The sequence below is a fragment of the Salinicoccus hispanicus genome, assembly GCF_009831115.1.
Lineage (GTDB): Bacteria > Bacillota > Bacilli > Staphylococcales > Salinicoccaceae > Salinicoccus > Salinicoccus hispanicus.
Window position 1 is genome coordinate 403,701 of the sequence record NZ_WUUK01000001.1, and the last position, 114,343, is coordinate 518,043.

The 114,343-nt window shown below is 43.9% G+C and carries 132 protein-coding genes and 1 riboswitch (2 of these 133 only partly in view); of the genes, 106 read left to right on the top strand and 26 right to left on the bottom strand.

The window, feature by feature from the left end; translation table 11 throughout:
- The 16 genes from mltG to GQ671_RS02010 form a co-directional block, all read left to right on the top strand.
- Positions 1–382, top strand: the end of a protein-coding gene (gene mltG / locus GQ671_RS01935) for an endolytic transglycosylase MltG (RefSeq protein WP_160651887.1). It extends 752 nt beyond the left edge of the window; 382 of the gene's 1,134 nt are visible here — the last part of the coding sequence; its start codon lies off the left edge, out of view; it ends in the stop codon at positions 380–382.
- Between the two features lie 112 nt (positions 383–494).
- Complete coding sequence (locus GQ671_RS01940) at positions 495–1,136, top strand: O-methyltransferase (RefSeq protein WP_160651890.1); 642 nt, start codon at positions 495–497, stop codon at positions 1,134–1,136.
- Complete coding sequence (gene udk / locus GQ671_RS01945; RefSeq protein WP_160651893.1) at positions 1,133–1,753, top strand: uridine kinase; 621 nt, start codon at positions 1,133–1,135, stop codon at positions 1,751–1,753. Before GQ671_RS01940 ends, udk begins: the two co-directional genes overlap by 4 nt.
- A 40-nt stretch (positions 1,754–1,793) precedes the next feature.
- Positions 1,794–2,270, top strand: a complete 477-nt coding sequence (gene greA / locus GQ671_RS01950) for a transcription elongation factor GreA (RefSeq protein WP_160651896.1) — start codon at positions 1,794–1,796, stop codon at positions 2,268–2,270.
- Between the two features lie 4 nt (positions 2,271–2,274).
- Entirely contained in the window at positions 2,275–2,964 is a 690-nt protein-coding gene (locus GQ671_RS01955) for a 5'-methylthioadenosine/adenosylhomocysteine nucleosidase (protein ID WP_160653474.1), read from the top strand.
- A 199-nt stretch (positions 2,965–3,163) separates the two neighbouring features.
- A complete protein-coding gene (locus GQ671_RS01960) occupies positions 3,164–3,682 on the top strand; it encodes a YqeG family HAD IIIA-type phosphatase (RefSeq protein ID WP_322789458.1) in 519 nt (172 codons plus the stop codon).
- Positions 3,683–3,685: 3 nt separating this feature from the next.
- Positions 3,686–4,792, top strand: a complete 1,107-nt coding sequence (yqeH, locus tag GQ671_RS01965) for a ribosome biogenesis GTPase YqeH (protein ID WP_160651903.1) — start codon at positions 3,686–3,688, stop codon at positions 4,790–4,792.
- Entirely contained in the window at positions 4,792–5,601 is an 810-nt protein-coding gene (aroE, locus tag GQ671_RS01970) for a shikimate dehydrogenase (RefSeq protein WP_160651905.1), read from the top strand. The genes yqeH and aroE overlap by 1 nt, the downstream gene beginning before the upstream one ends.
- Entirely contained in the window at positions 5,598–5,894 is a 297-nt protein-coding gene (yhbY, locus tag GQ671_RS01975; RefSeq protein WP_160651908.1) for a ribosome assembly RNA-binding protein YhbY, read from the top strand. Before aroE ends, yhbY begins: the two co-directional genes overlap by 4 nt.
- On the top strand, positions 5,891–6,454 hold the full coding sequence (gene nadD, locus GQ671_RS01980) for a nicotinate (nicotinamide) nucleotide adenylyltransferase (RefSeq protein ID WP_160651911.1): 564 nt from the start codon (positions 5,891–5,893) through the stop codon (positions 6,452–6,454). The genes yhbY and nadD overlap by 4 nt, the downstream gene beginning before the upstream one ends.
- The gene (gene yqeK, locus GQ671_RS01985; protein ID WP_160651914.1) at positions 6,444–7,013 is read left to right on the top strand and encodes a bis(5'-nucleosyl)-tetraphosphatase (symmetrical) YqeK; all 570 of its coding nucleotides are present in this window, start codon (positions 6,444–6,446) and stop codon (positions 7,011–7,013) included. Before nadD ends, yqeK begins: the two co-directional genes overlap by 11 nt.
- A 4-nt stretch (positions 7,014–7,017) precedes the next feature.
- Positions 7,018–7,353 (top strand): ribosome silencing factor, encoded by a 336-nt coding sequence (gene rsfS, locus GQ671_RS01990; protein ID WP_160651917.1) that lies wholly within the window; start codon positions 7,018–7,020, stop codon positions 7,351–7,353.
- Positions 7,343–8,077 carry a class I SAM-dependent methyltransferase gene (locus GQ671_RS01995; protein WP_160651919.1) on the top strand — a complete coding sequence of 245 codons (735 nt, stop codon included), beginning with the start codon at positions 7,343–7,345 and terminating at the stop codon, positions 8,075–8,077. Before rsfS ends, GQ671_RS01995 begins: the two co-directional genes overlap by 11 nt.
- Positions 8,078–8,206: 129 nt before the next feature.
- The gene (locus GQ671_RS02000) at positions 8,207–8,833 is read left to right on the top strand and encodes a helix-hairpin-helix domain-containing protein (protein WP_170288604.1); all 627 of its coding nucleotides are present in this window, start codon (positions 8,207–8,209) and stop codon (positions 8,831–8,833) included.
- Between the two features lie 20 nt (positions 8,834–8,853).
- Positions 8,854–9,315, top strand: a complete 462-nt coding sequence (locus tag GQ671_RS02005; RefSeq protein ID WP_160651922.1) for a ComE operon protein 2 — start codon at positions 8,854–8,856, stop codon at positions 9,313–9,315.
- A gap of 140 nt (positions 9,316–9,455) precedes the next feature.
- Entirely contained in the window at positions 9,456–11,546 is a 2,091-nt protein-coding gene (locus GQ671_RS02010) for a DNA internalization-related competence protein ComEC/Rec2 (protein WP_322789450.1), read from the top strand.
- Positions 11,547–11,558: 12 nt separating this feature from the next.
- Here GQ671_RS02010 and GQ671_RS02015 read toward each other — a convergent pair whose 3' ends face one another.
- The gene (locus tag GQ671_RS02015) at positions 11,559–11,696 is read right to left on the bottom strand and encodes a YqzM family protein (protein ID WP_160651928.1); all 138 of its coding nucleotides are present in this window, start codon (positions 11,694–11,696) and stop codon (positions 11,559–11,561) included.
- Positions 11,697–11,790: 94 nt separating this feature from the next.
- On the opposite strand from GQ671_RS02015, the gene holA reads away from it, so the two are divergent.
- Positions 11,791–12,753 carry a DNA polymerase III subunit delta gene (gene holA / locus GQ671_RS02020; protein WP_160651931.1) on the top strand — a complete coding sequence of 321 codons (963 nt, stop codon included), beginning with the start codon at positions 11,791–11,793 and terminating at the stop codon, positions 12,751–12,753.
- Positions 12,754–12,823: 70 nt separating this feature from the next.
- Here the strand turns inward: holA and rpsT are convergent, their stop codons facing one another.
- Complete coding sequence (gene rpsT / locus GQ671_RS02025) at positions 12,824–13,069, bottom strand: 30S ribosomal protein S20 (RefSeq protein WP_160651934.1); 246 nt, start codon at positions 13,067–13,069, stop codon at positions 12,824–12,826.
- Between the two features lie 161 nt (positions 13,070–13,230).
- Here rpsT and lepA point away from each other — a divergent pair, with 161 nt between their 5' ends.
- The 17 genes from lepA to GQ671_RS02110 all read left to right on the top strand — a co-directional run bounded on the left by lepA (position 13,231) and on the right by GQ671_RS02110 (position 31,303).
- Positions 13,231–15,054 (top strand): translation elongation factor 4, encoded by a 1,824-nt coding sequence (gene lepA, locus GQ671_RS02030; RefSeq protein ID WP_160651937.1) that lies wholly within the window; start codon positions 13,231–13,233, stop codon positions 15,052–15,054.
- A gap of 42 nt (positions 15,055–15,096) precedes the next feature.
- Complete coding sequence (gene hemW, locus GQ671_RS02035) at positions 15,097–16,212, top strand: radical SAM family heme chaperone HemW (RefSeq protein WP_160651940.1); 1,116 nt, start codon at positions 15,097–15,099, stop codon at positions 16,210–16,212.
- A gap of 99 nt (positions 16,213–16,311) precedes the next feature.
- Positions 16,312–17,322, top strand: coding sequence for a heat-inducible transcription repressor HrcA (locus GQ671_RS02040; protein WP_160651945.1), 1,011 nt, complete (start codon positions 16,312–16,314; stop codon positions 17,320–17,322).
- On the top strand, positions 17,309–17,923 hold the full coding sequence (gene grpE, locus GQ671_RS02045; protein ID WP_160651948.1) for a nucleotide exchange factor GrpE: 615 nt from the start codon (positions 17,309–17,311) through the stop codon (positions 17,921–17,923). The genes GQ671_RS02040 and grpE overlap by 14 nt, the downstream gene beginning before the upstream one ends.
- A 47-nt stretch (positions 17,924–17,970) precedes the next feature.
- On the top strand, positions 17,971–19,803 hold the full coding sequence (dnaK, locus tag GQ671_RS02050) for a molecular chaperone DnaK (RefSeq protein ID WP_160651953.1): 1,833 nt from the start codon (positions 17,971–17,973) through the stop codon (positions 19,801–19,803).
- 94 nt (positions 19,804–19,897) lie between these two features.
- Positions 19,898–21,025 (top strand): molecular chaperone DnaJ, encoded by a 1,128-nt coding sequence (dnaJ, locus tag GQ671_RS02055; protein ID WP_160651956.1) that lies wholly within the window; start codon positions 19,898–19,900, stop codon positions 21,023–21,025.
- 2 nt (positions 21,026–21,027) lie between these two features.
- Positions 21,028–21,960: a 50S ribosomal protein L11 methyltransferase gene (gene prmA / locus GQ671_RS02060; protein ID WP_160651959.1), complete on the top strand. Its 933-nt coding sequence runs from the start codon at positions 21,028–21,030 to the stop codon at positions 21,958–21,960.
- A 4-nt stretch (positions 21,961–21,964) separates the two neighbouring features.
- Positions 21,965–22,705 (top strand): RsmE family RNA methyltransferase, encoded by a 741-nt coding sequence (locus tag GQ671_RS02065; protein WP_160651962.1) that lies wholly within the window; start codon positions 21,965–21,967, stop codon positions 22,703–22,705.
- Positions 22,706–22,775: 70 nt separating this feature from the next.
- Positions 22,776–24,131 carry a tRNA (N(6)-L-threonylcarbamoyladenosine(37)-C(2))-methylthiotransferase MtaB gene (gene mtaB, locus GQ671_RS02070; protein WP_160651965.1) on the top strand — a complete coding sequence of 452 codons (1,356 nt, stop codon included), beginning with the start codon at positions 22,776–22,778 and terminating at the stop codon, positions 24,129–24,131.
- 62 nt (positions 24,132–24,193) lie between these two features.
- Entirely contained in the window at positions 24,194–24,865 is a 672-nt protein-coding gene (gene deoC / locus GQ671_RS02075) for a deoxyribose-phosphate aldolase (protein ID WP_160653480.1), read from the top strand.
- Between the two features lie 101 nt (positions 24,866–24,966).
- Positions 24,967–25,143 carry a 30S ribosomal protein S21 gene (gene rpsU / locus GQ671_RS02080; RefSeq protein ID WP_017548804.1) on the top strand — a complete coding sequence of 59 codons (177 nt, stop codon included), beginning with the start codon at positions 24,967–24,969 and terminating at the stop codon, positions 25,141–25,143.
- A gap of 117 nt (positions 25,144–25,260) precedes the next feature.
- Positions 25,261–25,944, top strand: coding sequence for an NfeD family protein (locus tag GQ671_RS02085; RefSeq protein WP_160651968.1), 684 nt, complete (start codon positions 25,261–25,263; stop codon positions 25,942–25,944).
- Positions 25,945–25,977: 33 nt separating this feature from the next.
- Entirely contained in the window at positions 25,978–26,970 is a 993-nt protein-coding gene (gene floA, locus GQ671_RS02090; protein WP_160653483.1) for a flotillin-like protein FloA, read from the top strand.
- 11 nt (positions 26,971–26,981) lie between these two features.
- On the top strand, positions 26,982–27,644 hold the full coding sequence (locus GQ671_RS02095; protein ID WP_160651972.1) for a hypothetical protein: 663 nt from the start codon (positions 26,982–26,984) through the stop codon (positions 27,642–27,644).
- A 109-nt stretch (positions 27,645–27,753) separates the two neighbouring features.
- Positions 27,754–28,506 carry a DeoR/GlpR family DNA-binding transcription regulator gene (locus tag GQ671_RS02100; protein ID WP_160651975.1) on the top strand — a complete coding sequence of 251 codons (753 nt, stop codon included), beginning with the start codon at positions 27,754–27,756 and terminating at the stop codon, positions 28,504–28,506.
- Positions 28,503–29,417 carry a 1-phosphofructokinase gene (pfkB, locus tag GQ671_RS02105; protein WP_160651978.1) on the top strand — a complete coding sequence of 305 codons (915 nt, stop codon included), beginning with the start codon at positions 28,503–28,505 and terminating at the stop codon, positions 29,415–29,417. The genes GQ671_RS02100 and pfkB overlap by 4 nt, the downstream gene beginning before the upstream one ends.
- The gene (locus GQ671_RS02110; protein WP_160651979.1) at positions 29,417–31,303 is read left to right on the top strand and encodes a PTS fructose transporter subunit IIABC; all 1,887 of its coding nucleotides are present in this window, start codon (positions 29,417–29,419) and stop codon (positions 31,301–31,303) included. Before pfkB ends, GQ671_RS02110 begins: the two co-directional genes overlap by 1 nt.
- A 59-nt stretch (positions 31,304–31,362) precedes the next feature.
- Here GQ671_RS02110 and GQ671_RS02115 read toward each other — a convergent pair whose 3' ends face one another.
- Positions 31,363–31,554: a hypothetical protein gene (locus GQ671_RS02115; RefSeq protein WP_160651983.1), complete on the bottom strand. Its 192-nt coding sequence runs from the start codon at positions 31,552–31,554 to the stop codon at positions 31,363–31,365.
- 202 nt (positions 31,555–31,756) lie between these two features.
- Positions 31,757–31,856: riboswitch (TPP riboswitch) on the top strand.
- Positions 31,857–31,928: 72 nt separating this feature from the next.
- Between GQ671_RS02115 and tenA the strand changes: the two genes are divergently transcribed.
- The 9 genes from tenA to GQ671_RS02160 all read left to right on the top strand — a co-directional run bounded on the left by tenA (position 31,929) and on the right by GQ671_RS02160 (position 42,497).
- Positions 31,929–32,612 (top strand): thiaminase II, encoded by a 684-nt coding sequence (gene tenA, locus GQ671_RS02120; RefSeq protein WP_160651985.1) that lies wholly within the window; start codon positions 31,929–31,931, stop codon positions 32,610–32,612.
- Positions 32,605–33,399, top strand: coding sequence for a bifunctional hydroxymethylpyrimidine kinase/phosphomethylpyrimidine kinase (gene thiD / locus GQ671_RS02125; RefSeq protein WP_160651987.1), 795 nt, complete (start codon positions 32,605–32,607; stop codon positions 33,397–33,399). Before tenA ends, thiD begins: the two co-directional genes overlap by 8 nt.
- Positions 33,400–33,402: 3 nt before the next feature.
- Entirely contained in the window at positions 33,403–34,188 is a 786-nt protein-coding gene (gene thiM / locus GQ671_RS02130) for a hydroxyethylthiazole kinase (RefSeq protein ID WP_160651990.1), read from the top strand.
- Positions 34,185–34,808, top strand: coding sequence for a thiamine phosphate synthase (gene thiE, locus GQ671_RS02135; RefSeq protein WP_160651993.1), 624 nt, complete (start codon positions 34,185–34,187; stop codon positions 34,806–34,808). The genes thiM and thiE overlap by 4 nt, the downstream gene beginning before the upstream one ends.
- A 608-nt stretch (positions 34,809–35,416) precedes the next feature.
- The gene (locus GQ671_RS02140; protein ID WP_211364875.1) at positions 35,417–36,094 is read left to right on the top strand and encodes a DUF2268 domain-containing putative Zn-dependent protease; all 678 of its coding nucleotides are present in this window, start codon (positions 35,417–35,419) and stop codon (positions 36,092–36,094) included.
- Between the two features lie 584 nt (positions 36,095–36,678).
- The gene (locus GQ671_RS02145) at positions 36,679–37,599 is read left to right on the top strand and encodes a sulfite exporter TauE/SafE family protein (protein ID WP_246153092.1); all 921 of its coding nucleotides are present in this window, start codon (positions 36,679–36,681) and stop codon (positions 37,597–37,599) included.
- A 252-nt stretch (positions 37,600–37,851) separates the two neighbouring features.
- Positions 37,852–39,222 carry an MFS transporter gene (locus GQ671_RS02150; protein WP_160652001.1) on the top strand — a complete coding sequence of 457 codons (1,371 nt, stop codon included), beginning with the start codon at positions 37,852–37,854 and terminating at the stop codon, positions 39,220–39,222.
- An 88-nt stretch (positions 39,223–39,310) separates the two neighbouring features.
- Entirely contained in the window at positions 39,311–40,792 is a 1,482-nt protein-coding gene (locus GQ671_RS02155; RefSeq protein WP_160652003.1) for a sulfatase, read from the top strand.
- A gap of 592 nt (positions 40,793–41,384) precedes the next feature.
- Positions 41,385–42,497: an AraC family transcriptional regulator gene (locus GQ671_RS02160; RefSeq protein ID WP_160652005.1), complete on the top strand. Its 1,113-nt coding sequence runs from the start codon at positions 41,385–41,387 to the stop codon at positions 42,495–42,497.
- Between the two features lie 205 nt (positions 42,498–42,702).
- Here GQ671_RS02160 and GQ671_RS13105 read toward each other — a convergent pair whose 3' ends face one another.
- Both GQ671_RS13105 and GQ671_RS02170 read right to left on the bottom strand, forming a co-directional pair.
- Entirely contained in the window at positions 42,703–43,140 is a 438-nt protein-coding gene (locus GQ671_RS13105) for a PH domain-containing protein (protein WP_160652009.1), read from the bottom strand.
- A 133-nt stretch (positions 43,141–43,273) separates the two neighbouring features.
- Entirely contained in the window at positions 43,274–43,912 is a 639-nt protein-coding gene (locus GQ671_RS02170) for a class I SAM-dependent methyltransferase (protein ID WP_160652013.1), read from the bottom strand.
- 356 nt (positions 43,913–44,268) lie between these two features.
- Between GQ671_RS02170 and GQ671_RS02175 the strand changes: the two genes are divergently transcribed.
- The 9 genes from GQ671_RS02175 (at position 44,269) to GQ671_RS02215 (ending at position 53,302) form a co-directional block, all read left to right on the top strand.
- A complete protein-coding gene (locus GQ671_RS02175) occupies positions 44,269–44,799 on the top strand; it encodes an isochorismatase family protein (RefSeq protein ID WP_160653486.1) in 531 nt (176 codons plus the stop codon).
- Between the two features lie 195 nt (positions 44,800–44,994).
- Entirely contained in the window at positions 44,995–45,240 is a 246-nt protein-coding gene (locus GQ671_RS02180) for a hypothetical protein (protein WP_160652016.1), read from the top strand.
- A gap of 390 nt (positions 45,241–45,630) precedes the next feature.
- Positions 45,631–46,854: an MFS transporter gene (locus GQ671_RS02185; RefSeq protein ID WP_160652019.1), complete on the top strand. Its 1,224-nt coding sequence runs from the start codon at positions 45,631–45,633 to the stop codon at positions 46,852–46,854.
- A gap of 101 nt (positions 46,855–46,955) precedes the next feature.
- Positions 46,956–47,288, top strand: a complete 333-nt coding sequence (locus GQ671_RS02190; RefSeq protein WP_160652022.1) for an ArsR/SmtB family transcription factor — start codon at positions 46,956–46,958, stop codon at positions 47,286–47,288.
- Between the two features lie 80 nt (positions 47,289–47,368).
- Positions 47,369–49,936: a heavy metal translocating P-type ATPase gene (locus GQ671_RS02195; RefSeq protein WP_160653488.1), complete on the top strand. Its 2,568-nt coding sequence runs from the start codon at positions 47,369–47,371 to the stop codon at positions 49,934–49,936.
- Between the two features lie 195 nt (positions 49,937–50,131).
- Positions 50,132–51,091 carry a magnesium transporter CorA family protein gene (locus tag GQ671_RS02200; protein ID WP_160652025.1) on the top strand — a complete coding sequence of 320 codons (960 nt, stop codon included), beginning with the start codon at positions 50,132–50,134 and terminating at the stop codon, positions 51,089–51,091.
- A gap of 209 nt (positions 51,092–51,300) precedes the next feature.
- Entirely contained in the window at positions 51,301–52,314 is a 1,014-nt protein-coding gene (locus tag GQ671_RS02205; protein WP_160652028.1) for a S66 family peptidase, read from the top strand.
- Positions 52,315–52,336: 22 nt separating this feature from the next.
- Complete coding sequence (locus tag GQ671_RS02210) at positions 52,337–52,813, top strand: GNAT family N-acetyltransferase (protein ID WP_160652031.1); 477 nt, start codon at positions 52,337–52,339, stop codon at positions 52,811–52,813.
- Between the two features lie 39 nt (positions 52,814–52,852).
- The gene (locus tag GQ671_RS02215; protein ID WP_160652034.1) at positions 52,853–53,302 is read left to right on the top strand and encodes an ASCH domain-containing protein; all 450 of its coding nucleotides are present in this window, start codon (positions 52,853–52,855) and stop codon (positions 53,300–53,302) included.
- Between the two features lie 105 nt (positions 53,303–53,407).
- Here GQ671_RS02215 and GQ671_RS02220 read toward each other — a convergent pair whose 3' ends face one another.
- From GQ671_RS02220 to GQ671_RS02235, 4 genes are all read right to left on the bottom strand, one after another.
- The gene (locus tag GQ671_RS02220; RefSeq protein WP_160652038.1) at positions 53,408–53,842 is read right to left on the bottom strand and encodes a GNAT family N-acetyltransferase; all 435 of its coding nucleotides are present in this window, start codon (positions 53,840–53,842) and stop codon (positions 53,408–53,410) included.
- A gap of 13 nt (positions 53,843–53,855) precedes the next feature.
- Positions 53,856–54,692: an alpha/beta fold hydrolase gene (locus GQ671_RS02225; protein WP_160652041.1), complete on the bottom strand. Its 837-nt coding sequence runs from the start codon at positions 54,690–54,692 to the stop codon at positions 53,856–53,858.
- A 27-nt stretch (positions 54,693–54,719) separates the two neighbouring features.
- The gene (locus GQ671_RS02230) at positions 54,720–55,502 is read right to left on the bottom strand and encodes an alpha/beta hydrolase family protein (protein WP_160652044.1); all 783 of its coding nucleotides are present in this window, start codon (positions 55,500–55,502) and stop codon (positions 54,720–54,722) included.
- Positions 55,503–55,615: 113 nt separating this feature from the next.
- On the bottom strand, positions 55,616–56,803 hold the full coding sequence (locus GQ671_RS02235) for a cation:proton antiporter (protein ID WP_160652047.1): 1,188 nt from the start codon (positions 56,801–56,803) through the stop codon (positions 55,616–55,618).
- Between the two features lie 346 nt (positions 56,804–57,149).
- On the opposite strand from GQ671_RS02235, the gene GQ671_RS02240 reads away from it, so the two are divergent.
- The 6 genes from GQ671_RS02240 (at position 57,150) to GQ671_RS02265 (ending at position 60,115) form a co-directional block, all read left to right on the top strand.
- Positions 57,150–57,371 carry a helix-turn-helix transcriptional regulator gene (locus GQ671_RS02240; RefSeq protein ID WP_160652050.1) on the top strand — a complete coding sequence of 74 codons (222 nt, stop codon included), beginning with the start codon at positions 57,150–57,152 and terminating at the stop codon, positions 57,369–57,371.
- A complete protein-coding gene (locus GQ671_RS02245; protein WP_160652053.1) occupies positions 57,349–57,753 on the top strand; it encodes a hypothetical protein in 405 nt (134 codons plus the stop codon). The genes GQ671_RS02240 and GQ671_RS02245 overlap by 23 nt, the downstream gene beginning before the upstream one ends.
- A 201-nt stretch (positions 57,754–57,954) precedes the next feature.
- On the top strand, positions 57,955–58,404 hold the full coding sequence (locus tag GQ671_RS02250; RefSeq protein WP_160652056.1) for a GNAT family N-acetyltransferase: 450 nt from the start codon (positions 57,955–57,957) through the stop codon (positions 58,402–58,404).
- 38 nt (positions 58,405–58,442) lie between these two features.
- Positions 58,443–59,090, top strand: coding sequence for an HAD hydrolase-like protein (locus GQ671_RS02255; RefSeq protein WP_160652059.1), 648 nt, complete (start codon positions 58,443–58,445; stop codon positions 59,088–59,090).
- Positions 59,091–59,446: 356 nt separating this feature from the next.
- Positions 59,447–59,626: a PspC domain-containing protein gene (locus tag GQ671_RS02260; protein WP_160652061.1), complete on the top strand. Its 180-nt coding sequence runs from the start codon at positions 59,447–59,449 to the stop codon at positions 59,624–59,626.
- A gap of 51 nt (positions 59,627–59,677) precedes the next feature.
- Positions 59,678–60,115 (top strand): hypothetical protein, encoded by a 438-nt coding sequence (locus GQ671_RS02265; protein ID WP_160652064.1) that lies wholly within the window; start codon positions 59,678–59,680, stop codon positions 60,113–60,115.
- Positions 60,116–60,158: 43 nt separating this feature from the next.
- On the opposite strand, the gene GQ671_RS02270 is transcribed toward GQ671_RS02265, so the two are convergent.
- Together GQ671_RS02270 and GQ671_RS02275 are read right to left on the bottom strand one after the other, a co-directional pair.
- Positions 60,159–60,587 (bottom strand): hypothetical protein, encoded by a 429-nt coding sequence (locus GQ671_RS02270; protein WP_160652086.1) that lies wholly within the window; start codon positions 60,585–60,587, stop codon positions 60,159–60,161.
- A gap of 151 nt (positions 60,588–60,738) precedes the next feature.
- The gene (locus tag GQ671_RS02275; RefSeq protein ID WP_160652088.1) at positions 60,739–60,978 is read right to left on the bottom strand and encodes a hypothetical protein; all 240 of its coding nucleotides are present in this window, start codon (positions 60,976–60,978) and stop codon (positions 60,739–60,741) included.
- A gap of 234 nt (positions 60,979–61,212) precedes the next feature.
- On the opposite strand from GQ671_RS02275, the gene GQ671_RS02280 reads away from it, so the two are divergent.
- Positions 61,213–61,821: a DedA family protein gene (locus GQ671_RS02280; protein WP_160652090.1), complete on the top strand. Its 609-nt coding sequence runs from the start codon at positions 61,213–61,215 to the stop codon at positions 61,819–61,821.
- Positions 61,822–61,855: 34 nt separating this feature from the next.
- On the opposite strand, the gene GQ671_RS02285 is transcribed toward GQ671_RS02280, so the two are convergent.
- Entirely contained in the window at positions 61,856–62,257 is a 402-nt protein-coding gene (locus GQ671_RS02285) for a hypothetical protein (protein ID WP_160652093.1), read from the bottom strand.
- A gap of 159 nt (positions 62,258–62,416) precedes the next feature.
- Between GQ671_RS02285 and GQ671_RS02290 the strand changes: the two genes are divergently transcribed.
- On the top strand, positions 62,417–63,334 hold the full coding sequence (locus GQ671_RS02290; RefSeq protein ID WP_160652096.1) for an ABC transporter ATP-binding protein: 918 nt from the start codon (positions 62,417–62,419) through the stop codon (positions 63,332–63,334).
- Positions 63,327–64,289, top strand: coding sequence for an ABC transporter permease (locus tag GQ671_RS02295; protein WP_160652100.1), 963 nt, complete (start codon positions 63,327–63,329; stop codon positions 64,287–64,289). Before GQ671_RS02290 ends, GQ671_RS02295 begins: the two co-directional genes overlap by 8 nt.
- Before the next feature lie 451 nt (positions 64,290–64,740).
- Here the strand turns inward: GQ671_RS02295 and GQ671_RS02305 are convergent, their stop codons facing one another.
- Positions 64,741–64,947 carry a helix-turn-helix transcriptional regulator gene (locus GQ671_RS02305; RefSeq protein ID WP_160652104.1) on the bottom strand — a complete coding sequence of 69 codons (207 nt, stop codon included), beginning with the start codon at positions 64,945–64,947 and terminating at the stop codon, positions 64,741–64,743.
- Positions 64,948–65,304: 357 nt separating this feature from the next.
- Between GQ671_RS02305 and GQ671_RS02310 the strand changes: the two genes are divergently transcribed.
- Entirely contained in the window at positions 65,305–65,706 is a 402-nt protein-coding gene (locus tag GQ671_RS02310) for a cytidine deaminase (RefSeq protein ID WP_160652105.1), read from the top strand.
- A gap of 58 nt (positions 65,707–65,764) precedes the next feature.
- On the opposite strand, the gene GQ671_RS02315 is transcribed toward GQ671_RS02310, so the two are convergent.
- The 3 genes from GQ671_RS02315 to GQ671_RS02325 are packed head-to-tail and all read right to left on the bottom strand — an operon-like array spanning position 65,765 to position 67,403.
- Positions 65,765–66,328, bottom strand: a complete 564-nt coding sequence (locus tag GQ671_RS02315; protein ID WP_246153094.1) for a group-specific protein — start codon at positions 66,326–66,328, stop codon at positions 65,765–65,767.
- Between the two features lie 35 nt (positions 66,329–66,363).
- Positions 66,364–66,744, bottom strand: a complete 381-nt coding sequence (locus GQ671_RS02320; protein ID WP_160652107.1) for a hypothetical protein — start codon at positions 66,742–66,744, stop codon at positions 66,364–66,366.
- Between the two features lie 29 nt (positions 66,745–66,773).
- Positions 66,774–67,403 (bottom strand): class I SAM-dependent methyltransferase, encoded by a 630-nt coding sequence (locus tag GQ671_RS02325; RefSeq protein ID WP_160652108.1) that lies wholly within the window; start codon positions 67,401–67,403, stop codon positions 66,774–66,776.
- Positions 67,404–67,546: 143 nt separating this feature from the next.
- Here GQ671_RS02325 and GQ671_RS02330 point away from each other — a divergent pair, with 143 nt between their 5' ends.
- Both GQ671_RS02330 and GQ671_RS02335 read left to right on the top strand, forming a co-directional pair.
- Positions 67,547–68,311: a DUF5694 domain-containing protein gene (locus GQ671_RS02330; RefSeq protein ID WP_160652109.1), complete on the top strand. Its 765-nt coding sequence runs from the start codon at positions 67,547–67,549 to the stop codon at positions 68,309–68,311.
- Positions 68,312–68,487: 176 nt separating this feature from the next.
- Positions 68,488–69,555 (top strand): type I restriction endonuclease, encoded by a 1,068-nt coding sequence (locus tag GQ671_RS02335; protein WP_160652110.1) that lies wholly within the window; start codon positions 68,488–68,490, stop codon positions 69,553–69,555.
- 92 nt (positions 69,556–69,647) lie between these two features.
- On the opposite strand, the gene GQ671_RS13135 is transcribed toward GQ671_RS02335, so the two are convergent.
- The gene (locus GQ671_RS13135) at positions 69,648–69,830 is read right to left on the bottom strand and encodes a TRAP transporter large permease subunit (RefSeq protein WP_160652111.1); all 183 of its coding nucleotides are present in this window, start codon (positions 69,828–69,830) and stop codon (positions 69,648–69,650) included.
- A 222-nt stretch (positions 69,831–70,052) separates the two neighbouring features.
- Between GQ671_RS13135 and GQ671_RS02345 the strand changes: the two genes are divergently transcribed.
- Entirely contained in the window at positions 70,053–70,502 is a 450-nt protein-coding gene (locus GQ671_RS02345) for a hypothetical protein (protein WP_160652112.1), read from the top strand.
- Positions 70,503–70,710: 208 nt separating this feature from the next.
- Positions 70,711–71,568 (top strand): PhzF family phenazine biosynthesis protein, encoded by an 858-nt coding sequence (locus tag GQ671_RS02350; RefSeq protein ID WP_160652114.1) that lies wholly within the window; start codon positions 70,711–70,713, stop codon positions 71,566–71,568.
- A gap of 187 nt (positions 71,569–71,755) precedes the next feature.
- Here GQ671_RS02350 and GQ671_RS02355 read toward each other — a convergent pair whose 3' ends face one another.
- Genes GQ671_RS02355 through GQ671_RS02365 form a run of 3 tightly spaced genes read right to left on the bottom strand, consistent with a single transcriptional unit; the run spans position 71,756 to position 74,567 of the window.
- Positions 71,756–73,042 (bottom strand): TRAP transporter large permease, encoded by a 1,287-nt coding sequence (locus GQ671_RS02355; RefSeq protein ID WP_160652116.1) that lies wholly within the window; start codon positions 73,040–73,042, stop codon positions 71,756–71,758.
- Positions 73,039–73,527 (bottom strand): TRAP transporter small permease, encoded by a 489-nt coding sequence (locus tag GQ671_RS02360; RefSeq protein ID WP_160652118.1) that lies wholly within the window; start codon positions 73,525–73,527, stop codon positions 73,039–73,041. The genes GQ671_RS02355 and GQ671_RS02360 overlap by 4 nt, the downstream gene beginning before the upstream one ends.
- A gap of 35 nt (positions 73,528–73,562) precedes the next feature.
- A complete protein-coding gene (locus GQ671_RS02365) occupies positions 73,563–74,567 on the bottom strand; it encodes a TRAP transporter substrate-binding protein (protein ID WP_160652120.1) in 1,005 nt (334 codons plus the stop codon).
- Positions 74,568–74,742: 175 nt separating this feature from the next.
- Here GQ671_RS02365 and GQ671_RS02370 point away from each other — a divergent pair, with 175 nt between their 5' ends.
- The 3 genes from GQ671_RS02370 (at position 74,743) to GQ671_RS02380 (ending at position 77,360) form a co-directional block, all read left to right on the top strand.
- Entirely contained in the window at positions 74,743–75,474 is a 732-nt protein-coding gene (locus GQ671_RS02370; protein WP_160652121.1) for a DUF429 domain-containing protein, read from the top strand.
- A 222-nt stretch (positions 75,475–75,696) separates the two neighbouring features.
- A complete protein-coding gene (fdhA, locus tag GQ671_RS02375) occupies positions 75,697–76,911 on the top strand; it encodes a formaldehyde dehydrogenase, glutathione-independent (RefSeq protein ID WP_160652123.1) in 1,215 nt (404 codons plus the stop codon).
- Positions 76,912–76,991: 80 nt separating this feature from the next.
- Positions 76,992–77,360: a hypothetical protein gene (locus GQ671_RS02380; protein ID WP_160652125.1), complete on the top strand. Its 369-nt coding sequence runs from the start codon at positions 76,992–76,994 to the stop codon at positions 77,358–77,360.
- Between the two features lie 41 nt (positions 77,361–77,401).
- On the opposite strand, the gene GQ671_RS02385 is transcribed toward GQ671_RS02380, so the two are convergent.
- A complete protein-coding gene (locus tag GQ671_RS02385; protein WP_160652127.1) occupies positions 77,402–77,893 on the bottom strand; it encodes a small multi-drug export protein in 492 nt (163 codons plus the stop codon).
- Between the two features lie 131 nt (positions 77,894–78,024).
- Between GQ671_RS02385 and GQ671_RS02390 the strand changes: the two genes are divergently transcribed.
- The 7 genes from GQ671_RS02390 (at position 78,025) to aac(6') (ending at position 82,621) form a co-directional block, all read left to right on the top strand.
- Positions 78,025–78,297, top strand: a complete 273-nt coding sequence (locus GQ671_RS02390) for a GNAT family N-acetyltransferase (RefSeq protein ID WP_160652129.1) — start codon at positions 78,025–78,027, stop codon at positions 78,295–78,297.
- A gap of 87 nt (positions 78,298–78,384) precedes the next feature.
- Positions 78,385–80,568 (top strand): DNA topoisomerase III, encoded by a 2,184-nt coding sequence (locus GQ671_RS02395; protein ID WP_160652131.1) that lies wholly within the window; start codon positions 78,385–78,387, stop codon positions 80,566–80,568.
- A 17-nt stretch (positions 80,569–80,585) separates the two neighbouring features.
- Positions 80,586–80,834: a hypothetical protein gene (locus tag GQ671_RS02400; protein WP_160652134.1), complete on the top strand. Its 249-nt coding sequence runs from the start codon at positions 80,586–80,588 to the stop codon at positions 80,832–80,834.
- A 102-nt stretch (positions 80,835–80,936) separates the two neighbouring features.
- On the top strand, positions 80,937–81,251 hold the full coding sequence (locus GQ671_RS02405; RefSeq protein WP_160652137.1) for a TIGR04104 family putative zinc finger protein: 315 nt from the start codon (positions 80,937–80,939) through the stop codon (positions 81,249–81,251).
- Between the two features lie 148 nt (positions 81,252–81,399).
- Entirely contained in the window at positions 81,400–81,786 is a 387-nt protein-coding gene (locus tag GQ671_RS02410; RefSeq protein WP_160652140.1) for a cytidine deaminase family protein, read from the top strand.
- A 59-nt stretch (positions 81,787–81,845) separates the two neighbouring features.
- Complete coding sequence (locus tag GQ671_RS02415; RefSeq protein ID WP_160652143.1) at positions 81,846–82,190, top strand: carboxymuconolactone decarboxylase family protein; 345 nt, start codon at positions 81,846–81,848, stop codon at positions 82,188–82,190.
- Positions 82,187–82,621, top strand: a complete 435-nt coding sequence (aac(6'), locus tag GQ671_RS02420; protein WP_160652146.1) for an aminoglycoside 6'-N-acetyltransferase — start codon at positions 82,187–82,189, stop codon at positions 82,619–82,621. The genes GQ671_RS02415 and aac(6') overlap by 4 nt, the downstream gene beginning before the upstream one ends.
- Positions 82,622–82,681: 60 nt before the next feature.
- On the opposite strand, the gene GQ671_RS02425 is transcribed toward aac(6'), so the two are convergent.
- A complete protein-coding gene (locus tag GQ671_RS02425; protein WP_160652149.1) occupies positions 82,682–83,590 on the bottom strand; it encodes a VOC family protein in 909 nt (302 codons plus the stop codon).
- Between the two features lie 298 nt (positions 83,591–83,888).
- On the opposite strand from GQ671_RS02425, the gene GQ671_RS02430 reads away from it, so the two are divergent.
- From GQ671_RS02430 to recO, 6 genes are read left to right on the top strand one after another with little or no spacing between them, the layout of a single operon-like run.
- A complete protein-coding gene (locus GQ671_RS02430; RefSeq protein ID WP_160652152.1) occupies positions 83,889–84,833 on the top strand; it encodes a PhoH family protein in 945 nt (314 codons plus the stop codon).
- 5 nt (positions 84,834–84,838) lie between these two features.
- A complete protein-coding gene (gene ybeY, locus GQ671_RS02435; protein WP_160652155.1) occupies positions 84,839–85,303 on the top strand; it encodes an rRNA maturation RNase YbeY in 465 nt (154 codons plus the stop codon).
- Positions 85,263–85,649 carry a diacylglycerol kinase family protein gene (locus GQ671_RS02440; RefSeq protein ID WP_246153098.1) on the top strand — a complete coding sequence of 129 codons (387 nt, stop codon included), beginning with the start codon at positions 85,263–85,265 and terminating at the stop codon, positions 85,647–85,649. Before ybeY ends, GQ671_RS02440 begins: the two co-directional genes overlap by 41 nt.
- A gap of 15 nt (positions 85,650–85,664) precedes the next feature.
- Complete coding sequence (gene cdd / locus GQ671_RS02445) at positions 85,665–86,072, top strand: cytidine deaminase (RefSeq protein WP_160652158.1); 408 nt, start codon at positions 85,665–85,667, stop codon at positions 86,070–86,072.
- Complete coding sequence (era, locus tag GQ671_RS02450; protein WP_160652161.1) at positions 86,072–86,977, top strand: GTPase Era; 906 nt, start codon at positions 86,072–86,074, stop codon at positions 86,975–86,977. Before cdd ends, era begins: the two co-directional genes overlap by 1 nt.
- Positions 86,978–86,985: 8 nt before the next feature.
- Positions 86,986–87,741, top strand: coding sequence for a DNA repair protein RecO (recO, locus tag GQ671_RS02455; protein ID WP_160652164.1), 756 nt, complete (start codon positions 86,986–86,988; stop codon positions 87,739–87,741).
- 67 nt (positions 87,742–87,808) lie between these two features.
- On the opposite strand, the gene GQ671_RS02460 is transcribed toward recO, so the two are convergent.
- Complete coding sequence (locus GQ671_RS02460) at positions 87,809–89,185, bottom strand: glycine--tRNA ligase (RefSeq protein ID WP_160652167.1); 1,377 nt, start codon at positions 89,183–89,185, stop codon at positions 87,809–87,811.
- A gap of 298 nt (positions 89,186–89,483) precedes the next feature.
- On the opposite strand from GQ671_RS02460, the gene GQ671_RS02465 reads away from it, so the two are divergent.
- The 7 genes from GQ671_RS02465 (at position 89,484) to GQ671_RS02495 (ending at position 96,146) form a co-directional block, all read left to right on the top strand.
- Positions 89,484–90,101, top strand: a complete 618-nt coding sequence (locus GQ671_RS02465) for a helix-turn-helix transcriptional regulator (RefSeq protein ID WP_160652170.1) — start codon at positions 89,484–89,486, stop codon at positions 90,099–90,101.
- Between the two features lie 12 nt (positions 90,102–90,113).
- Positions 90,114–90,938: a pyruvate, water dikinase regulatory protein gene (locus tag GQ671_RS02470; protein ID WP_160652173.1), complete on the top strand. Its 825-nt coding sequence runs from the start codon at positions 90,114–90,116 to the stop codon at positions 90,936–90,938.
- A 5-nt stretch (positions 90,939–90,943) separates the two neighbouring features.
- Positions 90,944–92,695, top strand: coding sequence for a DNA primase (dnaG, locus tag GQ671_RS02475; RefSeq protein ID WP_160652176.1), 1,752 nt, complete (start codon positions 90,944–90,946; stop codon positions 92,693–92,695).
- A 28-nt stretch (positions 92,696–92,723) separates the two neighbouring features.
- Positions 92,724–93,833 (top strand): RNA polymerase sigma factor RpoD, encoded by a 1,110-nt coding sequence (gene rpoD / locus GQ671_RS02480; protein WP_160652178.1) that lies wholly within the window; start codon positions 92,724–92,726, stop codon positions 93,831–93,833.
- A gap of 114 nt (positions 93,834–93,947) precedes the next feature.
- On the top strand, positions 93,948–94,337 hold the full coding sequence (locus tag GQ671_RS02485; RefSeq protein WP_160652181.1) for a c-type cytochrome: 390 nt from the start codon (positions 93,948–93,950) through the stop codon (positions 94,335–94,337).
- Positions 94,338–94,401: 64 nt separating this feature from the next.
- Positions 94,402–95,076, top strand: coding sequence for a tRNA (adenine(22)-N(1))-methyltransferase (locus GQ671_RS02490; protein WP_160652184.1), 675 nt, complete (start codon positions 94,402–94,404; stop codon positions 95,074–95,076).
- 14 nt (positions 95,077–95,090) lie between these two features.
- Entirely contained in the window at positions 95,091–96,146 is a 1,056-nt protein-coding gene (locus GQ671_RS02495; RefSeq protein WP_170288631.1) for a Nif3-like dinuclear metal center hexameric protein, read from the top strand.
- Positions 96,147–96,189: 43 nt separating this feature from the next.
- On the opposite strand, the gene GQ671_RS02500 is transcribed toward GQ671_RS02495, so the two are convergent.
- Positions 96,190–97,152, bottom strand: a complete 963-nt coding sequence (locus GQ671_RS02500; RefSeq protein ID WP_160652207.1) for a 4-hydroxy-3-methylbut-2-enyl diphosphate reductase — start codon at positions 97,150–97,152, stop codon at positions 96,190–96,192.
- A 141-nt stretch (positions 97,153–97,293) separates the two neighbouring features.
- Here GQ671_RS02500 and GQ671_RS02505 point away from each other — a divergent pair, with 141 nt between their 5' ends.
- From GQ671_RS02505 to GQ671_RS02540, 8 genes are all read left to right on the top strand, one after another.
- Entirely contained in the window at positions 97,294–98,607 is a 1,314-nt protein-coding gene (locus tag GQ671_RS02505; protein ID WP_160652210.1) for a DEAD/DEAH box helicase, read from the top strand.
- A 21-nt stretch (positions 98,608–98,628) separates the two neighbouring features.
- Positions 98,629–99,540: a deoxyribonuclease IV gene (locus tag GQ671_RS02510; protein ID WP_160652213.1), complete on the top strand. Its 912-nt coding sequence runs from the start codon at positions 98,629–98,631 to the stop codon at positions 99,538–99,540.
- A 117-nt stretch (positions 99,541–99,657) separates the two neighbouring features.
- Positions 99,658–100,455: a metal ABC transporter ATP-binding protein gene (locus GQ671_RS02515; RefSeq protein WP_160652215.1), complete on the top strand. Its 798-nt coding sequence runs from the start codon at positions 99,658–99,660 to the stop codon at positions 100,453–100,455.
- Positions 100,436–101,287, top strand: a complete 852-nt coding sequence (locus GQ671_RS02520) for a metal ABC transporter permease (RefSeq protein WP_160652218.1) — start codon at positions 100,436–100,438, stop codon at positions 101,285–101,287. The genes GQ671_RS02515 and GQ671_RS02520 overlap by 20 nt, the downstream gene beginning before the upstream one ends.
- Entirely contained in the window at positions 101,274–101,687 is a 414-nt protein-coding gene (locus GQ671_RS02525) for a Fur family transcriptional regulator (RefSeq protein WP_281354831.1), read from the top strand. Before GQ671_RS02520 ends, GQ671_RS02525 begins: the two co-directional genes overlap by 14 nt.
- Before the next feature lie 81 nt (positions 101,688–101,768).
- A complete protein-coding gene (locus tag GQ671_RS02530; protein ID WP_160652224.1) occupies positions 101,769–102,146 on the top strand; it encodes a GntR family transcriptional regulator in 378 nt (125 codons plus the stop codon).
- Positions 102,143–103,015 carry an ABC transporter ATP-binding protein gene (locus tag GQ671_RS02535; protein WP_160652227.1) on the top strand — a complete coding sequence of 291 codons (873 nt, stop codon included), beginning with the start codon at positions 102,143–102,145 and terminating at the stop codon, positions 103,013–103,015. The genes GQ671_RS02530 and GQ671_RS02535 overlap by 4 nt, the downstream gene beginning before the upstream one ends.
- On the top strand, positions 103,008–103,661 hold the full coding sequence (locus GQ671_RS02540) for a hypothetical protein (RefSeq protein ID WP_160652230.1): 654 nt from the start codon (positions 103,008–103,010) through the stop codon (positions 103,659–103,661). The genes GQ671_RS02535 and GQ671_RS02540 overlap by 8 nt, the downstream gene beginning before the upstream one ends.
- 47 nt (positions 103,662–103,708) lie before the next feature.
- Here GQ671_RS02540 and ispG read toward each other — a convergent pair whose 3' ends face one another.
- A complete protein-coding gene (ispG, locus tag GQ671_RS02545; RefSeq protein WP_160652233.1) occupies positions 103,709–104,827 on the bottom strand; it encodes a flavodoxin-dependent (E)-4-hydroxy-3-methylbut-2-enyl-diphosphate synthase in 1,119 nt (372 codons plus the stop codon).
- A 92-nt stretch (positions 104,828–104,919) separates the two neighbouring features.
- Entirely contained in the window at positions 104,920–105,654 is a 735-nt protein-coding gene (locus GQ671_RS02550) for a DUF1189 family protein (protein ID WP_246153100.1), read from the bottom strand.
- A 155-nt stretch (positions 105,655–105,809) separates the two neighbouring features.
- On the opposite strand from GQ671_RS02550, the gene GQ671_RS02555 reads away from it, so the two are divergent.
- The 9 genes from GQ671_RS02555 to GQ671_RS02595 form a co-directional block, all read left to right on the top strand.
- Positions 105,810–106,412, top strand: a complete 603-nt coding sequence (locus GQ671_RS02555; RefSeq protein WP_160652237.1) for a superoxide dismutase — start codon at positions 105,810–105,812, stop codon at positions 106,410–106,412.
- A 108-nt stretch (positions 106,413–106,520) separates the two neighbouring features.
- Positions 106,521–108,716 carry a peptidoglycan D,D-transpeptidase FtsI family protein gene (locus GQ671_RS02560; RefSeq protein ID WP_407690711.1) on the top strand — a complete coding sequence of 732 codons (2,196 nt, stop codon included), beginning with the start codon at positions 106,521–106,523 and terminating at the stop codon, positions 108,714–108,716.
- A 155-nt stretch (positions 108,717–108,871) separates the two neighbouring features.
- Positions 108,872–109,852, top strand: a complete 981-nt coding sequence (locus GQ671_RS02565; protein WP_160652240.1) for a phosphate ABC transporter substrate-binding protein PstS family protein — start codon at positions 108,872–108,874, stop codon at positions 109,850–109,852.
- Positions 109,853–109,914: 62 nt separating this feature from the next.
- Positions 109,915–110,841: a phosphate ABC transporter permease subunit PstC gene (gene pstC / locus GQ671_RS02570; RefSeq protein ID WP_160652243.1), complete on the top strand. Its 927-nt coding sequence runs from the start codon at positions 109,915–109,917 to the stop codon at positions 110,839–110,841.
- Positions 110,842–111,720: a phosphate ABC transporter permease PstA gene (gene pstA / locus GQ671_RS02575; RefSeq protein ID WP_160652245.1), complete on the top strand. Its 879-nt coding sequence runs from the start codon at positions 110,842–110,844 to the stop codon at positions 111,718–111,720. It abuts the gene before it with no gap.
- 93 nt (positions 111,721–111,813) lie between these two features.
- On the top strand, positions 111,814–112,590 hold the full coding sequence (gene pstB, locus GQ671_RS02580; protein WP_246153166.1) for a phosphate ABC transporter ATP-binding protein PstB: 777 nt from the start codon (positions 111,814–111,816) through the stop codon (positions 112,588–112,590).
- A 1-nt stretch (position 112,591) separates the two neighbouring features.
- Positions 112,592–113,245 (top strand): phosphate signaling complex protein PhoU, encoded by a 654-nt coding sequence (gene phoU, locus GQ671_RS02585; protein WP_160652251.1) that lies wholly within the window; start codon positions 112,592–112,594, stop codon positions 113,243–113,245.
- 133 nt (positions 113,246–113,378) lie between these two features.
- Entirely contained in the window at positions 113,379–113,951 is a 573-nt protein-coding gene (locus GQ671_RS02590) for a 5-formyltetrahydrofolate cyclo-ligase (RefSeq protein WP_160652254.1), read from the top strand.
- A protein-coding gene (locus GQ671_RS02595) for a rhomboid family intramembrane serine protease (protein WP_160652257.1) crosses the window boundary here: on the top strand, positions 113,944–114,343 show its start. 1,016 nt of this gene lie beyond the right edge of the window; only the first 400 of its 1,416 coding nucleotides appear in the window; its start codon is at positions 113,944–113,946; the stop codon falls past the right edge of the window. The genes GQ671_RS02590 and GQ671_RS02595 overlap by 8 nt, the downstream gene beginning before the upstream one ends.

Consider the following 114,343-nt stretch of genomic DNA (forward strand, 5'->3'; position numbering starts at 1 on the left):
GACGCTGTCTTCACTGATTGAAAAAGAGGCGACTTCTCTGGCCGACCGTTCGAAGATTGCAAGTGTCTTCTTGAACAGGATGTCTGAAAATCCGAGCATGCCGCTCCAGACCGATCCGACAATCGCATACGCCATCGGCGAGCATCAGGAACGGATACTTTTTGAGGATCTTGAAGTGGAGGATCCGTATAACACCTACACCAATACCGGCCTGCCTCCAGGACCAATAGCGTCTCCAGGAATGGAATCCGTACAAAGTACGATGAACCCGTCCAACACTGACTTCTACTACTTCCTTGCCGATAGTGAAGGAAACAACCATTTCGCCAGAACGTTCGAAGAGCATGTTGAGAACAGGGAGCAGTATATTAATAACCAGTAATGTATAAAAGCACCTTTTCTTTCAAAATGATTTGTGCTACTATAAACTGTGATAAATAAGGCAACTGATAACGCTTGTTATCAGTTGTACTTTTTTGTATATGGTGGGTAATATGGACATTTATGAATACATTAGAAATTTGAATGCACGTCCAGAGGCATTCCCGGAAATGCTCGCGTATGCCAAGGCGCACGATGTGCCGATCATGGATGAAGATGCACTGAACGTAATGAAGCACTACATGAAGCTGGCCCGGGTCAGAAACGTACTTGAAATTGGAACTGCAATCGGCTATAGTGCCATGCATATGCTGTCTGTAGATGACAGTGTATCTGTAGTGACAGTCGAAAAGGATGAAGATGCCCATCGGACAGCAAATGAATTCTTTCGGGATCACGAAGTTTCCCATCGGGTGATGAGCGTACTTGGAGATGCCAAGGAGATTCCGCTCGAAACGCTCGGTGAGGCACCTTTCGATCTGCTTTTCATAGATGCATCCAAAGGAAACAATCAGCGTTTCTATGAACGGTACCTGCCTCTTGTGAAAACAGGAGGTCTCATTATAGTGGACAACATCCTGGTCCGTGGACTTGTCGTTGAAAACGATATCACTTCACGGGGGACCCGCAGAATGAAGGAGAAGGTCGATGATTTCAATAGAGCCATCGCCGGTTCGGCAACACCTTCAGCTTTTCTGCCGGTAGGAGATGGTCTGCTTGTGATTATCAAAGATGAAAAGGAAGAGCTCAGATGAAGAGACCAACAGTCATAGGTATAGCTGGGGGGTCCGGTTCCGGCAAAACTTCGGTGACGCGCAAGATCATGCAGGCCCTGGACGGTCACAGCGTTGTTCTGATTGAACAGGACTACTACTATAAGGACCAGAGTGATAAGACATTCGAGGAAAGGCTGCGTACGAACTATGACCATCCTTTCGCGTTCGACAATGACCTGCTGATTGCGCATATCAGACAGCTGATCAGCCGTCAGGCAGTTGAAATTCCTACATACAACTATGAAATACACACAAGAAGTGATGAAACGATAGAAGTGGAGCCGAAGGATGTCATCATTCTGGAAGGCATCTTCGCTTTGGAGAATGAAAAACTCAGAAATCTGATGGATGTCAAATTGTATGTGGACACGGATTCCGATATCCGCATTCTGAGGCGTCTGCAGCGGGATATTGAAAAGCGCGGGCGGACCATGGATTCGGTCATCAGCCAGTATCTTAACGTCGTCAGGCCCATGCATCTTCAGTTTATTGAACCGACCAAACGGTTCAGTGATGTCATCATCCCTGAAGGCGGGGAGAATAATGTGGCAATCGACCTCATTACAACCAAGATCCGCACGCTGCTCGACGAATAGGCAATTTCAAGTATACTTTAATAAATAATGAAGGAGTACGATGGATATGCAAAAAGAATTCCCAATGACACAGAGTGGATATGAACAGCTACAGGAAGAACTTGAACAACTCAGAACCGTCAAACGTCCTGAAGTTGTAGAAAAAATAAAAGTGGCGAGAAGTTTCGGCGACCTTTCCGAAAATTCCGAGTATGATGCTGCCAAGGACGAGCAGGGCTTCGTCGAGCAGGAAATCACCAAGATCGAGGATATGCTCCGTCATGCCAAGATCATCGAAGACAGCAATGATAACAACAGCGTGCAGATCGGTAAAACCGTCACTTTCAAAGAACTGCCTGATGGCGACCAGGAAACATATCAGATCGTCGGCAGTGCAGAAGCAGACCCGTTCGAAGGCAAGATTTCGAATGAATCCCCGATCGCCAGATCACTTCTCGGTGCAAGACTCAATGATTCCGTCAATGTTCCGCTCCCGAATGGCAATGACATGAAAGTGGAAATCGTTTCTATTGACTAAGGGCATCATTGGTATCATCGGTGCCATGAAACCTGAGATTGATATCCTTTTGGAGTGGATGGATGTCGAATCGACCGACTCGATTGCGCATGCGAAAGTCTACCAGGGAAAACTGCAGGGCCAGGATGTCGTACTGGTGCAGAGTGGCATCGGCAAAGTCAATGCAAGCATGATCACGGCGCTCCTTCTGGAACGCTACTATGTCCGTATCATCATCAACACCGGGGTGGCCGGCGGCCTGTCGGATGCACTGCAGGTGACCGACATGGTCGTCAGCACTTCGGTGCTGCATCATGATGTGGACGCAGTGGAATTCGGATATGCACTGGGACAGGTCCCCGGCATGCCGAAGTTCTACATTGCAGACAAGGGACTTGTAAAACTGTCAATGGAAGCAATATCCGGTAATCCGGAGATCAATGGACATGGCGGGCTCATTGTCAGCGGTGATTCCTTCATCAGCAGCAGTGAACAGAAGGATGGAATCACCCGCAATTTCAGGAAGGCTTTGGCTGTAGATATGGAATCTGCCGCAATCGCCCAGACCTGCTACCAGTATTCGACGCCTTTTGTCATCATCCGTTCGATTTCCGACAAGGCGGATGACACAGCTGATATGACTTATGAAGAATTTCTATCGAAAGCTTGTGTTCATTCATCCGAAGTTGTAAAATCATTAGTGAAGGATTTGTAACCTGGAGGGGAAACGCAATGATTTATCTTATGAGCTTTGCAATCGTCATTACAGTCGTTATCGGTTACCTCATCTATAGGGATACTGATATTGAGGATAATGAAATCAATGAATAACCCAAAAAGCGCCTTAATCTTTAAGGGGCTTTTCTTTTTGTGGTAAAATATAAAAAAACTCATTAGGAGTGCATATATTGAAGGTGCTGGAAAAATACTTTCTACCGAGTGACTATTTCAGGGAATTCCATAGCATTACGCCACAATATCTCAAGGACCGTGGCATCAGGGCTGTAATTACGGATCTTGATAATACGCTTGTCGGGTATGACGAACCCGATGCGAACGAGAGCGTGCTGGAATGGTTCAAATCAATGAATGAGAATGATATCAAAGTGACAATCGTATCCAATGGCAGTAGAAACAGGGTCGGCAGGTTCTGCGATCCCCATGATATCGAATACATCTTCAGAGCAAGGAAGCCGCTTGGCAGTGCCTATAACAAAGCTGTCAAGATGATGGATGAAGACAGGGGAGAGACGGTCATGATCGGTGACCAGCTGATGACCGATGTATTCGGTGCAAACCGTGTCGGTCTGAAGAGCATACTTGTTCTGCCAGTAAAGAAGAAGGACGGCTGGGCGACAGTCGTCAATAGAAGAATCGAACGGATTCTTATGAAATACTTTGACCAGAAAGGTCTAATCCAATGGGGGGACTAATATTTGGAAGCAATAAAATGTATCGGTTGCGGTGCGGAACTGCAATCTGAAGATAAGAACAAGCCGGGATTCATCCCGGCAAGCGGCATGGACAAGGAGGATCCGATATGCAAGCGGTGCTATCGCCTGAAGCACTATAACGAAGTGATGGACATCGATATCGACTCCGGAGAATTTCTGACCATGCTCAATGCGCTTTACGAGACTGATGGGCTGATTGTCAAAGTCATCGATGTCTTTGATTTTCATGGCAGTCTGATTCCTGCGTTCAATAGAATTGTCGGGGACAAGGATGTCATTGCAGTGATCAACAAGATCGACCTGCTGCCGAAGTCCGTCAATCGCAACCGTGTTGTGCATAGGGCGAAGCAGATGCTCAGTGAAGCGGGTATCAGAGCGGTTGACACCGTTGTCGTCAGTGCCATGAAGAATGAAGGCATGGATACGCTTGTCAAAAAGCTGTCGAGCTACTCCAATGGACAGGATATCTATGTCGTGGGTACGACAAACGTCGGCAAATCGACATTGATCAACAGGCTGATAGAAAATACCTCGGGCGATAAGGAAGTCATCACGACCAGCAGATTCCCAGGCACTACACTCGATCTGATCGATATACCGCTCGATGAGAATGCATCCATCTACGATACGCCCGGTGTAGTCGTGGATTCCCAGATGGCACACTATGTGCAGTCTGAGAACTTGAAGTTCATCTCGCCGACCAAGGAGATAAAGTCGAAGACCTTCCAGCTTGAAGCATCACAGACACTCTTCATCTCCAATCTTGCCAGAATGGATTTTGTGGCAGGGGATAGAAACAGTTTTGTCGTCTATGCAAACCATGCACTCAACATCCATCGCACCAAGACGGTAAAGGCAGATGACTTCTATCAGAATCACTTCAATACATTGCTGGCACCACCTGAAATATCCAAGCCATACTTGAGCGAGGACTACGAGGTGTTCGAGTTTGATATTGAAGAGGATAGTGATATTTCCATCAGCGGCCTGGCATTCATCCGTGCAGGTGCCGGCGCCAGTGTTGCAGTCAGGGTACCAACAGGTATTGATGTTACACTGCGTCCGACAATCTTTAAAGGTGGTCAATAATGGGTAGATATGCAGTAATAGGGTATCCGATTTCGCATACGCTTTCTCCGCTGATTCATAACGCCAACTTCGAGGCAAAGGGAACAGCGGATCATTACTCGGCGATTGCTGTCCACCCTGATCAGCTCACGCATATAAGGGAAATCATCAGATCCAACGGTCTGGATGGTTTCAACGTGACGATTCCGCACAAGGAAAAGATCATGGCCCACCTGGATCATGTGGACAGGGACGCTATGAAAATCGGTGCAGTCAATACCGTAGCCGTCGATGGAGATGTATTGACCGGCTATAATACGGATGTCACCGGGTACCTTGATGCATTCAACCAGACATTCGGCAAGCAGCATAGGCGTATACTGATCATTGGTGCGGGTGGTGCTGCGAAAGCCGTCCACAGAGCACATGCCAATAATGGTGATTCGGTGACGATTGCCGCCCGCCGCATGGAGCGTTTCCAGTTTTTCAAAACTGCTGATTTCAAGGCAGTGCTGATCTCGGATATTCCTGGACTCGATCCGCATGACGTCATCATCAATACGACACCGGTCGGCATGAAGCATGAGGATCTGCTTAAAGAAATGGAAATACCGGAGTCGCTCATCACTGAAAATACACTCGGCGTGGATCTGATATATCAGCCGGAAAAAACGAAGTTTCTCGAATACTTTGCAGAAAACAACTATATGAACGGCATGCCGATGCTCATCCACCAGGCCATGGACGCCTATACGCTATGGACAGGTGAGCAGGGGGACATTGCTGCAGTCAATAGAAAATATAAAGCACATATCGGAGGTAAATCATGAATAAATTAACTTCACGGCAGGTGAAGCAGCTCAAATCAGAAGCACACCATCTCAATCCAATCTTCCAGGTGGGAAAGAATGGCGTCAATGACAACTTCATTGAACAGATTGATGACGTACTGGAGAAAAGGGAACTGATCAAGATCTCCATTCTGCAGAACTGTCTCGAAGACAAGGATACGATCGCCCAGCAGATCAGTGAAGGTACAAAGGGCCATGTCGTTACAGTCATCGGCAATACGATCATCCTCTATAGGGAATCCAAAGAAAATAAAAAGATCGACCTGTCATGAAGATAGGTCTTTTTGGCGGGACTTTCGACCCGGTGCATCCAGGTCATATCCATGCAGTCGCAGAAGCATATATTGCACTCGACCTGGATAAGGTGATCTGCATTCCGGCCAGACAGGCACCACTGAAGACAGAAGCGCCGACAAGTGATCACCATCGGTTGAAGATGCTTGAATATGCAGTGCGCCATTATGACTTCATCGAAATCGATACGTGGGAAATGTCACAGGAAGGTGTCAGCTACACTTATGACACGGCTGTCCATCTGAAGGCACAATACCCGGATGACACTCTCTACTTTCTGATCGGGACGGATCAGTACAGAAGCTTTGAAAAATGGCATCGCTATCAGGAGCTGCTCGAGATGCTGAATTTTGTGGTCATGGACCGCTATTCTGATGCACCGGTGAGTGATGACCGTTTCATGAGCATCAGTCAGCCAGTACTCGAGATTTCATCGACCGTCATCAGGGACCGCCTCAGAAAAGGGATAGATGTACGGCATCAGCTTGATCCTGACGTATATCAGTATATAAAGGAGAATCACCTGTATGAAGCATAAATCAGCCATCAATCTTGCCAAGGACAAATTGCCGGAAAAACGCTATAGGCATTCAAAGCGTGTTGCAGAAACAGCAATAGAAATGGCGGAAATCTATGGTGGAGATAAGAACAAGTGCTTTCTGGCCGGAATCCTCCATGATTTTTCAAAGTACGATGAACTCAGTGAGATGTATCAGTATGTGACCCGCTACAAGCTTGATCCTGAACTGCTTGAATTCAAAAGCGAGGTGCTTCATGGGCCGGTGGCTGCAGTCAAGATGCGGGAGGAACACGGTGTCACGGATGAAGAGATATTCTACGCAATCATGAACCATACAACCGGCAGAAGACAGATGTCTCTCAATGAAAAGATCATCTATGTCGCCGACTACATTGAACCTGACCGTACACAGCCGGGCGTCGAAGGAATCAGGGATATCGTCTTCCAGCTGAAGAATCTGGACAAGGCAGTATATGAAATTACGAAAGCGAATATACTTCATCTGGTATCTAAAGACCGCGCGGTATATCGCAGAACACTAGAGTGCTTGAACTACTACAATATGGTTAAGGAGTGACTGTATGAATACAGAACAGCTGGTCGATCTTCTGGTCGAAGCGTGTGACAATAAACGCGCAGAGGAAATTATGAAATTTGATGTCAGAGAGACGAGCAGTGTCACAGACTGCTATCTGATCTGCCACGGCAACTCAGACAGACAGGTCCAGGCGATTGCGGATGAAGTCATGGATTTCTGCAAGGAGCGGGAAATGGACTATCTGATTGAAGGCTACAGAGAAGCGAAATGGGTGCTTATAGATGTAAATAACGTCGTTGTTCATGTCTTCCATAAGCCTGAGCGCGAATATTATAATCTTGAAAGACTGTTCAAGTACGGTGAACGCGTTGAAGTCTAGACCGACCTATCAGCTCTTCAGCCACTACTACGATGAGCTGACGTATGATATGCCTTATGCTCTTTGGCTCGATATCATCGATCATTATAGATCGGACAGGCGGACGATACTCGATATCGGCTGTGGAACCGGTCGACTGACGCGAAAGCTTCAGTTCGACAGCATCACCGCCATGGATCAGTCGGATATGATGCTCGATGTTGCGCGTCAGCATGACTCTCCGAATATTACGTATGTCCAGGGAGATATGCGTAACTTTGAACTGGACCGGACGTTCGATATGGTCACTGCAACAGTCGATGTACTCAACTACTGCAGTAACCAGGATGAAGTGCTGCAGGTGCTCGGCAGGGTACATGATCATCTGGATGCAGGTGGTGTCTTCATCTTCGATATTCATAGCGCATTCAAGATGAACAGTGACTTCGACGATGTAACATACAGTGATGAAACGGAACATATCACCTATATATGGCATGCCCTGCAAGGAGAAGCACCGCTGTCGGTCGTCCATGACATGATTTTCTTCATCAAGGACGAGGATGATGAGGGTCTCTATCGCAGAGTGGAAGAGACTCACAGCCAGCGGACATATACCCATATGGAGATGCTTCAGATGATCAGCGAGTCGGGTTTCACCATCGATGCCGCATTCAGTGACTTCGACATGGAAAATGCAGTGACTGAAGTGTGTGACAGAGTATTTTATGTTCTGAAGAAGTAGAAATGACCTGACTACAAAAGTCAGGTCATTTTTACTTCTCGAGTTTTTTTATTTATTTGACGTTGAAAAAAATCAAAACGCCCATTTTCCACCATATATATATAAAGAGATTTTTTAGGGGGAATCACTATGGTGGATGTAAGGGTGATCTGGCAGAAATACCGTTTTATAATCGGTGGGACAGGGGGTTTCATTATTCTGATTCTGTTGTTCTTTTTGTTTTCACCAGGACAGGGAGTAGAGGTGATGGCCTATGAGCCGGAACCGATGCAGGAAGCAGCTTCTACGGATGAAGCATCTATCGAGGAGACTGTAGCGAAGGGAAACATTTTTGTCGAGGTAAAAGGGGCGGTCAAAAACCCCGGCGTGTTTGAACTTCCGCCTGATGCCAGAGTAAAGAATGTGCTTGAGATGGCACAGCTTGAACCGGAAGCGGATCTGCTCACGGTCAACCAGTCGATGAAGCTTGTCGATGAGCTGGTCATATACGTCCCAAAAGCGGGGGAAGAGGTTGCTGCCATTGAAGCGCCCGGCTCTCGAGAGGAAAGTACTTCCGGCGAAGAGATGGTGAATATCAATACGGCAACGATGGAAGAGCTGATGACGCTGAACGGCATCGGTGAGAAGAAGGCCCAGCTTTTCATGGACTACCGGGAAGAGAATGGACTGTTCATGAAACTTGAAGATATCAAGAACATCTCGGGAATCGGAGATAAAACGTATGAAAGTCTGGAACCATATATTACAATAGATTAATAATGAAGAGGAGGGCGAATATGAGAATAGACTGGCACCAGTATTTTCTGGCACAGAGCCATCTGCTGAGTCTGCGTTCTACATGCGAGCGGCTCAAAGTAGGGGCGACGATAGTAAAGGACAATCGGGTGATTGCTGGTGGATATAATGGTTCGGTTTCAGGTGAAGCCCACTGCATCGATGTCGGCTGCCTGATTGAGGGAAAGCACTGCATCAGAACAATCCATGCAGAAATAAATGCACTGCTGCAATGTTCGAAGTTCGGGATATCGACAGAAGATGCGAGTATCTACGTTACCCATTTCCCTTGTGTGCATTGTACGAAGTCACTGATCCAGGCGGGTATAAGTTACATATATTATGCAGAGGATTATAAGAACCATCCCTATGCACTGGAACTGCTGGATAAGACAGGTGTCCATTATGAGCGCATTGCTTTTAACAGGGATAACGTCATCGATGCACTCCATCAGCAGTCATGATCCTTTTCCTCATCCTGCTGGCAATTCTTAATGGATATATCTTTGCAGGTCTCCCTGTCATCGGATTATTTTTCATTACCATCACCAGTATAATCAGCTATAGAAAAATGGGAGGCGTGTTTCTACTCCTCCACTGTATAGTGACAGCCATCGTTTCGATGGCTGTTTTTATGTTGCCTGAAAAAACATCAGTCGAGAGCGTCCCTTCTTTGACCATCACCGGATACAAGTACTATCAGGATGGCATCGCCCATACCGGTACCTACGATGGCAGACGGTACGACCTCTATCTCGAGGATGCGGTGAAGCTGCCGGTGGGCTATATGTGCCGAGGACTGTATGAAGTGCATATGCCGGGTGAGAACCGGAACTTCATCAAGATGGATGACAGGATGATGATGAATATCAATGGACTTGATGGACGCATATATGAAACAGCCATCGATCCGGCAGCATGCAAGCATACCCGGAAGACGGCAGGGATGCGGCTGGCTGAAATCAGGGATGACTATATGGAGCGTGTACTCGGGGCGACCGAGCACGATTACAGGTTTGATATACTGACACTATCCATAGGAAACAAGACATACATCACGTCGGAGTTCTTTGATGCACTGCAGAAGCTCGGCATCTATCATCTCTATGTCATTTCAGGCACCCATATCGCATTCATCAGCGGTATTCTTTTCTATACTCTCAATCGGCTGAGGCTGGATATTACAACCATCAAACTGATCATGATGACGAGCCTGGTCCTGTTCCTTTTCCTCAATTTCTTCAGCCCGAGTGTTTTCCGTGCCGTATTCATGACTGTAGTGCTGCTCGCGACGTCTTTCACGAGACGCAAGCCATATCTCGCCGTCATATCCCTGTCCGCCATCATCCAGATCATGCTCAACCCCTGGATTGTCTACCATGCCGGCTTCCAGCTGTCCTATATTACGACGTTCCTGATCATCTTGAGCCGGAACTACTGGAGCCAGTATGGATTCTTTACACAGTTGTTCGGGATCACACTGATTGCGGAATTTTCCACCCTGGTGATCCTGCTGCATCAGTTCAACGAACTGAGTATCAGTGGCATCATCATGAATCTCCTATTCGTTCCACTGTTCACCTTTCTCATATTCCCGATGGTGATTCTTTTCAACGTGCTCGCATTTACCCATCTGCCGGCATTCATGGATCTATTCTATATGTTCACCTTCGGCATGCTGCGCCAGTTGATCACCGCTCTGGCTGAAGGGATGAACCATCGCATCTCGGTTGCCAATCTGAATTCTTTCTGGCTTATGGTCCTCGTTGTGCTGACATACTGGATGATCAGAACACTTTGTCTGAAGCAGTTCAAGAGACTTCTTCTGCTGGCTGCCTGCTTTGGCGTGTCCATCCTTCTGATCGGCAGGGTGTCCTATGAGGACTATACTGTGACGATGGTGGATGTCGGGCAGGGAGATGCATTTGTCATAGAGGACCATAGGAGGGGCACAGTCATCCTGCTGGATACGGGGGGGCAGTTCTATTTCCGGGAGACCGGACGGAAGCTCTCCGATAGAACGGTGCTGCCGTATCTCAAAGAGTCCGGTGTGAACCGCATCGACATGCTCATACTTTCCCATTTTGATCTTGACCACATGGGGGAGAGTCATCATATCATGACGGAAATGCCAGTGGATCATGTCTATCTCAATGCGAATGATCCAGGATTTAAGGCATGGCATGAGAGTATGCCTTCAGAGTTTGATGGGAAGGTTGTAAATGCACTGGAGGTGCAGGAGATCAGAGCAGGTGGCATTCTGATTGAAAGGCTGTTCCCCGATGCTTCGCTGGAGGAGGAAGATACAAATCGGAACTCGCTTGTACTGAAAATACAGATCGAGGACTTCAGCTTTCTATTTACCGGGGACACTGATATGGAGATGGAGACGAGGGTGATCACGGAGCATGGAAAAATTGAAGCGGATGTCCTGAAGCTTGCCCATCATGGCTCGGATACGTCGACAGGTGAACACTTCCTAGAAAACACAGCCTTTGCATATGGGCTTATTTCGGCAGGGGTGGATAACCGTTATGGTCATCCGCATCCGGAAGTCGTCCGAAGAGCCGGGGACCTTACACTGCTGGACACCACGAAGCATGGCATGGTACGCTTTACCATCAGGAATAACAAAATGTGCATCGAAACCAAGCTCGATCAATCGATGGATCACTGCATAAAAAAAAAGAGCTGAATAATCAGCTCTTTAGACACCGGCAACAATCTGGAAGATCTGGGCAACAACATAAATAGCTGTCAGGCCGAGGAATCCAACCAGGAAACCAAGTCCGGAGTCGACGATATCGTTGTTCTTGGATTGAACGTGCTTTTCGAATTTATTCATGAGATAACCTCCTAGACATATCACCTATAGTATAGGATATTTTCATAAAAAAAGCTATAATGGATTTACAATCAGTACAGGAGCGACTCTATAGATGGAAAAACTACAACTTATATATGGCAGCAATACTATGAGAATTACAGAAAAGGCGAAATCCCTCGCGCAGAATTATGTCGACGAGCCGGACGCATTCAGCATCGTCACGCTGAACTATAAGGAGACACCGGTCGAAGGCATCATTGAAGAAGCGCAGACACTGCCTTTCCTATCCGACCGCAAGGCAGTCATCGTAGATGATGCCTTTTCATTCACCGGTGCCAAAGTACGCTCTGAAATCGAGCATAATATCGATCTGCTCGTCGAGTACTTCAATAATAAGAATGACGATACACTGGTCATATTCAAGGTGTTCAGCGAACAGCTCGATAACCGTAAGAAGATCACCAAGCTGATCAAGAGCAAGGGCAAGATTACGGAAATCAGTGAAATGACCGAGCAGGAGATCCGCGGATTCATCACAAATGAAGTGGACAGGGCAGGCGTGCAGATGGATGGACCGGCGGTTGATTTATTCATCCAGCTTGTCGGCATCAAGTACGAGCACGTATCAAATGAGCTGCAGAAGGTACTGCTCTATGTCGAAGAGTCGGCTACAGAAGCGGATGTGCATGATATCGTCAGTGTAAGTCTTGAACAGAACATATTCAAGCTGACCGACCTGATCCTGTCGAACAGGAAGGCAGAAGCCGTCAAGCTGCTTCGCGACCTCATTCTTCAGAACGAGGAGCCGATGCAGCTGCTCCACCTCATCATCAGTCAGCTGAGACTGCTCTATCAGGTCAAGCTGATGCAGCAGGAAGGCTATCAGGGGGACTACATCGCGAAAGCCCTCAAAGTCCATCCATACAGGGTCAAGCTCGCAAGCCGCGAAGTACGTAAATACCAGCAGGCAGAGCTTGAACGCAAGATGGTCAAATGCCGTGACATCGACTACAAGTTCAAATCCAGCTACCTGGACAGGGAAACACTGTTCGAGCTGTTTGTGCTGGAAATATGAAAAATCCCCTCTCAGTCGAAGAGGGGAAGCAATATTTAAGGCAAATAAAAAAACCTTCCAAAAGAAGGTTTTACTTTGTCATGAGTTGAGATTTCACACGTGCCGCTTTGTTAGTGTGGATCAAGTTCTTTTTAGAAGCTTTATCTACGTGTTTAACAGCGTTGGAAATAAGTGACTCAACGTTTTCTGCATTGTTTGTTTTAGCAGTCATCGCACGCTTGACAGCAGTACGCATTTCGTTTTTCTGAGCAATATTTTGGCTATGAGCTTTTTCAGTAGTTTTCACTCTTTTGATAGCTGATTTAATGTTAGGCATTACTTTCACCTCCATCTTATAAGTTGTACAACTTTAATTGCAACAAGATGTATTTTATCAAATGTACGCAGGTTATGCAATATAAATAGAAAATGAATTGAATGAAATTCCTATTATTGCTATAATACAACCATTGTCATTAAGAGAAAGTTGGAAGATAAATGAATGATCAAGAGCGTTTGAAACGTCAGGATAAAATAAGAAACTTTTCAATCATCGCCCATATTGATCACGGCAAGAGTACACTCGCAGACCGTATTCTTGAAAACACCAAATCTGTCACATCAAGAGAAATGAAAGAACAGCTTCTCGACTCGATGGATCTGGAGCGTGAGCGTGGCATTACAATCAAACTGAACGCGGTTCAGCTTAAATATACGGCCAAGGATGGCGAGGACTACATCTTCCATCTTATAGATACGCCGGGACACGTCGATTTTACATACGAAGTCTCCCGTTCACTCGCTGCCTGCGAAGGCGCAATACTAGTAGTGGATGCAGCCCAGGGCATCGAAGCCCAGACGCTGGCGAACGTCTATCTGGCGCTTGATAATGACCTGGAACTGATTCCGGTCATCAATAAGATCGACCTGCCTGCAGCGGATCCGGAACGGATTGCACAGGAAGTGGAGGACGTCATCGGCCTCGACAAGGAAAGTGCCATCATGGCTTCCGCAAAAGCGAATATTGGCATTGAAGAAATACTCGAGAGTGTCGTCAAGACGGTACCTGCGCCTGCAGGCGATCCATCAGCACCCCTCAAGGCGCTGATCTTTGATTCCATTTTCGACCCATACCGCGGTGTCATATCTTCCATCCGTATAATGGAAGGGACGGTCAAACCGGGTGACAAGATCAAGATGATGGCAACCGGCAAGACATTTGAAGTGGCCGAAGTCGGTATCAATACACCAAAACCGCTCCCGGTACAGGAATTGACGGTAGGTGATGTCGGCTATCTAATGGCTTCCGTCAAGAACGTCAGCGACTCCCGCGTCGGTGACACCATCACGCTGGCTGATAATCCGGCAGAGAATGCGCTTCAGGGCTACAAGAAGATGACCCCGATGGTCTACTGTGGTATCTATCCGATCGACTCCGGGAAGTACAACGATCTGCGCGAAGCACTTGAGAAGCTGGAACTGAATGATTCTGCGCTCGTCTACGAGCCGGAGACATCCCAGGCGCTCGGCTTCGGCTATCGTACAGGCTTCCTCGGACTGCTTCATATGGAGATTGTCCAGGAGCGCATCGAGCGTGAATTCGGCATCGAGCTGATTGCGACAGCACCATCCGTAATATACGAAGTATTCATGACAGACGGTTCCAAGGTCATCGTCGACAACCCGGCGGAAATGCCGGATCCGCAGAAGATCGACCACATCGAAGAGCCCTATGTGAAGTCGACGGTCATGGTACCGAACGACTATGTCGGTTCTGTCATGGAACTGTGCCAGAAGAAACGCGGCAATTTCATAACAATGGACTACCTCGATGATATACGTGTCAACATCATCTATGAGATCCCGCTGTCGGAAGTCGTCTTCGACTTCTTCGATCAGCTGAAATCCCAGACGAAGGGGTATGCATCATTCGACTATGAGCTGATCGGCTATAAGGAGAGCAGACTCGTCAAGATGGATATACTTCTGAATAATGAGAAGGTGGATGCACTGAGCATCATCGTCCACCGTGATTTCGCCTATGACCGCGGCAAGGTCATCGTGGAGAAGCTCAAAAACCTCATTCCGCGCCAGCAGTTCGAAGTGCCTGTCCAGGCGGCAATCGGCCAGAAGGTCATTGCCCGTACGAATATCAAATCGATGGGTAAGAATGTACTTTCCAAGTGCTACGGCGGGGATATCAGCCGTAAGCGTAAATTGCTCGAGAAGCAAAAAGAAGGTAAGAAGAAAATGAAGGCAGTCGGAAGTGTGGAGATTCCTCAGGAAGCATTTCTCGCTGTACTTAAAATGGACGAAGAATAAAGCCACTGCATAGTGGCTTTTCGTTTTGAATGGAGTGTCGTCATGGCTGAAAGCCTATATATTCATATTCCCTTTTGCAACCGCATATGCACGTACTGTGACTTCAACAAAGTACTGATCAACAATCAGCCGGTCGACGGCTATCTGGATGCACTGATCAGAGAGCTTCAGACAATCGAAGCGCAGAGTTTGAGGACCATCTTCGTCGGTGGTGGTACACCAACCGCACTCAGTGAAGCGCAGCTCTCCCGTCTGCTTGCAGCAGTTACCGACCGTTTCCAGGTAACCGAAGAGTTCACGTTCGAGGCAAACCCCGATGAACTGACACCTGGCAAGCTCGATGTATTAAATAATTATGGGGTGAATCGCATCAGTCTCGGTGTGCAGACATTCAATGAAGATCTGCTCAAAGTACTCGGACGCTCCCATGGCTATGATGATATATTCAATGCCATCAACCATATGGAGAAGATCGGGCTCGACAACTATTCACTCGACCTGATGTACAATCTGCCCGGGGAGACGATGCAGGATCTGGATGACAGTCTCCGGCACGTGCGCACACTGTCACCAAAGCACATCTCCTGGTATTCATTGATCATCGAACCGCATACCGTATTCTACAATCAGATCAGAAAGGGCCGGATGAAAGTCGATGACGATGATATCGAAGGACAGAAGTACGAGCATGTCATCAATGGCCTCAGGGCCCTCGGCTATCCGCAGTACGAGATTTCGAACTTCTCACAGCCGGCCTTTGAATCGGAACACAACAAGACGTACTGGAAAAATGCCCCGTACTACGGCGCCGGCGCCGGCAGCCATGGCTATATCGACAATACCAGGTACTACAACATCAAGCCGGTCAACCACTACATCCAGTCCATGGAAGAAAAGGGCTCGGTCGTCAAGGAGACACTGGAACTGGATAGGAAGGCGCAGATGGAGGAGGAGATGTTCCTCGGCCTGCGCATGAACCGCGGTGTAGATGTCGAGCGGTTCGGCTCGAAGTTCGGCCGTTCCATGGATGATGTCTATGGCTCTGTCATCAGGCAGGAGATGGACAAGGGGCATGTCAGGAGCAGCCGCGGCTACATTGCACTGACGGATAAAGGACGGATGGTCGGCAATACGGTCTTCATGGAATTCCTGCTGTAGAGTGGGAATCGGATATTAATTGAACATATGGATTGACATACTTTGACCATTTTGATAAATTAATATTGGCACTTGAGGATAAAGAGTGCTAATGAGGTGATGTCAATTTTAACCCAGAGACAGGAAATCATACTATTTTCAATAGTCGACGATTTTTTGAAGGTCATGATGCCGATCAGTTCCAAGCATCTTATTGAAAAGTACAGGCTTGACATCTCTTCAGCAACAGTGAGAAACGAAATGGCAAAGCTCGAAACGGACGGATATCTGACCAAGCCGCATACATCGGCAGGCAGGATCCCGTCCCGCAAAGCACTCAGGTTCTATACCGGAATGCTGAGCGAGGAGCTTGGCGGATCCAAAAGTCAGCTTAATTTCGATTTCCATCCCGAAGTGGAGGAGATGGATCGAGGTGGCATGACACGCTCACTGGCCGACGTGATCAGCAGTACAACGCAATATCTGACACAGGTTTCCTTGACTGAAGAAGATGAAATTATCAAAGGTCTTTTTCTGACACCCATCACCACAAACACACTACTTCTTATCATCGTCCTCGAGTCGGGAACAATCAGAAAAATACCGGTCGATAGCGATGACTTTGTCACTGTTCCGGAACTTGAAAAGCTCGGTAATGAAATGAATGTCCTGTCATACGGACAGCCGCTCAGCAGCCTGCCATCGATCATCGATCAGATGCAGGTCGCGCCGCACCTCAGTGTGCTGAAAGCAAGTATACGGCGATCTGTCGTAGGCGGCATCAGTGAGCCGCAGAAAGTGATCGGGCATTCAGGATTCAATCATCTGATCCATCAGATCAGCTCTGATATCAGTACGCTTCAGCTGCTGTATGACGATATGGAATCAGATCAGTTGAATGATATCATCGATCTCAATACAATAGATGGGGTCGACGTATACTTCAGTGACGAGCTGAACAGGGATTATGATTCGATTTCTGTCATTGCGACGAATTTCAGTTTCAATGGCATGAATGGAAACCTTATGATAATCGGTCCTGAAATGATGGGGTACAAGGAAGTCATACGGCTCATGTACGCTATACGGAACCAGGAAATGAAAAGGAGTGAACACAGTGACGGAAAATAAAACGAATGAAGAATTGGATCAGCAGAAAAATGACCAGACAGTCGAAGCGAGGGAAGCCGACATTGAAAAGGATGAAGCTGCGATTGAAGCAGCAGAAGCGGACATCGAGGAAAACGAATCCGACGATGAAGCATCTGAGCCGACTGATCCAAAAGATGATGAAATTGCGGCATTGAAACAGCAGGTTGAAGCAGAAGAGAACAAATACTTGAAGCTCTATGCAGAGTTTGACAACTTCAAACGCCGGAACAGACAGGAAATGGAGCTTAACAACAAGTACAAGCACCAGAAGATTGTTGAAGATCTGCTTCCGATCATCGACAACCTCGAACGTGCGCTCAAGATCGAAGGAGAATCCGAATCTTTCAATTCACTGCTTAAAGGTGTGGAGATGGTGTACAATGACCTTGTCAACACACTGATGAAACACGATGTGAAGGAAATTGAAAGCACAGGGCATACATTCGATCCGAACTTCCATCAGGCAGTAATGACGGAAGCTTCCGATGAAGCAGACGGCACGATCATCGAGGAATTCCAGAAGGGCTACATGCTGAAGGACAGGGTCATCCGTCCAAGCATGGTCAAAGTAAGCGAGTAGCTTCATAAAAGACTGAATGAATATTTTCTAAATGGAGGAATTTTATCATGAGTAAAGTTATTGGTATAGACTTGGGAACAACAAACTCTGTTGTATCAGTATTGGAAGGCGGAGAGCCGAAAGTCATCCAGAATGCAGAAGGCAACCGCACAACACCTTCAGTCGTTTCATTCAAAGACGGCGAAAAACAGGTCGGTGAGGTCGCGAAACGTCAGGCGATCACCAACCCGAACACGATCATGTCCATCAAAAGACATATGGGTACAGACCATAAGGAAACAGTAGAAGACAAAGAATATACACCACAGGAAATCTCTGCAATGATTCTTCAGAATCTGAAAGAGACTGCTGAAAGCTACCTTGGTGAAAAAGTATCCAAAGCAGTCGTTACAGTACCAGCATACTTCAATGACTCAGAACGTCAGGCAACAAAAGACGCAGGCAGAATTGCCGGTCTTGAAGTAGAGCGCATCATCAACGAGCCGACTGCAGCAGCATTGGCATATGGTCTCGACAAGCAGGAGAAAGACGAGAAAGTACTGGTATTCGACCTTGGTGGCGGTACGTTTGACGTATCCATCCTTGAACTCGGCGACGGTGTATTCGAAGTGCTTTCCACTGCCGGTGACAACCGTCTCGGCGGCGATGATTTCGATAGCGTCATCATCGATCACCTTGTCGACACATTCAAAAAAGAAAACGGCATCGACCTGTCCAAAGACAAAATGGCAATGCAGCGTCTGAAAGATGCGGCTGAAAAAGCGAAGAAGGACCTTTCCGGTGTATCTTCCACTCAAATTTCACTGCCATTCATCTCTGCAGGAGAAGCAGGACCACTGCACCTCGAAACAAACTTGACACGTGCGAAATTCGATGAGCTTTCAAACAGCCTCGTAGAACGTACAATGGGACCAACACGCCAGGCAATCAAAGATGCTGGCATCGATAGAAATGAAATCGATCAGGTCATCCTTGTCGGTGGTTCCACACGTATCCCGGCTGTACAGGAAGCAATCAAGAAAGAAGCTGGCAAAGAACCGAACAAGAGTGTCAACCCGGACGAAGTTGTAGCAATGGGTGCAGCAATCCAGGGCGGCGTGCTTTCCGGTGATGTACAGGACGTTGTACTTCTGGACGTTACACCACTTTCCCTCGGTATTGAAACTATGGGCGGCGTATCCACAGTCCTTATCGAAAGAAATACGACGATTCCGACAAGCAAGTCCCAAGTATTCTCAACAGCTTCTGACAACCAGCCAGCAGTGGACATCCACGTGCTGCAAGGTGAGCGTCCAATGGCGGCAGACAACAAGACGCTCGGCAGATTCCAGCTGACGGATATTCCACCAGCACCAAGAGGTGTGCCACAGATTGAAGTGACATTCGATATCGATAAGAATGGTATTGTCAACGTTACTGCTAAAGATCAGGGTACTGGCAAGGAACAGAAGATCACAATTGAATCCAGCTCCAATCTGTCCGATGAAGATATCGACAGAATGGTCGACGAAGCTGAAAAGAACGCTGAAGCGGACAAGCAGCGTCGTGAAGAAGTAGATCTGAGAAACGAAGCAGATCAGCTTGTATTCACTACCGACAAGACAATCGAAGATCTTGGTGACAAGGTCGAGGCTGAAGAGAAGGAAAAAGCTGAAAGTGCTAAAGAAGAATTGAAACAGGCACTTGAAGGTTCCGACATGGATGACATCAAATCCAAAAAAGAAGCACTTGAGCAGATCGTTCAAGGCATGTCCATGAAGCTTTATGAGCAGATGGCCCAGGAGCAGCAGGCTCAGGAAGGTTCTGAAAATGCCCAGGCGTCAGACGATGACGTTGTGGACGCTGACTTCAAAGAAGTGGACGACGAAGATAAGAAATAATAATGATATCAACTTTTAATTGATAAAAGTCAAAGCCAACCGCATTGGCTTTGACTTTTTTAAATGATATAGTATACAGGTTGGAGGCGATAGAATGGCAAAAAGAGATTACTATGAGGTGCTTGGCGTCAGTAAGGATGCTTCAAAGGACGAGATCAAGAAAGCATACCGCAAGCTGTCAAAAAAGTATCACCCGGATATAAATAAAGAAGAAGGTTCCGATGCGAAATTCAAGGAAGTATCGGAAGCCTATGAAGCATTGAGTGATGATAACAAGCGTGCCCAGTACGACCGGTTCGGTCACGAGGGAATGAGCCAGCAGTTTGGCGGCGGTGGCGGTGGATTCAGCGGCGCCGGAGGCTTCGGTGGATTTGAAGATATCTTCAGTTCATTCTTCGGCGGTGGCGGAAGAATGGATCCGAATGCTCCAAGAAAAGGCGATGACCTTCAATATACGATGACCATCAACTTTGATGAAGCTGTTTTCGGTATCACAAAGACGATCAATGTTAAAAAAGAAGTGCAGTGTGACGTATGTGACGGAAATGGTGCAAAACCGGGAACTTCAAAATCTACGTGTAAGATGTGTTCAGGTGCCGGTCGTGTTGCTGTAGAGCAGAATACACCATTTGGCAGAATACAGACCGAGCGTACATGTCCGACATGCAGCGGTACAGGTGAGCAGATTGAAAACCCTTGTGATAACTGTAAAGGTGCCGGTACTGTGACAAAAGATGTAGAAATTGAAGTGACTGTGCCTGAAGGTGTCGACAACGGCCAGCAGATCAGACTGCAGGGTAAAGGCGAGCCAGGCATCAATGGCGGTCCATCCGGTGATCTATATATCGTCTTCCGAGTCAGACCGGATACGAGATTTACAAGAGATGCGGATGATATCCATTATGAACTGCCGATTTCATTTGCACAGGCTGCGCTCGGTGACGAAGTGAAAGTACCGACGATGAGTTCCGAAGTCGTATTGACCATCCCGGCCGGCACACAGTCCGGCAGAAGATTCCGTCTCAAGGAGAAGGGTGTCAAGAATGTTCACGGTTATGGATATGGCGACCAGTTTGTCACAGTAAAAGTAGTCACACCGACGAAGCTCACAGAGCGTGAAACTGAGATCTTCCGTCAGCTTGCAGAGCATGGTGGAGAAGACATCACTGAACAGAATGAAAATTTCTTCGATAAGACGAAAAGATTTTTTAAGGGTGACTGATTATGAAATGGCATGAAGTATCCATCCACACAAAAGAGAGCAATGAAGAGATGCTTTCCGGTTTTCTCAATACAATCTCCAAAGGCGTGTCGATTGAGCACTCCCTGGATATCCTCAAGCAGAAAATCGACAATTTTGATGATAAGTACCGCCTGGACCCACAGGACTACCCGGAAAGTGATATCCGCATCATCGTCTATTTTGACGAAACAGCAGATATCAGCAGTAAACTTCAGGAGATCCATGATTTCATCGGCAGTAAACTGCTTGATGCCAGTAACGACATCACTATCAATACCAAGGAAATTGATGAAGAAGACTGGGAAAATGAATGGAAGAAATATTTCCACAGTTTCCGGGTATCCGAGAAGTTTGTCATCGTGCCTTCATGGGAGCTGGAGGACTATGAATTCGAGGCGGATGACAAGCTGATCAAACTCGATCCCGGCATGGCATTCGGCACCGGCGATCATCCGACAACAAGCATGTGCCTCAAAATGGTGGAAGGTGTGGTCCAGCCGCATCATAAGATCATTGATGTGGGTACCGGCTCCGGCATTCTGACCATCGGAGCCCACCTGATGGGAGCAAGAGACCTTAAAGCGACGGACATAGACGAGCTGTCCATCAAGGTTGCCCGTGAGAATTTGGAACTGAATGCATGTGAGGATGATGTTGTTCTGGAAACGGGAGACCTGCTCAAATCGGAATCCGGCCAATACGACATCATTATCGCCAATATCCTGGCCCATATCATCGACGAGATGATCGACGATGCATACACGCATCTGAATGCAGGCGGCAGCTTCATTGCTTCCGGCATCATCACGGAAGCACGTGACTCGATTGTGGATCATATGAAACATACAGGGTTCAAGATTGAGGAAATACTCGAAGACAATGGCTGGGTCAGCATCCACGCCAGAAAAGAGTAGGCCGATGCAGAGATATTTTATAGATCAGGCATTGCAACCGGACCAGCTTTTCAAAATCACCTCTGAAGATGCGCATCATATGAAGAATGTGATGCGTTTTCGTCCTGAGGATACTTTTCATGTTGTTGACCAGAAACAGACCACCTATCTATGTGAGGTTGCAGAAGTATCTCAGGATATCGACTGCCGTGCAATCAGTCCTGTGGACGAGTCGCCGGAACTGCCGATAGAAGTCACCATCTACTGTCCGCTGCTGAAAGGTGAGAAGTTTGACTGGATGATCCAGAAAGCGACGGAACTCGGTGCCCATGAGTTTCTGATCTATGAAGCAGACCGCAGTATCGTCAGGCTGGATGACAAGAAGCGAAAGAAGCGGCTTGAAAGATTCAGCAAGATTGTCAAGGAAGCAAGTGAGCAGAGCAGAAGACAGGTGATTCCACACATCGATTTTGTGCCTGCTGTCAAAAACCTTGACTTCGATGCCTACAGCCGTCTGCTGTTCGCTTTTGAAGGCAACGCTCTGAATCCTGCGAAAAGCATCCAGAGTGCCATGTCGGGTGTTCGTCACGGCAGTCGAATCGCTTTCATCTTCGGTCCCGAAGGCGGGTTCAGCGAAGTGGAGACAGAACAATTGTCAAAGCATCATTCAATCCGCCTTGGGCCGAGGATATTGCGTGCCGAAACAGCCCCCTTATATGCCCTGTCAGCCATCAGCTACAGTTTTGAAACGCCTGCCTCCGATTGATGAAAGGGGCAGGCTATGCTATTATATGGAGCATATGGACCATAAATTTATGAAGAAAGATCTGATTTATATGAGCAGAAGAACAATTGCATTTCAGACATTGGGCTGCAAAGTGAACCACTATGAAACAGAAGCGATGTGGCAGATCTTCAAGAACGAAGGGTATGACCGTGTCGAATTCAGCCAGAATGCGGATGTATTTGTCATCAATACATGTACTGTTACGAATACAGGTGATAAGAAGAGCAGGCAAGTCATCAGACGTGCCATCAGAAACAATCCGGATGCAGTGGTTGCGGTAACAGGATGCTACGCCCAGACTGCACCTAAAGACATCATGGATATTCCCGGTGTCGACATCATCATCGGTACTGAAGACCGTGATAAGCTGATCGGCTATGTCAACCAGTATCATGAAGAGCGCCAGCCGATCAATGGCGTAAAGAATATCATGAAGAAGCGTACATACGAAGAGATGGATGTGCCTTATTTTACAGACCGTACGCGTGCGACGCTGAAAATACAGGAAGGCTGCAATAATTTCTGCACCTTCTGCATCATTCCGTGGGCACGTGGCCTCATGCGTTCCCGTGATCCTGAGAAAGTCGTCGAGCAGGCCCAGCAGCTGGTCGACCAGGGCTACAAGGAGATCGTACTGACCGGCATACACACGGGTGGATATGGTGAAGATCTGAAGGACTACAATCTTGCCCAGCTGCTTCGTGACCTCGAGGAAGTGGATGGTCTCAACCGTCTGCGCATCTCAAGCATCGAGGCGAGCCAGCTGACTGATGAAGTGATCGATGTCATCAACGATTCGAATAAGATTGTCCGTCACCTGCACATTCCGATCCAGTCGGGCAGTGATACTGTACTCAAGCGCATGCGCAGAAAGTACACGATGGAATTCTTTGAATCACGCATCATCAAACTGAAGGCGATCATGCCGAATGTGGCAATCACAAGCGATGTGATTGTCGGGTTCCCGGGTGAGACGGAAGAAGAGTTCAAAGAAACATACGACTTCATCAAGAAGCACCATTTCTCCGAACTGCATGTATTCCCATACTCCATCAGAACGGGTACACCAGCAGCCAGAATGACCGACCAGATTGATGAGAATATAAAAAATGACCGTGTCCACCAGCTGATTGAGCTGTCGGACAGCCTTGCACAGTCCTACGCTGAACAATTCAAGGATGATGTACTTGAAATCATTCCGGAAGAAGAGAAGGATGGCAAACTTATGGGTCATGCCGACAACTATATGAAGGTCGAAGTTGAAGGGGATGCATCACTGACTGGCGAACTTGTCAAAGTCAAAGTGACTGAACCGGGCTATCCGGTAAGCAAGGGCGAAATCGTCAAAGTGCTTGAAAAACCGATGGTCAAGGCTTACGCCTACCTTGAACGGACGATTCACTAGAATTCAGATCAGAATGCCAGCAGAGAAGCACCAGCCAACAGACTATAAACTATTATGGAGTGATAGCGATGGAACTTTCGAAATATATAGATCATACACTGCTCAAGCCAGAAGTGACACAGGACCAGATTTTTGAATTGTGCCAGGAAGCGATGGAATATGATTTCTGCAGCGTCTGTGTAAATCCTGCGTGGGTGACGACGTGCAAAGACCTGCTTAAAGACAGCGATGTCAAAGTATGTACGGTCATCGGATTTCCGCTTGGTGCCACAACGAGTGAAGTCAAAGCATTTGAAACGATGAATGCCATCCAGAACGGTGCCGACGAAGTGGACATGGTCATAAATATCGGCGCGCTAAGATCCGGTAATGAAGATCTTGTTTTCAATGACATCAAAGCGGTATGTGATGCTGCTGGCCAGGAAGTTCTGGTCAAGGTCATCATCGAAACAGCGCTTCTTGATTCCGATGAAATCGTCAAAGCGTGTGAACTGAGCAAAAAATGTGGTGCAGATTTTGTCAAAACATCCACTGGATTCAACGGTGAAGGTGCCAAGGCTGAGGATGTTACTCTGATGCGCATGACAGTCGGAGAGGACATGGGTGTCAAGGCAAGCGGTGGTGTACGCTCATTCGAAGATGCAAAAATCATGATTGAAAGTGGTGCAACAAGAATCGGTGCATCCAGTGGAAAAGCCATCATCAGTGGCGGATCCAGCGAAAGTTCTTATTGAATTAGCAGTTGACCGGCTTTTTACAATATATTATAATGTGTGAGTACATAGTATTATCTATGTAAATGTAAGGTTTTTGTTATCCGGAGGGAGGGAAGACGATGTCTAAAACAGTAGTTAAAAAGAACGAACCTATTGAAGACGCGCTGCGTCGTTTCAAACGCACAGTTTCTAAAAGCGGTACGATTCAGGAAGCTCGTAAGAGAGAATTCTACGAAAAGCCTAGCGTAAAGCGTAAGAAAAAATCTGAAGCTGCCCGCAAACGCAAATTCAAGTAGGTTTACTCCCTCTGATAATTCAGATATATGGACAGCACATTGTGCTGTCTTTTTTTTATCAATCATTTCAATATTATTAATATTTAATGTATAATGAAATCAATGGAGGGGATTCATATGGCGATGACTGGAACATTTTTGATGGGAAGCGTTTTATATACATTCAGAGATGTTGTAACAATGCCAATAATCGCCTTTATATTATTACTAGTCTTTTTTCTCGGCATCATCTACCAGCTGTTTTCCGAAGAAATCAATATTATCGGTGTACTGGCATTTGCATCAATCATAATCTTTTATTCAGGACATCTTTTGATCGGTGATTATAATGGCGTATCGCTTGTACTTTTTGTAACTGGTATAGCGCTCATCATAATCGAATTTTTTGTAATTGGAGCTATTCTTGGCATCATGGGCGGACTACTTCTGCTCTTAAGTATATTGTTAGTGAGTGATAATATGGCAGTTTTTGGTCTCTATATAATGGCCATTATTTTCCTGGCACTAATCGAGTGGGTGATATTTGTGAAATTCAAGAAAAGAAAAATACCAATACTGAGCCGCCTGATACTTAATGATGCGACTGATGCTGAATCTGGGTATACTTCCTTTGATGACCGTTCCTACCTGATCGGACAGACAGCGAAGACAACAACACCACTTCGTCCATCCGGCACCATAAGGCTTGAGGATGAGCGTATTGATGCTGTAGCTGAAGGGTCTTATATCGCCGGTAATGTCGAAGTAAAGATAATACATGTCGAAGGAACACGCGTAGTTGTAAGACCGAAAGAAGATTAACTCAAAGGAGCGTTTTAAATGGATCTAATGTTTATCACAGGATCATCACTGATGATAATTTTTCTTATCGTCATTGCGTTCATTGTCATCTCATTTCTTCTATCCTTTGTACCAATTGGACTATGGATATCTGCCATTGCAGCAGGTGTCAATGTAGGAATTTTCTCCCTAGTCGGTATGAGGTTGAGACGAGTCAAGCCAAAGCGTGTAATTGAACCGATGATCAAAGCACATAAAGCTGGACTTAAAGTAACAACAAACCAGCTTGAGTCCCACTTCCTTGCTGGAGGTAACGTGGACCGTGTCGTTGATGCTCTGATCGCTGCACAGCGTGCAGACATCAACCTTACATTCGAAAGATGCGCAGCAATCGACCTTGCCGGTCGTGATGTACTTGAAGCCGTTCAGATGAGTGTAAATCCTAAAGTCATCGAAACACCTTTCATCGCCGGTGTGGCAATGGATGGTATCGAAGTTAAGGCCAAAGCGCGTATTACCGTTCGTGCCAACATCGAACGTCTAGTCGGTGGTGCAGGTGAAGATACAATCGTTGCCCGTGTCGGCGAGGGTATCGTCTCTACAATCGGTTCATCCGAAAGGCATACCAAAGTACTTGAAAATCCGGATATGATTTCACAGACAGTCCTATCCAAAGGACTTGACTCCGGTACTGCATTTGAAATTCTCTCCATCGATATCGCAGATGTGGATATCGGCAAGAACATTGGTGCCGATCTTCAGACTGAACAAGCCGTGGCTGATAAGAATATTGCACAGGCAAAAGCCGAAGAACGTCGTGCAATGGCTGTAGCCCAGGAGCAGGAAATGAAGGCGCGTGTCGAAGAAATGAGAGCGAAAGTGGTCGAAGCAGAATCCAAAGTACCACTCGCATTTGCCAAGGCACTTGAAAGTGGCAACATTGGAGTCAGCGACTATTACAACCTCAAAAATGTCGAAGCGGATACCAACATGAGAGATTCCATCAACAAAATGACGGATCCGACACGCGAAGATAATGACGAATAGGCTGTGATACTATGGAAATAATCCCTCTGCTTATCTTTATTGGCGGAATCATCTATACAGCAGTTGCCGGCCAGAAGAATAAAGAAAAGAAAGAAGAGCGGAATATTGATCCAAGCAAGATGGATCGGCCGACCGGTCAAACTGCTCCAAGAAGAAGACAAGAAGACACTCGCGATCGTCCGAAGGGACTTTTTGATGATCTGATGGGTGAGGTCGAGCGCCGCCTTTCGGGAGAAGAGCAACAGACCAGGCAGGAAACAAGTCAGCCAGCCCAGGAGAACAAACAATCAAGACCTGTTGCAGAAAGGACTCAGCGGCAGTCCAGTCAACGCCCGATGGCAGAACGGTCATTCGGTCGGAATATTGAAGAAAAGGCGAAAGAGACGAATATCGGCAGACGTGCGATGAATACCTATGAGGAGAAATCCAAAGAGGCTAAAAGAACAGACTGGGCAAAGAGAGCCAAAGAAGAAATACAGGCGGGCAGTCAACAGTCCGATCATACACGTCAATCCGAGATTCAGACGGGTGGCAGAGAATCATCAAGAAAGAAGCCTGTACCTCAGAAGCCAAAACCTAAAGTTCGTCGCGAATCATTGTCGTTCGGTCGTAAAGATATCGTCAATGGCATCATTTTTTCAGAGATTATCAGTAAACCGAAATCACGAAAGTAGCGTCAGCATAAGCTGGCGTTCTTTTTTTGCCTTTTTTGATTGTTTTTGATTGTTAGTGATTGACTATGATTAGATTATATATTATATTAAGTAGGAAGAAGGTGATGGAATGCTGACCAACCAGAGATACGAAAAAATAATGGATCATCTCAATGAAAATGGAACGGCTTCAGTCAGTGAGCTCGTTGATATTACTTCCAGCAGCGCACCAACAATCCGCAGAGACTTGACACACCTTGAAGAGAAAGGGCTGCTTGAGCGGGTCCATGGGGGTGCAGCGATCAATCATATTGAGCATGAAGAGGATTATAGGGATAAAGCAGTAAAGAATCTCTCTAAAAAAATCAAAATCGCTCAAACTGCCGCCAGTCTGATTGAAGACGGTGACATCATCTTCATAGATGCAGGCACAACGACATATGAAATGCTTCCTTTCATCTCACAGGAGAATCTGACCATTATCACCAACAGCATTACGTTGATAGAACAGCTCGTCAGAAATGGTCATCAGACACATGTTTTAGGCGGCCGGGTCAAACCTTCCACAAAAGCTGTCGTCGGTCCTGAAGTGATAGATAAGATCAGCAGACTGTCGTTTGATAAATGCTTCATTGGCGTCAATGCCATTGATACCGCTCACGGACTCTCCACTCCGGAAGAGGAGGAGGCATACATCAAAAGTCGGGCCATCCGCCAGTCAAGAAACGCCTATGCACTGGTCGACAGCACAAAATTCAACCGCTCGGCATTCATACAGTTCGCAAATATTGAGGATGCATCCATCATTACAGATGATGTCAGACACAGCTTCATGGAAAAGATAAGATCACGTACTGAAATATATGGAGGTGGAAATAAATGATCTACACAGTAACATTCAACCCTTCAGTCGACTATGTCGTCAGACTGGAAGCACTTGAACTTGGTGGACTGAACCGTACTTCAGATACAGCAAAGTATGCAGGGGGCAAGGGGATCAATGTTTCGAGAATATTGAGTGCACTTGATGTACCTTCTACTGCACTCGGTTTTGCAGGTGGATTCACCGGCGATTTCATCAAGGATACTCTGGAGAATCAGGGCATACAGAGCGATTTCATCTCCGTCAATGGAGATACACGCATCAATGTCAAACTGAAGACCGGTGAAGAGACGGAAATCAATGCTTCTGGTCCTTCAATTACTGATGCGGACATCAGCAGGCTAAAAGCGCAGCTGTCCAATATGACATCAGAGGATCATGTCGTATTCGCCGGCAGTGTGCCTTCAGGGTATGATCATCTCTACGAGACACTTGCAAAACTCCTGCATGATAGAAAAATTGAATTTACAATTGATGCCGAAGGAACAAAGCTTACTTCGACACTGCAGTATGCACCCTATCTGATCAAACCCAACCAGTTTGAACTGGAGGGCATCACCGGCAGATCGCTATTTACGACAAGTGAGATGGTTGATGCTGCACGCAGCCTTCTTGATAGGGGAGCAAAGAACATCCTGCTGACATTGGGCAAGGATGGGGCACTGTTCATCAGCCATGATCATGAGTACTTCATTCCGTCACCGGCAGGAGCGCTGAAGAATTCGGTCGGTGCAGGTGATTCGACAGTTGCGGGATTCATCAGCCGGAAAGACGGCAGTATTAGCGAGCAGCTCAAGTACGCCATAGCATGCGGCAGTGCGACAGCGTTCAGTGATGATCTTGCAACCAGAGAAGATATTGAAGCATTGCTCGATAAAATAGAAGTTCAATCGATAGAAGAGGTGAAATGATGAGAATAACAGAGCTTTTGACAAAAGATACAATCAATATGAATGTCCGTGCCTCCAGTAAGGATGCAGTCATTACAGAGCTTGTTGACGGACTGTTTGGAGCCGGCAAGATTTCAGAGAAAGACGGTTTTGAAGCCGCAATTCATAAAAGGGAGTCACAAAGTACGACAGGTGTCGGGGATGGCATCGCAATTCCGCATGCACAGACGACGGAAGTACTCGAGCCGGCCATCATGTTCGGCAGAAGCCAGGAAGGCATTGATTATGATTCAATGGACGCTCAGCCGGCCTATCTATTCTTCATGATTGCAGCACCTGAGGGGCAGGCGACAACGCACCTCGATGCACTTGCCAAACTTTCCACGATCCTGATGAATGATGACGCCAGAAAACAGCTGATGAATGCATCTTCAAAAGAAGAAATCATAGAAACGATCGACGCCTTCGATGAATCCGAGGCGACTGAGGAAGAAGTTTCGGCCCCCTCGGACCGTCCGTACATCGTTGGTGTCACCGCATGTCCGACCGGCATCGCCCATACTTATATGGCTGCCGATGCGCTGAAGAAAAAAGCAGCGGAACTCGGTTATGACATCAAAGTTGAAACAAATGGCTCTGCCGGTGTGAAAAATGCACTGACAAATGAAGATATCGCGCGTGCCGCAGGTGTCGTTGTTGCTGCAGATACAAACGTACAGATGGCGAGATTCGATGGTAAGAATGTTGTTGAGTCTCCAGTAGCAGATGGTATCAAGCGTCCGGCAGAACTGCTCAACCAGGCACTCGATACAAACCGCTCTCCATACAGGGCATCAAAGTCCAAACAGGAACTTGAAGAGGGCGAACAGTCATCAAAAGGCAAGTCCTCCATCTACAAGCACCTGATGAATGGTGTGTCGAACATGCTGCCATTCGTTGTGGCCGGTGGTATATTGATCGCCATCAGCTTCATGTTCGGCATCAATTCAGCAGATCCGGAAAGCGTGGAGTACAGTCCGATTGCTGAAATGATCAACTTCATCGGTAACAATGCATTCCAGTTGATGATTCCAATCCTGGCCGGCTTCATCGCGATGAGCATCGCTGACAGACCAGGTCTCGCACCAGGTATGATCGGTGGACTCATGGCTTCAACGATGGGCTCCGGGTTCCTCGGCGGTCTGATTGCCGGTTTCCTTGCTGGCTATCTCATGGTAGGTATTAAAAGAGTGATGGAAAATCTACCGCAGGCACTCGAGGGGTTGAAACCCGTACTACTTTATCCTTTGGTCGGTGTATTCCTGACAGGTGTCATCATGTACTACGTTGTTGACCCGCCAGCTACTGCACTTAACGAATGGATGAATACAGCCCTCAGCAATATGAGCGGCAGCAACATCATACTGCTCGGTGCCATTGTCGGTGGTATGATGGCCATCGACATGGGTGGTCCGATCAACAAGGCAGCGTATGCATTCGGTATCGCAGCACTATCTGCAAACAACCCTGAACCGATTACAGCAGCAATGATCGGTGGTATGGTACCCCCACTTGCGATCGCTGTTGCCACTATGATTTTCAGAAATAAATTTACAGAAGTCGAAAGGTCTTCCGGTCCGACAAACGTCATCATGGGGGCATCATTCATCACAGAAGGTGCCATCCCGTTCGCAGCAGCCGACCCACTCAGGGTCATTCCATCCATGGTGGTCGGTTCAGCGACAGCCGGTGCACTTGCCATGGCATTCGCAACATCCATCAATGCACCACACGGTGGACTGTTCGTTGCTTTGACAATCGGTGAAGGCAAGCTCATGTTCCTTCTCTCACTCCTCATCGGTACAGCCGTTTCAGCATTGATTCTTGGACTGTTGAAAAAACCAGTACAACAACAAAAAGTAGGCTAGGCAAAAATAATCCCCACATGAAAAATATCATGTGGGGATTATTTATGTTATCGTCAGGATCATCTACCTCTAGTAAATAGTCTGACGATGAAGCCGAGAGCGGCAACAATAGCGATTGCACCAAAAGCAACAAGGGCAAGAATCTGTCCCGTGCTTGGTGTGCTGTCATTCATTAGGCTGAGTACCCCTGTAACTGCTGCAATTACAGCGATGCCGATGAGAATGTACATGACACTCTTATTGGCAGACATAGTATCCTCCTTATAGATTTAACATGGCTATTTCGATACGCCTATATTTTTACTGTAACATATTCAGTATGCTACACAAAATCTCCAGGCAATACGCATATAACCATGGAGAATTCTAAATGTGGAGAATAAAAGGTCAATGTATTCGGTTATCATTTGACTTTTTCGTCCATATTCACTAATATACAAAATAATTGAATAGCAGTACCACTAGGGGTGCGATTTTGCTGAGACAGCCATATGGCTGATCCCTTTGATCTGATCTGGATAATGCCAGCGTAGAAAAGTGGTTTGGTTGAACATTCCATGTCTTTCTACTGAACCCACTTCCTACGCTGGAAGTGGGTTTTTTGTTATGAAAAAGGAGAGATTACATGCTGAGTGAAATATTGAAGAAAGAAACTGAACCGATGATCGAGGCGATCTATAGTGATGCGTTCATACAGGGGCTAATCAGAGGAGATATTGATGATGCGGCAGTTGCACATTATCTGCGTGCAGATTCATTATATCTGGATGAATTCGCGAAACTCTATGCATTGCTGATGTCGAAGACAGAATCCAAAGAGACAGTGAGATTCCTGATGGGACAGATGGCTTTTCTTCTGGATGGTGAAAGCGAGGCACATGAAGTCCTGGCCCATGCGATAAACAGATCGTATGAGGACATAATAAAGGACGGGGAATGGTATCCTTCCGCAGATCATTATATAAAACACATGTATTTCAATGCCTACACAAGAGAGGACATTGCATACGCAATCAGTGCCATGGCACCGTGTCCCTATGTCTATCGGAGAGTGGCACAGATGGCACTGGAGCGACATACATTCGACACGGATCATCCATATAGAAGATGGTTTGAGTTCTACGCAAATGATATGAATGACACGATAGATGTCATGTTCGGCATCATGGATGATGCTGCTGCGCACATGACCGAAAAAGAAGTCGGCATACTCAGAAAGAACTACCTGGAAAGTACAGAGCATGAAAGACGTTTCTTCAATATGGCAGCGACAAAAGAACGGTGGAAGGGAGCGGATATGAATGACTGAGTTTCCAATTGCACTGACTGTAGCCGGCAATGATCCGACAGGCGGCGCGGGCATTCTGGCCGACAGCAAGACGTTCCACGCACGCGGAGTGTATGGCATGGCTGCTGTGACTTCGCTGACTGCGCAGAACACCATGGGTGTCCAGGATGCCTTTAATGTACCCGTCGAATTTCTCGAAAAGCAGCTGCACAGCATTTTCACCGATGAGCTGCCGCATGCAATGAAAAGCGGCATGATCGCAACGGTCGATATGATGGCGGTCGTTGCACGCACTGTAGAAAAGTATGATATACCATACGTCATCGATCCGGTCATGATCGCGACGAGCGGAGATGCACTGATAGAGGAAGCGGCAATTGATTATCTGAGGGAAAAACTGCTGCCCACTGCACTAAGTGTGACACCGAACATCCATGAAGCAGAAAAGATATCAGGCAGGAAAATTGAGAATTCAACAGATATCAGAAAGGTTGCAGATATTTTCCTGAAAGAAATCGGTGTTCAGAGTGTCATTATCAAAGGTGGCCATCTTGAAGGAGATGCAGTGGATTATCTATTCACGAGAGACACCACAGTGGAACTGAGTACGCCACGTATCGAGACGTCGAATACGCATGGAACAGGCTGTACGTTCTCCGCAGCGATCACAGCAGAACTTGCCAAAGGAAAGACACTCGAAGAGAGCTTCAGGCTGGCGAAGAGATATATCAGTTCTGCAATCGAAAATAATCCTGGAATCGGGAGGGGCAACGGTCCCGTAAATCATTTCAGCTATAAAGGAGACTAGAATATGAAACGCATAGAGAAACTAAGGACAGAAAGTCCGCTGGTCGTCTGCATCACCAATGATGTAGTCAAAAACTTTACTGCCAACGGCATATTGGCTGCAGGTGCTTCGCCCATCATGAGCGGGGAAAAAGCAGAAGCATACGATCTGATGAATGTTGCTTCTGCACTGGTGATCAATATAGGTACGGCGGACCGGGACAAGGTGGAGCTGATGGATAAAATGATGGAAGCGGCCAATGATAAAGACAAACCGATCATCTTCGATCCGGTCGGCTATGGTGCTTCCAGTTTCCGCGTCGACATCACGGAGGATCTGCTAAGCCGTCACAAGGTCTCTCTCATAAAAGGCAACGGTGGTGAGATGCTTGCATTATCCGGTGCGGAGAGCAGTCTTAAAGGCGTCGACTCCACAGAACAGACAGATACAGCTGAGATTGCCAAAGCGGTATACAATAGGTTCAAAATTCCTGCCCTTGTTACCGGCAAGGTGGACGCCCTTGCAACAGAGGATGGTGTGATGACCATGTTCAATGGTCACAGTCTGCAAGGAAAGATTACAGGATCAGGATGTCTCCTCGGTGCATTGACGGCTGCTTTCATCGGAATTGAAGATGATTTCAGTGCCGAAGCAGTGGTCGATGCGGTCAGCTACTATAATCTATGTGCGGAATGTGCTGCTGCGCAGATGAACCGTCCAGCACCGGGTAATTTCATCAGCCATCTGATCGACGAACTCTATCTCAGTGAGGATGATCTGCTTCAAGACAGGAATGTCAAAGGGTTATGATGAATCCGGAAGATTTAAGGCTATACTTCATCTGTGGCAGTAATAATGTGCAAAGGGATGCGCTACTGGTCATTGAAGAAGCACTCGCGCATGGGGTGACCATGTTCCAATTGAGGGAGAAGGGGCCAGGTGCACTGGAAGGTGAAGCACTCACTGATTTTGCAGCAGAAATCAAACACCTCTGCCAAAAACACAGTGTTCCTTTCATTGTGAATGATGATGTGCCACTTGCAGAGAGAGTAGGTGCAGATGGCATTCACCTGGGTCAGGATGACCAGAAAGTCACATCGTTATCTTCATATTTCGATGATAAGATCATCGGACTGTCTGTCAGGGATCATACTGAACTTGAACAGAGTGATCTATCGAATGTCGACTATATCGGTACAGGTCCGGTGTTTCCCACACATTCCAAAGACGACGCAGGCAGTACTATCGGCGTCGAAGGTCTTGAAGCAATGAGACAGCAGATTGGAGAGCTGCCTATGGTGGCAATCGGCGGCATCAACTCTGAAAACTTCAGGTCGTGTCTCGAAAATGGTGCAGATGGCGTGTCCTTTATATCTGCAATTGCACAAGCGGAGAATGTAGGCCGGGCAGTGAAGGGTTTCTTAGGGTGAAGATAGAGGGAATGGCGTATTTACTGGGACTTGAAGCTGCTTTTACTGAAACGCGTCCTCGGATTATTGAAAGAGACAGATCATTAATCGGTATTGACCAGTATCCAAAATGTATTTACTGCTGAATAAAGATAGCCCGGTGCACGAGAAATGATTTCTCATGCGCAGGGCTTTTTATATATCATGCTTTCCTTGTTTATTTTAAAAGACTGTATCAGATTCACTGCTTCACCAGACCAATACGAGCATAAAGATAACTGAAGAGACCATAAAAATAATCTTATAGAAATTCGGATTGATATTGGATGTCTCTGAGTCCAGTAGTCCATTTATGTAGTTGACGCAAAATACAAACAATCCCAAGAGCACAAAGAAAACCACTATAGCAATAAAGCCATCAAGCGAAAGGGAGTAAGTTAAAAAGCCGATATTAACTGCGAGCATGTAGCCTAACATAATATTGATGAATATAGCTTTAATCGCAAAATTTTTCAATAACAACCATCCTTCCAGTCTATAAAATATTGAATTACATTTATTTCAATTATATACTGATTTTATAATAGACACAATTTTCAAAAATAATAAATGAACTGTAGGGTGATACGTTGAATATTAAATATGGATATAAGTCCTATTTAGCCACCATTAAAGAAATGGAAAGTGAATCGAAGAAAGAAGTATGGTTGGGATACTATTCAATGTATAAAGAAGTGTTCGATACCATACTGGATAGATTGTATATGATGCCAATTGAAGCAATACTGGAAATTGTGGAGAATATTGATTTCGATAGCCTGGCAGAAAAAGCAGAGGCAGGAATCGGTAATAGTGACCTAGTAAGATTAGAGGATATTCTCATTAAATGTATTCGATACTATCCGTTTGATAGAAGTTTCGATGTGTATATTCTCGTCGGATTTGGTCATATAGACGGCACTGCGCTACCATCCAGGCTCCCTTTTCTCTACCTCGGGTTGGAACGCCTTAAAGACAGAGATATAGAATTGCTGATTCAATATGAATTCAATCATATGGTTAGATTCCACGCTAATAGTGAATTTATGACTGGTACTACATTGACGGTGGGACAACTGGTAGTTGCAGAAGGACTTGCAACGCTAGCACCTCTTGCAATGAAAACTGAAACGCTATCTGAGAAAGCAATTGCAAAATCACTCTTCATGGAATCAGATGAATATGAAAACTTAAAAAGCAACTTCAAGGAGATCGAAAAGAGTATTATCATTGATTTTGATAAAGAACTTTCACCTCGACTTATGTAGAAATACTTTATGAAAAATGGTGGAGAGTTTGATAGGGCCGGTTATTTTTACGGTATGATTATCATAAAGGATTTGATTGATGAAGGCTCGTCTCTCCCTGAACTGACATACATGGAGACCCGATCCATAATGTACTACTTTGCGAGAAGATAAAATAAAGATGTAATAATTTATAATTGTTGTTTTTATCTTTTAATAGAAATTATGCTGAACTGTCTATAAGAGTAGATTACTCAAGTACAAACTTGTACATTTGTTCAGAGAATATGTGAGTCTCTTTATCCAACTGGAAATAATTTATAAAATTGCTATCATTGAGGGGATTACTTTTGAAAATTCTGATGGCTGCATGATCGCTAGTATTTATTGTACTTGCATTGTTACTATGAATGACTCACTTCTATAAGAGGTGGGTTTTTCTATAGAGAGTCATTATAGAACTTTGATTATGTCTTAAGACATTTTATTTAATACATATTATTATTCTTTAAAAATGGCAGTATTGTTTTAAATAATATGTTAAAAAATTACCATGACCATTAAATAAAACCAAAAAAAAAGTAACGTTAGTATATATAATCATATTGTTAAAATTTGATTTTAAAAATAGAAATATTTTTAAAAAACAGAGGAGCAATAATATGATTTTATGGGCAATACCTTTAGGAATTGTAATCGGCATTATGTCAGGATTTTTTGGAATTGGTGGAGGATTCATACTTACTCCTGTTTTAATGCTAATGGGTTTTTCTCCAGTTGTAGCTATCACAATCAGCTTACTTTATACCATAAGTACTTCTTTATCTGGAGCTTGGGTTCATTTTCAATTTAAAAATATATACTGGAAAGCAGTTTTATTTTTATCGATAGGTGGAATAGCTGGTACTCAAATCGCGCGCCCAATTGTATTATGGCTTCAAAATAGAGGAATAGATGAACTTGCGATACCTATTATCTACTTAGTTCTACTCGCATACTTTAGTATTTCGATGTTCGCTAGTAAAAACAAAAATCAAGATGATTTAAATAATAACACGTCAAGATGGATATTTTTGATGTTAGGTATAATAGGTGGTGTTGCATCATCAACCTTAGGAGTAGGTGGAGGTTTCATCATGGTCCCATTACTGATTACATTGGCCAAAATTCCACCTAAATTGGCAGTGGGCACATCTTTAGTAAGTATTACTTTCATCGTTGCTATTGGCTTCATCTCTTATGCTGCAAGTACGCCAATAGATTATATACTTGCATTCTATCTAATACTTGGGGCATTGATTGGGACACAAATTGGTCCAAGACTGACAAAAGTCTATTCCAATGATCAGATACAACATTTATTGGGTGGACTTTATGTAGTAACTTTTATAAGTGTATTATTTAAATTACTCAACCTAAGTCTAGCCGGATTGGTTGTTCTATTATTGTATATCGCAATAGTATTAGGTCTATTTATCTTTAGAGTATTTAGACAGAAAGAGAATAAAGTTGTAAATGCAGGTTGATTTTTTAGATTATTCAAAATAACTGAAAACAATAACTTAATATTAATAAAATACTAAAAACATTAATTTAAAGCAAAAAAATTAGCAGATTGAGAACTATAATATATTTATTAGTTTTGGTAAGCGCTTTCTCAAAGAGCAAAGTATCTATTTAGAAGAGACTGCAATTAAAAAACTGATCTTCATCATAAGGATTAATAATGTCTGGACATCCTTGAAGAAAAATACAGATTAAGGGGAGGTTCTATTTATATGTTTAAAATAGACCAGGTTTCTTTAAAAGAAAGATTAAGCTACGGTTCGGCAGCATTTGCTTCCAATTTGATTTTTGTCATGGTTTCTACCTACTTGCTTTATTTTTACACGGATGTTTTTGGGATTAGTGCAGGGATTGTGGGAACTTTATTCCTACTTGTAAGGTTCTTAGATGGGTTTACAGATCTATTAGCTGGATACACAATTGATAAAACAAAAACGAGATGGGGGAAGTGCAGACCTTATTTCTTATGGCTTGCTGTTCCTTTTGCTTTTGTAGGGGTTCTTGCTTTTTCAAGTCCAGACTTGGGTGAATCAGGTAAGATAGTTTTTGCATATGTTACATATATTCTACTGACATTAGTCTACACATTTATCAATCTACCAGTTTCTGCTATGCTTCCTAGCATGTCAAATAACCCTGCAGAGCGGCATGAAGTTACATCTATACGAATGATATTTGCTCAGGGTGGTGGGTTTATAGTTTCGGTTTTCACATTGCCTCTCGTAGCCTACTTGGGCGGTGGTAATGATGAAAGAGGATTTATGCTTACTATGGCTGCATTCGGTGTAATAGGATGTATATTATTCTTTATTGCTTTTAAAAATACCAGGGAAAGAAATTACTATGACAGTAAAGAAAATGTTACAGTACGTGAAGGATTTAAAGCTTTTAATCTGCCATGGCTAATTATATTCATTGCTAAAGTATCATTTTTCTTTATATACATTATTCGAAATCAAGCAACAGTGTATTATGTTAAATACGCTTTCAACAGAGAAGACCTTGTGCCGGTTATCATGGCCTTAAACTTTTTAACTATTATTTCTCTCCTGTTCATACCTATTATTACCAAACGAATTGGAGGTAAAAAAACAATGCAGTTGGGGATAATTATCGCTATCTTTGGTTCACTTCTTGTGTACTTAAGCTCAACAATAATGTCCATTCCATTGTTGTTGATTGGAACAGGTATAAGCGGTTTGGGTATGGGACTCGTGCCTAGTCTACTATTTTCACTTGTTGCTGACACAATTGACTATGGCGAGTGGAAATCTGGCATACGTGCGACTGGTTTATTGTACTCCGGGTCAACTTTTGCCAGTAAATTCGGAATGGGTATAGGTGGCGCTGCTGGCGCATGGTTGCTAGCACTTGGCAGTTACGACCCGAGTGCCGCAGTACAATCAAGTTCTGCTATGCTGGCGATAGAAATTAGTTTTATATGGTTCCCCGTTGTAGCCATGGCACTCGTCTTGCTTCTATTGAATTTCTATAAGCTGGATAAGATCCATCCACAAATTATCAAGGATCTGGCAGATAGAAAAAATAAGGATAGCGGACTTACAGAAGCAAATCCTTTATAAAAACATTATACTTTTAAATTAATCATTTGATCTTTCAACTAAGTAAATTTTCTTTGCAAAATTTTAAATAGAGCGAGGCATCGAAATCATGAAATCAATCGTCATATTACTTGATACGCTTACTCGTCAAAACTTGAGTATGTATAATCAAGAAACAAAACTAAAAACACCGAATATTTCAAAACTAGCTGAAAAATCGGTTATTTTTGATAATCACTGGGCAGGTTCACTTCCATGCATGCCTGCAAGAAGAGATTTGATGACGGGTAGATTGGACTTTTTGCAGCGAGGGTGGGGCGGAATAGAACCTTTTGATATAACTTTGCCACAAGAATTGAAGAAAAACAGTATATTCTCCCACATTGTGACAGACCACTATCATTATTTTTCTACCGGAGGAGAAAACTATTGCCAGTCATTCAGTTCTTGGGACCTACATCGAGGTCAAGAAGGAGACCCTTGGGTCTCGAGAGTCAACACGCCTGACCTGCCTGAAGAATACCTAGGACGAGTACAAGAACAATACGAAAAGAATAGAAGTCAATTCAAGAAGGAAAAAGACTATCCTGGCCCTCGTACGATGCACGCGGCTTGTGAATGGTTGAAAAATAATGAAGGTGCAGATGATTACTTTCTTATGGTAGAGGCATTTGATCCTCATGAACCTTTTGATTGTCCTGACCATTATTTAGACATGTATGATGATTATTATGATGGTCCAAGATTTGATTGGCCCAAATATGGAGAAGTAACAGAGCAACCAGAAGAAATGGATCATTTAAAGAAGAGGTACGCTGGTACTTTGACAATGATAGACCATTGGCTAGGAAAACTTTTGGACGAAATGGATAGACAGAACTTATGGGAAGATACGATGGTCATATTCACAACGGATCATGGCTTCCTGCTTGGTGAACACAATTATGCTGGGAAAAATTTCATGCATGCATTCAATGAGGTCTCCCATTTACCATTGATGATACATGTTCCTGGACTGTCGGAAGGAGAAAAGCGAGTTTCTGCGCTCACGCAAAATATAGACATAATGCCTACAATTATGGATTACTTCGGTTTGCAATCGCCTTCTGTGGTCCAAGGAGAAAGCTTGTTGGAACTGATTGAGGATAAGAAAGAAGAAATCCGTAGCGAGGCAATATATGGAGTGTTCGGAATGACTGTAAATATTACGGACGGTAGATATACTTATTTAAAATCTCCAGCTAGTGAGGATAATTATCCATGTAATGTGTATACAGCGATGCCGACTTCTTTTCGAACCTTTCATGGTACTAATGCTCCAGAACAAATTGAGACTGGTCGTTTTCTCAATCATATTGACTATCCGGTCTTTAAAATTCCGTTCAGTGAAAAAGATGTACCTTTTAAATTAGCAATGCATGTACAGAAATCCCTTCTTTTTAATATAGAAGAAGATTACGATCAGCAGCAACCAATTGAAGACCAAGGTCTCATTGCACATTATGACCAACGCTTGATTAAAAACATGCAAAAATTTGACGCTCCAGCAGAACAATATACTCGGCTGGGTTTAAATGGTACTCCAGAGTGAAATATTTAATAACTATTGATCAGAGTAGCCTGTTTTGGTAAGGCTGTAGAAACAAAAAGGCTCGTTATGAGATATGCGACTAAAATAGATCTAATTTGATATGAAATGTTGAAGCATTCTAAGAAATTGATTGAAAATGATCTGTTGTGTGTGTTTAAAAATAAGAATCATCTGAGCTGCTTTCCCTTAAATTAAGAGGGAAGGCAGTTTCTTATTAAATATTTTTCAATATTTCTCTATCGATTAAAGTAAGTATCTGAATAAACCAGGTGTATAACTTTACTTTGTATTATTTATTATCTTGAATAGGAAAGGCATCAATAAAAAATATGCAATATATGCTTTCAGCTTACAGTGCTAATGAAGGGAACTTGAATTTTGGAAAACGTAACCCAAAGGGAGAAAAAGCTATAAGACTGACCAGTATATCAACTATCTATGACGAATTATCAATTGAGTAGTATGAGGGGCTTTTAATTTGGTACTTAATCGAGAACACCTGATATATATATGTGAAATTATAAGTCATTCCCATGACCTTCCTGTGATTCTACTGGATGAAGATGGAAAAATAGTTGTGGAGTATAATCTAATGGAGAATCCTCTTTGGCAATCGAAAGAAGAACTACTGAGTCTTTTGGTCTACTCAGATGATAGTAGAGATTATCCAATTATTAAAGTAACAAGTCATCTGGAAAATTTTATATCTGTTGCGGTTGCCGATATGAATGGATATCAAGGAGTAGTCATAATTGGTCCAATGATTGACTCCAGATTAACGGATGAAATGCTGGAGTTGCTAATGACTGATCTAAAAGTGCCTAAAGACAAACAAGACGAAGTTTTAAATTATTACTTAACACTATCTTATAAAAGTAACATGGAAGTAATCTATATAGGTTTGCAACTGTATTTTACAATTTATAACAAAAAACTCGACCCAGGAGCTGTTATTGAAAAAAATAGTCCTGTAGACTTGAAGTTTGTTGAAATAGAAAATCCAAACATCAGTATCTCTAAAAGGCGACAGGAAGTACGGATGCATCATGACCTATTAGACGAAAAAAAAGCTTTGCAATTCATAATTGAAGGTGAAAAAGAGAAAGTCATTACGTATTGGCGGTCTCAAGGTGAATCGGGTGAATTGGGATTGCTAGCAACGGAAAGCCAACTTCGCAATTTAAAAAACCTTGGAATTACAATCGTAACATTGGCAACAAGAGCTGCTATGGAAGGTGGCATCAATCATGAAGTTGCTTATACACTTAGTGATCTTTATATACAAAATATAGAACAGCTACAGTCGATCAATGAAGTAGAGAATTTTATTGAATATGTATTAGGAGATTTTGCAGAACGAGTAAAAAAGAATAAACAACTGAATCACTCACGACCGGTCAACCATTGTCTAAACTATATCTTTGAGCACCTTTACGACGAAATTAATTTAACTAGGCTTTCAGAAGCTTCAGGCGTCCACCCCAATTATCTTTCTTCGATTTTCAGAAAAGAAGTAGGGACGACTATAAGGGAGTATATTCTCAAAAGCAAAATTGAAGAATCTAAACTACTTATACAGTTTACTGACTACTCATTATTGAAAATTTCTACATTAATGAATTTTTATGACCAGAGTTATTTTACGAAGACTTTTAAAAAATATACTGGGATGACACCGAATCAATACAAAAATAATCTTAGGTAGCCTAAAAAAGAGTTTAATTGTGAAATGGTTATGGAAATCTATTATTAAAGTACTTCTGAATACTTATCGATTCTAAAATCTAAAAATATACGCATCATAGAAAAGTACTTAAGATAAACATTGCTTACAACAAGAATTAATACATAATATATGTAAGTAAATATTCTGTAAAGGTGTAGGAGAGTGGTAACGTGAATTTCTAATTTTACAATTCCACTTTGAGATTAGGACAGTGACTTGCAAGCTCAGCAATAAAACTCTTCTTATCCTTTGGTGAAATCTTTATACTCCCCCAGAAAGTAGTGCGATTGTAAATCTCAATCGCATCTCTCGAGGAGAGTATTCTATGACCAGACAGAACTGCAGTAGTAGGTGTTACCTTTGTGATGTTTTCATATGGAATTCGTATTTTGAACGGGCCGGATTCTACAAATAAGTGATCTTCATTGAAAATGTATTTGATTGAGAAACTCATCCATAAGAGGAAAGAGAGTGTTATAAAAAACATAGAAGTGAGTAAGATGATCGCTAGGATAGGAGCATCATCCAGAAATAATGGAAGAAATGAGACCAATCCTATGATGATTACTAACATGGACATAAAAACAGTATAAAAAGTATCGATTTTTGAACGGAAAATCATTACTGTTCAGTACCTCCGTTTCTTTGTTTATTCTACTCATTTTATGGCAGATCATTGATGATTTAACTGTATCATTAAAAGACCCGTATGAGAGCAATCAATTTCTCATACGGGTCAGTTTAATAAGAACTAGCTATTTTACAGTCTTGGTATAAGCCACCACTTTATACTCGAACTCCAGTTTATTTATATTTCGTCCTTTTTCACCGAAGTAGAATGTAAACAGCTTTCTGGCCTCATCAATATTATCAAACCTGAACTCGGTATGAATGATTTCATATTCAAACCCTCTCTCAGTCCAAAAGTCCGGGTCACTATGAATTGAGGCATCTGCCAGACTGGTGAATTCATCATTTCCGTAGTTATCTATAATAATCAATTTCCCGGTAGGCTTAACAACGCGTTCAATCTCACTTATGCCTTCTTCGATATCTTCAATGCCATCAAAGAAGAATGCCCATGTAGAGTACATCATATCAAAGCTGTTGTCATGGAATGGGATATCCTGAGCGACTCCTTTCGACCAGATCAATGATTTCTTCAAGTCAATCATTGTTTCATCAGGTTCCATCGCTATAATTTGTCGAGTAGGCTTAACTAACTTTTCAACGCTATAGCCATTTCCAGCACCCACATCAAGTATTAAGCCATCCGAAAGGTGACGATCTAAATAATTCAGTACAAAATTATCTCTATCCATACATCGGCGTTCTATTTCAAAAAGATCCGGAAAGTTGCCTCCATAAAATTTAATCAGCTTGTCATTATTCATTTTCAATCTCCTTTTTATTTAATCTAAAAGAGAATGAATAACGTAATTTCGGCATAGTATAGCCTCCTCTAATTCTAAACAACATAAAATATCAGTTGCTGTTCAGTTGCTGTATTAATAAGGTATAGCTGTACAGCTTGATTAACTGGATTTTTTTAATACACTTTTAGAATAACATACAAAATTTTAAAAATTGAGATAAGTTTAGGAATCGAGGCGATTGGTATTGAGTCAATTTGTATATTTATGTAAAGTATATAAGGCTGGTAAAGAATATGGTACCTAAGTGTATAACTATTGTTTTAGCGAACGCGTTCTGGTCAACTAAATAACAATACATGATGGATGGTGAAGTTATGAAAGCGCTACTTGTGATTGACTTACAAAATGCAATTGTGGATTTGAAAGATTTTCAGCAGGAACTGGACAATATAGAGAGTATCATTAAAGATTTCAAGAAAGATGGCGCACCGGTTATATTCATCCGTAATATAGATGATCAGGAGACAAGTCCTTTCTATAAAAAGTCCGCCAGTTCTGAATTGCATCCTTCTTTGAAAGGGTACGCTGATGTTGTCATCGAAAAGAAAACACCAAGCGCATTCTATAAAACAGATCTTAGCAATTACCTGGAAGATCAGAATGTAGACCACCTGTATATAACAGGGTTCAACACCGAATTCTGCTGCCAATTTACCGCAATTGCTGCTTTTGATAGAGGTTATAAAGTGACGTTTATAGAAGATGCGACAGGTACTGTAAATGATGATGATGTTTACGAGATGAAAGGATTGGACATTAGGGATTTTGTAGGCACCGTCCTCCATTGGTCCAATACAGTAGAAGTGCTTGATATGGAAGAGTATCAGGAAGGGATAAAAAGCTGATCAAGGGAACAAACTACTCTAAATCAATTTTAAGGTAATAGTAGCCAATTAAATGGTTATTCAGATTGTCATCTGGCGTTGGGCACTCAATGGGGTTAAAGGATTATCTTATCAATATTTAAGATTTGTATCATTCCTTACATATCCTACCGGCAGTAAAATAGAGAAATTAATACATTTAATAGGTGGGATTTTATGAAAAAAGCTCTGATCATACTCTCAATTTTAAATCTGATCTACTACTTTTTAGCAGGTACGTTAGACAATACAGAAGGTATGTTCTTCATAGCGTTGGGAACGACTTCACTACTCATGATACTCTCCATCATCTCACTGATTTTTGATGAGAATGGCACCGATCGGAGAACACTGAGCTTTATCGCAATAGGGATCAATCTGATACCACTGTTTGTCATTGGTTCAATGTTCGTTTTCTTATAATTATCTAATAATTAAAAATTAGTCTTTCACTTCCAAGTGAATTATAGTAATATAATTCTAATACTAAAAGTGACGAAGGGAAAAGTACAAATGTCCATGCATAACAGAAAACTCCGTTAGCTGAGAGGGAGGATGCAGAGGCATTTGGAAACAAGTCCTGGAGCTGTGTGTCGGATGTCGTTGAACGATTGATGGTGTACCGGGTTCTCCCGATATAGAGATAGAGTATAATCTGACTTACAGACGTACTTGAGAGGTTCATATGGTGACGTATGGACAAAATGAGGTGGCACCGCGATCTTCTGAATTCTGGAAGTCCCGCCCTCAAGCGTAGTTGCTTGGGGGTGGGGCTTTTTTGTTGTTACTAATTTGAATTCAGGAGGGTTTTAAATGCTGGTAAGTAATAAATGGAAATATCCGTTACTGTTGCTATTTGGTATCGGTGTATCTAATCTCGGTGCCTGGATCTATCTGATTGCACTAAACCTGATTGTTTTAGACATGACTGGATCAGTGTTTGCAGTGTCATTCCTTTACATTATGATGCCGATTGCCACTGTGATCACGAATTTCTGGGCGGGGAGTTTTATTGACAGGTTGAACAAAAGAAACTTGATGATCTACATTGATCTGCTCAGAGCTTCCCTCGTATGTATGCTTCCCTTCATGGACTCGATCATTTTCATCTATATACTGGTTTTCATCATTAATATTGGCAGTTCGATATTTGAACCAACTGCGATGGTTTACATGACCGAGTTGATACCGAAGAAGGATAGACAGAGATTCAATGCTTTGAGAAATTTTATTAATTCGAGCGGTTTCATACTTGGACCGTCGATTGCAGGCGTCCTGCTCTTCATTGGCTCACCGGAAATGGCCATCCTGGCCAATGGTCTTGCCTTGTTGATATCAGCATTTGTTATTAGGTTGCTCCCGAGTATAAAACTCCAGGATGAAGCTGTTTTTGCTGAAAAAGTGAATTTGAAAGTGGTAATTAAAGATTGGAAAACTGTTCTAAGTTTCAGCAAAATGAATATGAACATAGCGTTAATATACTGTTTTTTTAGCGGAATCACGGTCTTCATGACTGCACTGGATTCTTTGGAAGCAGCATTTGCGACTCAAGTACTCCTGTTATCTGAAAGTGACTATGGTTTTCTTGTCAGTATCGCAGGACTTGGTATCATAGTCGGATCTTTAATAAATACTCTATTTGCCGACCGGTTGAAAATTAATCTGATGATTGGTCTAGGCGCCATTTTTACACCAGCAGGTTATCTGATATTCGGTTACTCAGAGAACTTCATATGGGCATCAATCGGATTTTTCACACTGACTTTTGCATTATCCTTTGCAAATACAGGATTTTATACTTTCTATCAAAATAGCGTGCCTACTAACATCATGGGTAGATTCTCAAGTGTATTTGGTATATTGGAAGCTTTTTTGATTATTATATTCACACTCACCATCGGGGTATTGGCAGAACAATTTGGTATTCGTATCATTTATATACTGGGATCTTTCTTATTTTTACTTTTAGGACTCGTGGTCAATCTGTTCGCAATGAAAAGATCAATCCGAGATAAATACCAGCAAGAGGTCAGCTGATAAAAAATTTAGTTGGTACTGAATTCTTTTGACACTCACATTAGAAGTTGCTAATATGTATATGATATATTAATAGAAACTAATATGAGGGGGGACGAAAGATGATAACGGTGGATCTAGATACTAAAGTGAAGCTTATACACGGGTTTTCGAATAAGACCCGTCTTCAAATACTTGAGTCAATAAAAATGGATGAAAAGACGGTCTCTGAAATTGTGGCTGATATTGGAGCAAGCCAGTCGAGCATCTCCCAGCATCTTGCATGTCTGAAGGAGTGTGGCATCATTATCGGCAGACAGCAGGGGAAGTACATATATTACGCATTACGGAATCAGAACATGCGGGATCTTCTTTCCATGTTTGATACCGTACTTGATGATGTTGGGGAAAATGTAGCATCCTGTGAAAATCATATAGATGGGTGTGGTGTATAATGGCTCAAACATGTTGCAGTCGGTCAAAAGATAAAGTGGAAAGTCACAGTGAGACATGCTGTACTACGGAAGTTGGAAAAATGACAGACCAGACGAACGAAGCAAGCTCCTGTTGTGGTGACGATGGTCCGGGTGACCCTGACGACGATCCCGAAGGCTGTTGCAGTCAGTCAGAAGAGAAGGTAGCAAACGGCAGTGCTTGCTGCAGTACGGAAACTAAAGAGGCAATCACACAGAAGAGTGAAGCAAGTGCATGCTGTGGTGGCCAAGACTCTGTTGACGACCCTGAAAGCTGTTGCAGTAATAGCGCTGAATCTAACAACGAACCATTAACGTCACAGGTTGAAAAGAAAGTATATCGTATTCAGGGGATGGATTGTCCTTCCTGTGCAATGACCATTGAAAAGGGCGTGAATGCCCTAAGCAATATCCTTGAAGCAAAAGTGAGCTACAGCACGGCCAAGCTGCAAGTCATCGGTATGGACCAGGGTGCTTTTGATAACGCAGAGCGTACTGTTAAGAACCTGGGTTTTGATATCGAAATGCCGAAACAGAGCAGCAATATGAAAACTTATATTGTTGAAGGTATGGACTGCGGCAGCTGTGCCAAGAGCGTGGAGAATCATCTGAATAAGCTCTCCCAGGTCAGGCATGCTGATGTCAGCTTCTCTACAGGTAAGATGAAAGTGGATCATGACAACAGTGTTGAGGATATCATTTCGGAAGTATCGAAAATCGGCTACCATGCCTCCCTGGCAGGGGGCAGTGATTCCAATAGTGACAGCAAGCCGAGAAGTGAATATCAGAACATCATCATAACAGGGGCTTTGATTGCGGTCGGCTTTATCGGCTCTTATGCCGGTTTGCCACAGATATTGAGTACCATGCTTTATGCCATTGCGATTGTCATCAGTGGATATAAGCCGGTCAAGAGTGCGTATTATGCACTCAGAAGCCGCTCACTCGATATGAACGTGCTCATGTCGGCAGCGGCGATTGGTGCTGCACTGATCGGAGAATGGTTTGAAGGGGCAACTGTCGTCTGGCTCTTTGCTCTCGGGACTGCGCTGCAGAACCAGTCGATGGAACGAACGAGAAAGTCGATCAAAAACTTGATGGATCTCGCACCTTCAGATGCATGGGTGAGATCGGGGACAGAACTTGTCCAGAAACCAGTCAGTGAAATTTCAGTCGGTGAAATTACCATCATCAAGCCAGGTGATAGAGTACCGCTTGATGGCGAAGTGATGAAGGGTGAGACAAGCATCAACCAGGCACCGATTACAGGAGAGTCCATGCCTGTGGACAAGGTAGAAGGGGATACTGTCTACGCCGGTACCATCAATGAACATGGATCCATTGAAGTCAGAGTGACGAAACTGGTTAAGGATACAACCATCTCGAAAATCATCCATATGGTCGAGGAAGCCCAGGAACAACGCGCGCCGACACAGGCTTTTATTGATAGATTTGCAAGCATCTACACACCGATTGTATTTGCAGCTGCACTTGCTGTCATTGTCCTGCCACCTCTCTTTGGTATGGGCAGCTGGGGAGAATGGATTTATAAAGGACTGGCACTGCTGGTCGTTGCATGTCCATGTGCACTTGTCATTTCGACACCCGTCGCCATTGTTTCGGCAATTGGTAATGCCGCGAAAAACGGTGTGTTGATCAAAGGTGGTACGTTCCTCGAGAAGGCGGCTCATATCAAGGTTGTTGCTTTTGACAAGACAGGTACATTGACTGAAGGCAAGCCCCAGGTCAATGAAGTGCTGGCGTATACGACTACAGAAGAAGAATTGCTCGCCATCGCCTATACACTGGAAGACTATTCCACGCATCCAATCGGCAGAACCATTGTCGATCATGCAAAGAACCAAGGTATACGGGCGAAGGAAGGCGAACTATTCAGCAATATCGTCGGTAAAGGTGTACAGGCGACAATCGATGATCAGGTCTACTATGCTGGTAATCGTAAACTGTTTGATGAAGCGGGTATTTCATTAATCAGTTATGAAAAAGAACTTGAAGACATCCAGTATCAAGGTAAGACAGTCGTGATTGTTGGTACAGAAAAAGAAGTGATCGGTGTGATTGCCGTTTCCGACACAATCCGTAAAACGACGGCACAGGCGTTGAGTGACTTGAAGCAGACAGGTGTCGATCAGGTTGTCATGCTGACAGGGGATAATGAAGGGACTGCGAAGCGGATTGCTGCAGAAGCCAACGTAAACCGTTATTTTGCAGAACTGCTGCCTGAAGATAAAGTGAATGCGGTCAGACAGCTGCAGGCAGAAGGCCATAAAGTGGCAATGGTAGGGGATGGCATCAATGATGCGCCTGCCTTGGCCTTATCTGATATTGGCATCGCCATGGGCGGGGCAGGAACAGATACCGCAATGGAGACTGCGGACATCGTTCTGATGGCGGACAATCTTGAGAAGCTGCCACATACGATGAAACTGAGCAGGAAGGCTCTGAGGATCATCAAGCAGAACATATGGTTCTCCCTGATCATCAAAGCCATCGCACTTGTCTTCATCTTCCCAGGCTGGCTGACACTCTGGATGGCAGTACTGAGTGATACAGGGGCCGCAATCATAGTCATTCTGAATGCACTGCGACTGTTGAATGTAAAAGAATAATATCTATCGATGGTATGGTTGTGAGAACTGCAGTCATACCATTTTTATCACTTTGAACATAATAATCAATGAACATTTCATCAATTCTGCAAGAGTGAATAGTTTATCAAAAATAGAAGCGGGTAGATGTTCAATTAATATACATCGCTTGAATCAGATTCCATTACACGACTCGGTTGATCTGGAGGTTTTCTAATGAAGAGACATGTTTTGAATAATGATGGCTGGACTTGGATTGAAATGGATTTCAGTGATAAAGCAACCATGCAAAAACAGACTTCCGGCTATCCGGTAGATGAGCAGTGGCTGGATCAGGCGAATGAAGGGGACTCGAACAATCTCCAGATGGATACGACTTATGAAGGTAAAGAGGTCATATGGGGGTCTCTTATCTATGACCATAACTTGACTGATCCGGATTCAGGGAAATTTTTTCATTTTTGTCTGACGCGTGATTTTCTTCTGACCGATTATCTGGACTTTGATATCTTTAATAAAATAAATACAAGCAATACCGTGACAAAAATGGATTTCACCCATACACCGATTGAAGGCTTCATGGTAATCATCAATGTCATATTAAATAACTATCTGCAGAAAATTGATGACTTTGAAAAAAGAATAAACAATCTGCTTTGGAAACTGGAAAAGAAAAATAACGAAGAAGTATTATCGCAGATCATGAACTGCCGCCATCAGCTGATTGTTTTAAAAAGTCTGATACTCCCGTTAAAAGAAATTGAACTTGGGGTGCCGGAAGCATTTGGTGAAGAGACTAAAGAAGGTTCTATTTTCTACAAAATGCAGCAACGCATTGATCGCGCTTTTACATTGGTTACTGAATACAGTAAAGAAATAGGCAGTATGGCAGAGCTTGAAAGTGTGAAGGCGGATGTACGGGGAAATGAAATCATGAAGACATTGACCATTGTCACAGTCCTTTTCACTCCGGTTATGGCCTGGGGTGCACTCTGGGGAATGAACTTTACATACATGCCGGAACTGGATTTTAAATATGGATACTTGTTTGCCGGACTGCTCATTATTGTAAACACAGCTGCAATCTACCTCTTCCTGCGGAATAAAGGTTGGATGGGGGATTTGCTGAATAACACGGAACAAACAAAAAAGAAGAAAAAAAGTTCATCGTACTAGAGAACACAGTGTCTTCCTCTGATTGAAAAGAACACTGTGATTTTATTATTCATTAGCTATTCCAGAGTCCTAGTTGTATGGATCAGCAAGTTTATTCAAATTTGCATATCAGACTTTTTGATGTATCACTGTACCGAAGTGACCTGTGAAGTTTTACAACTATGTTATTATTGAAATAAGTTTTTCATCCATCAAAAGGAAGTGATCCATTGATCCAGTATCCTACTTTAAATAAGAACGCGACTGTCGGTGTAACAGCACCTTCTTCAGGTGTGCCTGATGAATTACATGTTGTTCTGCACACAGCCATAAACAGGATGAAAGATAGAGGATATTCCTGTCTTTCAGGAGACACGCCATGGATGGACGATAAAGCAAAGTCTGCGCCAGCCGTAATTCGTGCGAAAGAGTTGAATGAAATGCTTTCGGACGAAATGATCGACCTGATTATACCGCCGTGGGGTGGCGAACTGCTGATTGAAATACTCGAGCACATCAATTTTGAAACAATGCCCAATAAATGGATTATGGGATTCTCGGACATCAGTCTGCTACTGCTTGCGGTTACATTGAATACAGGTACGGCAACAGCTCATGGGTCGAGTCTAGTTGACCTCCGTGCAATAGAAAGTGATGATACAACAGCGATGTGGGAAACAGTATTGGCCACTAAGCAGAATGAGACAGTGACTCAATACGCCTCTGAAAAATATCAAAAGGAATGGGATCATGAAAATCCCACCCACCATGTTTTTAATCTGGACACTCAGACATATTGGAGAACAATGACAGGTCAAAACACAAAAGTGGAAGGTCGACTATTAGGTGGATGTATCGATGCCATTCGACACCTGATCGGCACACCATTCGGAGATGTCCACAGTTTTAAGAATAAACATATATCAGGTGAACCGATCATCTGGTATCTTGAGAATTATGGTATGTCGACAGCCGAACTGAGAAGGTCGTTGGTACAGATGAAACTGGCTGGCTGGTTTGAAGATGCATCTGCCATCATGTTCGGGAGAAGTCCTGCGAATACACCAGTCGATAACTATACGGCCAAGGATGTCTATGAAGTATTATCCGAAGAACTTGATATTCCCATTATATACGACATAGATTGCGGTCATGTTCCACCACAGATCACTTTCATCAATGGTGCATATGCCGAAGTCGAAGTGGAAAACGGGCGCGGCAAAGTGATTCAGACCTTTAAGTAATTGCAGCGGGGAGAAGAAGTAATTGGAGAAAAGCAATACTGTCAGGCTAGTACGTTATGCAAAAAATCATATTCAAGATCTACACAGTTTTCAATTGCCGGAAGATCAGAGCCGTTTTACAACACTTCCCTCGGAGTATGAAAACTCAGATGAAGGAAAGCATCGTATTGTTATTCTTGCTGATGATAGACCAGTCGGTTTTTTCCTTCTTATCTCATCTTATAGATTTGAAGGTTACACAACCAATCAGCATGCTATGCTGCTGACTTCTTTTTCCATCAATCATAAGGAGCAGGGGAAGGGACGTGCAAAACAAGCCTTGAATAAGTTGAAAGCATTTGTTCAGGAAGAATTTCCCGACTGCAGTGAAATTGTACTATCAGTCAATCTTAAGAATACAGCTGCTAGAATATTATACGAAAAGACAGGTTTTCAAGATACCGGCAGAACTATCGGAGGACCTGCTGGTGAGCAGTGCATCATGAGATTTGAAGTATGACCGATTAAACAACAACCAGAAATACGGAGGATTATAGTTATGAATAAAGAAGCACAGGCATATTGGGATGAATACTGGGAAGGGCAGGAGAAACCGCAATCAGTCACTGCCTGGCAATTTGGTGCCGACCCTGATGAACTTGCACAGCTGGTGGCAGATGGCGTAAAGACGGCCACCTGTTCAGGACGCATCTTCTATGAAGTGGAGAATGAACCATTGCCGACAACAGAAGACTACAGCATCGTCCTCAATGGAGATGACAATCCAACCTCAATTATCAAGACAACAGAAGTCACCATTACACCCATGAATGAAGTCAGCGAAGCATTTGCTATTTCAGAAGGCGAGGGGGACAGGACCTATCAATACTGGTGGGACGCGCATGTAGAATTCTTCAAAAAAGAGTTGAACAGTATCGGACAAGAATTCTCCGAAGACATGCTGCTGGTATGTGAACGATTTAAAGTAATCCACGTGAAAGAACAGTAGAGAAGACTCAAAATGGATATAGAAAAACTCAAACCATGAGGAAATTTTCATGATTTGAGTTTTTTTATTTACTTGCACATTGTCTTATTATAACTTCAATTTCTTCTATAAATTTTTCTTGAATACATAACTCACTTTATCGTAGTTCATTTTGTCTTCGTAAAATCTATGTGCATCTTCCCGGGCCAGTCCGGAAGAGAGGGCAACATTGGTATAACCATTTTCGCCAGCCCAATCGTGGACAAAATGCAAAAGCTTTTCTCCATATCCCTTTGATCTCGAATCAGAATCGGTTACCAGATCACACACCCATACAAACCTTCCATAATAGAGTGTCACCATCGGTTTGAATCCTGTAACTGCCACTATCTTTTCATCTTCATAGAGAGCGTACATGACATAGCTGTCAGTTTCCTGGGCTTCTTTGATAATTTCCATATACTCTTTTTCATTCAAGTGGGTTCTCAACTGGTTCATTACAGGAAAAGCACTTCGAAGCTTCTCTTCAGTCTCCAGTTCTTCTATGTAAAGTTTATTCATCTCATACCTCCTATTACTCGTTTGCTGTTTCTTTGATGAAAGCGTTGAACTTCTCCTCTTCTTCAATATCAGGATTATGATTGCTGAATTCGAAAGTGGTCAATGAACCATTTGGCATCAAGTCTGCCGCTTCCTTACTGAATATATACGGACACTGTGCATCATGTCTCCCTGAATAGATGAACGCTTCTACTGGCGTTTTCTTTAATTCTTCACGCACATCATACTCGTTCAATTCTGCAGTAAAATAATCGATTTTGTCCATAAGCGTCCTGCCACTTTCCTTCCGCTCAAGAAGATCATAGTAGGCCTCTTTTCTATATAAGGACATCATGATCCATTCTTTGGCAATTTCAATACGCGTCTCTCTAGGTGTATCAGGTTTACGGAGCTCTGAAAATATCTCTTTCATTCTGGAATTGTTTGGATTGTCCGCACAGTAGATACTATCAGGATGATCCATATATTCATACGATGCACAAAGACCACCTGCAATAATTTTATTTAGCTTGTCAGGGTACATTACGGCATACTTCAATGCCAAAAACCCACCCGTCGAATGTCCAGAAAACGTCCATTCTTCAAATCCCAATGTTTCCCGTATTGCTTCCATATCGTGAATCGCATCATCCATGCTGTATGTATATGTTTCAGTCGGTCCGTCGGAGCCGCCGGCACCTCTTAAGTTAATGATATATACAGTATAGTATTCAGCTAGTGCGCGTGCCATAGTGTTGCCATTTTGATTAAATTCACTGTATAGATGTGTAAATGCCAATGGTTCTCCATGTCCTCTTTTGAATACTTCAAACTGTCCCCTTGATGTATTAATTACAGTTGATTCAAACATTTCATTCCCCCTCTATTTATAGTCAATCTACATTAATGATTCCACTGCACCTACTACTGTTTCCCACTCCTGTGTTGACGGGTCTACAATCTTGAAATGTTCCGCTTCCGGCAGAATGATCAACTCGGAATCATCCCCTTGCTCTACAGCTTTTTTATGATAGCCATTGCTTACATCCGCAGGTACATTTTCGTCCAGTTCACCATGAATAATGATCTGTCTGGCACCGATCGGCAGCAGCTCAATAGGTGAAGCTGCATGATAACTTTCCACCATTTCTTCAGGCGAACCGCCGATGAAAGCAGAAACAGGGCTGTCGACGCCTTTTTCGCTATGAATACGCCACATTTTTCTAAGATCGGCCAAACCTGCTAGGCTGATAACGCCTTGGATGGGTACAAGCAGCGTGGAACCACTGTAATCATCTACATTTTCACTGATGCGTGAAGCGGCCCATAGTGCCAGATGTCCGCCGGCGGAATGGCCGAGAAGAATGACTTGAGAAAGATCGATATTATAATCCGATTCAAGCTGTGCTAGATGATTGATCGCATCCACGACATCCTGACATGTTCCTGTCCATCCGCTGCTGTCTTCCCCTGTGCGCCTGTATTCTATATTCCATGTTGCATAGCCACGATCCGTCAGATCCTCTGAGAGCGGAGTGTTCTCATCAAGATCATACTTCTGTCGCCAGAATCCGCCATGAATCGATACGACCACCGGAAAAGGCCCGGGAGCGTCTGGTATGCGCAGTATTCCATACTGTGAATCGTGGGTACCGTAAGCAAAATGATAAGTTCCTGCCAAAGTAAAAACCCCTTGTCTTTTTATTGCAATACTACCATATTGATCTATACAGCTCTAAATAAAACTCCCTCCATATTTCACTGTCCAGTGAAATATGGAGGGAGTCTAAAATTCTATTTGATCAGTTTTTTCGCCAGTGGTGAAACTCCCATGCTCTGAACGACCAGTGAAACCAGTACAGCTGCGAATGACAGGGAAACAATCATATCCTGCTGTCCGGAATTCATCGAATAGAGGTTCAGAATGAGGTAGATGGACATTGAACCTTTCAACCCGCCCCATGTGATGACAGTCGATTCACGCCAGCTGATCTTATCGTGCCATTTGGGGAATGCCTGAGTGGTGCCCATGACGATGATAAAACGAACGATGACTGACAATGCAAAGATGATGAATGCAAATCCCCATGCACCGAATGCAAGGAATTCCTTTGCCTCTATGCCGATCAGCAGAAAGAGCAGGGTGAGGATCGAAGGTTCTACAATGGTCCAGAATCCATCGAGATTCTCTTTGAATTCCTCTTCCTTTTCAGAAGTGGCAAACTCGAATGACAGCATGACGCCTGCAGATACAGTTGCGAGTACTCCGGACACATGAATGGCTTCTGCAATGTTGAATATGCCATATGCCAGAACAATACTCAGCATGACGTGGTACTGCTTATGATGGGTGAAATATACAGCTTTACTGATCAGCCACCCGAATATGACACCAAGGGCCACGCCGCCCAGGGAAACGAGCAGAAACTGTCCGAAGAATGAGAAGATGCCTGCTGACTGGCTCTGGACGAGCATGCCGGACAATGTACTGAAAATGACAATGCTCGTACCATCGTTAAGCAGAGACTCCCCTTCGACCACATCTGCTATGGTATCATCTCCTGCTGCTTTCTGGATAATGGAAACAACCGATACAGGATCGGTCGGAGTCAGGATTGAAGCGATGACCAGAGCGCCAAGGAATGACATGGAGACAAATGGACCGCTGACAAGATAGACCAAGGCCCCGAGCAAACCGACAGTAAGCATGATGCCGATGGTTGCCAGAAATATGATGATCCCCGCATTCTTCTTGAACTCACTTGCTGAAAACTGATATGCAGACGTAAAAAGGAGTGCAGGAAGAAACACATGGTAGATGGTGCGTTCCGTCACCTGTATGTCGGAAAAGTAGGGAATGAAAGAGAGTCCGATACCAATACCGACAAGTATGACGGGCACAGGAAAGTTTTCCTGCTTCTTATCGATAGTGAATATTATGTACCCGATAAAAAGCAGTATGATGATATGTGAAACCGACATTCTATCCCCTCCTGATTGAGTGATACTGATATTTTCCCTTAGTTTAAAGTAATAAACTTTGAAACTTACTTTCGCATGATTTTGATAAGTATGCCAGTCTAGCTGGCATTTCAACATACCCCCCTCTATTTATTATCACTTTCGACATAATTCCTTTTTTCAGTTGGTCTTCTTACCATACGACAGCAAAGAATTTCAGTAGGAAGAAGTATTCTTGGCTGTTTTAAGGCATTCGATTATCTATTTAGTTAATACCAGAGAGAGTGTAAAAGTATCTTTACACTCTCCTTTCATGTATGCTAATATTTATGTAAAGATATCTTTACTATTAATAGGAGGCTTACTTATGGGGGTGATTAATCATATTCGTGAAATCAGGCAGACCAAAGGGATAACCCAAACAAAAATGGCTGAAGATCTTCAGGTTACTCGACAAACAATCAATGCGATTGAAAAAAACAAATATAATCCAAGTCTTGAATTAGCATTAAAGCTAGTAAAATACTTTGAAACACCAATCGAAGAGATATTCGTACTGGAGGAAGATGAAAGTGATAGAAAACACTAAAAAGTGGGTCCCTTATTTAGTTATTATATGCGGTCTGGTAGGAGCTATACTGGGAACATTTCTTGCGTATTTCATACGGGGTGAATATCCCTATGAAGTTCTAGCAGGTGCTTTGTTTGCAAGTATTATTTTAATTCTGATCCAAATAATCAAATCAAAAACCAGAAAAGATAAGGTGCCAGAAGCGGATGAACGGGTAGTACGTAATATAACCCGTTATTTTTCCTATGTATCTCATACATTCCTAGGTGTTTTATTTATTGCGCTCCCAGTGTTTACGCTTATAGGTTATGAAGCAGTACCAATTTTGTACCTCTGGATTTTCTTCTTCTCCTATATTTGGATTGCGGGTGTTGGAAGTCTCATCGTAAAGAGAAGGTAGTCTATTTCAAATTTAAGGAAACAAGAGATTAATTTTATTAAGAGTGCAAACAAAAGTGTACATGTGAATAAAAAGACTAGAAATGCAGCTAGAAAGATTATTGTCATAAATCGCACCTCTTCCAATATATATCTACAATTACTGAGTTACTTAAGTTAATGCTAATATATTCAGATGGAAAAATTAAGTAAGGAGGAAATTATGGTTGAATTTGCAGAAATAGACGAGAGTAATTTTTATGATGTAATAGCACTTGAAGTTAAAGAAGAACAGAGCAGGTTTGTTGCACCGAATGTAAAATCGATTGCAGAATGCTATCTTTATAGGAATGATAATGATGTATTTCCATATGCCATTCAGGATGATGAAAAAATAGTAGGGTTCATCCTCATCGACCTGGATGAGGAAGCGCGTGAGTTCATGATCTGGCGCATGATGATCGATAAGAAGTATCAGCATTCCGGGTATGGAAGAGCGACAGTAGAGAAAGCCATAGAAATGGCGCAAAAAGAAGATAAGTATGATACATTCATCGCAGATTATGTGAAAGGCAATGACATAATGGGCGAGATGCTTGAATCCATGGATTTCATTAATCATTCGTTTGATGATGAGAATAACGAATATGTGATGCACTACAAATTAAATTGATACTTTAAAAACAATATAACAGGACAGGGGCAACTGAAATGAAAAAAGCAGTCTTCTTCGATATGGACGGTACATTGTACAGAACAGAGCTTATATTGGAGCTGTCGCTGACTCAGACATTGGAAAGATTGGATGCAATGGACATCAGCTACATCGAATATCCGGTAGATAGGTTCAAGGAAATAATGGGTGTGCCTACAAATGAAGTCTGGAAGCACCTGCTGGCTTCACCGAATGAAGAGGACATCAGAACGTCTAACGATATTCTTCAGGAAAATTTGGTGGCAAATATCAATGCTAGAAAAGGGAACCTTTATAAAGAGGTTGAAGTAGTGCTGACCCATATAAAAAAGCAGGGCTACAATATTTATATTGTCAGCAATGGAGATGAAGCCTATCTGGATGCAATATATAAAAAGCATGGGCTGGAAGGTCTGGTAGACGGTGTCCACAGCATCAATTCCGTGACGACTTCCAATAAGTCTGATCTTGTAAGGAAGGTTATTGAAAGCGAAAAAGTGGATATAGGTTATATGGTGGGGGACAGAGCATCCGACTTCAAAGCAGGAAAAGAAAATGGCCTGGAAGTCGTCGGCTGCAACTTCTATTTCGCAGTTGATGAGGAACTGAAAGAAGCGGACCATGTGATAGATTCGCTGGAAGAGTTGAAACAACTTATAAATTGAGTTTAAATTATTGTTCAATCAATCAACGTCAGTGGTACCATCAAGGCAGCGCAGTTACTATACAAAAATTCTGATCATTTTCATTGTTGTATACTCATTGATCTTGTGTACTGTTAGAGAAAAGCGTATCTTTCTAATTATTCTTGAATTAATCTGATAGTAGATAAATCCAACCCTCAATTCTGTCTGAACAGTGTTGGGGGTTGAAAAGTGAATAAGCGAGAGGGATCTCCTTATACATAATATGGTTAATGTAGTTATATATGTTATTCAATTTATATAGAGGGTAAAAAGTAAATGAGAGATATAACAGGTTAATTATTGATGGAAATGATTCTGGGGGGTGCTTGGATATAATGAGAAAAATTAAAACTTCTTCGAAGGACCGTGCAATATACGGAGTTGCAGGAGGTATTGCTGAAAATTTAGGTATACCTTCATTCATTGTAAGAATCGGTTTCATTTTCACCTTGCCCTTTTCATCTGTAGTTTATTTCTTTCTAGCCTATTTTGTTTTCGATGATGGGTATATCTAGTCTCATGAAGTGGAGAGTTTTGATGAAAATAGCATAGAGAAGGGAAAACAAATGAAAAGAATTAGTATTTTTCCAATCGCAATTTTTGTTCTTCTACTATCCGGGTGTTCTAATGGGGATGTTCTTTCAGATCGCACTTATAACATTAAGATGGACCTTGAATTTGAAGAAATGCGAGATAGCAGTCTCAGCTTTCCTGTTGAGTTTAGTGATGGAAACATAGAACTCCAAGAGGGAGATCACCCTACAGGAGAGTACTCACTTGGTGACAATACACTTGAAATGAATTTGACCGACGACGATGGAAATATGGACTTTAAAATCACTGAGCTTGTAGCGTTGGATGAAGATGCTGACGAGTTGGAAGGCACATTATCAGAGTTTGAATTTGATTCCATCAATCGTGAAAGCCAACTGGCTTTAAATGTATTAAGAAACGGTGCGATTGGATCTACTATAACGATGACCAGAATCGATGATAGTGACTAGTGTCATTTGCAAGCGAAATAAAAGGCGGAAGAAAACTTGTCAATCAAGTTCTCATTCCGCCTTTTTGATCTTCCTTATTATCTGTCCAGTATTTAAAAACATCTGAAAAGGTGAGTACAGCTATAAAAATCCAGAACTCCATTCTAGTATAGTCAAATAAATTATTTTGCGGTGGACCATAAATTGCTGTCATGCTGACTACCAGGGCTATAAGATATATTGGAATGAAGAATGTGATTTTGAGATTTGGCTTCTCAGTATCCCCTTTTTCATCTTCTTTTTTACTGGCACCTATTTTAGTGTTCTTGGACTTCTCATCCATTAAAACTGTAACTACTGCCAGAGTGAATGTCAGTATGATAGGACCAAACTGTATATACCATGTCATGAAAGACAGATGATAGAGGAAGTCACATGCTATAGCCCAAGTACCTGCAAAAATCGACCAGGGTCTCCATAAGTATTCCCACATACATGACATCCTTCCCTCTTAACTATATTTCAAGGTTACCAAATATAAAGAATTTTTTAAAATATTTCTAAATGTAAGAGTGTATAATTAATATCAACAATAAGAAAAAATACAGGCATACCATTTAAGGAACACCTGCATTCTCTAGTGCTTACCTGTATTGATTAAACTGATTGTCGCCTTTTTCATCGAAAACCTGATCTTCAACATCAGGAGCTTTACCCTGAGTTTCAACCTGCTTAGCCTCATCTTTTGATTTCTCATCTCTATAGTCGCTTTGCTTAGCCTGGGCTTTTTCTTTCATCTGCTCTTTTTGGCTCTTGCCTTCTTCAGCTTTCTGCTCCGCTTTCTCTCTCATCTGTTCCTGTTGATTTTTCTTATCCTCTGCCATGGTTTCACACTCCTCTATTCTTTGTTTAATTGTTTTTACCATCTTAAACCGGCAGTTAAACAATTATGTCTTGAATATAGACTATCCAAAAATATTCAAAAGACTTGCAGATTGACGACTTCTTTAAAAACTCATTTATTATATAAATTACATAATAAAAATGGATACGGGTATTTGAATTGAAGACAGACATTTTATTTCATTCATCTAATTGAGGTTATGAAGGAGGATAAAATGGAAAGCTGGCTTACTTATATCATGAATAATTTCGGCTATATCGGCATTGCCTTTTTAATGGCTGTAGAGAATATTTTTCCGCCCATACCTTCTGAAGTGGTGCTGACTTTCGGAGGCTTCATGACAACCCAGTCAAACTTAAGTATTGCTGGCGTTGTCATTTCGTCGACTGCCGGCTCGGTCGGTGGTGCTGTTGCGTTGTACTACTTCGGCATGTTTCAAGGTCAGAAACGGATGGAGAAGATTGTTGACAGGTGGGGCCATCTCCTCCGTGTCGATAAGGAAGACATCCATAAGTCGAATGACTGGTTCAGCAAGTATGAATCATGGGCGGTATTCATATGCCGATTCGTTCCCTTGATGCGTAGTATCATTTCAATCCCTGCAGGAATGGCGCACATGAACATCCTGCTGTTCCTTGCATTGACCACGGTGGGTACACTCATATGGAATACTGTCCTCGTGTATCTCGGCGCTTCTGTCGGGGGCTCGTGGCAGACGATTGTAGGTTATATGGACATCTATTCAAGAATCATGTATGGCATTCTCATTGTAGTGGTGATCATTCTTATTTTCCTATTAATAAGAAAGAAAAAGAAACGATAAGTCCATCGTTTCTTTTTATATACATATGAAACATTTAAAACCGTCTTTCTTCCTCGAATTCGACTTTCTCTAGACGGAATTGCTCAAAAGCACGTTCAGCAATAAAAGCATAAACAACGAATCCTGAAACTGCGAGTACTTTATATGGTTCAGTCTGAATGCCCAATGTAATGACGAAGAGTAAAATAAAGAAAATTATCATGGATATTGAACGCCAAAGGCTTGATCGAACTTCAATATAATCGCCTTCCGCTACTGTAATCTTAGTCGATTTAGAAAGAAACTGGGAAACACTTAACTCGACCATAGGGCGCTCGATTTCTATTTCTTTTTCTTCCTCATGATAAACCTTTTCGACTTTACGACCATCTATTTTAATATTCAGGGGTAACGCTATTCCAATAAAATTCGTACTTCTCTTAATAGTAATCGACATTCTGTCTCCTTCTATAACTAGTAATGTATTTTTAACCAGTATAACAAAATTGTAATATTCCAGGTTATGAAGTGTAAAATCTTCGTACTTATGTTAGTGTATTAACTGTATGACATCACGAAGTACAGTCATAATAATTTATTGGAGGAGTGGGTGCTGATGTCTGATTCAGCAATGGCAATCAAAGGTTTACATAAGACAATCGGTCGCAAGAAGATCATCAAAGACTTGAGCTTTGATATCCGTCCTGGTGAAGTATATGGATTCATTGGGCCGAATGGAGCGGGTAAGACGACGACCATCCGTATGATGGTTGGATTGATCGGCATTACGTCAGGTGATGTTGTCATCAAAGGAAACAGTATCAAGAAGGACTATAAGAAAGCCATCAGTGAAGTGGGGGCAATAGTAGAGAACCCTGAGATGTATCCATTCATGACAGGCATGCAGAACTTGAAGCATTTCGCACGCATGACAAGCGGAATCACTGATGCACGCATCAATGAAGTGATCAAACTGGTTGGTCTCGACAATGCCATCAAGACCAAAGTGGGAAAGTATTCTCTCGGTATGAGGCAGCGTCTCGGTATTGCTCAAGCATTGTTGCATAGCCCTTCAGTCCTGATACTGGATGAACCTACGAACGGTCTTGATCCGGCTGGTATCCGTGAGATCCGCCGCTATATCCGCAAGCTTGCAGTGGAGGATAATGTATCGGTTATTGTCTCAAGCCACCTTCTGAGTGAAATTGAACTGATGTGTGATCGCATCGGTGTCATTAAGAATGGCGAACTGATTGCAGTGAGGGACTTGCATGAAAAGACAGACAGCGAACAGAGTATCGTCAATCTGGATGTACATCCAATGGATGAGGCGATTGAAGTTATACATGCCGCACCGAACATCAAAGTGCTGGAATCAGAGGAGCAACTTCAGATTCAGATCAACAGAAATGATGTTCCTGGCTTGGTGACGACACTGGTCAAGAAGGATATTCAGGTCTATGGCGTCAACGTCATACAGTCAACATTAGAAGATCAATTCCTTGAGATGATTGGAGAGAATGTCATTGGGTAATATATTCAACCTCGTCAGAAACGAACTCGGTAAAATATACGTCATGAAATCAACCTGGGCCATGTATATATTCCTTGTCGCACTGGTCATCTTCAGTCTCATCATGAATACAGTCACTGACTCGGTGGATTCGGAAACGACATATTCAGACGACTGGAAAACCGAGTTACAGGAAGAAAACCAGGCACTTACCGAAGAAATTGAAACGGCCGGTGAAGACGATCCGTTCATCGAGTCAAGAAATATGGGAATTATACAAGAGAACACCTACATGATGGAAAATGATGTCAGACCATATGGGTATCATGCCGGCAGCTTTGTCATCGATAATCTATTCACGACATCACTCGTCAGTCTTTTTGTCATCATCATCGCAGGCGGCATTGTTGCCAATGAATTCAGATGGGGAACCATCAAACAGCTTCTGATCCGTCCGATTTCAAGAGGGACAATACTGCTTTCCAAATATATCGCATTGCTGCTGTTTACTCTATTCACAGTTGTTTTCCTACTGGCGACAAGCATTATCGTGGGTGCAATCTTCTATGGTGTACCGGCAGTCAATCCGGAAATCATCGTGAATCGTCCGGATGGTATGGCAAGCAATGGACTATTGGCTGAGATCTTCATGCAGTATGGTTTCAGAGTACTGAACATCGTTGTATTGGCAACGTTCGGTTTCATGATTTCGAGTATCTTCAGAAGCAGTGCACTCGCAATTGGCCTATCCATGTTCCTCATGTTTATCGGAACAACAGTAGCTCAGGCAATGGCACAGTATGAGTGGTCGAAATATATACTTTTCGCCAACACGGATCTTTCCGTCTACTTCTCCGCATATGGACCGATACGGGAAGAAATGACAATCGGATTTTCAATCGCCGTCATTGCGGTATATATGGTCGTATTCATCATTGCAGCATGGACTGTATTTACAAAACGAGATGTAGCTTAAGTTAAGAGAAGCGGGATGACAGTAATGTAACTGTCATCCCGCTTTATGTTTCAGTAGAGCTTTGAATATATGACCATTGATATAAAAAGAGTCGATATCACCAGAGCTGAAAATATTTGAAAAAGTTCGAATGAAGGGAGTGCGACAATATCAAATTGAGTCACAGTCATGAAAATCATCAGATATATAAATATCGCAAAGAGTGCTGCCATAGTGGCCTTTTGCCTGATCAATCTCATGCGTTCATCTTTCTTGCTGAATTGTGGATATAGATATGCCATGCAGAAACTTAAGATCATCATTGAAATTGAAACATAGAACAACGTAGACGGTCTGGAATCTGCTAAAAATGATACGAATATATGAAGGAGCGTCATGATTAGAAAAAATATACCAATAATGAAGTATGCTGTCCTCGAAGATTTCATCAGTAATACCTCCAGAATTATGCTTACTTGTAGTCATTTTTCTCAAGTATAAAAACAGTCTCGACTGACTTTCCAAAAAGTTCTGCCATAATCATCGCCAGGGGCAGAGAGGGGTTATATCTTCCTTTTTCTATGGATATGATGGTCTGCCTCGAAACACCCAACTTCTCAGCAAGATGATCTTGTGAATACCCCGATTGTTTTCTTAGCTCGGCTACACGATTTTTCAAATGCATCCACCTCTTTGAAATCATATTAAAGTAAAGCAAGCTTTACGTCAAGTATACTTTACAAAATGGAGTTTCAAAATTATGTAAGTAGGGAATCCATTAGTAATTGACCAGCGAAGGGAGGACTCTGAATTGAAAAACCTTAGTATGTTTGAAAAAATAAACATTACGATCGGGTGGGTATTTATCATCGTCGGAGTTATACTTATACTGTTGAATATGGATGCAGGATTTAATCTGAGTCAGCAACTGGGACCATTGGCTTTCATCATTCTTGGTATATCTCTGCTTTTTATACCGAACATCATGAAGAATAGTCAAATTGGAAAAAGGAAATAGTCCAGGAGGGAAATTAAAGTGAATATCGAAAACCATTTATATCAGTCAGCAGTCAACTTGGTTAAAAAGAGGTATCCTTCCGGGTGGGGTGGTGCCGCAGCAATGTTCACTGAGAGCGGGGAAGTTCTGACAAGCGTCGCACCGGATGTACTCGTTGCTTCAACTGAATTATGTATAGAAACAGGCGCTATCATTGAAGCACATAAACTCGATACGAAAGTCACGCATACAATTTGTGTTGTCAGAGAAGACGAAGCATCTGAGTTTACGATTCTGACACCTTGCGGGGTATGCCAGGAGAGACTTTTCTATTGGGGTGAAAATGTAAAAGCAGCTGTAACCAACCCAAGTAATGAATTGATCTATAAAACATTAGGAGAACTACAGCCGCATCATTGGTATAAAGCATATGAGGGATGACCTAGCTTTTCTGTGAGCGAAATAGACCACTAAAATATGAAATAAAACCGAAACATCATCAATCTGTATTTTGGTTCCATGATATGATCTCAGCATTATCAATCGGTACTTCTCCATGGCTCAAAATATGAGGGACGAAGTGAAACATGCCAAATCTATTCCCTTTTTTGCTCTCCATTATAAAGTAATTCTTCGTATCTTCAGGCAGTTGACTTAATTCTCTGTAGTCATCAAGTTTAAGTATATCTATATTGGAATGTGAAATTGCTGTAGCAGGTCCTTCATAGTACTCTTTCTTATAGTGGTATATAGCATTTCTATTTCCCTTAAGGTTCATGATAGGAATCTTGAAGAACTTCAATTCAGCAGGTACGTTAACACCTAATTCATCCACAATACGAAATACATGATTAGGATGTAGTGGAGTGAAATGAACAGTGTCATTCCATAAACAGTCTAGCTTAGGTATTGTACGGTCCATCAATAACTTGCGATCAGCAGAATCTTCGTATTTACTTGCGTATTTCTCGTATAGTCGTTTATCTATGCTTTTTAAGTGATTGAGGGAAACCAGACTCTTTCCGTTCATCTCTTTAGGCATAATATGATATACATATTGCAAAAATAAAACCTCCATGTCCTATGGTTGCGTCTATTCTATCTCCACTCCGCTTTATCTATCACTTCAATTTTATAATGTTGAATAATTAACCCGAGCAGTACTAATAAAATTGTGATAGTAGTATAAGGCCATGTATGATTAAAAACAATATTCGAAAATAATACACTTAAAACTATGAATGAAAAAAGAATGCCCATTACCATATGGCTCATGATAGAGCTTTTGATCATGACCGTATCGCCATCATCGATTGTAATCTTATTACTTGAAGTACCATATTGTGTCGCTTGCATTTCCATGTCATTGTTGGGTATTTCAATTTCCGTTTCTTCATGACTTTTTAATGTCCCTATTTTTTTACCGTTCAATTTTAAAGTTATAGGGAGTAGTCCGCCCATCCAACTGGTTCTTCTCAAAATTTTGACAGTCAACTCAAGCACCCTTTCTATAAATTTTTGATAATATACAGACCACCACAGTGGGATACTTGATGATAACCATAGTTGCTGATGGAAGAGAGCTCCGGTTCTATATCATCATTTATAAAATAGAATTCATCATCATCCCAGTTGTCAGCATTGTCAAGACGACACGCGTCATGATCTTGTTTGTTCTCGAAAGAAATATCACCAATCAGTATTTTTCCGTCATCCTTTAGCCGGGAGAGCAGCGTCTTCAGAAGAGATAACTTCTCTTCATCAGTAAAGTGGTGCAGGGTGTATGTGCTGACAATGGAATCATACTTCTTATTACTGATTCCAGCTGGTAGACCTTCAGCAATATTCCATTCGATCAGGTTGGCGTCTTTCATTTTTGGTTGTGCGATGGAAAGCATCTCTTCAGAAAAATCAATGCCATCAATCTTATGATCGTTATCATACAATCTGCTTGCCAGCACACCGGTACCAATTCCGATATCAAGAACCTCAGCACGGTCTTTCTTCATCACTTCTCCAAATATCATGTTCAGTATCTTCCTATATCCTGCGAACGGGTATGTATTATTATCTTCACTGATCTGTACCGTTCTATCGTAGCCATTCGCCCATAAGTCGAAGCCTTCGTTACTCAGCATTAATGATCCTCCTGTATATCAAGCATTTGTTGTTTTAAATAAAACTGCTTACATAATCTTACCATTCCACTTGAGTATTTCAATAAAGTTATTGGAATATTATGATAGAATAAAATTACATTAAATGACAAGAGGAGATTCGGATGGGTAGTAAAATGATTAGATCAAAGGAAGAGAATTTACAAGACAGGGCCGAGGTATTTATCGTAGGCACTTATCATTTCACCAACAATGGCGATATGGTGGACAACAGTGGCGCTATTGACGTGAGAAGTGATCACGAGCAAATAAAAGACCTGGTCGAGGCTCTTGCTCGCTACAATCCTTCAGCGCTTGCGGTAGAAGTGACTAAAGATAGAAACAGAGCATTAAATGATGATTATCATGCATACATAAAAGATGAAATTGCTTTGAATGACACTGAAGTCTACCAGGTGATGTTCAGACTCGGAGAGAAACTTCAACATGAAAGGATTCATGCAGTGGATTGGATGAAGTCCGTTGGCAATAGGGGGATGGGTGAAGTCGCAGAATTGGCAAAAGAGCATCAGAAAGATAAGTTTGATAAAGTGATTGAAATCTTCAATAATGATCCCATTAATGCAGATAATAGTATTCTGGATAATCTGGCACTTATAAATGATGAAAATTTTGTCAGCCAAGTGCATAGCGGTTACATGAAGCTTGGACAGATAGGGGTAGACGAAGACTACGTTGGTATAGACTGGCTACGTTGGTGGTACCAGCGCAATCTGATCATCTACAAAAATGTGATGGACATCGTTCATTCTGGAAACAAAAAAGTGATGCTTCTTATTGGAGCATCACATGTACACCTGCTCAAACAGTTTATCGAAGAATCTGGAGAAGCGAATGTAATTACTTTTAATGACATATACAAATACTAGCTACAAAGTCAGTATATGATTTTTCTCAATCAAAACTCCAATAGTCTTGTATTACGATTCATTTTATCCAGTGTATATAAAAGCGTAAGTATTTTAAATATTTAGATAATATTGATATAAATTTGGTAATTAAATGATACTATGTATTTATAAGGCTAAACAGGGGGGATATAATTATGAAAGACTTTGCACAGAAATTAGATTTGTTGTCTAAAAGAGTTGAAAAGTTGAAGGAGAACGTAAGCACTGAAGAAGCAACTAAAACAGCGCTTATATTACCTTTTTTTCAGACGTTGGGATATGACGTCTTCAATCCTTTGGAATTTACACCGGAATTTATCGCTGACGTAGGCATAAAAAAAGGAGAAAAAGTGGATTATGCTATTATAGATAATGAAGCACCAACCATACTTATTGAATGCAAGTCTGTTAATGAAATGCTGACCAATCATGACTCTCAGTTGTTTAGATATTATGGGACAAGCACTTCAAAGTTTGGCATCTTAACTAATGGCATAGAGTACAGATTTTTCACTGATCTGGAAAAGCCGAATAGAATGGATGCAAAACCATTTCTTATATTCGATATTCTGGATTTAAGAGAGCACCAGGTAAAAGAAATATTTAAATTTACAAAAGAAAACTATAATGTTGATAATATATCCAGTTCAGCCTATGAATTGAAGTATGTAAATCTGATTAAAAGTTTTTTCAATACGCAACTAGAAAATCCTTCTGAAGAGTTTGTGAAATTCATATTGAATGGTGTTTATGACGGAGTAAAAACTAAAACAGTATTAGATAGATTCACGCCTACAGTAAAGAATACCCTGAATATGATTATTAACGAAAAAGTTACTGACAAGCTCAATGCTGCATTAAACAGTAGTGGAGGAACAGATGTAAAAATTAAAGAAGAAATCATAGAAAAAGAAGAACTGGTTGAAAAGAAAGAAGACCTTATTGTTACGACACCGGAAGAACTCGAAAGTTACGCTATGGTCAAGGTAGCGTCTACAGATGTTATTGAGGCAAAGAGAATCTTCTATAGAGATAATAGAAGTTACTTCAATATACTCGTTGATGATAACATTCGTAAATGGGTAGCACGGATCTATTTCTCTAGATCAAAGAATGTGTTCACGCTTAACGATGAGGAAAAGACGACAATAGAGTTTGAAAATCCAATTGATCTTCTGCAATATAGGGATAAAATCAATGAGGTGGTTTCAAAGTTTATATAACAGTCTTATTTGTTACTAAAAACAATTAATTTTAAACCCCCTTCTATCCACTGACTTGGACAAAGGGGGTTAAATATATTTAAAATACTTTACTATGTCAGTCCCGCGTTCCACATGGAAAAATGGGGTGTTAACGCAATCAGCATGAGGCATATCACTATGACAATGATGAAAGAAATGACTGTGATTGTTCTCTTTTCTATCTGGACTTTAATCAAGCTTAAAGCTACAAATAAATTCATGCTAAGTGGTGGTGTAACAAAACCAATGACCAAGACAAAAATGATTATGATGTCGAAATAGAGCAGATTTCTCTGCTCTAATAGTCTAACTTTATGGTCACTACATAGCCTTTGGATATTTTAGAATCGTAGTTACTTCCAATCAGAAGCATTTAGTAAAACCACTATTCACATATGCAAAATTATGACAATTTAATTTGTTCTATATCAACTTTGTTTTCTTTCTATATACTTGAAACAAAGGAGGATATACATATGAAAAAGAAGTCTTTTAGTTTGCTGATACTTGTAGTAATGATACTCGGTGCTTGTTCAAATAACAGCAATGAGTTGGAGGGAGAAGTTTTCAGGGTTTTTACATGGAGTCCTGATATCTCTCCCGAAGACGTATCATCGGATAATTTAAGCCCTTCTTCTGGTTTGGAATTTGATTTCAAATCATCAGATGAAGTTGAGGTAAGATCAGGGGGAGAGACATTTGAAGGAAATTATTCTTTTGAGAATAATACATTGAGTGTAGATTTGAAAGATGAGAACAATGAAGAGTCATTGGCATTAGATTTCAGTGATTTTGCACAACACGAACAAAATGAAAAGTTATACACTGGCACCATTTCCAAGTTGGATATTAAAACTGATGGGCATCATGGAGTAGGAAATAATTTTTCTCTAAACGAAAACTTAGGATTTTATAAAAATGATTAAAGTTATCAAATACGGAATATATACGAATAACAATCAAAAAAACGAACCCTTACCGTAAGGGGTTGTCAGAACGTAGCCAAACTATTTTTGTAGAATTGAGATGCAAAAAGTGGTTTGGTTTTTACTTTATAGTAGATTTATCCCACAACGTTTATACTTGGTGTTTTCTATGCTAGGATTCACTATAAATGAAAAAGGAGGGTGTTTTATGAAAATACCCGTTTATGTTGCAAGTGCATTCAGCAAGAATCATAAAGGTGGAAACAAAGCAGGAGTGGTATTTGATGAGAATGGATTGACCACCACTCAAAAAATGGCAATAGCGAAACAACTTGGCTATGCGGAAACCGCATTTATGTCAGAATCTGAAATTGCGGATTATAAAATTGAATATTTTACACCAAAGGAAGAAGTCGATTTATGTGGTCATGCCACAATCGGCTCTTTCGCAATACTGATGCATTTAAATAAGCTTTTCAGGAATCGCTATACGATTGAAACGAACAGTGGTGTTCTTACCATTACCATAAAAGGTGACGTTATATTCATGGAACAAAACAGACCGATGTTCTATGATGTTGTCCCTCCAAACGAGCTCATCGATTGTTTTGACATTAAAACTTTAGACAGGGAGTACCCAACTCAAATTGTCTCTACGGGTTTAAAAGATATTTTAATTCCTATAAAAAGCGAAGTGCAATTACATGCACTGCAACCTGATTTTGAAAAAATTAAAGAAATCAGCAAGCATTTTAATGTTGTCGGGATGCATCTATATACTTTTGATGATGATCGAATGATATGCAGAAATTTTGCTCCACTATATGACATCAATGAAGAAGCAGCGACCGGAACTTCAAACGGTGCATTAGCCTGCTATCTTTATGAACAGCATGACTTGGAAAGAGAAGTGTATGTATTTGAACAAGGTTATTCTTTGCATTCACCTTCCGAAATACTAGTCAGATTAGCGACCAATAGCAGAAATGAAATAGAAAAGGTTTATGTTGGGGGAAAAGGCTATTACTGTGAAACCAAGGATCTGAGTGTAGAAAATATTGAGTGAAAGTAAAAAAGACGAATATAAATTTAATGATCGTTTATAGAAACTATAAACATGAGCTCCAGTACATATACACCCGTTTTTATCATTAAGAAGGGGTATCCACGTTAAATAAAAATGACTCCCTTCACTCAAATAGTAGATGAAGGGAGTCATTTTTATGTGGTGTCTAAACGTTTCTATTATTGCGCTACTGCGTCAATCCTGCCATCCACATGGAAAGTTGCGGTATGAACGCAATCAGCATGAGGCATATCACCATGATGATGATGAAAGGAATGACAGCGACTGTCGTCTTCTCTATCTGGACATTACCGACACTCGAGGCTACGAACAGATTGACACCAAGTGGCGGTGTGACGAATCCGATTGCGAGTGCGACAACGAGAATGATGCCGAAATGGATCGGGTCGACTCCGACTGCAGTGACGACGGGCAGCAGAATCGGTGTGAGTACGACGAGTGCAGATATTGTATCAATGAACATCCCGACGACGAGCAGGAACACAATGACGATGAACAATATGGCAACCGGGTTGGATGACAGGTTGGTCAAGTACGTTGCGATACTGTTCGGTATCTGCTCGAGCGTCATGAAGAATGCGAATGATACGGAAAAGCTGATGATGATCATGGTTGTGGCATTGATGATGATTGTTTCCATGAAACCGTCATAGATGGCTTTGAAGTCGAGCTCCTTATGTATGAAGATACCAACGATCAAAGCATACACGACTGCGGTAACAGCTGCTTCTGTCGGCGTAAAAATCCCGCCATAGATCCCACCCAGTATGATAACCGGAATGAGCAAGGCCCATTTGGCTTCATATAATGCTTTTAATACATCCTTGAAGCTGAAGGATTGATTATCCTCTGATGGCTTGTATCCTTTGGCTTTCGATATGAAGTAGGCAGTCAACATGATGGCTACACCGACCAGCAGTCCGGGGAGAATGCCTGCCATGAACAGGGCACCGACCGAGACATTTCCGACGGCACCATATAATACGAGCGGAATACTCGGAGGAATGATGACACCAATGGAGCCTGCAGTGGCGGGCACAGCGGAGGCAAATCCCTGGTCATAGTTTTTGGCGATCATGGCAGGAATCATGAACCCGCCAATTGCTGCAACTGTAGCAGGACCGGAGCCGGCAATAGCAGCGAAGAACATGCAGGCGACGATTGTAACGAGTGATAGTCCACCGGTCATCCATCCAACAAGTGTCGATGCCAAGTCCAGCAGTCTTTTCGATATTCCGCCTTTTCCCATCAGGACACCCGCAAGTATGAAGAACGGGATAGCTAGAAGCGGGAATGAATCAAGGGATGTGAAAGCTTTCTGTGCAATTAGACTGATGGGTAGATCCGTACCGAACCAGATGGCTGCGAGTGCAGAAACGCCCAGGGAAATGGCGATCGGTACACCGATCAGGAAGCATATTATGAAAACGCCGAATAATATCAATACTGTCATTGTACTGCCTCCTCGTTCTCATCATAGTCTTTCCTGTAGATATCGTTCATCTGCTGCACAAGTCTTACCATCATACTCAGCGCTCCGAGTGGAACAGCGAGGTAGGATAGCCAGAACGGAATCTGGGTGGCAGGGGCGACTTGTCCATACTGTAGTGTCGTCAGCACAAGCTGTGTGCCGAAGATGGCAACAAACAGTACAAGCAGGAACCATATGACCAGTGCGACCATATCCATGATCTTTCTCGGCGTTCCTTTGAACAGGTCAATGAAAGCAGTCACTTTAATATGTTTTCTCAACTTCACTGCATACCCGGCGCCAACCCATACCTGAAAGATGTGTATATGTCTGGCTGCCTCCTCTGTCCAACTCGGTGCACTCTGGAATATATAGCGTCCGATGACCTGACCGAAAATGAGCGCAACCATCAGGGCGAGGGTGGAGATGAGGAACCATTCTTCAATTCGATTCAGTTTTTTTATCATTGTCATGCTCCTTCTATGGACGGAATTAAAGCATTTTATTCTTCTATGGCTTCGAACAGTTCATCTATCAAGTTATTGCCAAGCTTATCATCATACTTTTCGAACACCGGTTCAGTCGCTTCGATGAATTTCTGACGCTCGGCTTCAGTAATTTCATTCACCTGGACCCCTTCATCCTTCAGCACTTCGAGATATTCTTCATCCTGTTCCTGCGCCAGTTTCCGCTGCTCTTCACGGAACATGATGGAAGCGTCCATGACGACCTGCTGCAAATCTTCCGGCAGATCCTGATAGAAGTCATCATTCATCAAGAGAGCAGTCGGCATATAGTATTGGCCGGTCAGACTCATATAGTCCTGTACTTCATAAAGGTTGCTGGTGTAGTAGAGTGAAATTGGCCCTTCCATTGCATCATACGTCCCTTGCTGCAGTGCAGTATACATCTCCCCGAACGCAAATGGAGAAGCATTGGCGCCTAATGCTTTGAAGATGTCCGTCTGTACCGGACTTTCCAGAGTTCTGAACTTCAGTCCTTCAAGGTCTGACGGTTCGTAGACCGGTCCTTCATTATTCGTAATATGGCGGAAACCATTCTCTGCAAATACAAGGCCTTTCAAGTTGTCTTCCTCGAGCCCATCAAGCAGGCTTTGCCCGAATTCACCGTCCAGGACCTTATAGGCTTCCTCGTGGTTGTCAAAAAGGAATGGCAGATCAAGCACCATGAAATTCTGGTTGAAGGAGGACACAACCGCAAGAGCAGGTATGGTCATTTCCACGTTGCCCAGCTGAACAGCCTCAACCGCCTCCCGATCGGAAGGAAACAGCGACCCGCTTGGGTAGAGCTCGACTTCAAGCCTGCCGTCCGACTCCTGTTCAACCTGTGCCACAAACTTTTCTGCAATAATATGAGAAGAGTGAGTTGGGGAAACAAGGTAGGCCATTCGTATGATTGTCTTTCCGGAAGTTTCATTCTCATTGGGGCGACCACAGGAAGCAAGGACCACTATCAGTACAAGTGCGAGATAAATTAATTTTTTCATAATAGACACATCTTTCTGATTGAAGGATAGTAGTTGATGAAGTGGAAACTTAACATAATAGTATAATCATTAATCTGATAAATGCATATGTAATCAACTTAATATATAAATATGCTATAGCATTTTAATAAATTTGTAAAGATTGCAAATATAATATGGATGAGGAGACATGATAATGAAATTTATCGGAATCGATCTTGCATGGACTTACAAGAATGAAACGGGAATCTGCATACTTGATGAATCGGGGCAGGTTGAGAGACTGGATTCTGCAGTTTTCAGCAATGCAGATATTACGGAAATCATAATGGCTTATCAGGGTGAATCTTTGACAATAGCAATCGATGCACCACTCATCGTAAACAATGAGTCCGGTGGACGAGGCGCTGAAGGCGCGCTGATGCGTGCCAGAATAAATGAGCATAGACTGTTTGCCTTCAACTCGAGCAGAAATTACTTGAATAAGACCTTTGGTGATATACGAGGGGAAACACTCATGAGTGAAATTCAGCAAGCATTGCCACATATTCAGATCGGGTTCAGCCGCACTACAACAAATATTGTAGAAACCTTTCCGACTGGAATCTGTTGCGGGCTTTTTCCTGATATGTTTCCTATCAGATATAAAAAGAAAAGAAAAATGTCCTTCGAAGAATCATGTGATGAGATGGACAGGCTGATAGACCGATTCAACCAGATTGAAAATACTGGGAATATCTGCGGCCTGATGATGAAACTCGACAAAGGAAGCATGCCCTATACGCGCAGATTGCATAAACATATCGAAGATAAGATCGATGCATTTCTTTGTGCATATGCCATGTATACCATTTATAAGGAGCAGTCACAAATGAATGTATACGGCAATACTGATGATGGCTTCATTCTCATACCCGTAAAAATGTAGATACTTCAAATATATTTAACAGATTATGTTAAATATATTGACTGAAAATTCTGTAACATATATTATGATAATTAAGAATGCGCTTACATATTTGGTTTGATATGGTCTAGCTCATTCATCAAAAGGAGATCCAGGCCTTACAGGCTTTGATACATCATCATGAAAGGAGCTCAAAGACAGCTGTAGCAGTGGGAGAAATCAAACATAAACAGGAGGGGTATAATGCAAGGAAATCGTGGTGTAGTCTATACTGGAGCAGGCAGTGTTGAAGTAAGGGATATCGAGTATCCGGATCTCGTACTTAAAGCAGGACCGGGTGTTCCAGAATCAAATGTTGGACGTAAATGTGAACACGGCGTTATTTTGAAAGTCATTACCACCAATATCTGTGGCAGTGACCAGCATATGGTCAGAGGACGGACAACGGCGCCTGAAGGGCTGGTACTCGGTCACGAGATTCTCGGAGAAGTCATTGAAGTCGGCAGAGATGTGGAGTTTGTCAAAAAAGGGGATATTGCTTCCGTACCTTTCAATATTGCATGTGGACGCTGTGTCATGTGCCGCGAACAGAAAACACACATATGTCTAAATACGAACCCGGAACGTGCCGGTGCAGCATATGGATATGTCGATATGGGCGGCTGGGTAGGCGGCCAGTCCGAATATGTCATGGTACCTTATGCAGATTTCCAGCTGCTCGTCTTCCCGGATCGTGATATGGCTTTGGAGAAGGTGCTTGATCTGACGATGCTTTCGGATATTTTCCCGACAGGCTATCATGGCGCCTATTCAGCAGGTGTAAAAACAGGTTCCACTGTATATATTGCAGGCGCGGGCCCGGTAGGCCTTGCTGCTGCCCACTCGGCACAACTGCTCGGAGCTTCAAGGGTCATCGTCGGCGATCTGCAGGATGATCGTCTGAAGCAGGCGGAGAGCTTTGGCTGTGAGACAGTGAATGTTTCGAAGCACGACCGACTGGGAGAACAGATTGAACAGATCCTCGGCACACAGGAAGTGGACTGCGCCGTCGATGCTGTTGGTTTCGAAGCCTCTGGCCACGGCTCAGGTGGCGGAGAGCAACCAGCTGCCGTCCTCAACAGCATCATGGATATTACTACGGCAGGAGGCAAGCTCGGAATTCCAGGCCTTTATGTCACGGAAGATCCGGGTGCAGAAGATAAAGAAGCGCAGCAGGGGACATTGAAAGTGCGTCTCGGACTCGGATGGGCGAAGGCACATACTTTCGTCACCGGCCAGACGCCGGCAATGCAATACAACCGCGATCTGATGAAGTCGATCCTCTCAGGGCGTGCAAATATTGCCAAAGCCGTCAATGCCACCGTCATCAGTCTGGATGAAGCACCTGATGGCTACAAGGATTTTGATAAAGGGGCTGCAAAGAAATTTGTCATCGATCCGCACGGATATTTGAAGTGATGCTTTGAAATGATACACTGTAATTACTGGTATATCCTATAATATTCCAGTAATTACATACATAGTTTTAGGAGGATTCCATGAAATGGTTCAGATACAGTCTGCCGATTCTTATGATGTTGTATCCGATTGTCTGGTTTGTAATCATCTTGAATATGACTGATGATGTTCCATTTATTGCAGCTATTATTGTCATGACAGCAGGTATTATGATTAGTCCAGACATTAAAAAGCGTTTTTCAGAAAACATGACACTTGATGCCCTAATTAGTAGGATTCTATTTTCAACTGCTCTTATAGGATTGATTACACATAACCTGGTTACTGAACTTACAATAAATCAGTTTATCGTTATATTTCTAGCAGTATATTTCACTTCGGAACTGATGCTTTATAAATTCGCTCCGCTTAGAAGATCAGTCGTCAGCATGGCAGAATCCACTCATTAAAATACTCCATGCAGCCTGGCTGCATGGAGTTTCATTCTATACTATTCTTCTATAAATCTGCTCAGGAACTGTCGCCCTTCAAGGTTCATGAAGTCTACACCGAACAGCACAAGGATTGAAAGCCCCAGTGTCCATGCAATGACACTCAGTGTCACCCAGAAGAAGGTTGCTTTCTGACTGCCTCCCAGTATCAAAGCCATCAGTGCAGTGAAATGGCTGCCGACAAAAAAGGGACCGATGAATGCGAGGCCGGGCAGTCCAAATCTGTTCCATATGTCTTCAGCACGCTTTGACTTCCTGCTCTTCTCCTGACCTTTTCTTTCCTGGCGTTCGAGATACCATTGTTTGATGCGGTCGACCAGTATAATGAGTAGCAGCAAGGTTACCAGATTACCTAAAATTCCAATAATCAATGTCAGAACAAAATTCATACCGCCGAGAATACCGACGGGTACGACAACAAATGCTTCGAATAAAGGCACTGCAGAAAGTAGAAAGACGATTATGTAGGCAATGATCAGTGATGTATTCATTCTTGACCTCCAAGTGTTGATTTTAGCCTATTTTAACACAAAGTGTTCAGGCGGAAGACTCGTTGGATGTTTGAAAAGCTTAAAAACGTCTATTACATACTAGATATGCAGTGTGACAGGAGGAATTTTGAATGGATATAAAAAAAGGTGATAACATGTTTTTTGTCGGGGAAGATGAACTGAATCCCGAAGCAAAAATTGTTTTCAGTGTAGATGATGATCAGGATTATGTTGTTCAGGAGACGCAAGTTAATGACGAACTGGGCGGCCAGGGAGTCGGTAATCAGCTGGTCGAGACAATGGCTGAATTTGCACAGCAGGAAGAGAGAAAAATCGTACCGCTTTGCCCGTTTGCGAAAGATGTCATGGAAAAGGACGACAGCATGAAACAATTAATCAAATAGTGATTTTGTACCAGGGGATGAACATCCCCTGGTTTTTTCTGTATAATGGCTTATAAAAGTGTTTTGATCTTGAAAGGATGAAGTAGTTTGGCTAAAAGTGTAGTACTCGCCGAAAAACCTTCTGTGGCAAGAGATATTGCGAAAGTATTGAACTGCCATAGAAAAGGAAATGGATTTATAGAAGGAGATCGTCACATTGTAACGTGGGCCCTCGGTCATCTGGTGACGCTGGCTGATCCTGAAAGCTATGATAGCAAATATAAGACATGGAAGCTTGACGATCTGCCGATGCTGCCGGACCCGCTCAGACTGACGGTCATCAAGAAAGCGGGTGGACAGTTCAATGCAGTCAAGTCGCAACTGCTCAGAAAAGATGTCGATAAAGTCATCATTGCTACAGATGCAGGTCGTGAAGGGGAGCTGGTTGCCCGCTGGATAATCAAAAAAGCGAAAGTGAACAAGCCGATCGAACGTCTGTGGATCTCTTCAGTGACCGACAAGGCAATCAAGGAAGGTTTCGAGAACCTGAAGCCCGGCAAGAATTACGAAAATCTGTATGAAGCGGCAGTGGCGCGCTTTGAGGCCGACTGGTATATCGGTCTGAATGCCTCCCGGGCCCTGACGACGAAGTTCAATGCCCAGCTCAACTGCGGGCGCGTCCAGACGCCGACACTCGCCATGATAGAGAGCAGGGAAGAGGAGATCAGGAATTTCAACCCGAAAACCTACTATGGTGTCGAGATCATCACAGATGATCTCAAGCTGACATGGCAGGATGATAAAGGAAATAGCAGAAGCTTTGATAAGGAAAAGATCGATGCCATTGCCGACAGGACGGATGGCAATGTGATGACGGTCGACTCTGTCGAGAAGAAGCCGAAGAAGACATTTGCACCTGGCCTGTATGATCTGACTGAGCTTCAAAGGGATGCCAACAAGCAGTTCGGATTTTCTGCAAAGGAGACATTGAATGTACTCCAGGGCCTATACGAGCGGCATAAAGTGGTCACCTACCCAAGGACTGACTCAAGATATCTGTCGCAGGATATTGTTCCGACGTTGCCTGAAAGACTGAAAGCATGTGGCATCGGTGACTATCGTGCCACAGCAACCCGTATTCTAAGAGGCAAGATCCAGGCAAACAAGTCGTTTGTCGACGACAGCAAGGTCAGTGATCACCATGCCATCATCCCCACTGAAAATCATGTTCATATGAGCGACTTCAATGAAAAGGAACGTAGACTATATGATCTGATCATCAAAAGATTCCTTGCGGTCCTGTTGCCTCCACATGAGTTCGAGCAGGTCACTGTAAAAGCCAATGCCGGCAGTGAAACGTTTACCGCCAGAGGCAGAACCGTCCAGAAGGAAGGCTGGAAAGCCGCCTATTCAAACAAATATGAGGACGAGGTGCAGGATGACATCAAAGACCAGCATCTGCCCCAGTTGAAAAAAGGAGACACTCTTAATGTTCTGCGTATCAGCGGAACATCAGGCCAGACGAGTGCGCCTGCACGCTTCACTGAAGCGACCTTGCTGTCAGCCATGGAGAGTCCAGCCAAGTACATGGAAGTGCAGGATAGGAAGCTGAAGGAAATACTGGATTCCACTGGTGGCCTTGGTACCGTTGCAACACGTGCGGACATCATTGATAAGCTGTTCAACGCATTCATGATCGAGAAGAATGGACAATCAATCAAAATTACATCAAAAGGCAGACAGCTGCTTGATCTTGTACCGGATGCGCTCAAATCACCTGCGACGACGGCAGTATGGGAACAGAAACTTGAAAGCATCGCCAAAGGACGCCTGAAGAAGGAAGATTTCATCCAGGAGATGAAATCTCACACGAAAGAAATTACAAAGGAAATCAAAAACAGCGATAAGAAGTATAAGCACGATAATATTTCCGGCAAGTCTTGCCCTGACTGTGGCAAGCCGCTCCTTGAGGTCAATGGCAAGAAGGGCAAGATGCTCGTCTGCCAGGATAGGGAATGTGGCCACCGTAAAAATGTTGCCAGAGTGACCAATGCCCGCTGTCCAAAATGCAAAAAGAAAATGACGTTGAGCGGAGAAGGCGAAGGTCAGATCTTTACTTGCACATGCGGCCATAGAGAAAAGCTATCAGCATTTGAAGCAAGAAGGAAGAAAGAAGGCCGCGGTAAAGTCGACAAGCGCACTGTCAAAAAGTATATGAAAGAGCAGGAAGCGGACGAGCCGATCAACAACGCACTTGCGGAAAAGCTTAAAGCATTGAATCTCGATAAGTAGTAAAGGGGATGGAATCAATGAAACAGTATATTGTTACAGTGATCAGTTTCGCAGTGATTTTCTTTATCACGATGGTAGTAACGAATATGATATTGGTGCTGTTCATGCCGACGGGAGTCTATAATGCGTGGGAAGTGGCCGGTCAGCACTCCAGCCAGGTTGTTGCCTATGACAGCTTTTCCATGGTGCCAATCATCATCTCAGCAGTTGTTGCTCTTCTGGTCAGTTACTTCTTTTATAGGAAGTTTGCAACAACAACCTCTTAGATGCCAGGTGGATTGTATTTTCAATCATCCTATGGCATAATACCTCGACAAGGTGGGACGAAGACAGGATAATGTTGCCACCTTGGAAAAAGGAGAGGTACTTTGACACGTTGTAGCAGTTGTCATGAAAACTGGAGCGCCAGTTCAGTACTTAAGCGATATACTGCAATTGCACCGGGCATGGCATGTCCGTCATGCGGTCAGATGCAGTATCTGTCCGAGAAATACAGGAAACGCAGCCTGATGGCCATGCTGCTGATTCCGTTATTGATGTTGATTCCAGCTTTCTTCGACATTTCAATTGCAGCCATGTCGCTATTGATCATAGCGGGATTTGCCGCAATTGCAGTCATCCATCTGTTCACCATCGAGCTGACGGGTGAGGATGGGGTATGGCGTAGAAGTCTGGTCGAATAGATTGAACGAACCACTAGACAGGGGTTGCCGAGCGGCAATCCTTGTCTTTTTTATGAAATGATCCAGTGGTCAAGGGCATCAACCGGAAGGATCTGTGTACATTTTTGATATAATTGGTGGACTACGCTACGATAAAGGGGAAGACATCATGGATATGGAAGCACTTTACGAAATGGCAAAACAGAAACTGAACACCAGAAGGACGAGCCGGCATGGCAAGATAGGGCATGTGGCTGCAGCCCTCGAAACTGCAGCAGGCAACATCTATACAGGAGTGGCCATGGACTTGCCATCCTCCATCGGATTCTGTGCAGAGCATTCTGCCATTGCAGCCATGGTGACGGCTGGCGAACAGGATATAGAAAGAATCATCGCTGTATATGAAGATGGGTCCATAATGCCACCATGCGGCAGATGCCGAGAGCTGATGAATCAGGTCGGTGAAAATAACTATGAATGTGAGATCGGGCTGCCTGATCGAGTAATGCAGTTGAAAGACCTGCTCCCTGAGCGATGGGATCTCAAATATTTGTAGACAGATGACTGGCAGAAATTATTTTATTACAGAACTATCAGAGGGAAAGGTGGGAAAAAATGGCACATTTCAATGAAATCAACACTACGGCACAAGGCAATACGAAAAAACTGCAAAAGAGCATTCCCGACACGATGAAAAGCTTCAAGAATCTTCAGGATGCAGCCTATGCACCAGGTGCATTGGATAAGAAGACGAAGGAATTTGCGGCATTGGCCTATGCCATTGCAGATAAATGTGAAGGATGCATCGGCAATCATGTCAATAAATTGATCAAACTCGGTGCTTCACGTGAAGAAATTGCGGAAATTGCCGGTGTCGCCATCGTCATGGGCGGTGGCCCAGGCAGTGTATACGGTGGCAAGGCACTGCAGGCATACGATGATGCAATGGAAGATCAATGATTGAGCGCGCAGTTCAGACCGATATTGAATATCTCGTAGAGCTTGCTGTGAAGCTTTGGCCAGGGAGCAGCAGGAATGAACTGGAAAGTGACTTTGATGGCTTTATTTCAAGTGCCGACAATGCCATGTTCCTAGCCAGGGCTGATGACTTGGTGCTCGGATTTGCACACTGCAGTCTGCGGAGGGACTATGTCGCAGGCGCAGAGAGCTCTCCTGCAGGGTATCTTGAAGGCATCTATGTAGATGAAGCCGAGAGATATAAAGGTCATGCGAGAAAACTCGTCGAAGCGTGTGAACAGTGGGCCAGGGACAAAGGATGTTCAGATTTTGCCAGCGATTGTCTCCATGATAATTCAGCAAGCATTGAAATGCATCAGCATCTCGGCTTCGATGAAGTGGAAAGAACGATTTCATTCCATAAAAAACTATGATCTGATCAAAAAGACCAGCGAATGGAAATCATCCGCTGGTCTTTGGATTGTCTATCAATCTTATCCTCTATAGGCCTCTTCCAAAGCCGCTATATCAAACTTCTTCATTTTCAGGAAGGCTTCCGTCACTCTATTGATCTGTTCACGGGATCCGTTGGCCATCATTTCCTCCATGACAGTCGGATAGATCTGCCAGGAAACACCAAATCTATCCTTCAGCCAGCCACATTGCTCACTTTCAGGAACAGCTGATAGTTCTTCCCAGTAGTAGTCGATTTCCTGCTGATCTCTACATTGGACCATGAGGGATACAGCTTCATTGAAATTAAAATCATGTTCTCCGGCGCTGTCCATGGCAGAAAACCATTGCTGGCCCAACCTGAAATCCCCATACATTACGGTACCCTTCTGATGAGGGGGCATATCATCTGGGTATTGAGCAATTTCTCCAACTTCTGAATCCGGGAAAATAGAAACGTAGTATTCGATGGCTTCTTCTGCTTTTCCATGATTTTTTCCTACGAACATCAAGGCAGGGACCACATTCACATGTTCAGGCCCGGAAGGGTCTGACAGTATCAGCTGCCAGGTTACTCCGTACTTATCCTGTACCCAGCCATACTTGCTGCTGAAGGGGTAAGAGTCGAGCGGCATCAGAGCAGTGCCGCCAGCCATCAGTCTGTTCCATGTGGATTCCAGTTTTTCCGACGCCGCTTCATCTGATGCAGAATTGAATAGAAGCATGAATGAAATGGAAGGGTTCAGCGTAAAGTAGGGACCGGCACTGATGGCCATGAATTTGTAGTCCATCAGTGTGAATGAAAGTGATGGTGTATCTCCCGAAGGCGTATCTTCCAGAAACGTTTTTACATTCGTTTTTGATTGCGGAAATACGGACGTGTAGAAATCCACTGCTTCTTCTGCCTGGGTGTCGAACCACAGATGGGGTACAATATGCTGACTTTTCATTTTAAATCCCTCCAGACTCTTTGCCATTATTATATCAGCTTCAAGAGTAATGATACACTAATGTGGAAGAGGGATTACGCAAAAAGCATTTGGTTGGAATTGGAAAAGGACGACATCATATTCCACCTATTTTCTCAACAAAAATTCACAGATGATCATGTTTTGGTTTTTTGAATAAAAATCTTCGAAGCAGCCATGATAAATACATGCACACCTGAAAGCGCACTAATTCATTGCAGTGGCAGTGTCTTAGTGGTAAATTTAATTGGAAAGAGACTTTGATAAAAGGGGTTTATGCATGCCTAATATTATAAATATCGATAGCCTGGAAGAGGCTCAGGCGCTTATCGGTGCAAACGATCAGCATATTACATTTCTCGAAGAGGAATTTGATGTCACTATTCATACTCTCGGCAATGAGATCACCGTGGGTGGTGAGAGTGATGAAAATGTCGAATTGACAGAAGATGTGCTGATCAATCTGCTGAAAATCATTCAGAGGGGGATGTCCATCAACCTGAGGGATGTCCAGTCTGCTGCAATGATGGCAAGAAAAGGTACGATCGAGTACCTTGCAGATCTTTATAATGAAGAAATCGCCCGGGACATAAAAGGCAAGGGTATCCGTGCCAAGACGACCGGACAGCGTCTCTATATTGAAAACATCAAGCGGACTGATCTGACTTTCGGAATTGGTCCAGCGGGTACCGGAAAGACGTTCCTGGCTGTTGTACTGGCATGTCAGATGCTCCGTGAGAACAGCGTGAAACGTATCGTACTCACAAGACCAGCCGTCGAAGCGGGCGAGAATCTCGGTTTCCTGCCGGGAGACCTGAAGGAAAAGGTGGATCCGTACTTGAGACCACTATACGATGGTCTGCATACCGTCCTTGGTGCAGAACAGACGGATCGTCTGATCGAACGTGGTGTCATCGAAGTTGCGCCTCTCGCCTATATGCGCGGTCGTACATTGAACGAGGCATTTGTCATTCTGGATGAAGCGCAGAATACGACTGAAATGCAGATGAAGATGTTCCTGACACGTCTCGGTTTCGGTTCAAAAATGGTCGTTACAGGGGACGAAACACAGATTGACCTTCCGGGTTCAACGAAAAGCGGACTGGTCGAGTCGGTACGTCTTTTGAATAATGTAAATGGCATCTCCATAAATAAAATGGATGAATCGGATGTTGTCCGCCATCCGCTTGTTTCCAAAATTATAAAAGCATATGAAAAGGAGTGAGCATCATGATCAACGTGGATTTTCTGGATGATGATGGCTTTGCCGATGAAAAAGAGAAAAGTGAGATTGAATCCCTGATCCAGTTTGCATACGACCATCTTGATGAGAAAGATGATGCGGAAGTCAGCATCTCGTTTGTCGATCAGGAAGAGATTCAGAGCATCAACCGCGACTATCGCAACAAGGATGCGGTAACGGATGTCATCAGTTTCGCCATGGAGGATGAGGAGGACAACCTGATTCATGAAGAAGCATTGCGTACACTTGGCGACATCATCATCTGTACGGATCGTGCGAGTGAGCAGGCCAAGGATTATGGGCACAGCTACAAGCGTGAGCTGATGTTCCTCAGCCTGCATGGTTTCCTGCACCTCCTCGGATATGATCATATGGAAGCGGAAGAGGAAAAGGAAATGAATGGCCTGCAGGATGAAATACTCGAAGCTTTCGGTATCACCAGAGAAGATTGATATGAGGCTGTTCAATAGGTTCAAGTACGCTGCCATGGGCATACGCTGGCTGGTCGGCAAAGACAATCATTTCATCATCCACTTCCTGCTGGCCGCTGTCACTGTGGTGGCCGGCGCAATACTGATGATTGAACGCATCGAATGGCTTTTCATCGTCAGCGCAATCTTTATGGTACTGATTGCCGAAGCTTTGAATACATCCATTGAAGCGTCTGTGGACCTTGCAACAGATGTGTACCATCCGCTGGCGAAAGCAGCCAAGGATGCAGGAGCGGCAGCAGTGCTGCTGTCTTCACTCTACGCGATCATTGTCGCGTTGTTTATTTTTTTACCTTATATGCTTTAGCGAGGAGATGTTGTTGTGAACGACGGAATATTTAAAGAAGAATGGCTTGAAGAGGTCAAAGTGGCCCAGAGCAGGGCATACACCCCATACTCGAAATTCAACGTAGGAGCACTGCTTGTTACAGAAGACGACCAGTATATATATGGTGCCAACATCGAAAATGCGGCATATCCTGCAACAATCTGCGCAGAACGCAGTGCGCTGGTGAGTGCCTATTCGAATGATATAAGGAAATTCAAGGCCATAGTGGTCATCACGGATTCAAAAGAACCTTCCAGCCCCTGCGGCACTTGCAGGCAGGTCATGAAGGAACTTTGTGAAGATGACATGCCGGTATACCTTGTGAGTCATGCCGGCGAGGTGATCAGGCGGACAGTGGATGATCTGCTGCCGCTCGGCTTTTCAGGAAAGGATATGGAATAATGACGGAAAATGAATTCAAATCGGGCTTTGTCAGTATCATTGGACGCCCGAACGTAGGTAAATCAACATTTATGAATAAAGTGCTGGGACAGAAGATTGCCATCATGTCGGACAAGCCCCAGACGACAAGAAACAAGATCCAGGGGGTTCATACGACTGAAACCAGTCAGATGATCTTCATCGATACACCGGGAATCCACAAACCGAAGCACCAGCTCGGAGAACATATGATGAAGGTGGCCAGGAATACGCTGAGGGAAACGGAAGCAATCCTGTTCCTCATCAATGTTTCCGAAGAGATCGGCCGCGGTGACGAATACATCATCGAAATGCTCAGAAACACGAGCACTCCAATCATCCTGGTGCTCAACAAGATAGATCTTGTGCACCCGGATAAGCTGATCCAGCAGATCGAGGTATATAAGGACAAGCTGCCTTTCTCGGATATTGTGCCGATTTCAGCTTTGCAGGGCAATAACGTCGACAAGCTGCTCGAAGTCCTTGAAACCTATCTTCCTGAAGGTCCGATGTACTATCCTGAAGACAGGATCACCGACCACCCCGAGCACTTCATCGTCAGCGAACTGATCCGTGAGAAAGCACTGCATCTGACAAGCCAGGAGATTCCGCATGCCATCGGTGTCGAAGTCGAGCGTATGAAGGAGAACGATCAGGGCGTCGTCCACGTCCAGGCGACCATCTACGTTGAGCGCGACTCGCAAAAAGGCATGGTCATCGGCAAGCAGGGCAAGATGCTCAAGGAGATTGGCCAGCTCGCCCGCATGGATATCCAAAATCTGCTGGGCAGCCAGGTCTACCTGGAACTGTGGGTCAAAGTCCAGAAGGACTGGCGGAATAAATCACAATTCATCCGTTCACTCGGCTATCGTGACGAGGAGTACTAGAACACAGGATGATATATCAGCAGAAAGGTGTAATGATCCGGCAGGCCAACTACAGTGAATCCAGCCGGATCATTACCGTACTGACAGAAGATGGCAGCCAGGTGCCTCTGATGTCGAGAGGCTTCAATAAGCCTAAAAGCCCGTTCATTGTCCTCAGACAGGGTATAAAGGAAGCGCTGTTCACATACAACCGTTTCAAAGGCATGGGTACACTCAATGAGGTCGATGTCATCCAGCCTTTCAAGAAAGTGAATGGCGATTTTACGGTATACACTTATGGTTCATATATTATGGAGCTCATTACGCACGCACTGGAAGAGGATATGAAACAGGACAGTTTCTATCGCCTGCTGATCCGGTCGCTCGGACTACTGGAAGGGGAAAGCGAACCGGCTGGCGTCACGGCATTCACTGGTATCAAGATGCTGCCGTACTATGGTGGCCAGATCAATGTCGACGAATGCGCAGTCTGCGGCACGCGGGACCGGTCGCTGTTCACACACTACTCATTCAGCCATCACAGTGTCATCTGCGCACGATGCATCAATGAAGAGATAAAAGGGATTGTACCCATCAGCAACCGGGTTCTCTATCTGGCCGGCTATATGAAGCATGTACCGATCGATAATGTTGAATCCGTCAACATTTCAAAGGAGAATGGCAGGCTGCTGCTGTCATTCATTGAAATGATCTATGACGAATATACCGGCGTCTACTTCAAATCGAGACGACTGATCAAATCGATGGAGGACGCCGGCCAGTAGTATCCATTGCAAAAAGGCAAAACAAATAAGGAATCCCGGGGGCTGCCCCGGGATTCCTTATTCTTATCTAGTATTTGATTTTCTGTTTCAGGAAGTCATTCAGTTCATCGATTGCTACACGTGTCTGCTCCATCGTGTCACGATCCCTCACTGTCACTTTATTGTCCTCGAGGGAATCAAAATCGAATGTGATGCAGTATGGTGTACCGATTTCATCCTGGCGTCTGTAACGCTTGCCGATGGACTGGGATTCATCGAATTCGACGTTGAATTCGCCGGCAATCTTTTCGTACACTTTGATTGCGTCCCCGCTCAATTTCTTGGACAGCGGCAATACAGCGGCCTTGAATGGCGCCAGTTGCGGATGGAATCTCAGTACAGTACGGGACTCGCCATTGTCCATCTCCTCTTCATCATATGCATCGCACAGGAAGGCGAGGGCCACACGATCAAGTCCAAGTGAAGGTTCGATGCAGTATGGAATATACTTCTCACCTGTCTCCTGGTCATGGTAGGTGAAGTCTTCATTGGAATGCTCCATATGCTGACGCAGGTCGAAGTCGGTACGGCTCGCGATGCCCCAGAGTTCGCCCCAGCCGAATGGGAACTTATACTCGATATCCGTTGTCGCATTGGAGTAGTGGCTCAGTTCATCCGAGTCATGGTCGCGCAGTCTCGTATTGTCATCGGACATGTTCAATTCCTGCAGCCATTTGACAGCAAAGTCCTTCCAGTAGTTCTGCCACTCTATTTCAGTTCCCGGCTTGCAGAAGAACTCGAGCTCCATCTGATCGAATTCACGCGTCCTGAATGTGAAGTTGCCTGGTGTGATCTCATTACGGAATGATTTTCCGACCTGACCGATACCAAACGGCAGCTTCTTGCGCATTGTACGCTGTGCATTCTTGTAGTTGACGAATATGCCCTGCGCCGTTTCCGGTCTCAGGAAGATTTCGTTTGTGGAGGATTCTGTTACACCCTGGAATGTCTTGAACATCAGGTTGAACTGTCTGATGTCGGTGTAGTTATGTGCCCCACAGATCGGGCATGTGATATTACGCTCATCGATGATGCGCTTCATCTCATCAAAGCCGAGGCCGTCTGCTACGAAAGAATCGTCTTCCTTCTGGATGACATCTTCGATCAGCTTGTCTGCACGATGCCTCGATTTGCATTCCTTGCAGTCGATCATCGGGTCATTGAAGTTGCCGAGGTGTCCGGATGCTTCCCATGTTTTCGGGTTCATCAGGATGGCTGCATCCAGTCCGACATTGTACGGGGATTCCTGGATGAATTTCTTCCACCATGCCTGCTTGACGTTGTTTTTCAGCTCGACACCAAGTGGACCGTAGTCCCAGGTATTTGCAAGCCCTCCATAGATTTCACTGCCTGGAAAGACAAAACCTCTTGTCTTGGCCAGGTTTACAATTGTTTCCATTTCCATTCTGTTCGACTCCTTACATTTGAAATTGGGTCAAGTATGGTCGATAAATAACAAACGTCCCCGGATAACAGTACTGTTATCCGGGGACGAGCATAGCCCGCGGTTCCACCCCAATTAGTGTAAACACTCCGCTTTTATATTTATCTGTAAGATCATATGCCAGTTCAATGTTAAGCTCGCACCATCCTTAACTCGCTTCAATAACATTATAGCCACTGTACAACTATTGTGCAATCTTTTGTCGATATTTCTTTATTCGTCTGAATGTATTATAATTGGGTATGTTGGGAGTGAGGGCATGGAACTGAATGAGAGACAAGAAAAAATACTCAAAATTGTAAAACAGCATGGACCGATCACTGGCAGCAAGATAGCTGAGCAGCTGTCTCTGACACGCGCAACGCTCAGGCCGGACCTCGCAATACTGACCATGTCCGGGTATCTCGATGCACGCCCGCGCGTCGGCTATTTCTATACCGGCAAGGAAACGGAAGAAGTCATGACTTCGAAGATCCGCAATATTCTGGTGAGCGAAGTGCAGAGTATACCGATTCTGATCAAAGAGGATACTTCCATCTATGAAGCGATCGTCAAGATGTTTCTGGAAGATGTCGGTACACTTTATGCCATCGATGAAAGAAGGGGGCTTGCCGGGGTCATCTCACGTAAAGATCTGCTGAGGGGCACGATGGGGGCAAATGATATAGAAAAGACGCCTGTCAGCGTCATCATGACACGCAAGCCGAATATCACGATATGCTATCCGAACGACCTGCTGGTATATGCTGCGAACCAGCTGATAGAGAAGCAGATCGACTCACTGCCGGTTGTTGAAACACAGGACGGCATCGATCAGGTGATCGGCAGGGTGACCAAGACGACCATTACAAGGGTATTTGTCAATCTCATGGAATAAGGAAGTGTTTTAATGTCGAATATTAAAGTGATCATCGCTTCGGATTCAGTAGGTGAAACCGGTGAGCTTGTGGCCAAGGCATGCCTGTCACAGTTCAACATTGAAGAATCCGATGACGTGCTGATCAGATATCCATATATAGAGAGTGAAGATAATGTGGATGATGTCATCGATCTTGCCAGGAGCAAGAAAGCGATTGTCGTATTTACAATCATCACGCCTGAACTCAGAAAGTACATCAAGCAGGAACTGATTGCTGAAAACGTGCCATCAGTCGATATCATGGGACCACTCATGAACATCCTTGAAGGACAGTCGGAAGAAGCGCCATATTATGAACCAGGCCGCGTACACCGTCTGGATGAAGACTACTTCAAGAAGATCGAAGCTATTGAATTCGCGGTCAAATATGATGACGGCAAGGATGCCAGTGGACTGGACAAGGCGGATATCGTGCTGATCGGTGTGTCCAGAACTTCCAAAACACCGCTCTCACAGTATCTTGCCCATAAGAAGTACAAGGTGATGAACGTACCACTCATGCCTGAAGTCACACCGGCTAGAGAGCTTTTTGAAGTGGATCCGAAAAAATGTGTCGGACTGAAGATCAATCCGGTATCTCTGAACAAGATCAGAAAAGAGAGACTGGCACAGCTCGGTCTGAAAGATACAGCAAGCTATGCCAATGACCAGCGGATCCAGGAGGAGCTCGAGTATTTCAATGAAGTGGTCGGCAAGATCGGTTGTCCGGTCATTGATGTATCCGAAAAGGCGATTGAAGAAACAGCCAATCAGATTATGAACTATGTCGAAGGACGATCAGATATTAAGGGATGATGTGATTGAGAATATCAGATGAAACAGTAGAAGCAGTTAAACAGGGGACCGACATCACCGAACTGGTTTCCAGTTATATCAAACTGGAAAAGCGCGGGCGAAACTATGTCGGTCTCTGCCCGTTCCATAATGAAAAGACACCGTCCTTTACAGTCAGTCCGGATAAGCAGATATGCCATTGCTTCGGCTGCAAAAAGGGGGGCAACGTGTTCCAGTTCTATATGGAAGTTGAGAACATATCGTTTGCTGAAGCGGTCCGCAAGCTCGGCAAGCCGCTTGGAGTCGAGATTGCTGCTTCCGAAGAAGGCGCCAGTGACAGTGAGATGCAGCTCATCAGGATCCATGAATATATGACGGATCTCTACCATCACATTCTCATGCATACAAAAGAGGGCGAGAGTGCACTCGAGTATCTTGAGGACAGGGGATTCACATCCGAGATCATCCGCAAGGAAAAGATTGGCATCGCGCCCGACATGCGGGATTTCACCAAAAATGCGCTTTCTGACAAAGGGTTCAGTCTGGAACTTGCCTTCCAGGCCGGAATCATTTCCAGAAATGAAGAGAATTTCTCCTATTATGATCGGTTCAATGGCAGAATAATGATTCCGATCCGCAATCACCAGGGCTATATCGTCGGTTACACCGCACGCAGTGTGGACGGACGGGAACCAAAATACCTCAATACACCGGAGACTTCCATTTTTCAGAAGAGGCGTCTCCTCTATAACTTGAGCGATGCCCGCAAAGATATCAGAAAACAGGATGAAGTCATTCTGATGGAGGGTCACCTGGACATTGTCAAAGTGAAAATGACGAGTGTAGGCAATGTCATCGGCCTGATGGGTACTGCGCTCAGTGAGCAGCATATCCAGTCGCTGACCCGTCTGGCGTCAAATGTCACCCTGATGTTCGATGGGGACGATGCCGGACAGAGTGCACAGCTGTCGCTTGGCGGTGACCTGCTCGAAGCCGGGCTCAATGTCTTCGTCATTTCCATGCCAAAAGGTATGGATCCGGACGAATATATCGAAAAGAATGGGAAAACAGCTTTCGAAAATCTCGTCAAAAATGAAAAACGGCACTATATCCACTTCAAGGCGGAATATCTGCTTGAAGAGAGCATGAACAATGATATGGCTTTTTCAAATAATATCCGTACTTTGACAGAGCATCTTAAACATGTCAGAGATCAGGTGATCAAGGATCGGCTGATCCAGCATATCAGCCAGCTCTATAAAGTGGACCGCCAGTCGATCGAGCAGAATGTGCCTGCATCTGCAGGCGGATATGCATCAAGACCAAGAGAGCAGGCGCGGCCCCAGCAGCTGCCGCTCCGGGAACGTAAGGAACGCTACCTTCTCCGTACCTTGATGAAAGATAGAAGCCTCTTGGTGAATTTCCAGAAGAATATAAGCGAAGAAGTATTAACCACACCTGTTTATTATGTTATATTTAGAGGGTTGTGCAGATATTTTGACAGATACGATGATTTTGATTTATCATCGTTCAGCCAGTATATTGAAGGAGAGCATTTCAGTACTGCGATGGAAATCGACGCTCTGGTCATCCATGACGATATCACGAGTGAAGAAGTCAATGATTATATAGAAGACTTAAGTGGTATTAGGAATAGTGAGAAAGAGAAGCAGCTTCTGCTTCTCAAGCTTCAGGATGCAGAGAACAGCAATGACGATGAACTCCAGGCAAAATTGGTACACCAGTTGAACGAAATTAACAGTCGCTATAAAAGGTGAGTGTGAAGTCTGAATAGGAGGGCTTTAAATGGCAGACAAAAACATACAGACAACCGAAACGAAAGATGTCGAACTGTTCACTTCAGTAGAACAAGTCAAAAATCATCTCGTAGAGAAAGGGAAGACACAAGGTCATCTATCCCACGAAGAGATTGCAGATAAATTGTCCAGTTTCGAGCTGGACGCAGATGCAATGGACGAGTTTTTCGACGAAATCAATGAACATGACATCCAGCTGATCAATGAAAAGGATGCGACGGATGCAGACGAAAAACTGAATCTGCATGATATGAGTGCACCACCGGGTGTGAAGATCAACGATCCTGTCAGAATGTACCTCAAGGAAATTGGACGTGTGGATCTTTTGAGTGCCCAGGAAGAAATTGAATTGGCAAAGCGCATCGAACAGGGTGACGAAGTGGCCAAAAGCCGCCTGGCTGAAGCCAACCTCCGACTCGTAGTCAGCATTGCCAAACGTTATGTAGGACGCGGCATGCTGTTCCTCGACCTGATCCAGGAAGGCAACATGGGTCTGATCAAGGCAGTTGAGAAGTTCGACTTCTCCAAAGGCTTCAAATTCTCCACTTATGCAACATGGTGGATCAGACAGGCAATCACACGTGCGATTGCCGACCAGGCACGTACAATCCGTATACCTGTCCACATGGTCGAGACAATCAACAAGCTGATCCGTGTGCAGCGCCAGCTGCTCCAGGACCTTGGCCGGGAGCCGATACCTGAAGAGATTGGTGAGGAAATGGATTTGCCTGCTGAGAAAGTCAGGGAAATTCTCAAGATTGCACAGGAGCCCGTATCCCTTGAAACACCGATCGGCGAAGAGGATGACAGCCATCTTGGTGATTTCATCGAGGACCAGGAAGCTCAGAGCCCATCCGATCATGCAGCATACGAACTGCTGAAGGAACAGCTCGAAGATGTACTTGATACGCTTACAGATCGTGAGGAGAACGTTCTCAGGCTCAGATTTGGTCTGGATGACGGCAGAACCCGCACACTTGAGGAAGTTGGAAAAGTATTTGGAGTCACACGCGAGCGGATCAGACAGATTGAAGCAAAAGCTCTGAGAAAACTGAGACATCCAAGCAGAAGCAAGAGATTGAAAGATTTCATGGACTGATTGAGCGGTTCCAGCGGTGAAATTTTTCAGAAAAAATCTTTTGACTTTACTCATATTTAATATACAATTATATATGTGAATATGTATATGGATATATATTAGGGAGGTTGTTTTATGAATCGTAATCCGATCGTGCCTTTTATACTTATCATCTTTCTCGGCATCGGCCTTGTTTTCCTGCTCTCCTCTCAAGGAGCGACTTCTGACGAAGAAGGCGAAGGCGAAGATGTTGCGAGCGAAGAAGGTAGTGAAGGTGGAGAAGGCGGCGAGGAAGCTTCTTCTGGAGACTTTGATGCTGAAGGATATGCACGTGACAACTGTGCTTCATGTCACGGACAGGACTTCTCGGGCGGAATGGGTCCTGCACTTGCAGGAACTGGTCTTTCTGAGGAAGAGTTCGCTAGTACAGTAAGAGAAGGTCCAGGTTCAATGCCTGCATTCAGCGAAGATCAAGTCGCAGATGAAGAACTGACTGCACTGCACCAATTCTTCTCGGAACAATAATTTATATTAAACTTCCACACATCCAGTGTGGAAGTTTTTATTTATCTTGGATGGAGGCAATTCAATGCTAGATGCTAGATTACAGAAAGTTTTAGATTTCATCACCGGAGAACGTCTGCTCGACATCGGTTCGGACCATGCCTATCTGCCAATCGAAGCAGTAGGGAAAGGAATCGTCCAGTATGCTATCTGCGGAGAAGTGGTCAAAGGCCCATATGAGTCTACAGTCAGGAATATCGAGAAAGAAAATATGACGGATAGGATCGAAGCAAGGTTCGGATCGGGTCTTGAAGTTGCACGACCTGAAGACGCAGTCGATACTGTCACCATATGCGGAATGGGCGGACCGCTCATTGCAGATATTCTTCAAACCGGTTTCAATCATCTTGGCGGGGTTCCGAGGCTCGTACTTCAAGCGAACACTTATACATATCCGATCAGAAAGGCACTCGTTTCTCTCGGGTATGAAATCATCGAAGAGACAATCATTCAGGATGGACACCACTTCTATGAGATCATCGTGGCGGAAGCAGGGGATGCAGACTATGATGAAGCTGAACTTACTTTTGGACCGATACTGCTCCAAAAGCGTGAAGCAGCGTTTACCCTCAAGCTCGAACGGGAACTGGAACATCAGCAGAACATCTACCGGAATCTTAAGAACAATTCTTCCAATATACAGAGGCTTGAAGAGGTTTCTGATACAATCAATGCATTGAAAGAGGTGCTTGAACTGTGAAGGTAAAAGAGCTGATGGCAATACTTGATGAAATTGCACCATTCAAGGATAGTGAGAAATGGGATAATACAGGGCTTCTTGTCGGTGATGAGGAAGATGAGGTGTCTGGCATACTGACTACCCTCGACTGTGCCCATGCGACGGTCGAGGAGGCCATTGAAGCAGGTGCGAATGTCATCATTGCCCACCACCCGTTAATTTTCCCGGATATTTCCCAGGTTGTCGAAGCAGGGGTCGGAGCAGTGGTTAGAAATCTGATCAGAAATGACATCACTCTTATCGCCATGCATACCAATCTTGATCACCAGCCTGATGGTGTCAGCCATATGATTGCAGATGCACTTGGAGCAGAGGAGACAGAAATACTGATCAAACACGAATATTTCTATAAGAAGCTCCGTGTCAACATATCGAAGGGGGATGTCAGCCAGCTGAAAAAAGATCTTTCAGCAGCAGGGGTCGGTCATCAGGGCGACTACTCGGAATGCTTTTTCGAATACCCGGTCAAAGGGCAGTTCCGTCCAGGTGATAACGCCGATCCATACATCGGTGCTCAAGGTGAACTTGAGCATGTGGACGAATACATCGTGGAAGCCATATTCGAGGCCGCCCATGAAAATCAGGTGATTGATGCACTTGTCGCATCACATCCCTATGAAGAGCCCGTCTATGACGTACTGACATTGAAAAAACCGAGCGACAAGGGTCTCGGTATCAAATTCAGCTATGATGGTACACTGACGGATCTGGTTTCCCTGATCAAGGACAAGACGGGCCACTCTGTGGTCAACGTCGTGGACGGCGGCAGTGACAGCATTCGAAAAGTGGGTATCATCGGCGGAGCAGGTATGAGCTACATTGACGCTGCATTTTCTCAAGATATCGATGTACTGATTACGGGGGATGTGAAATATCATGAAGCCTACGATGCCAAACTGGCTGGAAGATCAATCATTGATGCCGGACACTATATCGAGGCCATCATGGCTCACGGACTGAAGCAGCTGATAGAAAAACGGACCGATATTGATGTCTGTGCCACAACGGTATCCACCAATCCATTTGAATAGCAGAAGAAAGGCCCTGGAAGCGATAACTTCCAGGGCCTTCTTACTATTCCATGATTTTAACAGGTTTTGCTTTTTTGATCTTCGGCAGTATCTTATCCTTCGGTACCGTTGAAACAGGTTCATTCGGCGTCTTTTCATCATAGTCCTTGATATAGTCGATGACTTCCTTGACGAGCGGCGTCGGCGTGGAAGCACCTGCTGTAACGGCGACACTACCTATACCTTCGAGCCATTCATTTTTCAGCTCACTCAACGAACTGATCCGGTGAGCATTGGTGTGGGCGATCTCCTTTGAAACTTGAGCAAGTCTGTTGGAATTATTACTTTTCGGGTCACCGACTACAATCAGCAGATCGGCTTCTTTCGCTTGCTCTGCCACTGCTTCCTGTCGGACCTGTGTGGCCAGGCAGATTTCCTTATGCACTTCGATATGCGGATACTGGGCTTTCAGCTGGTCCATGAGGTGGCTGACATCCCATTGGCTCATCGTCGTCTGATTGGTTACAATCAGCTTCTTATTAATCAGCTCTTCCGGCAGTGCTTTCACGTCATCAATCGTTTCCACAAGGTGGACATGGTCCGGCGATACACCGATGGCGCCTTCCGGTTCAGGGTGCCCCTTCTTGCCGACATAGATGACATCATATCCCTTATCTGTCTTCTCGCGTATGAGCTGATGGGTCACCTCAACATCAGGACATGTCGCGTCTATACAAGTCAGACCCTTTTCCTTGGCTCTCTCTTTGACTTGTGGAGACACGCCGTGCGCTGTGAAGATGACGGTACCTTCGTCGATACCTTCCAGAATTTCAAGCCTGTTGGCGCCGTCCAATGTACGGATGCCGTCCTCTTCAAATGCATCTGTGACATGCTTATTATGCACAATCATGCCGAGTATATATATTGGCCGGGGCAGTGTCTTGTCCATAGAGGCATTTCTGGCGATCACCATTGCATCTACAACACCATAACAGTACCCACGCGGGCTAATTTTAATAATATCCATGAAGTCTATTCCTCCCTTATATCCATTATAAACAATATCACACTTTTTTTAAATCAACACGCAGTATGAATGATGTGTGGCTTAACATCTTCATATCAGTTATAATATAACCTGAGTTTATTAAAGAAATCAGGTGAAACCATGAGTAGTGCTTTTAAAAGATTCCAATTCAGCGATCAGATGCTGGAAGCAATCGAACGTATAAATTTTACACACCCGACCCTGGTACAGGAGCGTGTGATTCCAAAAGTATCCAAAAGAGAAAACGTCGTGGCGCAGTCGGAGACGGGCAGCGGTAAATCCCACTCATTCCTTCTGCCGATCGTCCATGAAATCGATACGGATAAATCCCATACACAGTCAGTCATCCTCGCACCTACAAGAGAACTGGCGAAGCAGCTCTATCAGATGACGAATGAACTGCTGAAATCATTTCCGGAGATCAGTGCAGCTGCCTTCATCGGTGGAACGGACATCGAGCGGGATGTAGTGAAGGCCGGGAAGTCTCCGCATATCGTAATCGGTACGCCGACACGCATCAAGGACTTGAGAGATAAGGGCGGTCTGAATCTTCACGCGGTAGAAAGTCTTGTCATAGATGAGGCGGATCTTATGATCGACCTCGGATTCCTTGAACAGATCGACAGCATTTCATCAACTGTCAGCGACTCCTGCCAGTTCCTCGTCTTCTCTGCAACCATTCCGGAAGCTTTGAGGGTGTTCCTCCGGAAGTATATCGGAGAGACTGAGATCATCATCATCGATCAGCCGAGGAATAAGGCGTCAATCCATTACAGCCTGGTGCCTGTAAAAGGAGATGACAAAGCGGGCAAAGTGCTCGCTCTGACCAAAGATATCACGCCCTACATCGGTCTGATATTCGCCAATTCCAAAGATCGTGCAGATGAACTGTTCGAATATCTCAACAGCAACGGCGTAAATGTCGGTCTCTTCCACGGTGGATTGAAACCGAGAGAGCGTACGAAGGAGATCCGGAAAATCCGTGATCTTGAATATGTCTGGGTCGTGGCCAGCGATCTCGCTGCAAGAGGTCTGGATATAGACGGTGCGTCGCACGTCATCAATTTTGACATCCCTAAGGACATCGAGTTCTTTACACACCGTGTTGGCCGTGTGGGCAGGGGCGAATACAAAGGTAATGCAATTACGCTCTATACACCAGATGAAGAATATCTGGTCAATGCGCTCGAGAGCAAAGGCTATAAATTTGCACACGAGGATATTCGCAAAGGTGAACTTGTTGAAATAAAGTCAAGGACACAGCGTGCAAAGAGAAAGCATCAGGAAGACAACCTCGAAAGCCAGCTCTCACACAGGGTGAAAAAGCCGAAGAAAGTCAAGCCCGGCTATCGACGTAAGATGAAGTACGAGCTTGATACGCTGAAAAAGCAGGAACGGTTGAAGCATTCCAAGAGCAAAAAGAATAAAAGATAGCAACATAGAAAGGTGAATGAGATGCTGATAGGATCACATGTTTCCATGAGTGGGAAAAAAATGCTGGAGGCGGCAAGCATATCCGCCCAGAGCTATGGGGCGAATACGTTCATGATCTACACAGGTGCACCCCAGAATACAAGAAGGAAAAAAGTGGAAGATTTGAACATCGAAGCCGGCAAACGGCATATGGCTGACAATGGTATGTCAAACATTGTCGTCCATGCACCGTATATCATCAATATTGCGAATTCCGAACGCGAAGGTGTATTCGATCACGGTGTTGAATTTCTGCAGGAAGAGATTGTCCGTACCGAGCACCTCGGTGCCAAACAGATTGTACTGCATCCGGGAAGTCACGTGGGTACAGGTGCCGATCGCGGAATAAAGTCCATCATCGAAGGTCTGAATGAAGTCCTGACGAACGACCATGATGTCCAGATTGCCCTTGAAACGATGGCAGGCAAAGGATCGGAAGTCGGACGGACATTCGAAGAACTTGCTGAAATCATCAGTGGAGTGACAAATAATGAGCGCTTGAGTGTATGTTTTGATACTTGCCACGTTCATGATGCCGGATATGATATCGTCAATGATTTCGATGGTGTGCTTGAATCATTTGACCGGATCGTCGGTAAAGACCGTATCAAAGTGCTGCATATCAACGACTCGAAAAATGAAGTCGGTGCCCATAAGGACCGCCACGAGAATATCGGTTTCGGTCATATCGGTTTTGACGCGCTTTCCTATATCGTCAATCATCCCGAGTTCGAAGCTGTACCGAAAATTCTTGAAACACCTTTTGTCGGTCCAGACAAGAAAAGCAGAATTGCACCATACAAGCATGAGATTGAAATGATCAGAAGTGGACAGTTCAATCCTTCCTTGAAAGAAGAAATCAATCCAATGATGATTGAACAGGAACAGCAATAGCAGAGGACCAGGATGCCCTTATGGGCATCCTGGTTTTATTTCGTAATCATTCCTATTTACAAAACGTAACGATTCCTTTATAATACTGTAGTGATTAAAAATAAAGGAGACAACGTGATGGCACATCCGATATTTGAACTGAAAAATATCTCCTATACTTACAAAGATAAACTCGAGACCACACCGGCTCTGAAAAATATCAACCTCCAGGTCCACAAGGGGGACTTTGTCGCTCTGGTTGGACCGAATGGTTCAGGCAAGACGACATTGCTGAAACTGATACTTGGTGTTCTGCGTCTGCAGACAGGCGAGATCAACATCAACGGCAAAAGCATACGCAATTACCAGTCCTGGCAGGAAGTCGGCTACGTATCACAGAAGTCGAACAGCTTCAGTAAAGGATTTCCTGCGACAGTAGGAGAAGTGGTTCTCAGCGGGCTGACAAAAGAAAAAGGGCTGTTCAAGCGTTTCAACAGAAAGGATCGACAGAAACTCAAGGAAGTCCTCGAGCTTCTGAACATCAGCCATCTGCAGAACAAGAACATCTCCCTGTTGTCCGGTGGACAGACACAGCGTGTCTTCATCGCCAGGGCACTGATCAATAATCCTTCCATTCTGGTGCTGGATGAGCCGACTGTCGGCATCGATGCAAAGCACGTCAAAGAATTCTATGACGTGCTTTTCAAGCTTAAATCGCAGTCGGTCACGATTCTGCTCGTCACCCACGATATCGGCGTCGTCGTCGATCATGCAGATGAAGTGGCATGTCTGAATGAGAGCCTTCACTTCCATGGTACCAATAATGAATTCAAGAACCTTGGCGAAGCCGAACTGTCGAAAATATACGGCTTCCCGCTACAGCTTGTCAGTCATGACCACGAAAGGAGCACTACAAGTGATACAGGCGCTTATTGATTATGATTTTATACGCTACTCTTTCATCAGTGGTCTGATTGCAGGACTCATTGCACCTCTGATCGGCACGTTCATCGTCATCAGAAGACTGTCACTCATTGCTGATGCACTGAGCCATGTGACGCTCGGGGGCATCACCTTTGGCGTCTATCTGTCATCGCTGGTCGGAATGACGATCAATCCGCTGATTACAGGTATCATATTTTCAGTATTCGGTGCACTTGGTATCGAACGTCTGCGTGGTGTGTACAAGCACTACCAGGAACTTGCCATACCGATCATCATGAGCTTCGGCGTCGCGCTCAGTGTGCTGTTTCTCTCCCTCGCTGATGGGTTCAACCAGGATCTGTTCGGATATCTATTCGGCAGTATCAGTGCCGTCAATTCCTTTGATCTTATTTTAATTTCAGTTATCGGCGTTGTTGTCCTTATCTTCATATATCTACTATATAAAGAGATGTTCCTCGTTTCTTTTGATGAAGAATATGCGAATGTGATGAATATCAGCAAATGGATCCACTTCCTGTTCATCATTGTTGTTGCGCTTGTCATCAGTGCGTCAATGAGGATTGTCGGCATACTGCTTGTCAGTGCTTTGATGACATTACCGGTAGCTGCTGCAATGCGTGTAACTTCAAGTTTCAAACAGCTGATGATCATGAGTGTCATATTCGGTGAACTGTCAGTCATCATCGGACTTTTCCTGAGTTTCCATCTTGATGTATCACCAGGGGGTACAATTGTACTTATCTCTCTGGCTCTACTTGCCGTAACCATTATTCTTGACCGGATCGGAGTGAAAAGACGTGGCGAACCAACTGAATCAATATAAAGATAAACTGAAAGAAAATAGCCTCAAGATTACTCAGAAAAGAATGCGTATGATCGAGCTGTTTCTCGACGAAAACAGGTATCTGAGTGCCAAGGATGTCCAGGAGCTGCTGAAGGAAGAGTATCCGGACATCAGCTATGACACGATCTATCGCAACCTATATACTCTGAAAGACATAGATGTGCTTGAGCAGACAACACTTTCAGGGGAGATGCATTATAAAATCTCGTGTACAACACATCATCACCACCATTTCATATGCGATGAATGCGGTGTGACCCGTGTCATCCACTACTGTCCGGTACAGAAATGGGAAGATGAACTGGATGATGTCGAAATTAAAAATCATAAGGTTGAGCTATACGGTTTATGTGGCGAATGTAAAAAGGCTAGAACTTGATCAAGTTCTAGCCTTTTTTTATTGACACCACTGTACATATTGTATATATTAAATATATACAATATAAACGGAGATGATTTCATGAATATCCGAATCTCGAATCAGAGTGACATTCCTATCTATGAACAGCTTAAAAGGGAAATCATCAGACTCATCATGAATGGAGAACTGAGACCCGGAGACCCATTATTGTCGATGCGCTCACTCGCCAAGGAACTGAGCATCAGCATCATAACCACCAAGCGCGCCTACCAGGATCTCGAGGCCTCCGGTTATGTGTATTCCGTTGTCGGCAAGGGCACATTCGTCAGTGAACAGAATGCCGAGAATAGAAGAGAACAGATTCTTGTCGAAATTGAAAAGAAGATTGAAGATCTGCTGAAGACATCAAAACAAGTCGACCTATCCGTTGAAGAATTGGCGGAAATGATGAAAGTCATGGAGGATGAGCATATATGAATGCGATCACTGTTACAGGACTGGATAAGAATATGGGTGGATTCAAACTGGAAAGTATCGATATGAATATAAGGAAGGGCTACATCACCGGTCTGATCGGAGAAAATGGCGCCGGCAAATCCACAGTGATCAATCATATGCTGGGACTCAAGAAACAGGATGCAGGTCGGATCAATATTCTGGATAAAGATCTGGAAGCAGAAAGAACGGCACTCCTGAACAGCATCGGTCTGGTGTTTGCTGAAGATCGGCTGCCACAGAACGTAACCCCGGTAAGACTGAGCAAGCTTCTGCGTACTTTCTATGACCAGTGGGATAAAGAGACGTTTTTCTCATACTTGAAAACATTCAACGTCAATATGGATCGCAGGATAAAGTACCTGTCCACAGGAGAAAAAGTCAAACTATCGATTGCCATTGCATTGAGCCACAAGGCAGAACTTCTGATTCTTGATGAACCGACGTCTAACCTCGATCCGACCTTCCGCATGGAACTGCTTGAAATACTTCAGGAATTGATGATCGATGAGGAAATTACGATTCTTTTCAGTACTCACATCACATCGGACCTGGATAAAATTGCGGATTATATCATCATGATAGACGATGGAAAGATCATATTTGAAATGGAGAAGGAAACACTTTTTGAAACATACAGGAAAGTGAAGGGCAGCAAAGCGCTTCTCGATGATGAGACCAAGTCACTGCTTATCGGTGCCACCAGCAACGCGCTTGGTTTTGAAGGGATGTCGAAAGAATACGAAGCGTTCAAAGAGCTGTATGGCAACAAGGTTATTATTGAGAGTTTGACAATAGATGAAATCATGTACTACATCAAAAAGGAGAAGAGGGGATTTGACAATGTATAAGCAGCTTGTTCTGAATCTGTTCCATTCGAAATGGATATGGTACATCGGTATTGCTACTATCATTATAAATGTCATTACAGCTCTGCTGCCATCCGACACCCAGCCGATTATACTTCAATTCAGCAACTCGCTTAATATGATTGCAATCATATTTACGACATCATCGTACTTGAGCATCCATGACCTGCTGAGAAAAAATAACAATCATTATTTCTACTATGCACTGCCAAACACCAAGAAGGGGATACTGAAAGGGGAGTATGTCTACTACATCATGATGCTGATTCTGACTTCCCTGATCATCGCGAGCTATCTCGCCACGAATAAGGAAATGTACTATGTTTATGGATTTATGATGATCATCGGGGTCTGTCTAACTGTTATGAGTCTATACTATCTTGGCTTTGCGAAGTACTGGATGCGTTATGTCTTCACAGGCTATTTTCTCTATGGCATACCCGTAGTGACTACATTTCTGTTTCATTTCCTACCATTGAGAAACGTTAACGAAATGGACCGTGCTTTGCCAGGATTCGACTTCTATCTTTACCATCTTCCAATATATACTTTGATCATCGGTGTGATCATGTTCATCCTGACGTACTTTATCAACCTCAGGAATATAACCAAATACGACATGATATAAAAGAAGTCCTCCAAACCAGAGTTTGGAGGACTTCTCAAAGCTTCTATCTATTTTGCAGCTTCTGCTTCTTCTTTCGCCTTGCGTTCTTTTTCGTAGTGCTCTTCTGCAAGTATATCGATTTCCTTCTTCAGTTCCTCGACCATGATATCTTCCGGTACTTTTCTCACCGTCTTGCCATGCATGAAGAGGAGGCCTTCGCCACGGGCACCGGCGATGCCGATGTCTGCTTCGCGTGCTTCACCGGGTCCGTTGACCGCACACCCGAGTACAGCAACTTTAAGTGGCGCCTTGATGGTGGAAATGTATTCTTCGACCTCATTGGCGATTGAAATGAGGTCGATTTCGATGCGGCCGCAAGTCGGACATGCAATCAGTGTCGCAGCGTTACTTGCCAGACCATAGCTTTTCAGCAGTTCTTTTGCCACTTTGACTTCTTCGACCGGATCGGCAGAGAGCGAGATCCGCATCGTGTTCCCGATGCCTTTGGAAATGATTGCACCGAGTCCGGCAGCGCTTTTCACAGTACCGGCAAACAGCGTACCGCTTTCCGTAATACCCAGGTGAAGTGGGTAGTCGAATGCTTTTGCTGCTTTTTCGTATGCTTCGATTGCAAGGTTGACGTCCGATGCCTTCATCGACACGATGATATCGTGAAAGTCGAGGTCTTCAAGTATCTTGATGTGGTGCAGGGCACTCTCGACCATGCCATCGGCTGTCGGATAGCCATACTTCTTGATGATATGCCTTTCAAGACTTCCAGCATTGACCCCGATACGGATCGGTATGCCTTTGGCTTTACAGGCTTCAACGACTGCTTCGACTTTCTCACGTTTGCCGATATTACCCGGATTGATACGGATCTTATCCGCACCGCCTTCAACCGCAAGCAGTGCAAGTTTATAATCGAAATGGATATCTACAACAAGTGGGATGTTGATCTGTTTTTTTATTTCTGGAATAGCCAGTGCATCTTCTTCTTTAGGGCATGCAACACGTACAATCTGACATCCTGCTTCTTCCAGACGATGAATTTCTTTTACTGTCGCTTCGACATCATGAGTTTTCGTCGTCGTCATGCTCTGGATGATGATTTGATCAGCGCCGCCGATGGTGACATCGCCGACCGTGACCGGTCTTGTATTAGTACGGTGTGTAATTTGAGACATAACCAAACTCCTCATATTATATGATTCTCTAAATCAATAGCTATTATACTAGATATGAAATAAAAATGTAAATGTTGTGCCTTCCCGGATCTCTATTTCATTGCGGGAAGCTTCCTATAATAATGGAAGTAGAAAGGGAGTGTGGCCAGATAGAGCCACCAAAGCGCCGATCCTGCAGCCAGCTGGATGCCGATAATCGGTATCAGAGCGAGGACAGTGGCAAATGTTGAAAATTTGAACCAGTTCATGAACCGTGACTTTTTCTTCAATCCGGTTGAAATGAGATTCATGACATAAGCACCGATGGACAGGAGTATGACAGCAAAGAACATGATCACTGCTGTATAGAAGACGATATACACAGTGACATAGAAATAGAGGCTTGAAGTCTGCTGTTTGATGAATGTTTCAAGATCCTCGCCTGTCCTGACCTGGCTGATATAAGAATAGTCAAAACCACCGCCCTGGACATCACGTATATAAATCCCATCCTTCAGAAAACCGACAAGAATATCCTGGTCAGCACCGGTAATATCCGCAGTAGATCTATTCTCACTGAAAAGGATGCTGTTGCCGTGAATCTGAACGGTTTTCGATTCCCCGACATACTGGCCATCCACGATGGTGAACTCGGGCATCTCGGATTCGATGTTTGCCAGGCTTGTTGTGGCGCTGACACTCTGGAACAAGGAAACAATATTCGGCAGGGCGATCAGCAGTGAGATGAGCAGGATATTGATGAGCATATGCTTGAAATTGGCAGTTCGGAATAGAGGATATTTATTGAAGGTCAAAAACCTTTTGTAGAAAGTAAAATATTTCATCATTTCACGCTTCTTTCTGATGCTTGAGTGTCTCCTGCCGTCTTCAAATTCATACCATGGTCTGAAAAAACCGATGGGGACAGGCAATACATTTGTTATTTTAACATCGAATTGATATATTTGGTATGTAAACAATTAACTATGGAGGGGAATTAACTATGGCTTTTGAACTACCAGAACTACCTTATGCATACGATGCATTGGAACCTAACATTGACAAAGAAACTATGGAAATTCACCACACAAAGCACCACAACACTTATGTAACAAAGCTGAATGATGCAGTAAAAGGTACGGATCTTGAAAACAAATCCATCGAAGAAATCATCAAGAATCTGGATTCTGTCCCTGAAGACAAGAAGACAGCAGTAAGAAATAATGGCGGCGGACACTTGAACCACTCCATGTTCTGGCAACTGCTTTCTCCGGAATCCAAAGAAGTTTCCGGTGATATCAAGGACGCAATCGAATCCAAATTCGGTTCTTTCGACAAGTTCAAAGAGGAATTTGAAGCTGCAGGCGCGGCACGTTTCGGTTCAGGCTGGGCTTGGCTCGTTGTAAACAATGGAGAGCTTGAAATTGTCTCCACTCCCAACCAGGACAATCCTGTTACAGATGGCAAGACACCAGTTCTTGGCGTAGACGTATGGGAACACGCATACTATCTGAAGTATCAGAACAAGCGTCCTGAATATCTGAAGGCATTCTGGAATGTCGTCAATTGGGATAAAGTAAACGAACTCTACAGCAATGCAAAATAATGACTAATTCAAGAGCGGGAATTCCCGCTCTTTTTTTATTTGTTTTCAATCTCCATCATGATTATGTGGTAGAATAGCGATACATATTTTAAGTGGAAGAAGGAATGAGTGGAATTGAAACGTGCAAAAACCAAAAGTCTTGAGGCGATAAACAGACAGGTCATGAAATCAAGAATCAACATCATCATGCTGATTGTATTTCTGCTTTGCCTGATTCTCATCTTCCGTCTCGGCTACCTCCAGATTGTAAAAGGTGATGAATATCAGGAGGAAATTGCCAATGAGCAGTACGTGGAAATCAACCAGAGTGTGCCAAGGGGCGAAATCTATGATAGGAATGGCAACCTGCTGGTCGGCAACGCCTCCAAGAAGGCGATTTATTTTACACGGCATAGAAATATGGCATCCAGTGAAATTGTCGATGTGGCTGCTGAACTCAGTACATATCTTGATATGGAATCAGAGAACCTGTCACTTAGGGATAAGCAGGACTATCTGATCAGAATGTATCCGGACGAAGTGGGGGAACTGATGTCAGATGAGCAGACGCTGCTTGATAATGGCAACATCTCACAGGAGCAGTTCAATCAGGAGCTTTACCAGCGTATTACTGAAGATCAGATTTCAAGCATCCTTACTGATGAAGACCTGAACACTATCGCAATCTATGTCGAAATGGTCAATGCACGTGAACTGAATCCGGTCGTTGTAAAAAGCGATGATGTGACCGAAGAGGAGTTCGCAGAGATCAATGAGTCGCTTGATTCATTGGAAGGAATATCAACAGGCATGGATTGGGAACGGGACTACCCCTATGGTGATACGCTCCGTACCGTTCTCGGGGAAGTATCCTCCTCCGAAGAGGGGCTGCCAAGAGAACTGCTTGATCACTATATGGCCCGGGGATACTCCCGTAACGACAGGGTAGGCAAGACCTATCTCGAATACCAGTACGAGAATATATTGCGTGGCAAAAAAGAACAGGTCAAGTTTACAACCGACAAATCAGGCGAGATCATCAATCGTGAGGTTGCAACCCCAGGGGAGCCTGGCGACAATCTGTACTTGACGCTTGATATCAATCTGCAGCTCGAACTTGAGACACTTGCCGAACACCACCTCACCTCATTGCGGAACATGGCAGAAGAGGTCCAGGAGAGAAACAGCAGAACCGGAGAAATCGACTATACCATCATTCCTGAATACCTGGATACGGTTGTACTTGTCGTGCAGGATCCGAACAATGGGGATGTACTTGCCATGGTCGGAAAGCAGCTGGATGAGGAAGGCGATATTGTCGACTACCATTACGGTGCACTGACTTCGACCTATGCTGTAGGCTCATCCGTAAAGGGTGCAACCGTCGCCACAGGGTATCAGAATGATGTCATTGAACCGGGTGAGACACTGATTGATGAACCATTGAATTTTGCAGGCGGCACCCAGTCGATCAGTTCATTCTTCAATAGATCCGGACAGGTGGCGATTGATGACCAGGAAGCACTGATGGTTTCATCGAACGTATATATGATGAAAACCGCTCTACGACTTGCAGGTCTTGAATACTATGATGGCATGTCGCTGCCGACCGATATAGGGGACGCAGCAAATACGCTCAGAAATGGACTCAACCAGTTTGGTCTCGGCGTATCCACCGGAATCGATCTGCCGAATGAAGCAGTCGGCCTCAGCCCCGATCTTTCCAACAACCCAGGCAGCTACCTGAACTTGTCGATCGGACAGTATGATACGTATTCTGCGCTGCAGCTGTCGCAGTATGTTGCCACCATCGCCAATGGCGGCAACCGTGTAGGCCTTCATATGGCAAAGGAAGTGCGCGCGGGAGATGCCAATGAAGAAGGTGCTGTGCTGCAGTCCTTCAATGGCCAGGTGCTCAACACAGTCAGGTTCTCACCTGCCGAACTGTCCCAGATCCATGCAGGCTTCTATGATGTTTTCAACACCCATGACACATCTACGGATCGCTACGGTACCGGGTGGGACGCCTACCATGAACTTGAACCGAAAGCTGCCGGGAAAACCGGTACTGCAGAGGCAAGTTACAATGGGGACGATGTACTGAACCAGACCTATACCGGCTATGCACCATATGATAATCCGGAAATGGCATTTTCAATCATCTTCCCGCATATGCCCTATACGGTGCCGTTCTTCCCGGCCCAGTATCTTGGCAGGGACGTTGTAGACAAATACTATGAAATCTATCATGAGCAGCCGCCTGTCGAACCTTACCAGTATGATACGGATGCCTTCTATACAAGACTGGCGTATGGCAGCTATTAAAGTAAGGCCCGGAATTGAAGTGAATCTTCAATTCCGGGCCTTTTTTAAACTACATTTACTTAATCTTTACAAACCGTTCATTCCAAATTTACATTCATTCGATAAAGTAGAGCATGTAACAAATACAACACTTAATTATTGGAGGAATTCGGGTAATGAAAAAGAGTATGTTTATGGCTGCACTGCTTATGAGCTTGATGTTTATTCTTGCAGCTTGCGGCGGTGGTTCCGCTGAAGATCCAACAGACGAAAGTACAGAGGCTAATACAGAAGGTTCCGAAACAAGCTCCGACGAGGAAGCTTCTGCATCCGGCAGCGTCTCTGGTGATGGTTCATCCACAGTCGCACCAATCCTCGAATTGATAAATGAAGACTTCAACGCTGAGAACCCGGACGTACAGGTTTCCATCGGTGTATCCGGTACAGGTGGCGGTTTTGAAAAATTTGTAGCTGGTGAAACAGATTTCCAGAATGCTTCCCGCGAAATCAAAGAAGAAGAAATCACTGCGCTTGAAGATGCAGGCATCGAATACACAGAATTCAAAGTTGCAAATGACGGTCTGACTGTTGCAGTCAACACTGAAAATGACTTTGTTGACTACCTGACATTTGAAGAGCTTCAAACAATCTACAGTGGCGAAGCAACAACTTGGAGCGACGTTCGCGCTGACTTCCCGGATGAGGAGATCACAGCATATGCTCCAGATCAGTCCCACGGAACTCATGACTTCTTCAAAGAAGCGGTTATGGAAGATGGCGATATCACAGCTGAACTGAACCAGGATACAAATGTTATCTCCCAGTCGGTTACAAGTGATGTAAACTCAATCGGATTCTTCGGCTACAACTTCTACATGGTGAACGAAGACAACCTGAAAGGTGTACCTGTTCAAGGTCCGGATAATGATGAGCCAGTTGAAGTGACTGAAGAAACAGTAATGAGCTACGACTATCCACTGGCACGTCCACTGTTTGTCTATGCCAAGAATGAATCTCTTGAAAGCAATGAGTCATTCATGCAGTTCATGGAATTCACAATCGATAATGCCTCATCTGCAGCTGAAGAAGCTGGTTATGTAGCACTTACCGAAGAAGAAATGCAGGAACAAGTCGACAAACTTTCTGAATTTCAATAAGTAGAAACATATGGACGGGCTGAGCCCCGTCCATTTTAAAGTATTATGAAACGAGGGCTAATATGAGCGAGTACAATATCCGGGAAATGATCGACAAGAAAAAAGGAAAAAGTGGAAATGCAGCCATAGAGAAAGCAGTACCTATAATACTGCTCATCATTACACTTGTATCCGTCCTGACTACAATAGGCATTCTGGTTACTCTGCTGACAGAAACAGTCATGTTCTTCACTAGAGTCTCACCTATAGAATTTTTAACTTCCACAGAGTGGTCAGCTTTCAGTTCTGATCCGCAATGGGGGATTTTTGCTTTAATCATGGGAACTTTGAAAATTACTGCCATCGCAATCGTTTTCGCAGTCCCTGTCGGACTGGGGGCAGCCATATACCTCAGTGAATACGCAAGCGACCGCATCAGAAGGCTGGTTAAACCAGTTCTTGAAATACTTGCAGGAATTCCGACTGTCGTCTACGGATTCTTTGCGTTGACATTCGTCACACCATTGATTAGAGGAATATGGCCTGAAGTCAATCTGTTCAATGCCATCAGTCCTGGTCTTGTCGTTGGCGTCATGATCATTCCAATGATTGCAAGCTTGAGTGAGGATGCCATGAGTGCGGTTCCGAACTCAATGAGGGAAGGGGCGCTCGGTCTTGGATCCACACGACTTGAAATGGTACTCAAAGTAGTCCTGCCTGCTGCCGTCTCAGGAATAATGGCCTCGATCGTCCTTGCTGTATCCCGTGCAATCGGTGAAACAATGATTGTTTCCATCGCTGCAGGCAGCACACCGAACGGCAGCCTCAATCTTATGGAATCACTTCAGACAATGACTGGGTTCATCGTACAAGTTGCATCAGGTGATGCAACATACGGTACAGATACTTATTTCAGTCTCTACGCTGTCGGCATGACACTTTTTGTATTTACACTATTGATGAATATTATTGCGCAATGGTTCTCACGGAAATTCAGGGAGGAATACTAGATGGAACTGATCAATAAAGAACAGGTCTCGAAAAAACTGAGTGGAAGACTGATGGTCAATAAGGTAATGAAGTTCATCTTCCTCCTATGTACCCTTGTAGGCCTGGTCGTACTCGCCACTTTGCTGATTGACACCATCCTCGACGGGTGGAGATATCTTACAGTCGATTTTTTCACCAACTTCAGTTCAAGCCGACCGGATAATGCAGGAATAAGAGGCGCAATCATCGGTACGCTCTGGTTGATGGCGACAACTGCACCGATCGCAATCATACTTTCAGTAGGTACGGCTCTCTATCTTGAAGAGTATGCACCCAAGAATAAACTGGTCGATTTTGTAAAAATCAATATTTCAAATCTCGCCGGTGTGCCTTCTGTCGTCTTCGGACTTCTTGGTCTGACACTGTTTGTCAGAATGGCCGGCCTCGGCAACTCGGTTCTGGCAGCAGCCCTTACCATGTCACTCATGATTCTGCCCGTAATTGTAGTGGCATCACAGGAGGCAATCCGTTCAGTGCCTGGCTCCATCCGCGAAGCATCAATCGGTATGGGGGCGACAAAATGGCAGACCATCACCCGCATCATTCTACCGGCTTCAATACCTGGCATCATTACAGGCATCATTCTTGCACTCTCCCGTGCAATCGGCGAAACAGCACCACTGGTCATCATCGGAATACCAACGATTCTCCTGTTCACACCAACAGGTGTATTGGATACCTTCTCAGCGCTGCCTATGCAGATATTCTCCTGGGTCAAACTGCCGAATCCGGAATTCCAGAGTATTACAGCAGCCGCGATTCTTGTACTGTTGTTCATCCTATTCCTGATGAACTCCGTCGCTATATATATAAGAAATAAATATTCGAAACGTTTTTAATTTGGAGGTTTAAATATGACTTTGGCAAAAGTGAAAGAGGAAACAGATATGAATACAGTCTACGATACAGCGGTCGATAGCCGTACACAGGAAATGAATTCAATCAAACAGACCAGTAATGCAATATTCCAGGCAAAAGATTTCAACCTCTGGTATGGCAACAACCATGCACTTCAGGATATTAATCTGGACTTCAACGAAAATGAAATTTCTGCAATCATCGGTCCCTCAGGCTGTGGTAAATCCACATTCATCAAATCCCTGAACCGGATGGTGGAACTGGTTCCCATAGTTCGTACAGAAGGGGATATCGTCTACAGGGATCAGAGCATCTTCGACAAGTCATCCACTGTTGAGAACCTTCGTACAAAAGTCGGCATGGTATTTCAGAAACCGAACCCATTCCCGAAATCAATCTATGATAATGTTGCATATGGTGCACGCGTACATGGCATTCGCAACAAAAAAGTACTTGACCAGGTAGTCGAGAAAAGTCTTAAAGGCGCAGCCATCTGGGAGGAAGTGAAAGATAGATTGAATGATAATGCATATGGCCTATCTGGTGGACAGCAGCAGAGGATCTGTATCGCCCGTGCCCTGGCAATAGAGCCTGATGTCATCCTGATGGATGAGCCGACCAGTGCGCTTGACCCGATCTCCACAACCAAAGTGGAGGACCTCATGCATGAATTGAAAAAAGATTACAGCATCATCATTGTCACCCACAATATGCAGCAGGCTGCACGTATCTCCGATAGAACTGCTTTCTTCTATCAAGGATATGTTGTTGAATACGATAAGACAAACGTCATATTCGACAAGCCGAAGGACCAGCGGACTGAAGACTATGTATCCGGAAGATTCGGATAATATGGTCTATCGCGAAAAATTCTCGGATGAAATGGCACGCTTATATGAGAATGTGCTGACACTCGGCAAGGAATGCTATGAACGTCTGAATGGCTGCACTTCCATACTTTCAAGTGATCATACTGCAGATGCAAGGCTGCTGGTCAGTGATGATAGGAGAATCAACAGACTGGAAGAGGAAATAAACACACAGGCAGTCAATCTCATAACTACTCAGCAGCCTGTAGCAACGGATCTTCGCCTGATCATTTCAAGCATCAAAGTGGCAGACGATCTTGAGAGAATCAGTGATAACATCAGCAACCTTGGCGAAGTCAGAAAGCGGGTGCGCATCACCAATGAAAAACTGCTGTTGCGCCTGTCCACGATGGAGCACCTGGCAATGCTGATGCTTGAGGATGTAAAGACTGCATACGATAATCAAGATCTTGAACTATGCAGGGAAATCATTGTTCGGGATCAGGACATCGATGGACTATTCGTCCAGATTACAACATCGGATATCTTTGACGAGACTGATGCTTTCGTCACCGGTCAGAGCCAGCTATGCGCCAAGTATCTGGAGCGCATCGGCGACCACATCAAGAATATTGCAGAACACGTCTATTACGTACTGACCGGTGACAAGCATGAAAGCAGAAGCATTTCAGAATAGGCCTTGGATGCCCAAGGCCTATTTTTATTGGCCAAATTACTCTTATTCATCACCTATACCTTTTTCTTTACTGCTATGATGATTATAATAGATAGTATCATATCAGCAATTACATACGAAATGAGGCATTGCAATGGATAAGAAAGCATTGCGCAAGGAAATGATCGCGACCTTGTCTTCCATGGAACCAGCGGATAAACAGGAGTGCGAAGAAATACTGAAAAACAGACTGCTCGATTTCATCGAATCCAGGGGCATTCAATCTCTTGGTATTGTCCTGTCCATGCCCCATGAGATGGATACGGATGGCATCATCAAACACCTTACCCTGCAGGGCAAACTGGTCTACACACCGGTATGTGACTATAAAAATAAACAGATGGATTTCCGCAGGTTCATATCCTTTGATAAAGTTGTCAAGGATGAAAAGAATCTGCGCATTCCTGAAGATACCGAAGATGTCGACAACAATCCCGAAATGATTGTCGTACCCGGACTGATCTATTCGGAAGATGGATATCGGATCGGTTATGGCGGCGGCTACTATGACCGGTTCCTCAGCCATTATGGTGGCCTTAAGGTCTCCCTGCTTTTCGAAGAACAGCTGGGTGAAGTCATTGCACAGAACCATGATATTCCCGTAGATCTTCTGATCACCCCGGAAAGAACAATTGATGCCCAGGCAAAGAGGCAAAAAGATGTTTAATTTATGGCATGTTGCCTATGAAGTGTCGCGCTATACGGATTATGCATTCTATCAGTATGATCAGGGGCGGGACGTCATCTGGATGCGCAATTCCAAGAAGAATGCACTGATGTGCCTGCATGGCCGCAACCTTCCAGAGGAAGGCCAGGAAGACGAGATGCAGTACCTGGCTGATGTGCATTACAGACTATCGCAAAATATGGATGTTGCTCTGATTGAAAGTTTCCATTTTACGGAAACACCTTATACAAGCAAGCATAAGGTGAATGGTGGAAAAATTGTACTCAAAGGCATAAGAGGGGCAGAAGCGCTCGTCGGAAATCCGTTCTACAGAATTGATCTGGCTCATAAAAAGCCGAAAGAACCGGCTTATTATCAGAAGCGCCTGATGA

What these genes read in the sequence shown, in the direction of transcription:
- GQ671_RS01940 (WP_160651890.1), top strand. Translation starts at nt 495, where the DNA reads ATGGACATTTATGAATACATTAGAAATTTGAATGCACGTCCAGAGGCA.
- udk (WP_160651893.1), top strand. Translation starts at nt 1,133, where the DNA reads ATGAAGAGACCAACAGTCATAGGTATAGCTGGGGGGTCCGGTTCCGGC.
- greA (WP_160651896.1), top strand. Translation starts at nt 1,794, where the DNA reads ATGGATATGCAAAAAGAATTCCCAATGACACAGAGTGGATATGAACAG.
- aroE (WP_160651905.1), top strand. Translation starts at nt 4,792, where the DNA reads ATGGGTAGATATGCAGTAATAGGGTATCCGATTTCGCATACGCTTTCT.
- yhbY (WP_160651908.1), top strand. Translation starts at nt 5,598, where the DNA reads ATGAATAAATTAACTTCACGGCAGGTGAAGCAGCTCAAATCAGAAGCA.
- nadD (WP_160651911.1), top strand. Translation starts at nt 5,891, where the DNA reads ATGAAGATAGGTCTTTTTGGCGGGACTTTCGACCCGGTGCATCCAGGT.
- yqeK (WP_160651914.1), top strand. Translation starts at nt 6,444, where the DNA reads ATGAAGCATAAATCAGCCATCAATCTTGCCAAGGACAAATTGCCGGAA.
- rsfS (WP_160651917.1), top strand. Translation starts at nt 7,018, where the DNA reads ATGAATACAGAACAGCTGGTCGATCTTCTGGTCGAAGCGTGTGACAAT.
- GQ671_RS02000 (WP_170288604.1), top strand. Translation starts at nt 8,207, where the DNA reads ATGGTGGATGTAAGGGTGATCTGGCAGAAATACCGTTTTATAATCGGT.
- GQ671_RS02005 (WP_160651922.1), top strand. Translation starts at nt 8,854, where the DNA reads ATGAGAATAGACTGGCACCAGTATTTTCTGGCACAGAGCCATCTGCTG.
- GQ671_RS02015 (WP_160651928.1), bottom strand. Translation starts at nt 11,696, where the DNA reads ATGAATAAATTCGAAAAGCACGTTCAATCCAAGAACAACGATATCGTC.
- holA (WP_160651931.1), top strand. Translation starts at nt 11,791, where the DNA reads ATGGAAAAACTACAACTTATATATGGCAGCAATACTATGAGAATTACA.
- rpsT (WP_160651934.1), bottom strand. Translation starts at nt 13,069, where the DNA reads ATGCCTAACATTAAATCAGCTATCAAAAGAGTGAAAACTACTGAAAAA.
- lepA (WP_160651937.1), top strand. Translation starts at nt 13,231, where the DNA reads ATGAATGATCAAGAGCGTTTGAAACGTCAGGATAAAATAAGAAACTTT.
- hemW (WP_160651940.1), top strand. Translation starts at nt 15,097, where the DNA reads ATGGCTGAAAGCCTATATATTCATATTCCCTTTTGCAACCGCATATGC.
- GQ671_RS02040 (WP_160651945.1), top strand. Translation starts at nt 16,312, where the DNA reads ATGTCAATTTTAACCCAGAGACAGGAAATCATACTATTTTCAATAGTC.
- dnaK (WP_160651953.1), top strand. Translation starts at nt 17,971, where the DNA reads ATGAGTAAAGTTATTGGTATAGACTTGGGAACAACAAACTCTGTTGTA.
- dnaJ (WP_160651956.1), top strand. Translation starts at nt 19,898, where the DNA reads ATGGCAAAAAGAGATTACTATGAGGTGCTTGGCGTCAGTAAGGATGCT.
- prmA (WP_160651959.1), top strand. Translation starts at nt 21,028, where the DNA reads ATGAAATGGCATGAAGTATCCATCCACACAAAAGAGAGCAATGAAGAG.
- GQ671_RS02065 (WP_160651962.1), top strand. Translation starts at nt 21,965, where the DNA reads ATGCAGAGATATTTTATAGATCAGGCATTGCAACCGGACCAGCTTTTC.
- mtaB (WP_160651965.1), top strand. Translation starts at nt 22,776, where the DNA reads ATGAGCAGAAGAACAATTGCATTTCAGACATTGGGCTGCAAAGTGAAC.
- rpsU (WP_017548804.1), top strand. Translation starts at nt 24,967, where the DNA reads ATGTCTAAAACAGTAGTTAAAAAGAACGAACCTATTGAAGACGCGCTG.
- GQ671_RS02085 (WP_160651968.1), top strand. Translation starts at nt 25,261, where the DNA reads ATGGCGATGACTGGAACATTTTTGATGGGAAGCGTTTTATATACATTC.
- GQ671_RS02095 (WP_160651972.1), top strand. Translation starts at nt 26,982, where the DNA reads ATGGAAATAATCCCTCTGCTTATCTTTATTGGCGGAATCATCTATACA.
- GQ671_RS02100 (WP_160651975.1), top strand. Translation starts at nt 27,754, where the DNA reads ATGCTGACCAACCAGAGATACGAAAAAATAATGGATCATCTCAATGAA.
- pfkB (WP_160651978.1), top strand. Translation starts at nt 28,503, where the DNA reads ATGATCTACACAGTAACATTCAACCCTTCAGTCGACTATGTCGTCAGA.
- GQ671_RS02110 (WP_160651979.1), top strand. Translation starts at nt 29,417, where the DNA reads ATGAGAATAACAGAGCTTTTGACAAAAGATACAATCAATATGAATGTC.
- GQ671_RS02115 (WP_160651983.1), bottom strand. Translation starts at nt 31,554, where the DNA reads ATGTCTGCCAATAAGAGTGTCATGTACATTCTCATCGGCATCGCTGTA.
- tenA (WP_160651985.1), top strand. Translation starts at nt 31,929, where the DNA reads ATGCTGAGTGAAATATTGAAGAAAGAAACTGAACCGATGATCGAGGCG.
- thiD (WP_160651987.1), top strand. Translation starts at nt 32,605, where the DNA reads ATGACTGAGTTTCCAATTGCACTGACTGTAGCCGGCAATGATCCGACA.
- thiM (WP_160651990.1), top strand. Translation starts at nt 33,403, where the DNA reads ATGAAACGCATAGAGAAACTAAGGACAGAAAGTCCGCTGGTCGTCTGC.
- thiE (WP_160651993.1), top strand. Translation starts at nt 34,185, where the DNA reads ATGATGAATCCGGAAGATTTAAGGCTATACTTCATCTGTGGCAGTAAT.
- GQ671_RS02150 (WP_160652001.1), top strand. Translation starts at nt 37,852, where the DNA reads ATGTTTAAAATAGACCAGGTTTCTTTAAAAGAAAGATTAAGCTACGGT.
- GQ671_RS02155 (WP_160652003.1), top strand. Translation starts at nt 39,311, where the DNA reads ATGAAATCAATCGTCATATTACTTGATACGCTTACTCGTCAAAACTTG.
- GQ671_RS02160 (WP_160652005.1), top strand. Translation starts at nt 41,385, where the DNA reads ATGGAGAATCCTCTTTGGCAATCGAAAGAAGAACTACTGAGTCTTTTG.
- GQ671_RS13105 (WP_160652009.1), bottom strand. Translation starts at nt 43,140, where the DNA reads ATGATTTTCCGTTCAAAAATCGATACTTTTTATACTGTTTTTATGTCC.
- GQ671_RS02170 (WP_160652013.1), bottom strand. Translation starts at nt 43,912, where the DNA reads ATGAATAATGACAAGCTGATTAAATTTTATGGAGGCAACTTTCCGGAT.
- GQ671_RS02175 (WP_160653486.1), top strand. Translation starts at nt 44,269, where the DNA reads ATGAAAGCGCTACTTGTGATTGACTTACAAAATGCAATTGTGGATTTG.
- GQ671_RS02180 (WP_160652016.1), top strand. Translation starts at nt 44,995, where the DNA reads ATGAAAAAAGCTCTGATCATACTCTCAATTTTAAATCTGATCTACTAC.
- GQ671_RS02185 (WP_160652019.1), top strand. Translation starts at nt 45,631, where the DNA reads ATGCTGGTAAGTAATAAATGGAAATATCCGTTACTGTTGCTATTTGGT.
- GQ671_RS02190 (WP_160652022.1), top strand. Translation starts at nt 46,956, where the DNA reads ATGATAACGGTGGATCTAGATACTAAAGTGAAGCTTATACACGGGTTT.
- GQ671_RS02195 (WP_160653488.1), top strand. Translation starts at nt 47,369, where the DNA reads ATGACAGACCAGACGAACGAAGCAAGCTCCTGTTGTGGTGACGATGGT.
- GQ671_RS02200 (WP_160652025.1), top strand. Translation starts at nt 50,132, where the DNA reads ATGAAGAGACATGTTTTGAATAATGATGGCTGGACTTGGATTGAAATG.
- GQ671_RS02215 (WP_160652034.1), top strand. Translation starts at nt 52,853, where the DNA reads ATGAATAAAGAAGCACAGGCATATTGGGATGAATACTGGGAAGGGCAG.
- GQ671_RS02220 (WP_160652038.1), bottom strand. Translation starts at nt 53,842, where the DNA reads ATGAATAAACTTTACATAGAAGAACTGGAGACTGAAGAGAAGCTTCGA.
- GQ671_RS02225 (WP_160652041.1), bottom strand. Translation starts at nt 54,692, where the DNA reads ATGTTTGAATCAACTGTAATTAATACATCAAGGGGACAGTTTGAAGTA.
- GQ671_RS02235 (WP_160652047.1), bottom strand. Translation starts at nt 56,803, where the DNA reads ATGTCGGTTTCACATATCATCATACTGCTTTTTATCGGGTACATAATA.
- GQ671_RS02240 (WP_160652050.1), top strand. Translation starts at nt 57,150, where the DNA reads ATGGGGGTGATTAATCATATTCGTGAAATCAGGCAGACCAAAGGGATA.
- GQ671_RS02245 (WP_160652053.1), top strand. Translation starts at nt 57,349, where the DNA reads ATGAAAGTGATAGAAAACACTAAAAAGTGGGTCCCTTATTTAGTTATT.
- GQ671_RS02250 (WP_160652056.1), top strand. Translation starts at nt 57,955, where the DNA reads ATGGTTGAATTTGCAGAAATAGACGAGAGTAATTTTTATGATGTAATA.
- GQ671_RS02255 (WP_160652059.1), top strand. Translation starts at nt 58,443, where the DNA reads ATGAAAAAAGCAGTCTTCTTCGATATGGACGGTACATTGTACAGAACA.
- GQ671_RS02260 (WP_160652061.1), top strand. Translation starts at nt 59,447, where the DNA reads ATGAGAAAAATTAAAACTTCTTCGAAGGACCGTGCAATATACGGAGTT.
- GQ671_RS02265 (WP_160652064.1), top strand. Translation starts at nt 59,678, where the DNA reads ATGAAAAGAATTAGTATTTTTCCAATCGCAATTTTTGTTCTTCTACTA.
- GQ671_RS02270 (WP_160652086.1), bottom strand. Translation starts at nt 60,587, where the DNA reads ATGTGGGAATACTTATGGAGACCCTGGTCGATTTTTGCAGGTACTTGG.
- GQ671_RS02275 (WP_160652088.1), bottom strand. Translation starts at nt 60,978, where the DNA reads ATGGCAGAGGATAAGAAAAATCAACAGGAACAGATGAGAGAGAAAGCG.
- GQ671_RS02280 (WP_160652090.1), top strand. Translation starts at nt 61,213, where the DNA reads ATGGAAAGCTGGCTTACTTATATCATGAATAATTTCGGCTATATCGGC.
- GQ671_RS02285 (WP_160652093.1), bottom strand. Translation starts at nt 62,257, where the DNA reads ATGTCGATTACTATTAAGAGAAGTACGAATTTTATTGGAATAGCGTTA.
- GQ671_RS02290 (WP_160652096.1), top strand. Translation starts at nt 62,417, where the DNA reads ATGTCTGATTCAGCAATGGCAATCAAAGGTTTACATAAGACAATCGGT.
- GQ671_RS02325 (WP_160652108.1), bottom strand. Translation starts at nt 67,403, where the DNA reads ATGCTGAGTAACGAAGGCTTCGACTTATGGGCGAATGGCTACGATAGA.
- GQ671_RS02330 (WP_160652109.1), top strand. Translation starts at nt 67,547, where the DNA reads ATGGGTAGTAAAATGATTAGATCAAAGGAAGAGAATTTACAAGACAGG.
- GQ671_RS02335 (WP_160652110.1), top strand. Translation starts at nt 68,488, where the DNA reads ATGAAAGACTTTGCACAGAAATTAGATTTGTTGTCTAAAAGAGTTGAA.
- GQ671_RS02345 (WP_160652112.1), top strand. Translation starts at nt 70,053, where the DNA reads ATGAAAAAGAAGTCTTTTAGTTTGCTGATACTTGTAGTAATGATACTC.
- GQ671_RS02350 (WP_160652114.1), top strand. Translation starts at nt 70,711, where the DNA reads ATGAAAATACCCGTTTATGTTGCAAGTGCATTCAGCAAGAATCATAAA.
- GQ671_RS02355 (WP_160652116.1), bottom strand. Translation starts at nt 73,042, where the DNA reads ATGACAGTATTGATATTATTCGGCGTTTTCATAATATGCTTCCTGATC.
- GQ671_RS02360 (WP_160652118.1), bottom strand. Translation starts at nt 73,527, where the DNA reads ATGATAAAAAAACTGAATCGAATTGAAGAATGGTTCCTCATCTCCACC.
- GQ671_RS02365 (WP_160652120.1), bottom strand. Translation starts at nt 74,567, where the DNA reads ATGAAAAAATTAATTTATCTCGCACTTGTACTGATAGTGGTCCTTGCT.
- GQ671_RS02370 (WP_160652121.1), top strand. Translation starts at nt 74,743, where the DNA reads ATGAAATTTATCGGAATCGATCTTGCATGGACTTACAAGAATGAAACG.
- fdhA (WP_160652123.1), top strand. Translation starts at nt 75,697, where the DNA reads ATGCAAGGAAATCGTGGTGTAGTCTATACTGGAGCAGGCAGTGTTGAA.
- GQ671_RS02380 (WP_160652125.1), top strand. Translation starts at nt 76,992, where the DNA reads ATGAAATGGTTCAGATACAGTCTGCCGATTCTTATGATGTTGTATCCG.
- GQ671_RS02385 (WP_160652127.1), bottom strand. Translation starts at nt 77,893, where the DNA reads ATGAATACATCACTGATCATTGCCTACATAATCGTCTTTCTACTTTCT.
- GQ671_RS02390 (WP_160652129.1), top strand. Translation starts at nt 78,025, where the DNA reads ATGGATATAAAAAAAGGTGATAACATGTTTTTTGTCGGGGAAGATGAA.
- GQ671_RS02400 (WP_160652134.1), top strand. Translation starts at nt 80,586, where the DNA reads ATGAAACAGTATATTGTTACAGTGATCAGTTTCGCAGTGATTTTCTTT.
- GQ671_RS02410 (WP_160652140.1), top strand. Translation starts at nt 81,400, where the DNA reads ATGGATATGGAAGCACTTTACGAAATGGCAAAACAGAAACTGAACACC.
- GQ671_RS02415 (WP_160652143.1), top strand. Translation starts at nt 81,846, where the DNA reads ATGGCACATTTCAATGAAATCAACACTACGGCACAAGGCAATACGAAA.
- GQ671_RS02425 (WP_160652149.1), bottom strand. Translation starts at nt 83,590, where the DNA reads ATGAAAAGTCAGCATATTGTACCCCATCTGTGGTTCGACACCCAGGCA.
- GQ671_RS02430 (WP_160652152.1), top strand. Translation starts at nt 83,889, where the DNA reads ATGCCTAATATTATAAATATCGATAGCCTGGAAGAGGCTCAGGCGCTT.
- ybeY (WP_160652155.1), top strand. Translation starts at nt 84,839, where the DNA reads ATGATCAACGTGGATTTTCTGGATGATGATGGCTTTGCCGATGAAAAA.
- GQ671_RS02440 (WP_246153098.1), top strand. Translation starts at nt 85,263, where the DNA reads ATGAAATACTCGAAGCTTTCGGTATCACCAGAGAAGATTGATATGAGG.
- era (WP_160652161.1), top strand. Translation starts at nt 86,072, where the DNA reads ATGACGGAAAATGAATTCAAATCGGGCTTTGTCAGTATCATTGGACGC.
- recO (WP_160652164.1), top strand. Translation starts at nt 86,986, where the DNA reads ATGATATATCAGCAGAAAGGTGTAATGATCCGGCAGGCCAACTACAGT.
- GQ671_RS02460 (WP_160652167.1), bottom strand. Translation starts at nt 89,185, where the DNA reads ATGGAAATGGAAACAATTGTAAACCTGGCCAAGACAAGAGGTTTTGTC.
- GQ671_RS02465 (WP_160652170.1), top strand. Translation starts at nt 89,484, where the DNA reads ATGGAACTGAATGAGAGACAAGAAAAAATACTCAAAATTGTAAAACAG.
- GQ671_RS02470 (WP_160652173.1), top strand. Translation starts at nt 90,114, where the DNA reads ATGTCGAATATTAAAGTGATCATCGCTTCGGATTCAGTAGGTGAAACC.
- rpoD (WP_160652178.1), top strand. Translation starts at nt 92,724, where the DNA reads ATGGCAGACAAAAACATACAGACAACCGAAACGAAAGATGTCGAACTG.
- GQ671_RS02485 (WP_160652181.1), top strand. Translation starts at nt 93,948, where the DNA reads ATGAATCGTAATCCGATCGTGCCTTTTATACTTATCATCTTTCTCGGC.
- GQ671_RS02490 (WP_160652184.1), top strand. Translation starts at nt 94,402, where the DNA reads ATGCTAGATGCTAGATTACAGAAAGTTTTAGATTTCATCACCGGAGAA.
- GQ671_RS02495 (WP_170288631.1), top strand. Translation starts at nt 95,091, where the DNA reads ATGGCAATACTTGATGAAATTGCACCATTCAAGGATAGTGAGAAATGG.
- GQ671_RS02500 (WP_160652207.1), bottom strand. Translation starts at nt 97,152, where the DNA reads ATGGATATTATTAAAATTAGCCCGCGTGGGTACTGTTATGGTGTTGTA.
- GQ671_RS02505 (WP_160652210.1), top strand. Translation starts at nt 97,294, where the DNA reads ATGAGTAGTGCTTTTAAAAGATTCCAATTCAGCGATCAGATGCTGGAA.
- GQ671_RS02510 (WP_160652213.1), top strand. Translation starts at nt 98,629, where the DNA reads ATGCTGATAGGATCACATGTTTCCATGAGTGGGAAAAAAATGCTGGAG.
- GQ671_RS02515 (WP_160652215.1), top strand. Translation starts at nt 99,658, where the DNA reads ATGGCACATCCGATATTTGAACTGAAAAATATCTCCTATACTTACAAA.
- GQ671_RS02530 (WP_160652224.1), top strand. Translation starts at nt 101,769, where the DNA reads ATGAATATCCGAATCTCGAATCAGAGTGACATTCCTATCTATGAACAG.
- GQ671_RS02535 (WP_160652227.1), top strand. Translation starts at nt 102,143, where the DNA reads ATGAATGCGATCACTGTTACAGGACTGGATAAGAATATGGGTGGATTC.
- GQ671_RS02540 (WP_160652230.1), top strand. Translation starts at nt 103,008, where the DNA reads ATGTATAAGCAGCTTGTTCTGAATCTGTTCCATTCGAAATGGATATGG.
- ispG (WP_160652233.1), bottom strand. Translation starts at nt 104,827, where the DNA reads ATGTCTCAAATTACACACCGTACTAATACAAGACCGGTCACGGTCGGC.
- GQ671_RS02550 (WP_246153100.1), bottom strand. Translation starts at nt 105,654, where the DNA reads ATGATGAAATATTTTACTTTCTACAAAAGGTTTTTGACCTTCAATAAA.
- GQ671_RS02555 (WP_160652237.1), top strand. Translation starts at nt 105,810, where the DNA reads ATGGCTTTTGAACTACCAGAACTACCTTATGCATACGATGCATTGGAA.
- GQ671_RS02565 (WP_160652240.1), top strand. Translation starts at nt 108,872, where the DNA reads ATGAAAAAGAGTATGTTTATGGCTGCACTGCTTATGAGCTTGATGTTT.
- pstC (WP_160652243.1), top strand. Translation starts at nt 109,915, where the DNA reads ATGAGCGAGTACAATATCCGGGAAATGATCGACAAGAAAAAAGGAAAA.
- pstA (WP_160652245.1), top strand. Translation starts at nt 110,842, where the DNA reads ATGGAACTGATCAATAAAGAACAGGTCTCGAAAAAACTGAGTGGAAGA.
- pstB (WP_246153166.1), top strand. Translation starts at nt 111,814, where the DNA reads ATGAATTCAATCAAACAGACCAGTAATGCAATATTCCAGGCAAAAGAT.
- phoU (WP_160652251.1), top strand. Translation starts at nt 112,592, where the DNA reads ATGGTCTATCGCGAAAAATTCTCGGATGAAATGGCACGCTTATATGAG.
- GQ671_RS02590 (WP_160652254.1), top strand. Translation starts at nt 113,379, where the DNA reads ATGGATAAGAAAGCATTGCGCAAGGAAATGATCGCGACCTTGTCTTCC.